Raw genomic sequence first — 106,954 nt, forward strand, 5'->3', positions numbered from 1 at the left:
GTTCTCAAGGAACGGACACTTCCTTCGGACCGCCTTCCAGCGGGCCCTCCGGGCGCTTCGTTCTTTCGTGTTCTCAGCTTATCAGATGTTTTCCGCTCCGTTTCCGGCGCTTCGTTCATCCAACTCGCTGGCGTCTTCTGCGGCTTGACGCCCCGTCCGACGTTTCAAACTCTAGCCGATCCCTGCTCCGAAAAGCGAATCGGCCGCAATCCAATAAAACGAACACGCCGAATAGGAACCAAGCCGCGACAAGACGCGACCCAGCCCGAACCGGGAAGTGGTGTTTCGAAAGGATTGGCTACCGCGGGACCGTCCGCGCAAACGCGTGTCCGGTGCTCCCTGCCAGGCAGCTCGAAGAACACTAGACCTCGGGCAAGGCCGAGTCAAGCGCCGGTTCCGCCTCGGTGGCGCTCTCATCAGCCACCTCTTCAGCCGCCTCTTCGGCTACCTCTTCCTCCGCCTTCTCCTCCGCCGGCAGGTGGAAGGCCAGGACGGCGACGTCGTCGTCGTGCTCGGAGGTCACGCCCATCGCCCGCAGGAGGCGGGCGCAGATCACCTCGGGGGCCCCGACCGCGCCGGTGAGGGTGCGGGCGAGGAGGTCGAGGCCCTCGTCGATGTCCTCGTCGCGGCGTTCGACCAGGCCGTCCGTATAGAGGACGCCGGTGGTCCCGGGCAGCAGGCGCAGGGTGTGCGAGACGTGGAGGCCGTCGCCGGTGCCGAGCGGCGGGCCGTTCTGCTCCTCACTGCGCAGGACCGTCCCGTCGGGGCAGCGCAGCAGCATGGGGAGGTGCCCGGCGGAGGCGTAGGAGAGGGTGCGGCGCTGCGGGTCCCAGACGGCGTACGTGCAGGTGGCGATCTGGTTGGCGTCGATCTCCATGGCGAGGCCGTCGAGCAGGCGCATCACCTCGTGCGGGGGCAGGTCGAGCCGGGCGTAGGCGCGGACGGCGGTGCGCAGCTGGCCCATGACGGCGGCGGCGCGCAGGCCGCGCCCCATCACGTCGCCGATGACCAGGGCGGTCCGGCCGCCGTCGATGGCGATGACGTCGTACCAGTCGCCGCCGACGGCGGCCTCGGCGCCGCCGGGCTGGTAGGTGGCGGCGACCCTCAGGTCGGCCGGCTGGTCGAGCTTCTGTGGGAGGAGGCTGCGCTGGAGGGTGACGGCGGCCTCGCGCTGCCGGCGTTCGGCTTCGCGGAGCCGGGCGGCGGCGAGGACCTGGTCGGTGACCTCGGCGGCGAAGATCAGGACGCCGGCGGGCGGTCCCTCGGTGAAGGTGTCCCCGGTGTCCCTGGTGTCCCCGGTGTCGCCGGGGCCGAGCGGGACGCAGGAGACGTTGTAGTAGCGGTTGCCGGTGAGGCCGAGGATGCAGCGGGCCTTGACGCTGCGCGGGCGGCCGCCGCGGATGACCTGGTCCATCAGGGCGAGGACGCCCATGGTGCCGAGTTCGGGGAGGGCTTCTCCGGCGGGCAGGCCGGTGGTGCGGTCCCCGAAGAGTTCGCGGTAGGCGCGGTTCGCGTAGCCGAGCTGGTGGAGCGGGCCGTAGGTGACGGCCACCGGGGCGGGGATCCGGTTGAGGACCTCGCGCAGGTTCTGGGGTTTGTGCAGGTCGAGGAGTTCGGCGGCGGTGGCCAGGTTGGTGGGGTCGCGGGGGCCGGGGACGACGACGCCGTCGGCGGAGGGCGCGCCCTCGTCGGTGCCGGCCCCGGTGGGCGGGGCGGCACGCCAAGGGACTCCGGTGAGCCGGGCGCTCCAGCGCATGAGGTTCAAACGACGGCCGCTTCCTCGATTTCCAGGCATATCATCACTTTTTGTGTGCGCATCAGCACACGGGGTAATGACTAGGTTGGGCTGATCCTGTCAGGCAAGGGCCCGATTCCGGAAGTCGCCCGCCCGGCGTGGCCGCCCGTTCCGCCCCTGCGCGGGGCACCGGGGCGCTCACCGCGGGGCGTCCGGACCGCCGTCGGGCCGCGGTCCGGCCCCGGCCTCGAACTCCGGACGCGGATGCTCCGCCGCCCCCAGCGAGACCACCTCGCGGGAGAACAGCCCGCCCAGCACCCAGTCCATCAGCACCCGCACCCGGCGCTCCGCGCTCGGCAGGCGCCGCAGGTGCCGGGCCCGGTGCAGCCACCAGGCCCGCCGCCCGGTGATCCGGCGACCGCGCCTGGTGTGGGCGACGGCCCGGCGCAGGCCCAGCGAGGTCGAGCAGGCGGCGTGGCCCGGCCGGTACTCGGCGAGGCCCGCGGCGTGCGGTCCGGCGTCCAGGGCGACCGCGATGTTCCGGGCGAGCAGCTCGGCCTGGGCGAAGGCGTGCTGCGCGTTGGGCGCGCAGGGCGCCCCGTCCGCGTCGGGGTCCGGTACGGCGGCGCAGTCCCCGGCCGCCCAGACGCCGGGCAGCGCGCGCCCGTCCGGGCCGACGGCCTGCAAGGTGGCGAGGCAGCGGACCCGTCCGAGGGTGTCCAGCGGTAGGTCGGTGTCGCGCAGCAGCGGGGCCGGCCGCACCCCGGCCGTCCAGACCAGCGTGCGGGCGCCGAAGCGGCTGCCGTCGGACAGGGCGACGACCCGGTCCGCGGCGGACGCCAGGGTGGTGCGCAACCGGATGTCGACGCCGCGTTCGCGGAGCTGGCCGAGGGTGTGCTCGGCCAGCTCCGGCGACTCCTCGGCCAGGATCCGGTCGGTGGCCTCGACCAGGACCCAGCGCAGGTCCTCGGGGCGGACGTTGTGGTAGCCGCGCACCGCGGTCCGGGCCATGTCCTCCAGTTCGGCGAGCGCGCCGACGCCCGCGTACCCGGCGCCGACGAAGACGAAGGTGAGCGCGGCCTGGCGCAGGGCCGGGTCGCGGGTGGCGGAGGCGAGGTCGAGTTGTTCCAGGACGTGGTTGCGCAGGCCCACGGCCTCGCCGACGGTGGAGAAGCCGCGGCCGTGTTCGGCCAGACCTGGCACCGGCGCCGTCCGGGAGACCGAGCCGGGCGCCACCACCAGGACGTCGTAGGGGAGTTCGATCGGTGTGGCGGCCTCTCCGGGGCCCGCGGCGTCGGCGAAGGCGCGGCGGGCGGCGTGTTCGATCCGGGTGATCCGGGCGGTCAGCACCCGGCAGTCCGGCAGGGCCCGGCGGAGCGGGACGACCACGTGCCGGGGGTCGATCGAGCCAGCCGCGACCTCGGCCAGCAGCGGGTGGTAGGTGAAGTAGGCCTGGGGCTCGACGACGGTGATCTCGACCTCGCCGCGTCGCAGCCGTTCCCGCAGGCCGCGCTGGAGGTGCAGCGCGGTGGCCATCCCGGCACAGCCTCCGCCGGCGATCAGGATTCTGATGGTGCACCTCCTGCCGATTGGCGCTTCCTCCCGGCCCCGCGGCCGGGGGTGTCCCCCCCTCGCGCCCCCCTATGAAGGACCGGCAGGGGCGGTCTTGTCCACAGTCCGTACCGCGCCGGATGTGACGGAAGTCGACGGGTGGGGCCAGTTGTGCTGCCCGGGCGACTTTCTGACGGACTTTCGGCCGCGAACGGGCGTGAACTATGGTCGGATTGTGTGCCGGAGCGGTTACCGCCATGACAATCGGCGGCGACGCACCGTGGAGCGGCCACTACGGCCAGTTCCAGCGTTGGCTCGAGAACCCGACTGCGGGACAGTCATCCGGGGAAGGGTAGTTCCCGGACAAGGCCCCGGACGGTGCCGACGCGCCGAGCCGGACGCGAGCCGGCCCGGAGGCACGAACCGTGGTCACGAAACGGGACGGGCGGCAACGAGCGATGGGTCATCAGGTCATTTCTGACGGGCTGAGCTGCACCGGGGGGTGCAGGGGCGGGCGACGACAGGGTCCGGGTTCGGGCGCCTGCGGGGGAGAGTTGGGATGATGGAGCAGGAGCAGGTGTTGGGGCGAACGGGAACACCGCACGCCAGCCAGGGCATGGTGCCGGAACAGCGCGGCCCGGTGGACCTGCCGCCGGAGGTCGGGGCCGCCTATCCGGGCGTCCCCTACCGGGTGGAGCCACCACCGGCCGTGCACGTCCCCGGGGCCCGACTACGGGTGGACGCCCGGCGGAACCTGGAGAGCGTGCTGCGGGCCGCCCGCGAGGTGTTCGGCGAGTTCGGCTACGGCGCGCCGATGGAGGAGGTCGCGCGTCGGGCCGGGGTCGGCGTCGGGACGGTCTACCGGCGCTTCCCGAGCAAGGAGGTGCTGGTCCAGCGGATCGCCGCCGAGGAGGTGGCCTGGCTGACCGCGCAGGCGCGGGAGTCGCTGTACGGCGGCGGTGGAGCCTGGGAGTCGCTGGCCGGTTACCTGGCCCGGGCGGTCAGCACCGGCGCCGGGCGGCTGCTGCCGCCGGAGGCGTTCCGGTACGCGGAGGAGCTGGGCCGGGTGCCCGAGCAGCGGGTGCCCGAGCCGGCCGCCGTCCGGTTCGACCTGCGCGGCGAGGACGCGCAGAACGGTGCGGCCGTCGAGCCGTCGGCGGCCGACGCCGATCCCCGGCTGCTGCTGCAACTGCTGGCCGCCCTGGTCGCCCGGGCCGGCGCGGCGGGCGAACTGCGGCCGGGCGTCACGGTGTCGGACGTCGTGCTGGTGCTGACCGCCTCGGTGCCGGTGCACGCGGCCCGCACCGCGCCGACCACGGCCGGTTTCTCGGCCGGGGTCCAGCAGGCGGAGGGGCAGCCGACCGCCGGCCCCTCGGACCGGCTGCTGGAGATCCTGCTGGACGGCCTGCGGGCACGCTGACGCGCCACCACGGGCGCGGCCCCCGCCGGTGGCGGGGGCGGGAGTTGGACGGGAGACCGGCGCGCGGACCAGTCACGCGCGCCGGGTGCGGGCGGTGCACAACCACCCGCCCTGGGCTGGACGAACACATCCGCGACGGCTCCTCGGAAGAGTGGGTCCCGGCCGGTCCGGCTACCGCCCGTCCCTGCGCTATGCCATCCTTTGCCCGTGGTTGGAGCCAATGTCCCGATGCGCGCCCTTCGCGCGCCCTCGGCGCCGTACAGCGCGGAACCGTGCGCCCACGCACTCCGGCGCGCCCTGCCACACTGCGGGGGCTGTCGTGGAATCTGGGGTCCGTTGTGAGCGCCGAGGAACAGAACGACTACGGGTACGGCCTCGACTTCGGCCCGTCCGGAGGCTTGACCGGGGGACTGGCCGACGGCTCGTCCGGCAGTACGCCCAGTACATCCAGTGCGTCCAGTACATCCGGTGCGTCCAGTGCGTCCGAAGGCCCCGCCACGGCCTCCGGCGGCCCGGCCCAAGTACCCGGCGCCGCACCGGGTTCGGCCACCGGCCCGACCGCCGGGCACGTTCCCGACCAGGCGGGCATGCCCAGCCGCGAGTCCCTCTCCGCCTCCGCCGCCGCGCTGCCCCCCGGGCGGGTGCCCGGCCAGGCCCCGGCCGGCCGCGGCGGCGTCGCCCCCGAGGCGTTCGTCGGCGCCGGCCGACCCGCCCGCCCCACCGTGCCCGCCCCCGCCGACCCGGTCGACGGCGAGCGCCCGGCCTCCGACGCCGAGTTGACCGCCCGGGTCCGGGCCGGCGACGACACCGCGTACGAGGAGATCTACCGCCGGCACGCCGACTCGGTGCGCCGCTACGCCCGCACCTGCTGCCGGGACAGCTTCACCGCGGAAGACCTCGCCGGCGAGGTCTTCGCCCGCACCCTGCAGGCCCTGAGGGCGGGCAAGGGCCCGGAGTTCGCCGTCCGTGCCTACCTGCTGACCGCCGTCCGCAACGTCGCCGCCGCCTGGACCCGCAGCGAGCGGCGCGAGCAACTCGTCGACGACTTCAGCGTGTTCGCCCAGACCTCGGCCGCCGTCGTCGACCTCGACCTGGCCGACCCCGGCGCCGATGCCTGGGCGATGGCCATGGCCGACCAGCGCATGGTCATGCAGGCCTACGCCGAACTGCCCGAGGACGACCGGATGGTGCTCTGGCACACCGAGGTCGAGCGGGAGTCCCCGAAGACCGTCGCCGTGATGCTCGGCAAGACCGCCAACGCCACCGCCGTCCAGGCCCACCGGGCCCGCGACCGGCTCGCCGCCGCCTACCTCCAGGCACACCTCTCCGGCAGCCAGGACCGCACCTGCGAGGCGTACGCCAACCGGCTCGGCGCGTACGCGCGCGGATCGCTGCGCAAGCGGGCCTCGGCGGAGGTCGGACGGCACCTCCAGGAGTGCGACCGCTGCACGGCCGCCTGCCTCGAACTCACCGAGATCAACACCGGCCTGCGCGCGCTGCTGCCCGGCGGCGTGCTCGTCTGGATCGGGGTCGGCGGGTTCAGCGCCGCCGCGGCGGCCGTCGGCGGAGTCGCCGCGGTCGGCGGCGCGGCCGCGGGCACCGCGGCGGCCACCTCCGGAACCGCGGGAGCCGGTGCGGGTGCAGCGGGTGCAGGCGCAGCAGGTGCAGGTGCGGGTGCAGGCGCAGCCGGTGCGGCCTCCGGCGGAGGCGGGGCCGGAGCCGGCGCCGCGGCCGGCGAGGGCCTGGGCACCGCCGCCAAGGCCGGGATCGCCGCCGCCGTCGCGGTGGCCGCAGCCGCCGTCGCCGCGTACGCGCTCACCGGCTCGCCCGAACCCAAGCCCCCCACGGCCGCGCCCCCCGCCGCCGGCGCCCCCGCCACCCCCCGGCCGCAGGCCCCCGCGCCCGTACCCGCGCCGCCCGCGCCCGCCGACCCGGCGCCCAGCAGCGCCGCGGCCGCCCCGGCGCCGTCCGAGCCGAGTCCGAGCCCGAGCGCGACGCCGGTCACCCGGTCGACGTCCGCCCCGACAGCCGCCCCGGCGGCCGCCCAGACCACGACGAAGGCCGCGTCGCCGGTCACGCCGAGCTCGACGACGCCCAAGCGGACCCCCACGCCGCCGCCGGCCCCGGACGTCCCCGCCGTACCGACGCCCAGCGTGCCGCCGCTGCCCACGCCCGAGCCGCCGGTCGTCCCCGTCGTCCCCACGCCCACCGTGCCGCCGCTGCCCACCCCGACGGTCACCCTGCCCTCGCCGCCCGCGCCCACCGACTTCTGGGCCGACTCACTGCCCGTGGTCAAGCCCGGTAACAACCGGGTGCCGCCGCCCGGCCCCAGCATCCGGCAGAAGGGCAGCGACTGGCTCTGGCAGCACGACAACGCCTGGATCGGCGGCGAACGCCACGGGCACGCCATCACCGTGCACGCCCCGGCGACCGCCCTGATCGACCTCAACCGCAGCTGCACGTCCTTCGACGCGGTCGCCGGGGTCGACGACGCCACGCTCTCGCCGGGCGGCGTGGTCTTCTCCGTCCAGGGCGGCGACGGCGGCACCCTGTGGCGCTCCCGCCCGCTCGCCGCGGGGGACGACGCGGTACCGGTGCACGTGCCGCTGGCCGGGCAGAAGTCGATCCGGCTGGTGGTCACCCCGGTGCACGGGATCTGGTCGGCGCTCAACGTGGCGGACTGGGCCGAGGCCCGCTTCAGGTGTTCCTGAAACGGGCCTCGGCGGGGGCTGCGCGGGGTCGGCCCCACGCGGGGTAGGGCTGTGCGGGGTGGGCCTGTGCGGGGTCAGATCGCGCAGGAGCCGTCCGCGCAGGCCTCCCCCGCCGGGGCGACCTGCACCGGCGCCGGGCGGGTCTCGCCGATCTCGGCGGCGACCTGCTCCAGCACCTTGCGGAAGGTCTCGGTGTCCTGGCCGCCCTGCACCGCCCACTTGCCCTCGAACACGAAGGTCGGCACCGCGGTGATGCCCAGCTCCCGGGCCTCGGCCAGCTGCGCGCTCACCTCGGTGGCGCCCTCGTCGCCCGCCAGGTAGGCGGTCACCCGCGCCCGGTCCAGGCCGGCGGCCACGGCGACGTCGGTCAGCGCGGCGCGGTCGCCGACGTCGACGCCGTCGGTGAAGTGCGCCTTCAGCAGCTCCTCCTTCAGCCGCCCCTGGACGGCCGCGCCGTACTCGGTCTCGGCGAGGTGCAGCAGGCGGTGGCCCAGGAAGGTGTTGGCGTGCAGCGCGGCGTCGAAGTCGTACGTGATGCCCTCGGCGCGGCCCAGCTCGGCCACCCGCGCGTCCATCGCCACCGACTGCGGGCCGTAGCGCTCGGCCAGCCACGCGCGGTGCGGGCTCGCCGTCGCCGGCGCGTCCGGGACCAGCTGGTACGGCCGGTAGACCACCTCGACGCCCTCCTTGCCCGCGAAGCCCTCCAGGGCCTGCTCGAAGCGGCGCTTACCGATGTAGCACCACGGGCAGGCGATGTCGGACCAGATCTCGACCTTCATGAGGGGACTCCAGGGGTGGGGCGGGGACGGATGTCGGGATAGGTGAACGATGAACCATCTCGGTACATTCCCGACACCCCGGCCGGCCTCCCTGGTCAACGCCGCCCCGACCCGGGCTGGTCAGCGCCCCGAACCCGCCCCGACCCCGTCCCGCCCCCGCCCCGGATCAGCCCTCCGCCGGCGCCGGGACCACCAGCACCGGGCACGCCGCGTGGTGCACCGCCGCCGAACTCACCGAACCCAGCAGCAACCGCGCGAACCCCCCGTTCCCCCGCGTGCCGAGCACCAGCGTGTGCTGCCGGGTCGAGGCCTCCAGCAGCACCTCGATCACGTTCCCCAGCACCACGTGCAGCGACATCTCCCCCGCGTACGGCCGGGAACGCTGCCCCTGCACGGCCACCACCGCCCGGCGCAGCCCGTCCGCCATGCTCTCCACCAGCGTCTCGACGCTCTCCTGCACCAGCTCCGCCATCCCCGGCGGGTAGCCGGCCGGCGCCGGGTTCACCACGGCCAGCACGTACAGCGGCAGCCCGAACAGCTCCGCCTCGGTCATCGCCCGGTCCAGCGCCCACAGCGACCCGTCCGATCCGTCGCAGGCCGCCAGCACCCCCGGCGGGCGCCCCGTCGGCGGCCGCCCCGACACCGACAGCACGACGGGAACGGACTGCTCCGGGCTCACGCTGGCCACCACGGCTCTCCTCACCGACGGACTCGTTGCCCGCCATCATCACCTGCCCCGGCTCCCGGACCCCGCCGCCCGGCCGGGCGCGGCGCCCGGAGGGGGTCAGGAGGGACGGACGGGGCTGAGGGCCGGGGGTTGGGCCAGCGGAAGGCCGGTCCAGCAGGCTCCGTGGCGGCGGGCGCGGATGCGGCGGAGCCAGAGTTCGGTGGAGACCAGGTCGGCGAGGCCCGCCAGGGCGGCCGGGGAGAGGGGCGTGGCGGGGTCGGCGAGGCCGGCGCGGACGGCGGGGAGGTCGATGAGGCCGGCTTCGGCGAGGAGGGGGGCGTCGAAGAGTTCGGCGAGGCCGTCGGCGGCGAGGCGCAGGCCGGCCCGGGCGGGGGCGGTGCGGTCGGGCCGGGGGCCGCGGCCCCAGTCGGGGGGCAGGTCGGTGCGGCCGGCGCCGGTGAGGACGGCGTGCAGGAGGGCGTGCCGGGCGCCGGGTTGGAGGCGGACGTCGTCGGGGAGCAGGCGGGCGGCGCGGACCACCTGGTTGTCGAGGAACGGCGCGTGCAGCCGCTGGCCGGGCTGTTCGGCGGCGTGGACGAGGGTGCGGTAGGAGCGCGCGTGCCGGTAGAGGGCGTGCCGGGCACGGTGTGCGCCCGGGCGTTCGTCGGGCGCCGGTCTGCGCGCCGCCAGCCGCAGCCGGAGGGCGACGGAGGAGAGCGCCTCGTCGGAGAGCCAGCGGGCGGCCGGGCCGGGGACGCACCAGGCGAGGTCGCCGGCCGAACGGTCGCCCGCCGTGCGGCCGCCGCCCGGGAGGTGGCGGGCCGTCAATTTGGCGGCGGCGTCGTCCAGCGCCTCGGCGTAGCGGACCCGGGAGAGCCGGTGGGCGGCCCGGACCACGGTGAGCGGGGTGCGCAGCGCGCCGGCCAGGACGCCGACGACGGCCCGGTCGGCACCGGCCAGCGCGGCGACCGGGGGCAGCAGTTCGCGCGGGCGGCCGGCCCGGATGAGGTCGGCGAGCCGGGCCGGGTGGCCGTCGAGGACCTGGCGGGCGCCGTAGCCGGTGAGGTGGTCGGTGCCGCCGGCGTCGAAGCGGACCTCGGCACGGGCGGCGGCGACGAGTTCGGGCCCGGGCTCGTCGGTGAGCCGGCCGGGCGGCGCGTCGGCGTGCAGTCCGGCGTACGGGAGGGTGTCGGGGCCGGGGTGGAGCACGGTGTGCCGCAGCCGGGGGGTGTCGGGGGCGAGCGCGAGGGTGGTGGGGGGTTCGGTCTCGCCGAGCGTGACGGCGGCCAACTGTTCCGGGGCGGAGGGTTCTTGGGCGGCGACGCGGGCCCAGGAGCCCTTGACCGCGCCGTTCCTGGCCCCGGCGCGGACGGCCGGCAGGCGCTCCGGGCCCGTGCCCGCGGGCACCGGCGGCAACGGCACGGCGGCGGCGAGCAGGGCGACGGTGGCGGAGGCGGTGCCGTAGGAGAGGTCGACGCCGAGCCGGGCGCGGCCGGCCGGGCCCGTCGCGGTGGCGGGCACGGTGGTGCGGACCCGGGAGCGGACGGACTCCAGCAGCGCGCGGGTGAGTTCGCGGACGGCGGGCGCCTCGTCGCGCGGCTGCTCCCGGACGGCGGGGTCGTCGTAGGCGGAGAGGTAGGGGTGGCCGCTGCGGATGGCGAGCACGTGGCCGGGCGGCACCCGCTGGACGCCCAGGTACGGGGTGCCGGCGCCGAGGGCCTCGGGCGATTCCGGGCAGGCGAGCCGGGCGGCGAGGTGACCGGTGTCCAGCGGGGCGCCGACCAGGTCGGCGAGCGGGAGGGCGGCGGTGGCGTACGCGGTGCCGCCGGCCCAGGGGGTGTGGAAGACCGGCTGGGCGCCGGCCAGGTCGGTGAGCAGCAGGGTGGAACGGGTGCCGGTGCGCAGGACGGCGGTGTAGCTGCCGGGCCAGGCGGTGAGGTGGCGGACGGCGCCGCCGCGGGCGGCGGCGAGGCCGGCGGCGAGTTCCGCGTCGGTGGCGCCGCAGTGGCCGAGGACGGCGAGGCGCAGGGTGGCGGGGGTGTCCTCGACGGGGTCGGGGGCGGTGGGGCCGGTGGTGACCGTGGCGGGGGCACCGGGGCGGAGGGTGGCGAGGCGGATCTCCTCGGGGCGCCAGTCCCCGACGGCCCAGAGGGGGTTGGGGCCGGTCCACAGGGGGCGCGCGGCGATCGGTGCGACCGTACCGAGTGCCTCGTGCGCCGGTGCGCCCGCCCGGGGCGTGCCCGTGCTCCAGCCCGTCAGCCACCGCATCGCGCCTCCACCGGACGAGGACCTGCACCCGTACGGCGCTTCCGCCGCCGGGCGGCTCCTCGCCGGTCCGCGGTGTGCCGTGGCGGCCGCCCCGGGTACCGGCGCGCCGTCAGGAGACATCGTGCCACCGGTTGGCGCTCCCGTGGCCCGTGTTGCCGGTTCCGGTTCCGCCGGGGGCCCGGCGCGGGGCGGTTCCGGCCCCGGCGGCGATCCCGTTGCGGGCAACGGGTGTTGACGTGTGCGCGTGGTCCGCGGGGCGGGCCGGGCCTTCCCCTCCCCGGCCCGGACCGCCCCCCGCGCCGCCTTTGACATGGGCATCGCGAGATGGCCGAAAGGCGTCGCCCAGCCCGGGAGGGCATCCGCATGCCCTCCCGGACTCAACCGCCACCCGCGGGGATTGAGGTGGCGGCATCCCCCGGCCCGCCGGGTCCTCGACGGCGGGCCGACCCACGACCACCAGCGAATCGCCGACCAGCCGGTCGAGCCAGGGGGCACGGCCGGGCGCACGTCAACACAGGACCGGAGCACGAGGCTCCGGCGTGCGGCACCCCCGGCTCGATCCGAGTGGTCCGGACCAACCCCGGCGAGGAGCCGGCGCCGCACCGCCGGGTGCACGATCCCGCCATCCGGAATGCGGCCTCTTAACCGTCGGAACGCGTCCGACTACTCTAGGTACAGCAGCTACGGCCCGGTGCCGCCCGGGCCCCGAGCACAAGGCCGCAGGAGGTGCCGCCGCCACCATGACCGTCAGCCCACGAGGACCGAACGAACGGCTCGGCACGCTCCTGACCCTCGCCCAGATCAGCAACGCCGGACTGGCCCGCCGGGTCAACGACCTGGGCGCCCAGCGCGGGCTGACCCTGCGGTACGACAAGACCTCGGTGGCCCGTTGGGTCAGCAAGGGCATGGTCCCGCAGGGTCCCGTCCCGCACCTGATCGCCACCGCGATCGGCGGCAAGCTCGGCCGCCCGGTGCCGCTGGAGGAGATCGGCCTCGGCGACACCGACCCGGCCCCCGAACTCGGCCTGGCCTTCCCCCGCGACGTCGCCGAGGCGGTCCGCTCCGCCACCGACCTGTGGCGGGTCGACCTCGACCTGCGCCGCGGCCCCGGCGGCGGCCGCTGGAGCGACAGCCTGGCCGGCACCTTCTCGGTCGCCGCCTACGCGACGCCGGTGTCCCGCTGGCTGATCACCCCGGCGGACGGTTCGGTCGCCCGGGAGGCGCCGCGCGCGCCCAGCGAGGCGTCCTCCTACCGGGTCGGCCACTCGGACGCCGCCAAGCTCCGCGAGGCCGCCCAGGAGGCCCGCCGCTGGGACTCCAAGTACGGCGGCGGGGACTGGCGTTCGTCGATGGTGCCGGAGTGCCTGCGGGTCGAGGCGGCCCCGCTGCTGCTGGCCTCGTACAGCGACACCGTCGGCCGGGCGCTGTTCGGCGCGACCGCCGAACTGACCAGGCTGGCCGGCTGGATGGCCTTCGACACCGGGCAGCACGAGGCCGCCCAGCGCTACTACATCCAGGCCCTGCGGCTCGCCCGGGCCGCCGCCGACGTGCCGCTCGGCGGCTACGTGCTCGCCTCGATGAGCCTCCAGGCCGGCTACCGGGGCTTCGCCGAGGAGGCGGTGGACCTCGCCCAGGCCGCCCTGGAGCGCAACCGGGGCCTGGCCACCGCCCGGACGATGAGCTTCTTCCACCTGGTGGAGGCCCGGGCCCAGGCCAAGGCCCGCAACGCGGCGGCGTGCGCGACGGCGCTCGGCGCGGCGGAGAGCGCACTCGAACGGGCCCGCGCCGGGGATCCCGATCCGGCGTGGATCGACTTCTACGCCTACGACCGGCTCGCCGCCGACGCCGCCGAGTGCTTCCGCGACCTCGGAGTGCCCTCCAAGGTCCGCCAGTTCACCCGCGAGGCACTGGCCAAGCCCACCGAGGGCTTCGTCCGCTCGCACGGCCTGCGACTGGTGGTCTCGGCGATGGCCGAGGCCGAGGCCGGCAACCTGGACGCCGCGGTCGCCGCCGGCGAACGCGCCGTCGAGGTGGCCGGCCGGATCTCCTCCCAGCGCAGCCGCGAGTACGTGGTGGAGATGCTGCGCCGCCTGGAGCCCTTCCAGGGCGAGCGCCGCGTCCGGGAGCTGACCGAACGGGCCCGCGCGGTCCTGGTCGCCCCGGCGTAACCGGGGGGCGTGCCCGGCGTGACCGGGGGCGGGCCCGGCCGCAGTCGAGGCGCACCGGCGGGAGGGGCCCGGGCACTCGGGTACGGCACCGCCACCCGGGCCCGGGCGCCCTCGACCGGTCCCGCCCGGCGTGGCAGCATCGGCGGCGGGGGAGCCGGGCGGACTGCGAGGAGCGGGCGGTGGCGTACGACTTCGACGTGCTGGTGGTGGGCGGCGGGATCGTCGGCCTCGCCACCGCGTACGCGCTGACCCGGGCCCGGCCGGGGCTGCGGCTCGCGGTGCTGGAGAAGGAGCCCGGCTTCGCCGCCCACCAGACCGGGCGCAACAGCGGGGTGATCCACAGCGGCGTCTACTACCGGCCGGGCTCGTACAAGGCCCGGTACGCGGTGGCGGGCGCCGCCGAGCTGGTGGCGTTCTGCCGCGAGCAGGGCGTCCCGCACGAGGTCACCGGCAAGCTGATCGTGGCCACCGGCGCGGAGGAGCTGCCCCGGCTGGCGGCGCTGGCCGAGCGCGGGCGGGCGAACGGCATCCCCGTCACCGAGGTGGACCAGGCCGGGATCGCCCGGTACGAGCCGCAGGTCACCGGGGTGGCGGGGCTGCACGTCGGCACGACCGGCGTCTGCGACTTCCCCGCCGTCGCCACCGCCTACGCCCGGCTGGCCCGGGAGGCGGGTGCGGAACTCCGGCTCGGCTGCGAGCTGCGGGCGGTGGCCCGGCGGGCGGACGGCGTGACGGTGCAGACCTCCACCGGGGAGCTGCGCTGCCAGGTGCTGGTGAACTGCGCCGGGCTGCACAGCGACCGGATCGCCCGGCTGGCCGGGGACGAGCCCGGGGTGCGGATCGTGCCGTTCCGCGGCGAGTACTACGAACTGGCCGCGGGGCGAAGGGACTTGGTGCGAGGCCTGGTCTACCCGGTGCCCGACCCGGCCTTCCCGTTCCTCGGCGTGCACCTCACCCGGGGCGTCCACGGGGACGTGCACGTCGGCCCGAACGCGGTGCCCGCGCTGGCCCGCGAGGGCTACGACTGGCGCACCGTGCGCCCGCGCGACCTGGCCGGGACGCTGGCCTTCCCCGGCGCCTGGCGGATCGCCCGGCGGCACTGGCGCCAGGAGGTGGGCGAGTTGCACCGCTCGCTGTCGAAGCGGGCGTTCACCGCCGCCGTGCGGCGGCTGCTGCCCGCCGTCGCCCCCGAGGACCTGGTGCCGGCCGGCGCCGGGGTCCGGGCCCAGGCCGTGGCCCGGGACGGCTCGCTGCTGGACGACTTCGCCTTCGCCGGTTTCGACCCGGCCGACCCGCGCTCCCCGCGCCGCGCGGTGCACGTGCTGAACGCCCCCTCCCCCGCCGCCACGGCCTCGCTGCCGATCGGCCGCGAGGTGGCCCGCCGGGCGCTGGCGGCGCTGGAGGCCGGCGGATGAGCCCGGTCACAGCGCCTTCGGGAGGGGCCCGGGGGCCCCGTAGACTCGGGGAACTGTGACTGCCACCGCCCCGATCCCCCAGCCCTCGCCGTCCGCCCGGTTGTCCGCCGCACCGGCCGGATACCCCGCGCCGATGTACCCGCACAAGGCCACCGATGCCCAGCACCGCGAGCGGCGCATCCGCAGCTTCCAGCCGCGCCGGGGCCGGATGACCAACGCCCAGGCGGGCGCCCTGGACCGGGGCTGGGAGGCCTACGGCATACCGATCGACGGCAGCCCGCTCGACCTGCGGGAGCTGTTCGGCGAGCTGCCGGTCACCCTGGAGATCGGCTTCGGCATGGGCGAGACCACGGCCGCCATGGCCGCCGCCGACCCGGCCATGGGCATCCTCGCCGCCGACGTCCACACCCCCGGCCACGGCAACCTGCTCGGCCTGCTGGAGCGCGACGGCTCGCGGAACGTGCGGCCGGCCGCCGGCGACGCCGTGATCCTGCTGCGCGACATGCTGGCGGACGCCTCGCTGGCCGGCCTGCGGGTCTACTTCGCCGACCCGTGGCCCAAGCCCAAGCACCACAAGCGCCGGCTGGTCCAGCCGTCGTTCCTGGAGCTCGTGCTGCCCCGGCTCGCCCCCGGCGCCCTGGTGCACTGCGCGACCGACTGGGAGCCCTACGCGGAGCAGATGCTGGCCGTGCTGTCGGCCTCGCCGGAGCTGGAGAACCTGCACCCCGAGGGTGACGGCAGCGGCTGGCTGGAGCCCGAGGACCACCCGGACGGCAGCATCCCCGGCTACGCGCCGAGGCCGGACTGGCGCCCGGTCACCAAGTTCGAACGGGCCGGGCTGGCCAAGGGGCACGTCGTCCACGACCTGCTGTTCCGCCGCCGCTGAGCCGCCGTCGGCCGTTCGAACGGGCCACCGCGCGATGACCGGTGGGCCGTTCCCCGGCCGGACGGTTCGTCCGGAGTCCTCCCGACGGGCGGGTGCGGTGGCCTACCCTGTGCCGCATGGGCAGCCCGGCCGGCGGCGGGTCCCGGGCCACCGTCCAGGCCTCCGCTGACGCACCGGAGACGGTCCCGCGCACCGGCGACACCCGGACCATCCCGGGGCCCCGGAGGCGCCGGGCCCACCGCCTCGCGCCCTGGGCCGGCGCCGCGTCGCCGCCGCCGCCGTCCGGAGCCGCCGCACCGCGCCGGCGCGGCCACTCGGTGGCGGTCTCCTCCGTCACCGCCACCGCCGTACTGACCCTGGCCGGCTGCGGCGTGCTGATCCTGCACCTGGTCCAGCGGCAGACCGGCACCGTCGGACTGCTGGTCGGCGTCGGCCTGGCGATGGTGCCGCTGCCGTTCGTGCTCGGCGCCCTGGCCTGGCTCAACCTGACCGCCCGGGTACCGCTGCGGCACACCGTGTTCTGCCTCGCCTGGGGCGCCTGCGCGGCCACCACCGTCGCCATCGTGGCCAACAACTGGACCGCCAGGTACCTGACTTCGCACCAGGGCCCGCTCGGCGAACTGCTGGGCGCCGGCATCGCCACCCCGCTGATCGAGGAGACCGCCAAGGCCACCGCCCTGCTGGTGCTGCTGCTGCCGCTCGGCCAGCGGCTGCGCTGCCACGGCCGCCGCACCGGCCGCCCCTGCGCGCCGCTGCTGCACCGGCTGCCGGCCCCCCGGCTCCCCCGCACGTACGCCCGCCGCCCGGCCGGTCCGCACGCCCGGGGCCGGCTGCGGCTGCGCCCGTACCTGCGCCCGCTGCCGTACCTGCGCCCGGCCCCGCCCTCCGGCGGCGGCCCGCACCGCCGCTCCCGGCCGCGCACCCTGGCGGCCGGGGTGGTGCTCGGCGGGATGACCGCCTGCGGCTTCGCCTTCACCGAGAACGCCCTCTACCTGGGCCGGGCGTTCACCACCGACCAGCGGCAGCGGCTGGACAGCATCGGCCTCGGCGATCCGCCCAGCCTGCGCGACTTCGACGGCACCGTGCAGACCTTCGTGCTGCGCGCCCTGCTCTCGCCCTTCGCGCACCCGCTGTTCACCGCGCTCACCGGGATCGGCCTGGCCGTCGCCCTGACCACCGGGCGGCGCTGGCTGGCCCGGCTGGCCGCGCCGACCGGGCTGCTGCTGGCGATGGCGCTGCACGGCACCTGGAACGCCGCCGCCGACCTCGGCACGGACGGCTTCCTGGTGGTGTACGGGGCGCTGATGGTGCCCTGCTTCGCCGCGCTGGTCTGCTTCGCGGCCTGGGCCAGGTCCCGGGCGTCCCGGCACGCCGCCCGGCGCGGCAGGCGCTCCGCCGGGGTGGTCTGAAGAACCGATTTCCCATCTCGGCGACTTCCCCGTATTGTTGTGTTCACCGACGCGGGGTGGAGCAGCTCGGTAGCTCGCTGGGCTCATAACCCAGAGGTCGCAGGTTCAAATCCTGTCCCCGCTACTCAGTAGCAACGAAAGGCCCGGAGGATTCGTCCTTCGGGCCTTTCGCGTTTCCCGGCATGGCGAAGGAACGTTCCGCCGCGAAGCCGGCCGCAACGGGACCGGGGCCTCCGGCGGCGGAGACCGCCCGGACGACGGCCGCCGGGCGGGCCGCCCGCCGGGCCGCCGATAAATCCGTTGCCCTCCCGCCGGTGGGCTGCCTATCGTGGCGGCACACTGAAGGGAGGTGATCCTGAATTGAGTTCCATCAGGATGCGTGAGGTGGCTGCTCGCTAGAGCCGCCCCTGCCTGCGCGGGGTGAGGCCTGAGGCCTCCGGCAGGCGAAATCCATAGCAGTCACCCGGCCCGCAGGCCCACCGGTACATCCCCGGTGCCTCGGCGCCAGGCCAGTGCACGGGCCGGCGCGGAGGAGCAGCCTGCGGGCTGTCTGCGTTCTCCACCGCTCTCCACCGCTCTCCACCGCTCTCCGGTGCCTTCCGTCGCTCTTCGCCGTCACCCGTGTCCTGTCCGGGGCGCCCCCGGGTCGTATCCGTGGTGGGGCCGCGGCGCTAGAGTCGGCGCGGGTTCCGGAGCGGAGCGGCGCGGGCACAGGGGGTAGGCGATGGCGAAGGCGCGGCGGCGGAGCGGTACGACGGCCCTGCGGACGGCCCGGTGGGCCGCGCCCGGGGCGTTGGCCGGGACGGGCCTGCTCGGGCTGCTGCTCTTCTCGCTCGACCGGGAGCAGGCCTGGCAGGCGTTCGGCGGCGGGCTGGTGGTGGCCGGAGCCTCGACGGTGCTCGGCGGCGCGCTCGGCTTCCTGTTCGGAGTGCCCCGGGTGCGCAGCGGCAGCGGCGAGCCGCAGGGCTCGTACGCCCCGAACACCAACCTGGAGCAGGTGTCCGACTGGCTGACCAAGGTGCTGCTGGGCGTCGGGCTGACCCAGCTCGGCTCGCTCGGCGAGCGGCTGCACCAGCTCGGCACCGCGCTGGCCCCCGCACTGGGCGGGGAGGACGCCGCGGTGCCGTTCGCGGCGGCGCTGGTGCTGTACTTCGTGGTCTTCGGCTTCCTGGCCGGCTGGCTGGTGACCAGGCTCGCGCTGCCGCAGGTGCTGACCGACGCCGACCAGGCCCTGGACCTCTTCCTCGCCGGGCAGGACCGCGACCGGCGGGGCGACAAGGTGGGCGCCGACGACCTGCGGGTCCGGGCGATGCAGCAGCTCGGGCTGCTGGGGGACAGCGCGGAGCAGTCGGCCGCGCTGGCCGCACAGCTGCCGCCCGCCTCCTCGCCCTCGTCCGGGCCGGCGGGCGTGGTGGCCGAGGTCCGCTCGACGGCGCGGCGCTCGGCGCTGACCGCCGACCAGGTGCGGGCGCTGTACGCGGACGGCTCCGAGGGCCGCCGGATCCAGGCGCTCGCACTGATGCAGGGCGACCCGTCGCTGGCCGACCTGCCGAGCCTGCTGGACGCGATCGAGCGTCCGCGCTCCGGCTTCGAGCAGTACCACGCGCTGCTGGCCGCCCGGGGCCTGCTCTCCCGGCTGCCCGGCCCCGAGGCGCAGCGGCTGCGGGACGCGGTGGCCGGGCAGTTGGTGCTGCCGGAGGGGATCCCGTACGGGTCGGACCGCAGCTGGCTGGCGGAGAAGATACTGTCCCGGCTGGAGGCGACGGCCTTCGTCCCGACGCAGCCGGCCCAACCTGCTCAGCCCGTCCAGCCGGCTCCGTCGGCGGGCGACCCCAGCTAGCTGCTGAACTCCTTGACGGTGAAGTGCAGTTCGGGCTGCTCCCAGGGCGTCTTGACCTGCGGCGGGCGGGTGCCCGTGCGCTCGGCGCCCATCTGGAGGTAGAAGCCCTCGGCGGGCGGGTGGGACACCACCTTGATCGAGGCGATCCCGGCGGCCCGGGCGCGCTCCAGCATGTCCGCGATCAGCTTCCGCCCGATGCCGAGCCCCTGCGCCTCGTCGGCGACGAACATGAGGTCCAGTTCCGCCGGTTCGCGGATCATGCCGTAGAAGCCGAGCAGCAGGTCGGTGGTCGGGTCCAGGGCCAGGAACACCTCGTGTCGGGCGACGTACTCGGGGGTGACCCGGTAGCCGTCGATCATCGCCGCATAGTCGCCGCGGTAGGCGGTGGAGGCCTGGATCAGCTCGGTGAGCCGGTCGGCGTCAGCCGCCCCGGCTCGCCTGATGGTCGTCTCGCTCATGCGGGCGAGTATAGGGGTGCTGACCAGGAGAGACCATTACTTTTCGGTGGCAGACCGGCGGCGGTGGTCGGCGGCCCGCAGCACCAGGACGCGGCGGGTGCGGCCGTCCGCGGCGCGGGGGAAGCGGCGGATCTCGCTGGCGACGCGACGCTCGCCGAGCGCGAACCGCAGCGGGTCGAGGTGGCCGCAGCGGAGGCCGTGGCCGTCGTGCAGCGGCTGGACGCGGACCTCTCCGTCCGGGGAGGTGACCCGGACGAGTTCCACCAGGGCGGCCAACTGCCGCTCGGGGCCGAACAGTTCGGGGTAGGCGAAGAGCAGGTAGCCGCTCAGGGTGAGCGCGAAGGCGCCGTCCGCGAACGGCAGCCGGGGCAGCGCGGCGGCCACGTACTGCTGCGGGTACGCGGCCGAGTCGGCGGCGAACAGGCGGCGGGCGCGGTCCCAGCTGCGCAGGTAGCGGTCCGGCCGGCAGGAGCGCGGCGACGGGTAGAGGTGCGGGCGGGCGGCCATCGCGGTGGCCATCGACGCCCGGGCCGCCAGCGCGTGGGCCGCGACCTCGGGTGCGGAGAGCGCGTACGCCGGGTCGGCGGCGATCACCCGGCAGCCGAGCCGGCGCGCCTCGGCGGCCAGGCCGGCCGCACCGCCCGGGCAGTCCAGCACCGGGCCCGGCAGCGCGGCGAGCTGGGCCCGGGTGAGGTCGAACAGGTCGCAGTACTCGTCCAGCGGGCGGGAGGTGACCAGGATGTCCCGGCCCAGGGCGCCCGGGTCGGCGGGGGTGTGTGCGGCGGACACGCGGCCATCCGAACACGGGCCGGCCCCACCCGCATCCGGAGCACGTCCGGGTGGGGGCGGGGCCGGGGAAGCGGGCGGGACCGGGGAGGCGGGCGGGACCGGGGAGGGCTGCGGGGTTCAGCGGCCGAGCAGGCCCTGGGCGGCGGCCCGGTTCACGTTGGTCAGGCCGCGGACCAGCTGCGCGGTGAGGATGATGAGCAGCACCCCGACCAGCGAGAAGCCGGCGATCTGCCAGGCCCCCTCGATGTAGTAGACGTGCTGGACGTTGTCGCTGTCGTAGAAGTCGAAGATCCGGTACCCGCGCCAGGAGGTGAAGGCCGGGAAGATCCACTGGTAGAGCGGGTACAGCGCCATCGCCCAGCCGAGCAGCAGGAACACCAGCGACAGGGCGAAGCTGAGGACCGCCCACGGGAACATCACCACCTGGTAGAACGCGGCCTTCCACCCGGCCGAGTCCGCCAGCCGCGCGGTGATCGCCCCCCAGGTGCCCGGGCGGGTCTGGCGCACCGGCTCCGGGGCGGGCACGTCCAGGGCCAGCATGCCGCGCACCCGGGCCCGCTCCATCCGGCCCATGCCGCGGGCGACGGTGGTCAGGAGGGCGAGCACGGGCAGGCCGAGGACGGTGACGAAGGTGCCGATCCCCATGCAGAACAGCACGATCGAGACGGAGAAGCCGATGACCGACAGCGGCAGGCCGGTGAGCGTGTAGCCGATCTCGCGGTAGTAGTGCTTGGAGAACGGCGCCCGCCAGACGGCCGGCGGCTCCTCGGTCCGGTGGGCCCGAGCGGGACGCGGGTCGTCGCCGTAACCACCGAGGACGTCCCACTCACGGTCCTGCGTGCTTCGGCTGATGCTCATGTCCCGGCCCCGGTCCCTCGTTCTCGACTGCTGATGGCATCAGTCTGGTCGAACGGCGGGCCGGGGAGGATCCGGAGGCCTGGCGGATCGGGGGTGGGGTTAACCCCCCGGGCCTGACCCGGCAGGCCTGCCCCCGGGCCTGCCCCGGGTCCGCGTCGGGTCCACGCCGGACGTCCGCGCCGGGCCGTCAGCCGGTCGCGCCGGTCCACTCGTCGGCGAGCAGCGAGTACAGGTACGAGTCGGACCAGACGCCGCCCTTGCAGAGGTCGTGCCGGACCCGCCCCTCCAACTGGAACCCGAGCCGGAGGAGCACCTTGGCGGAGGCGGCGTTGTCCACGTCGACCCGGGCCGCCAGCCGGTGCACGCCGAGGGCCTCGAAGGAGAGCTCGCAGAGCAGGCCGGCGATCTCGCCCGCGTAGCCGCGGCCCCAGACGTCGCGGCCCAGCACGTAGCCGAGGTGGGCGGAGCGGTGGTTGCCGAGGGTGAGGGAGGCGTGGGCGATCGGCGTGGCGTCCGCCGGGTCCTCGGCGTCCTCGCGCCGGGTGACGGCCAGCCGGTAGGTGTCCCGCTCCGGCGCCATCGCCTCCTCCAGGTAGAGCTCGATCTGGTCGGCGCAGGTTTCGCGGTCGCGCGGCTCGAAGGGGAGGTAGCGGGTGACCTCCGGGTCGCCGAACAGCCCGTACAGCGCGTCCACGTCACCTGCGGTGTGGTGATACTCGCGGATGGCCAGCCGGGGGCCGGTGAGTCGTACGGGGACCATGGCAGCCGACCCTACTCCCGGCCAGCGGTTACCGTTCGAGCTATGAACGACGAAGACCTGCGGCTCGCCCCGCGCACCAGGGCCTCCGACCTGCTCGCCTGGGCGGCGGAGGAGGACCGCACCCCGGTGGCCGAAGCGCCGCTGCGCGCGGTGCTGGCCCTGCTGGAGCTGGGCGAGGGCAGGATGCACGACGGCTGGCCCGAACTGACCTCGAACGCGGTGGAGCACCTGCTGTACGAGCGGCTCTACCTGTACGTCCAACCCGAACCGGAGGCGGACCCGCTGGCGTACGGCGCCGCCGTCCGGCTGCTGACCGACCACCAGCGGGCCGCCAAGCGGCTCAACGCCAAGCGCCAGGAGCGGCTGCACGCCGAGGCCGAGTGGCAGGGCGAGGTCGCGGCCGGGCTGCTGCGCCGCGCCGACCTGGTGACCTGGCCCCGGCTGTACGCGCTGCTGCTGCACGCGTACGGGGCGGACGTCGCGGATCCGGAGGCGGTGCGGGAGTGGCTGACCGGCTTCCGGGAGCTGGCGCAGGAGGAGCGGCTGGCCAGGTTCGCCGCACTGGCGCAGACCGGCTGGCTGGACGAGGTGGACGAGCAGGGCTGGAGCCCGACCCGGGTGATCTCGGTCGGCATGGCCACCGACGGCGCGCGCCGGCTGCTGGAGCAGGGCCTGATGCGGCGCAGCTACCGCAACCTGGCCGAGCTGACGGCGCTGGGCCGGCCGATGCCGGACGAGCTGGCCGGGGACTTCGGGGCGTTCGAGGAGGCGGCGGTGGAGGCCGCGCTCGACCTGTACGGGGAGTGGACGGTGCCCGGGCTGCCGCGAATGCTGGTGGAGGAGTTCCCGGACCTCGCGCCGGAGCCGGGGCAGGAGGAGATCGACGCGTACCTGGCCGGGCTCGCGCAGGAGGAGTTCGACGCCCGCATGGAGGGGCTGGCGGGGCCGGCGCAGGAGGAGTTCGACGCGCACCCCTCGGAGTCGGCGGACCCGGCGGACCCGGCGCAGGAGTGACGCGGCGAAGCCCCGGCCGCGGTGCCTTCTGGTTCCGGCGGCCGGGGCTTCGCGGGTGCGTCAGGGGTTGAGGCCGCGCTGCTGGAACCAGGTCTCCGGGTCGACGGGGGCGCCGCCACCGGGGCGGACCTCCACGTGCAGGTGCGCGCCGGTGACGTTGCCGGTGGCGCCGACCTTGCCGATCTGCTGGCCGGAGGCGACCTTGCCGGAGCCCTTGATGATCGAGGAGAGGTGGCAGTACCAGATCTCGGTGCCGTCGGGCAGGGTCTCGACGATCCGGTAGCCGTACGAGCCGGACCAGCCGGCCGAGGTGATGGTGCCCTGGCCGACGGCGTAGACGGGGGTGCCGGTGTCCGCGGCGAAGTCCAGGCCGGTGTGCAGGTGGGCCCAGTAACGGGCGCTCTGGCCGTAGTGGGCGGTGAGGTGGTAGTCGCGCACCGGCAGGGTGAGGGCGGCGGCCTTGGCCCGCTCGGCCTCCTCGGCGGCCCGCTTGGCCTCGGCCTCCTTGGCGGCGGCCTTGGCCTCCGCCTCCTTCGCGGCCTGGACGCGGGCGTCCTCCTCGGCGGCGGTGCGCTGGCTGTCGGCCTGCAGCTGGATGCGGGCGGCGAGCGCGAGGCCGGGGTCGGCGGAGAGGGCGACCGGGGTCTCGTCCGGGGTCTCGATGGCGGGGGCGGCGGCCGGGGTGGCGGAGGCGAAGCCGGTGGCGCCCAGGGTGGCGGCGACGGCGGTGACGCCGAGCAGCGGGGAGGTCCCGCGGACCTGACGCGGCATCCGGTGCCGGTTGGTCTCGACCTCCGGGCCCGCGTACTCGGGGCCGTCCGGGCCGGGGTGGTCGAGGAGCCGGGTACCTGCTGCGAGGCCGGCCGGGTGTGCCGGAGTGTGCGTCGACGCCACGGAGGCGCGCTCCTTTCCTTCCTTCGCGCCTACCGGGTTAGCTGACGGGTTCGGAGCAGGAAGGTCTCCTACGGCCGGGCCGGAGCCCCGCCGATTCACCCCAAGGAACGTGGTTCCCCGGCTCCCTGACCTGCCCGGAGGCCGGTCGGCGGGATTAGGCGACGGCGCACGGTGCCGTCTGGGTACGGCGTTGACGACCGCGCTGCGTTATCAAACGTTAATCCTAGGAGGCCCTGATTCCAAGCCGTTCGCCCGGGACGACCTGAGACGGGCGGGGCATTCTGGGGCATGACGGGCGTTTTGTTCCCCTTGGGCACCCCTGGACCCCTTTGAACACCATTGACGCCACCTCACGTGATCGGACGTCAACGAACGACCCTTCACCTGCAAACCTTTCGCCGGCCTCCCCCGCTCCGTAGGGCGCGAAGGCTTGACGGCTAAGGCTATTAGCCTTAGCTTTATGGCTATCGGCGGCAGCGCCGAAGCCCGCACCGGCAACCCTCCGGAGACCTGCCATGAACGCCACCAGCGCCCCCACCACCCAGTACCTCGACGTCACCGGCGGCCGCCTCGCCTACGACGACACCCGACAGGGCGACGGCGCTCCCGTCGTGCTGCTCCCCGGAATGCTCGACACCCGCGCCGCCTACCGGCACCTCCGCCCGCTGCTGGCCGCCGCCGGCCGCCGGGTCATCACCATGGACCTGCGCGGCTTCGGCGAATCCTCGATCGTCTGGGACGACTACTCCCCCGCCGCCATCGCCACCGACGTCCTCGCCCTGCTCGACCACCTCGGCATCGACCGCGCCGTCCTGGTCGGCAACTCCTACACCGGCGCGACGGTCGTCAAAGCCGCCGGCGACGCCCCCGAGCGGGTCGCCGGCATCGCCCTGGTCGACGCCTTCGTCGAGAACCCCCCGCCCGGCGCGCTCCTGCGCGGTGCCCTCCGCGCCATGGGCTTCCTGACCGTCCACTCCCCCGCCTTCTGGGGCCTCTACCACCGCAAGCTGGCCTACCCGGGCGCCAAGCCCGCCGACTTCGACACGTACGTGGCCGGACTCGTCGCCGCCATGCGCACCCCCGGCCGCAAGACCGCCACCCGCGGATACGTCAGCGGGGACTCCGCGCCCGTCGGCTGGACCGCGGCCGTGCGCTGCCCCTCGCTCGTCATCATGGGCAGCAAGGACCCCGACTTCCCGAAGCCGGAAGCCGTCGCCGACCGGCAGGCCGCCGCGCTCGACGCACGGAAGGTCATGATCGACGGATCCGGGCACTACCCGATGGCCGACAACCCGCAGGCCACCGCCGACGCCCTGCTGCCCTTCCTCGCCGAACTCGTCTGAGCCCCGCCCGCCCACGTCAGCCCCGCCCCGCCACATCAGCCCCCTTCCACCGACGGAGAGCCCGCGCCATGCCCCGAGTAGGACTCACCCCCGAGCAGGTCGTCGACCACGCCCTCGCCCTCATCGACGAGCAGGGCACCGAGGCCCTCACCCTGGCCGCCGTCGCCGCCCGGGCCGGGGTCGCCACCCCGTCGCTGTACAAGCACGTCAGCGGCGGCCTCGCCGAACTGCGGCGGCTCATCGCCGTCCGGGTCACCGAGGAACTCGCCGACCGGCTCGCCGAGGCCGCCGTCGGCCGCAGCGGGGACGACGCCGTCGACACCGTCCTGCGCGCCTACCACGCGTACGCCACCGAGTACCCGCACCGCTACAACGCGCTCCCCCAGGCCCCGCAGCCGGACGACGACCTCACCCGCGCGGCCGGGCGGCTCGTCGGGGTGATCATCGCCGTCCTGCGGGAGTACGGCCTCGACGGCGCGGAGGCGATCCACGCCGCCCGCACCGTCCGCTCCGTCGCCCACGGCTTCGCTTCCCTCTCCATCGGCGGCGGCTTCCAGCTCGCCGAGGACCTGGCCACCACCCAGAGCCGCCTCATCACCCTCCTCACCACCGGCCTGCGCACCTGGCCCACCCTCTGAGACACCGGCCGTGGCACAACCCGCCCGGCCTCCCACGACGACGGCGGAACCACCACCACACGGGGTGGGGCGTGCACCAGAAGTCGGACCCGCCGACTTCCCGTGCGGCGGGCGGGCAGCGGGCCTGGGGGCGGTGGGGGCGGACGGGTTAGTGTGGCCGGGCTGACTGGTGGTCATGACAGGGGACCGCCGACCCCTTGGCGGAGGTCCACGTGCCCGCACCGATAGCGAGGGCGCGGCGGTGGTACCTGCGGCTGCTGGACGGGAACGCCCGGGCCGCGCGGTACGCGCTGGGGGTGCTGCTCGGAGTGACGGCCGTGCTGAGCGTGCTGCCGATCGTGCTGCCGTACAGCTGGCCGCCGTCGGCGCTGGTGCTGCCGCTGGTGGTCGGCGGGCTGCTGCTGCGGCGCGGTCAGCTGCTGGTGCTGGTGTGCGCGGCGCTGGCCGGCGGGGTGCTGGGGGCGGTGGTGCGGGATCCGCTCGGGGTGCGGATCGGGGTGACGCTGGTGCTGGCCGCGACCGCGGTGACGGTGCTGGCCGCGAACCGGTTCCGGCACCGGCTGGGTCTGCGCGGGACCCAGGGCGATTCGATGCTGCTGGAGCTGGCCGAGCACACCCGGACGCTGGCCCGGCTTCCGGAGCGGCTGCTCGACTGGCACTTCGACAGTGCGCTGGCGCCGGCCGGCGACACCTCGTTCTCGGGTGACTTCCTGCTGTGCGCGCACCGCCCCGAGGAGGATCTGCTGGAGCTGCTGCTGGTGGACGTGTCGGGCAAGGGCAGCCGGGCGGCGGCCCGCTCGACGCACCTGTCGGGCGCGTTCGCGATGCTGCTGGGGCGGGTGCCGCCGGAGGCGTTCCTGCCGGCGGCCAACGACCACCTGGTGCGGATGGGCTGGGAGGACGACTTCGCGACGGCGGTGCACCTCGCGCTGCGCCCGGCGACGGGCGACTACCTGCTGTTCAACGCCGGCCATCCGGCGCCCGCGCAGTTCCGCCGGGCGGACGGCGGCGGCTGGGCGCGGTCGGGGCACGGCGGCCCGGCTCTGGGGCTGGTGTCGGGCGCGCTGTATCCGGCGGTGTCGGGGCGGCTGCGGCGGGGCGATTCGCTGCTGCTGTTCAGCGACGGCCTGGTGGAGGTGCCGGGTCGGGACCTGGACGAGGGGGTGGGTCGGCTGCTGGCGGCGGCCGAGCCGGTGGTGCGGCCGTGGCGGACGCAGCAGCAGCTCACCCGGGGCGCGGCGGAGCGGCTGGTCCGGACGGTGGCGCGGGACGCGGCGGACGACCGGACGCTGGTGCTGGTACGCCGTCTGGGCCACCATTCACCCGCTTCAGCACCCACCTGAGAAATAAGGTATTAAGAATTAAGTGCCCGTTCGGGCACCCAGAGGGCACCCACCCCCCGAGAGCGGAAAGGCCGGGTATCCGATGGACCTGAGCTCTCCGTGGGTTCCCCCCTCCGAGGACGAGAGCCGGACGCCGCGCAGCAGTCCCACCGCCCGCAGCCCCATGCGCTGCGTGCGCTTGCTGCTCGGCTGCACCAGCGCCGCCGAACTGCTCGGCACCGTCCTCGCCGAGGGACCGGGGTGGATCACCGGCGAGGGTTCCGCGCTCTACCTGCTGGATTCCGCCGGGATGCTCCGGCTGACCGCCTCGCACGGGCTGCCGGACTGGGCCCACGAGCGCTACAGCATCGTCGATCCGGCCAGTGACCTCCCCGCCGCGATGGCCCTGCGGTTACGCCGCCCCTACCTGCTCAGTCCCGAGCACACCAGCGTCGACTACCCGAACAAGAACGCCGGCATGGGCACCGGCATGGTCGCCGTGATCGCCCTGCCGATGGTCGTCGACGAGCGGCCGGTCGGCGTCCTCGCCCTCGCGCTGGCCCACCGGGGCACCGTCCCCCGCCGCGACCTGGACGTCCTGGAGACCATCGGCGAGGCCTGCGCCCACCGGCTGTCCCACCTGCTCGACCACGCGGACGCCCGGATACCCCAGGATCCGGGCGGGGCGCCGCCGGACGGGGCCGGGAGCCTCCCCGCCGGGCTGGCCCACCCGATGCTGTCGCTCGCCGTCCGGGCGGCCGGGCACGGCGCCTTCGAGCGCGATCTGGTCACCGGCGAGAGCTACTGGGACGCCGCGGCGTTCCGGGTCACCGGCCAGCCCGCCACCGCCGACGGCTCCGCCCCGGAGCTGGACCGGATCGTCCACCCGGAGGACCTGCCGGACGTGCAGGCCGCGCTCGCCGAGTCGCTCACCACCGGCGGGTGGTACCGGATCGGGTACCGGGTGCTGCGCGGGGGCGGCAAGGTGGCGCGGATCGAGGAGACCGGCGAGGTGATGCTGGACGTCCACGGCCGGCCGGTCCGGGTCGCCGGGCTGCTCTCCGACCGGGACCAGGGCCGGCCCCAGGACCAGGACCGGGACCGGGACCAGCGCCGGAGGCACCCCAGGGAGCACGCCACCCCGGGCGGGGCCCGGACGGCACTGCTGCTCGCGCTCACCCGGTCGCTGTCGCGGGCGGTGACCGTCCGGGACGTCACCACCGCCGTCACCGATGTCGCCCGCCCGGCGTTCGGCGCCGCCAGCATCGTCCTGGACCTGGTGGACGAGGGCCGGCTGCTGCCCGTCTCGCACACCGTGTACGGCGGGCCGAGGCGCACCGAGCTGACCCGGCTGGCGGACCGCTCCGAGAACGTGATGCAGCACGCGCTGACCCGCTCCGCCCCGCTGTTCAGCGAGCCCGACACGAGCCGGGGCCGGCACGGCCCGCTCACCCCGGCCTCCTGGGCGGTGCTGCCGCTGGTCGCCTCCGGGCGGCAGGTGGGCTCCTGCCTGATCACCTTCTCCACCGAGCGGGCGTTCGGCCGGGAGGACCGCACCCTGTACTCGGCCTTCGCCGGGATCCTGGCGCAGTCCCTGGAGCGGGCCCGGCTGTACGACACCCACCACCACCGCGCCACCGAGCTGCAGCGCGCGATGCTGCCGCGCACCCTGCCCCGGCTGCCCGGGATCGCCAGTGCCGCCCGCTACCTGCCGAGCACCGAGGGCATGCAGATCGGCGGCGACTGGTACGACCTGCTGAAGCTGCCGGACGGCCGGATCGGGCTGGTGATCGGCGACGTCCAGGGCCACAACGCGGAGGCGACGGCGGTGATGGGCCAGCTGCGCAGCGGCCTGCGGGCGTACGCGACGGACGGGCACGATCCGGCCGCCACACTGGCCCGGACCAGCCGGCTGCTGACCGAGCTGGACACCGACCTGTTCGCGACCTGCCTCTTCCTGGCCCTGGACCCGGCCGACGGCACGCTGACCGCGGCCCGGGCCGGGCATCCCGCGCCGGTGCGGATCACGGACGCCGGGGCCGTCGAGCTCGACCTGCCGGGCGGGCCGCCGCTGGGCGTGGACCCGGGGCAGCCGTACCCGCTGACGGCCGGCCGGCTGGCGGTCGGCGAGACGCTGCTGGTGTACACCGACGGGCTGGTCGAGGACCGCGAGGAGGACTACGACGAGTCGGTGCAGCGGATGCTCGGCGGGCTGGAGCTGTGGGCCCGGCAGACCGGCCCGACCCGGGCCGGCGCGGCGCCCGCGCTGGAGCGGCTGGCCGACCTGCTCACGCTGAACGTGACCGAGCGGCGGTCCCGGCCGGACGACGTGGCGCTGTTGCTCCTGCACCGGACGTCGCCCCTTCCGTAACACCGTGCACACGTTCCCCACACATCCCAGGACATGACTCGGCCGTCTCCCGCCCCGCCCGGCCGACGCGCCGCAGGCGCCCCACCGGGGACGAACGTCCTCGGGCCGCCCGGATCGCGGTCGAGCGGCGCCGGTTTGACGCCGTATTGACTGGATATTGACGAGATCCGGTCACTTGGCGAGATCCGTTCACACCTTCGTAGGATCATCACCCTAGAATTCGCGGCGTGACGATGACTCAGTGGTGCACAACGGCAACCGGCGTACTCGCCGCCCTCGCCCTCGTGGCCACCGCCCGGTACCGCGCCGTGTCCGTCACCCAGCGCCGCCGCGCCGACCGGCTGCGGCGCGACCTCGCCCGGCTCCAGGAGCAGCTCGGCGCCGAACTCTCCCGCCGCGGCGCCGACCTGGCCGCCGTCCAGCAGGAGCAGGAACTCACCGCCTCCACCCAGCGGGCCTTCCTCAGCGTCGCCCGCCGCATCCTCGTCATGGCCCACGACCAGCAGGCCCTGCTCGACGAGATGGAACGCACCCACGACGACCCGGCGCTGCTGGAGGGCCTGCTCAAGGCCGACCACGCCGCCGCCCAACAGGCCCGGCTGGCCCAGACCCTGGCCGTGCTGTGCGGCGCGCGGGCCGGCCGCCACTGGCCCGAGCCGGTCTCGCTGGAGGACGTCGTGCGCGGCGCCCAGTCCCGCATCCTGCCGTTCCAGCGGGTGGTCGTCCGCAGCCGGATCGAGACCGCGGTGGTCGGCGCCGCCGCCGAGGCGCTGATCCACGCCGTCGCCGAGCTGCTGGACAACGCCACCCGCTACTCCCCGCCCAGCACCCAGGTGTTCGTCACCCTGATGCCGGTGCACAACGGCGCCGTCATCGAGATCGACGACGGTGGCGTCGGCATGCCGGAACAGGCCGTCGCCAAGGCCGCCGCCGCCCTCGCCGGCGGCACCAGCCTGGAGGTCTCCCGGCTCGGCGAGGTGCCGCAACTGGGCCTCGCCGCGGTCGGCCGGCTGGCCGAGCAGTACGGCTTCCGGGTCACCCTCAGCTCGGCGCCCTCGCCGTACGGCGGCGTCCGCGTCGTCGTGATGCTGCCGAACGCCCTGCTCACCGAACCGCTGCCGCCCACCGTCCCCGGCCTCGGACCGGACGACCGGGCGTTCAGCACCGACCTCCGGCCGACCGGGCACCCCGCCGGACACCCCCTGGTGGAGACCCCGCCGGCCGGCCGACCCCCCGCGGCCGCCCACACCCCGCCGCCGCTGCCCCGCCGGAGCCACCGACGCGACCGCGCCGCCCGCCCCGCCCAGCACGCCTCTCCCGCGCCGCCGCCCGCCCCGCCGTACCGCTCGGCCCGGGACGCGCAGGCGTTCATGGCGATGTTCCAGGCCGGCACCGCCAGCGGCCGATCGGCCGCCCGGGCCCAGGCCCAGCCCGACCCTTCCCTGCCCGCTTCCCCCCGACTTCCCCAGCGCTCCGGAGAGTTCCATGACCACCACCCCTGATCTCGGCTGGATGCTCGCCGACATCGTCAACGTCCCGCAGGTCCAGCACGCCGTCGTCGTCTCCAACGACGGCCTGGAGATCGGCCGCAGCGCGAACATCGCGCGCGAGGACGCCGAACGGCTCGCCGCCGCCTGCTCCGGACTCCAGTCGCTGGCCCGCGGCGTCGCGACCGGGTTCGGCGGACCGGGCAGCGCCACCCGCCAGATCATCATCGAGTACGGCGGCGGCTACCTGTTCATCGTCGCCGCCGGGGCCGGAGCGCACCTGGCCGTGGTGACCAGCGACGCCGTGGACGCCGGCCTGGTCGCCTACCAGATGCAGGTCCTGGTCGAACGGATCGGCAGCCACCTCACCAGCCCGCCGCGGGTCGACCACGCGGCGGGGGGACACCGGTGAGCGGGCCGGTCCGGCCCTACGTCATCACCGGTGGCCGCAGCCGGTCCACCCGGGCCGAGCTGGCCATCGAGAGCCTGGTCAGCGCGTTACCCGAGGCGCCGGAGCTCCCGGACCACGCCCTGCTCAACCGCGAGCACCGGCGCATCCTCGCGCTCTGCCACAGCCTGCTGTCGATCGCCGAGGTGGCGGCCCACCTGGGGCTGCCGCTCGGCGTCGTCAAGGTGCTGGTCGGCGACCTCTGGGACCTCGGCGCCGTCCAGGTCCTCCCGCCCGTCCCGCAGGCCGAACGCCTGCCCGCAACCCTTCTGGAAGAGGTGCTCGTTGGCCTCCGCCAACTCCGCTGAAGCCCCCGGGGCCCCCGCCGACCTGCCCGCCGAGCCGCGGTACCTGCCGTCCTCGGTCCAGGGCGCGGTGAAGATCCTGGTCACCGGCCCGTTCGGGGTCGGCAAGACCACCCTGGTCGGCTCGCTCAGCGAGATCACTCCGCTGCGCACCGAGGAGACGATGACCGCCGCCAGCACCGGCATCGACGACCTCACCGGACGCGGCGACAAGACCACCACCACGGTCGCGCTCGACTTCGGCCGGATCACGCTCAACCCGCGGCTCGCGCTGTACCTGTTCGGCACGCCCGGGCAGCAGCGGTTCTGGCCGCTCTGGGACGACCTGTCACGCGGCGCGCTCGGCGCCATCGCCATGGTCGACCTGCGCCGCCCGGACGAGAGCTTCGACGTGCTCGGCCGACTGGAGGAGCAGCGCATCCCGTTCGCCGTGGCGGTCAACACCTTCTCGGACACGCCGAGTTACCCCGAGGAGGAGCTGCGCTCCGCCCTCGACCTGCTGCCGGAGGTACCGATCCTGCACTGCGACGCCCGCGACCGGCGGCAGTCCTACGACCTGCTGATCGACTTCGTCGACCACCTGCACCGCAGCTCGATCCTGGAGCTCCAGGGATGACCGCGCCCGAACCCGGCACCGCCTCCCCCGGCTGCCCGTTCCCGCACGGCGGCAGCCTGCCCGCCGGCGTCCCGCTGACCCCGCTGTACGGCCCCGCCGTCGCCGAGGACCCGCACGGCCTGTACGCCCGGCTGCGCCAGCGCTACGGCCCGGTCGCGCCGATCGAGCTGGAGCCCGGGGTCGAGGCCTGGCTCGTCCTCGGCTACGCCGAACTGCTCGAACTCACCCGCAACGAGGCGCTGTTCTCCAAGGACTCGCGCCGCTGGCGGGTGCCCGCCGAGGGCCGGCTGGCCCCCGACTCCCGGCTGCTGCCGATGACCTCCTGGCGGCCCACCCTGCTCAACCTGGACGGCGCCGAGCACCAGCGGCTGCGCTCCGCCGTCTCGGACACCCTCTCCCAGATCGACCACCGCCAGCTGCGCGAGACCACCGAGGCCTGCGCCAACGACCTCATCGACAGCTGGGGGCCGGACGGCACCGCCGACCTGATCGCCCAGTACGCCCGCCCGCTGCCGCTGCTGGTCTTCACCCAGCTGGTCGGCCTGCCCCGCGAGGCCGGTCCCCACCTGGTCGAACTGATCAGCCACTTCGTGGACAGCGGCCCCAAGTCGGTGCGCGCCAACGCCGAGTTCCAGGCGATCCTGGTCGACCTGGTCCGGCGCCGCCGGACCGCCCCCAGCGCCGACCTCACCTCCTGGCTGCTCGCCCACCCGGCCGCGCTCACCGACGAGGAGGCCGTGCACCACCTGGTGGTGATGCTGGTCGCGGGCAACGAGACCAGCATCAACTGGACCGGCAACACGCTGCGGCTGCTGCTCACCGACCGCCGGTTCCGGGCCACCCTCACCGGCGGGCGGCTCACCGTCTCCGACGCGCTGGAGGAGGTGCTCTGGCGCGACCCGCCGACGCAGAACTTCCCCGGCCGCTGGGCCACCGGCGACACCGTCCTCGGCGGCCAGTACATCAGCGCCGGCGACATGCTCGTCCTCGGCCTGGCCGCGGCCAACGCCGACCCGGCCGCCCAGGGCGTCGCCTCCGCCGCCCAGGGCTCGCTCGGCGGCAACCGGGCCCACCTCGCCTGGGGCGCCGGACGGCACGTCTGCCCGGCCCAGCACCCGGCCCGGATCATCGTCGAGACCGCCGTCGAGACCCTGCTGCACCGCCTGCCCGATCTCCAACTCGCCGTCCCGTCCGGCGACCTGGGATGGCGCCCGTCCCCGTGGTCACGGGCCCTGCTCGGCCTGCCGGTGCTGTACAGCGCCTTCACCCCGCCCCGCCCGCCAGCCCCCGAGAGGCCCGCATGGACACCGCCGTCGACCCCCGACCCGAGCCCGTCAGACTCGACCCCTTCGGACGCGACCAGCACCAGGAGAACGCCCGCCTCCGGGCGGCCGGCCCCGCGGTCCTGGTGGAGCTCCCTGGCGGGGTGGTGGTCTGGGCGATAACCCACCACGACACCCTCCAGGCGCTGCTCGCCGACCACCGGGTGGGCAAGAACGCCCAGCTGTGGACGACCTTCCGGGAGGGCCGGCTGCCCCAGGGCTGGCCGCTGCTCAACTTCGTCACCGTGCCCGGCATGGTCACCGCCGACGGCGACGACCACCGGCGGCTGCGCGGCCTGGTCAGCCAGGCCTTCACCCCGCGCCGCATAGCCGACCTGGCGCCCGCGATCGAGGCCCGCACCGTCTCGCTGCTCGACCGGGTCGCCGAGCTGGACGGCGCGTTCGACCTGCGCGAGCACTTCGCCTACCCGCTGCCGATGCAGGTGATCGGCGAACTGCTCGGCCTGGCGCTGGACGAGCAGGACAGGCTGCACGAGCTCTCCGACACCCTGGTCTCCAGCTCGGCCACCCCCGCGGCGGCCGCCGCCGCGCAGCAGGCCCTGTACGCGCTGCTGGGCTCCGTGGTGGCGGCCAAGCGGGCCGCGCCCGGCGACGACCTCACCACCGACCTGATCGCCGCCCGCGAGGCCGGGGACCGGCTCAGCGAGGCCGAGTTGGTCGGCACCCTGCTGCTGATGCTGGTCGCCGGGCACGAGACCACGCTCAACCTGATCACCAACGCCGTCCGGGCCCTGCTCGCCCACCCCGACCAGCTGCGGCTGGTGCTCTCCGGCGAGCAGCCGTGGTCGGCGGTCATCGAGGAGACGCTGCGCTACGACTCGCCGGTCGGCCAGTTCCCGCTGCGCTACGCGACCGAGGACATCGAGGTCGGTGACGTGGTGATCCGGCGCGGCGAGGCGCTGCTCGCCTCCTACGCGGCGGCCGGCCGCGACGCCGGGCACCACCCGGACGCCGACCGCTTCGACGTCACCCGCCGACCCAACCGGCACCTGTCGCTCGGTCACGGCCCGCACTTCTGCCTCGGCTCCGGGCTGGCCCGGCTGGAGGCCGAGACCGCGCTGCGGCACCTGTTCGAGCGGTTCCCCGGGCTGGCCCTCGCCGAGGGCGACGCGCCGGAGCCGATCGGCTCCTTCATCAGCAACAGCGTGCGAACCCTGCGGGTGACGGTCTGAGCCGCCCGGTTACCTGAAGGCGGCCCGGGTCGTTCGGCAGTGCATGAAGAAACTCGCCACCCTGGCCGCCCTCACCATGGCGGGCCTCGCGCTCGCCGCCCCGGCGGCGTCCGCCACCACCCAGACCGCGAGCTCCCCGGACGCCACCGGGGGCCTCACCGACGGTCTCAACCTCTCCCCGGCCGACCTCGCCATCCACGCCGCCGGCAAGCTGCCGGTGGTCGGCCACGCCGCCCAGGAGGTGGAGGCCGTCGGCACCAACCAGATGACCCACCCGGGGCTCAGCGGCCAGATCGGCTGACCCGGAGCCGGACCGGCCGACCACGCCCACCGGGCACCGCCCCGGTTGCCGCCACCCCCCGTCGGCGGCAACCGGGGCTCCGCCGTGCCCGGGCCCGTCCAGCGACGCCGGTCCGCCCGGCGCCGAGCGGCCCGTCCAGCGCTGGGCGGACCGCTCGGCGCCGGACGGACCGCGAGAAGCCCGCTCAGAAGAGGCCGTTCAGCTCCTGGTAGGTCAGCCCGCCCTCCAGGGCGGTGTAGGTGCCGCTCGCGTACACCTCCGCGGCGGCCCGGCGCACCGCCGCGTACGCCACCTCGGCCAGCCCGGGGCCGAGGCTCACCCGGGCCACGCCCAGCTTCGCCAGCTCCGGCACGGACGGCGCGCCCGGACCCGCCAGCACGTTCAGCGGCACCGGGACGGCCGCGGCCAGCGCGGCGATCGTCTCCCGGTCCGCGACACCGGGCACGAACACGCCGTCCGCACCCGCCTCGACGTAGGCCCGCAGCCGGCGCACCGCGTCGTCCAGCCGGCCCTCCGGCGCGCCGATCCCGTGCAGGAACACGTCGGTGCGCGCGTTGACGAAGGCGGGCACGCCCGCCGCGTCCGCCGCCGCCCGGGCCGCCGCGATCCGCTCGGCGGCCTCGGCCGCCGGCCGGCCCTCGTCCTCCAGGTTGACGCCGACCGCGCCGGTGGCCAGCAGCGCGGCGACGGACTCGCCGACGCCGGCGGCGGTCCGCGCGAAGCCGCTCTCCAGGTCGGCGGTGACCGGCAGGTCCACCGCGCGGACCACCTGCGCCGTCCGTACGAGGACCTGTTCGAGGTCGGCGCCGCCGCCGTCCCGGCTGCCGAGCGACCAGGAGACGCTCGCGCTGGCCGTCGCCACCGCCCGCGCTCCGGCGGCGGCGACCAGCCGGGCGCTCGCCGCGTCCCACACGTTGGCGAGCACCAGCGGCTCACCCGGCCGGTGCAGCTCCCGGAGCAGCCGGGCCTTCTCCTGCTGGACGTCCACCGTGCCCACCATCCCTGTCATGGTCCCGGGCCTCACTTGGCGGCCGGGCTGAGCCGGGAGGCCACCCCGATCCGGTTCCAGGCGTTGATGGTGACGATCAGCGCGATCAGCTGGGCCAGTTCGGCCTCGTCGAACTGGGCGGCGGCCTCGGCGTAGACCGCGTCCGGGACGTGTCCCTGGGTCAGCAGGGTGACCGACTCGGTGAGGGCCAGCGCGGCCCGCTCCCGGGCGGTGAACCAGGGGGTCTCGCGCCAGGCCGGGAGGGAGAGCAGCCGGTGGTCCTGCTCGCCGCCCTTCAGGGCGTCGGTGCTGTGCATGTCGATGCAGAAGGCGCAGCCGTTGATCATCGAGGCGTGCACCTTGACCAGCTCGGCGAGCGTGTGGTCGATGCCCTTCCGGGAGGCGCGGTCCACCGCGATCATGGCCTGGTAGAAGTCGGGGGCCAGGCTGTGCAGCGCGAGGCGCTGGGCGGGGGCCGGGACGGGCGCTTCGGCCGACTGGTGCTCGTTCGTCGTCATGACGCCAGCCTAGGGACCTGGTGGACCCGTTTCCTGGTGCATTTGAATCACAGAATCCTGGGCCACTTCGGTCTGCACCCGGCCGTGGGGCGAGTGTGGCACGGCGGCGGCCGAAAAGGGAGGGCCCGGGGGGCGTCTCCGGGCGCGGACGCCCACTCCCGGCGCGCGAACGGGAGTGCGAGGATCGACGGCGGGGGGCGCCACCACGCGTGCCCCCGCCGGGCGAGGTCAGGGGGCCACGATCGTGTGTACGGCGTTCGTCAGCATCGAACCGGGAGCGGCCGTGCCGGTGCTGCTCCTCTCCGTCCGGGACGAGTACCTCGGACGCGACTGGCTGCCGCCGGACCACCACTGGCCGGACCGGCCGGACCTGGTCGGCGGACTCGACCTCGCCGCCGGCGGCACCTGGCTGGCCGTCGACCCCGGGCGGCGGACCGCCGCCTGCCTGCTGAACGGCTTCGGGCCGCTCGCCCCCGCCGACACCCGGCTCTCCCGCGGCGAACTGCCGCTCACCGCCGTCCGGAACGGCGGGATCGGCCACCTCGACCTCACCCCGTACGACCCGTTCCACCTCGTCCTGGTCCGGCCCGACGGCGCCCGGGTCGCCAGCTGGGGCGGCGGCCGGCTGGAGGAGCGCGAACTGCCGGTCGGCCTCAGCGTGGTGCTCAACGACGGGCTGGAGGGCATGGCCGCCAACCGGACGGCCTCCGAGCGGATCCGCGCGCTGATGGCCGCCCGCGCCGACCGCTTCCGGGCCCGCCTCGCCGCCGTGCCCCGGCCGGAGCCGACCGGTGACGGGCCCGCCGAACGGGCCTGGGGCGACTGGCTGCCGATCGTCGCGGGCGACGGCCTGCCGCTGGACGACGACGCGGCGCTGATCCAGCGGCGGGACTTCGGCGACGGGCGGATCTGGGGGTCCTCCTCGATCTCGCTGCTCGCGCTCGGGCCGGACGGGCCGCGCTACGACTTCGCCCCCGCGCGCCGGTGCCCGTCGGCGGCGGGGCGTGGCGGCGGGTGCCGCTCGGCGGAGGCGGGTCGGCGGCGCGGTCCGGCGGCTGACGACGGCTGACGGCGGCTGACGGCGGCTGATCGGGGACTGATCGGGGACCGATCGGCAGCGGTGGCGTCCAGACGTCCGCTCGATGAACTTCTGGCGGCGGGGCTGCCGGGCGTCTACATGCCCGTAGTAGCTTCGCGGGGCTCCCCCGGATCCAGACCCCCGAGCGAAGGTGCGCGATGTCCACCCTGACCTACCCGGAAGCGATAGGCGTCGGCCTGCTGCAGGGTGTGACGGAACTCTTCCCGGTCTCCAGCCTGGGCCACAGCATCCTGCTCCCCGCCCTGATCGGCGGGAAGATCCAGCGGGACCTCGACATGACCGCCGAGGGCTCCTCCTACCTCGCCGTCCTGGTCGGCCTGCACCTGGCCACCGCGTTCGCGCTGGTGGTGTTCTTCCGCAAGGACTGGGTCCGGGTGATCGGCGGCTTCTTCAGCTCGATCCGCCACCGCCGGGTCGAGAGCCGGGACGAGAAGCTCGCCTGGCTGCTGATCATCTCCACCATCCCGGTCGGGGTGGCGGGCCTCGCCCTGGAGAAGGCGCTGCGCAACGCGCTCGGCAAGCCCGTCCCGGCCGCCGTCTTCCTGGCCCTCAACGGGCTGGTGCTGCTCGGTGCCGAACGGCTCAAGCGCGGCGGCACCGGCCGCCGACGGGCCGGGCACGCCGCCCCGCCCGCCGGGGAACCGGGCCTCGACCCGGCGATCGCCTCCGACCACCGCCTGGCCCGGCTCAGCTTCGTCCAGGGCGCCTGGATCGGCGCCGCCCAGATCCTCGCGCTCTTCCCCGGCATCAGCCGCTCCGGTGTCACCATGAGCGCCGGCATCCTGCGCGGCCTGCACCACGAGGACGCCGCCCGCTTCTCCTTCCTGCTCGCGACCCCGGTCATCCTGGCCGCCTCCGTGCTGAAGGTGCCGGAGCTGTTCAAGCCGGAGAACTCCGCCGTCCTCGGCCCGGTCGTCGCCGGCAGCATCGCCGCCTTCGTCGCCGGCTACGTCTCGGTGCGCTTCCTCACCAAGTACTTCGAGACCCGCAGCCTGACGCCGTTCGCGCTCTACTGCTTCCTCGCCGGCGTCGGCAGCGCGGTCTACCTGTCGGTCTGATCCGCCATCGGCTCGCGGTCGAGGATGCCGGGCCGCGCGATAATCGGGCCCGTGAGCAGCTCCTGGACCTCCTTCGGCGGCGACCTGCACCTGGACCTCACCGAGCGGCGCGCCGCCGGGGCCGGGCTGCGGGCCGCCCTGGAGGACGCGCTGCGCGAGGCCGTCCAGGACGGGCGGCTCGTGCCCGGCACCCGGCTGCCGTCCTCGCGGGCCCTCGGCGAGGACCTCGGGGTCGCCCGGAACACCGTGGTCGAGGCGTACGGGCAGCTCACCGCGGAGGGCTGGCTCACCTCCCGGCAGGGCTCCGGCACCACCGTCGCCCGGCGGGCCGCGCCCGACCGGAGCCGGCGGGTGGCCCGGCCCGCGGCGGGGCGGCGGGCCGTCCGGCACGACCTGATGGCCGGGCGGCCCGACCTCTCGCTCTTCCCCCGCACCGCCTGGCTCGCCGCCGCCCGCCGGGCCCTCGCCACCGCGCCGCACGAGGCCTTCGGCTACGGCGGCCCGTTCGGCCGGATCGAGCTGCGGCGGGCGCTCACCGACTACCTGGCGCGGGTCCGCGGCGTCCGCACCGACCCCGACCACCTGCTGATCTGCACCGGTGTCTCCCAGGGCCTGGGCCTGCTCTGCGCGGCCCTGCGGGAGCGCGGGGACCGCGCCCTCGCGGTCGAGGAGTACGGGCTGCCGCCGCAGCACGCCGTCGCCCGGGCGGCGGGGCTGGCCACCGTCCCGGTGCCGCTGGACGGGGCGGGCGCCCGGGTCGAGCGGCTCGACGGCCGGTGCGGGGCCGTCCTGCTCACCCCCGCGCACCAGTTCCCCACCGGTGCGCCGCTGGCCGCCGACCGGCGGGCCGCCGCCGTGCGCTGGGCGCGCGAGTGGGACGGGTACGTCGTCGAGGACGACTACGACGGCGAGTTCCGCTACGACCGGCAGCCGGTCGGCGCGATGCAGGCGCTCGACCCGGAGCGGGTGGTGTACGCCGGGACGGCCGCCAAGAGCCTCGCGCCGGGCCTGCGGCTGGCCTGGCTGGCCCTGCCGGACGCGCTGGTCGAGCCGGTGGCCCGGTTGAAGACGCTGGCCGACACGATGTCCCCGGTGCTCGACCAGCTGACCCTCGCCGAGCTGATCACCTCCGGGACGTACGACCGGCACGTCCGCCGCTGCCGGCTGCACTACCGGCGCCGGCGGGACCGGCTGGTCGCCGCGCTCGCCGAGCACGCCCCGCGGGTGCGGGTCACCGGGATCGCCGCCGGGCTGCACGCCGTTCTCCAACTGCCGCCCGGTTCCGCGTCCGAGGCGGAGCTGCTGGCCCGGGCCGAGGCCGCCGGCCTGGCCCTCGAAGGGCTGTCCTGGCACCTCGCCGACCGGTCGGCCGCCGCCCCGGACGCCGCTCCCGCTCTGGTGATCGGCTACGCGTCCCCGCCCGAGCACGCCTTCCCGGCCGCGCTGGACGCCCTCTGCGAGCTGCTGCGCGAGCGGTGAGGGCCGCGACCGACCCGGTGAACTACTTGTTGCGGTTGCCCAGTTCGAACAGCAGCATGATGAATCCGGCGAAGGCGTGGATGCCGGCGGTGTAGATCACCAGGCGGACGCCGACCCGGCGGTTGGCCGAGATGCCGGCGTCGACGGTCAGCGGGGCGGGGGTCGGAGCGGCCGGGGCGGTGGCCGCGGCGGTCTTCTCGGGGCTGGTGGGATCGGCCATGAGGGATCTCCTCCAAGGGTTCTGACGTTGGGTCAGTGGGTTGCTGCGGGGCCGCCGAGGCAGAGTTCGCCGCCGGGGCTCTGCAGCAGGGTGTGGACGAAGAGCAGTTCGACGCCGTCCGGCGCGTCGGCGGCGATGCAGTGCGGGGTGAGCGAGTCGAAGTGGGCGGAGTCGCCGACGTCGAGGCGGTGGACGCGGTCGCCGAGGGTCAGCTTGAGCCGGCCCTGCAGGACGTACAGCCACTCCTCGCCGGGGTGGACCCGCACCACCGTGTCCTGCACGCCCGGGGGCACGTGGACGCGCAGCGCCTGCATGGCCCGGCCGGGGGCGCCGGCCCGGCGGTAGCCCCAGCCCCCGGCGCGGCCGGGTTCGATGGCGCCGCCGCGCACGACCGGGTCGGGTTCGGCCATGGTCTCGCCGAGCAGTCCGGAGACGGAGGTGCCGTAGGCGCGGGCGAGGCCGAGCAGGACGGGGAGGGAGGGCTGGCGGCGGCCGGTCTCCAGCCGGGACAGATAGGCTGGGGAGAGCCCGACCCGGGCGGAGGCCACTTCGAGGGTCAGGCGGCTGCTGAGCCGGTGTTCCCGGAGGCGGGCGGCGAGGCCGGCCACTTCCTGGTCGTCGAGCCGGTCTCCCGGGGCGGCGTCCCCGGTCGGGCTGGTGGTCATGTGACCAGTGGACACCCGCCGTGCCGCTCGGGCAAGATTTTTGCCTCAGAGGCAAGAGGGCCCGGATCCCCCCTTTTCGGCTAGGGCCGCGGGATGTTGCGCGGGTTGCTGCGATTCGGCTAGGGCCGCGGGATGTTGCGCAGGTTGCTGCGGGCCAGGTCGATCATGCGCCCGACCCCGCCGGAGAGCACCGTCCGCCCGGCCGCCAGCGCGAAGCCCTTGAGCTGCGCGGCCGTGATGTACGGCGGGATGGACAGCGCGTTGGGGTCGGTGACCACGTCCACCAGGGCGGGGCCGGGCCGTTCCAGCGCCTCCGCCAGCACCTCCCGGACCCTCGCCGGCTCGGTGACCCGCTTGGCCGGGATGCCCATCGCCCGCGCGATCCCCGCGTAGTCGACGTCCCCGTTGTCGATCTCGTACTCCGGGTAGCCCGAGACCAGCATCTCCAGCTTGATCATGCCGAGCGCCCCGTTGTTGAAGACGACGGTCTTCACCGGCAGCCGGTGCTTGGCCACCGTCAGCAGTTCGCCGAGCAGCATGCCGATCCCGCCGTCGCCGGCCATCGCGATCACCTGCCGCCCGGAGCAGGCCAGTTGGGCGCCGATGGCGTGCGGCAGGGCGTTGGCCATCGAGCCGTGCAGGAAGGAGCCGATCACCCGGCGGCGGCCGTTCGGCTGGAGGTAGCGGGCGGCCCAGACGTTGTTCATGCCGGTGTCCACGGTGAACACCGCGTCGTCGGCGGCCACCTCGTCGAGCACCGAGGCGACGTACTCGGGGTGGATCGGCAGGTGCTTCTCGATGTCCCGGGTGTAGGCGCCGACGACGTCCTCCAGCGAGCGGCAGTGCTTGCGCAGCATCTCGTCGAGGAAGGCGCGGTCGCGCTTGGCGTCCAGCATCGGCAGGACGGCCCGCAGGGTGGCGGCGACATCGCCGTGGACGGCCAGTTCGAGCGCGGTGCGGCGGCCCAGCCGGGTGGCGTCGTGGTCGACCTGGACGGTGTGCGCCTGCGGCAGGAAGGAGTCGTACGGGAAGTCGGTGCCGAGCAGCAGCACCAGGTCGGCGGAGTGCAGCGCCTCGTGGCAGGCGCCGTAGCCGAGCAGGCCGCTCATGCCGACGTCGTACGGGTTGTCGTACTGGATCCACTCCTTGCCGCGCAGGGAGTGCCCGACCGGCGCGTTCAGGGCCCGGGCCGCCTCCATCACCTCGCCGTGCGCCCCGCGCACCCCCGCGCCGCAGAACAGGGCGACCTTGCGGGCCGCGTTGAGCAGCCGGGCCAGCTCCTGCACCTGGGACCACGGCGGCGCGGCGACGGCCTGCTCGGTGAGGAAGTGGCTGGTCCCGGTGGGCCCGGCGGCGGGGAGCGCGGCGACGTCCCCGGGGAAGGCCAGCACCGAGACGCCGTGCGCGCCGAGCGCGTGCTGGATGGCGATCCGCATCAGCCGGGGCAGCTGGGCGGGGGTGGAGAGCATCTCGCACCAGGTGCTGCAGTCGGTGAACACCCGCTCGGGGTGGGTCTCCTGGAAGAAGCCGGTGCCGATCTGCCCGGACGGGATGTGCGAGGCGAGCGCCAGCACCGGCAGGCCGCTGCGCTGGGCGTCGTACAGGCCCTGGACGAGGTGGGTGTTGCCGGGCCCGCAGGAGCCGGCGCAGACCGCGAGCCGGCCGCTGAGCTCGGCCTCGGCGGCCGCCGCGAAGGCGCCCGCCTCCTCGTTGCGCACGTGCACCCAGCTGATGCCGTCGGTCCGCCGGATCGCGTCCACGACCGGGTTGAGGCTGTCTCCGACCACGCCGTAGACCCGCTCGACCCCGGCCTGCCGGAGCACCTCCACCATCTGTTCGGCCACGCTCGCCACGGGTGCTCTCCAATCACCGGCCGCCGACTGCCGCAGGTCACCTGCACCCTCCGACGCCCGGGCCCGCCCCGCACCCGGAGCGGGCCCGAACAGGTGAACGACCGGCTGGCGCCGCTACTCCGCCGCCAGGTGGTCCTGCTGCCCGAGCTTGCCGCTGACCAGGCCCGCCTGCGCCTGCCGCCGGGCGGGCTCGCGGCCGGGCGGCTGGCCGCACCGCTCCTGGGCCGGCGGCGAGGTGGTCGGCAGGGTGACCGGCTCCCCGGCCTTCACCTGCACCGGCTCGCCGTCGTGCCACAGGTGCAGCACCTCGCCGCGGCGCAGCGCGTACGTCGTCCCCTCGTGGGTGATCTGGACGCCCAGCAGCTGCCCGCGGACCATCAGCGAGAACCCGAGCCTCATCAGCCCGCCCGGCAGCCGGGGCCGGAAGGACAGCGAGTCGCTGTGGTCGCGCAGCCCCCCGAAGCCCGCCACCAGGGCGATGCAGGCGCCCGCGAGCGAGGCCATGTGCAGGCCGTCGCGGGTGTTGCCGCCGAGGTCGTGCAGGTCCATCAGGGCCGCCTCGGCCGTGTAGTCGTATGCGAGGTCGAGCTGGCCGACCTCGGCGGCGATCACCGCCTGGGTGCACGCGGAGAGCGAGGAGTCGCGGACGGTGAGCCGCTCGTAGTAGGCGAAGTTCCGGGCCTTCTGCTCGTCGGTGAACGCGTCGCCGCGGACCTGCATGGCGAGCACCAGGTCGGCCTGCTTGACCACCTGCTTGCGGTACAGGTCGAAGTACGGGTAGTGCAGCAGCAGCGGGTACTTCTCGGGCGGGGTGTGCTCGAAGTCCCAGACCTGGTGGTGGGTGAAGCCGTCGGCCTGCGGGTGCACGCCGAGGTCCTCGTCGTACGGGATGTACATCGCGGACGCGGCGTCCCGCCAGGCGGCGGTCTCCTCGGTGTCGACGCCGAGTTCGGCGGCCTCGTGCGGGTGGCGGGCGGCGGCCTCGGCGGCGGCGCGCAGGTTCGTCTGCGCCATCAGGTTGGTGAACACGTTGTTGTCGGCGACGGCGCTGTACTCGTCCGGGCCGGTGACGCCCTCGATGCGGAACTTCCCCGAGACGTCGTGGTGGCCGAGCGAGCGCCACATCCGGGCGGTCTCCACGAGCAGTTCGAGCCCGTACGCGCGCTCGAACTCGGCGTCCCCGGTGGCCCGGACGTAGCGGGCGACGGCGGCGGCGATGTCGGCGCCGATGTGGAAGGCGGCGGTACCGGCCGGCCAGTACCCGGAGCACTCCTCGCCGCGGATGGTCCGCCAGGGGAACACCGCTCCGGCCAGGCCGAGTTGGGCGGCCCGTTCGCGGGCCAGCGGCAGCGTGGTGTGCCGCCAGCGCAGGGCCTGGTTGACGGCCCCGGGCAGGCAGTAGGTGAGCACCGGCAGGACGAAGGTCTCGGTGTCCCAGAAGCTGTGCCCGTCGTAGCCGGGGCCGGTCAACCCCTTGGCGGGGATGGCCCGTTCCTCGCTGCGGGCGCCGGCCTGCAGGACGTGGAAGACGGCGAACCGGACGGCCTGCTGGAGTTCGACGTCGCCTTCGATCTCGACGTCGCTGGTCTCCCAGAACTCCTGGAGGTAGGCGGCCTGTTCGGCGACCAGGCCGTCCCAGCCGGTGTACCGGGCGGCGGTCAGCGCGGCCTCCACCTGGTCCCGGACGGCGGGCAGCGAGCGCGTCCCCGACCAGCCGTAGGCCATCAACTTGACCAGCCGCAGCCGCTGTCCGGGCCGGAGCACGGTGGTGACGCTGATCCGGCAGTGGTCGGCCTCGGCCTCGGCGACGGTTTCGAGCTCCTCCGGGCCCTCGATCACGTGGTCCATCCCGGCGGCGACCCGGATCGCGCTGTAGCGGGTGCGGTGCACCAGGACGGCCTTGGTGTCGCTCGCGTGGTGCACCTCGGGCTGCAGCGGCGCCTCCAGGACGGCGGAGGCCCGCGGATCGCCCGCGGCGCCGCCGGGCAGCTGCTCGTTGGCGACCAGCTCGGACTGGAGCACGATCCGCACCGGCCCGTCCACCGCCTCGACGCTGTAGTCGACCGCGGCGATCGCGCGCTGGGTGAGCGAGACCAGCCGGGAGGAGCGCACCCGGATGGTCCGGCCGGCCGGGGAGGTCCACTCGGCCTCGCGGTGCAGTATCCCCTCCCGGAAGTCCAACCACCGCTTGTGGCGGATGAGTTCGCCGTAGCGCAGGTCGAAGGGCTCGTCGTCGACCAACAGCCGGATGATCTTGCCGTTGGTCACGTTGATGACGCTCTGGCTGGACTCCGGGTAGCCGTAGCCGCCCTCGCCGTACGGCAGCGGGCGGAGCTCGAAGACACCGTTCAGGTAGGTGCCGGGGAGGCCGTGCGGCTCGCCCTCGTCCAGGTTGGCGCGCAGGCCGATGTGGCCGTTGGAGAGCGCGAACAGCGACTCGGCGCGGGCCATCGCGGTCAGGTCCAGGCCCTGCTCGGCGATCAGCCAGGGGTCGACGGAGAAGTTGTCCAAGCCACTCATGCGACTGCCTCGCTCCGCTCACTCATGCCTGCTCCTCCAGCAGTTCGGCGAGGTCGTCGACGACCACGGTCGCGCCGTCCCGGCGCAGTTCGGCGGCCTGCCCGGTGCGGTTGACCCCGACCACGGCCCCGAAGCCGCCCGCCCGGCCGGACGCCACCCCGGCGAGCGCGTCCTCGAAGACGGCGGCGTGCGCGGGCTCGACGCCCAGCGTACGGGCGGCGTACAGGTAGGTGTCGGGGGCGGGTTTGCCGGGCAGGCCCTCGCGCTGGGCGACGACGCCGTCCACGATCACGTCGAACAGCCCCTCGATGCCCGCCGCCCGCAGCACGTCCCGGCAGTTGGCGCTGGAGGACACCACGGCGTTGGGCAGCCCGAGCGCGCGCAGCCGGTGCACGTACGCGACCGAGCCGTCGTACGGCTGGACGCCCTGCTCGCGGATCAGGCGCAGGACGGTGTCGTTCTTGGCCCGGCTGATCCCGTGCACGGTACGGGTGTTGGGCGGATCGGCGTCGGTGCCCTCGGGCAGGTCGACGCCCCGGCTGTGCAGGAACGCCCGGGTGCCGTCCAGTCTCGGGCGGCCGTCCACGTAGGTGTCGTAGTCGGTGACGGCGTCGAAGGGGACGAACTGCCCGCCGGTGCGGGCGGCTTCGGCGCGCAGGAAGGAGTCGAAGGTGTCCTTCCAGGCCGCGGCGTGCACCTTGGCGGTCTGGGTGAGGACCCCGTCGAGGTCGAAGAGGAATGCGCGGATGTCGTCCGGTAGCCCCAGCATGGGTGCAGTCTTACCCGGGAACGCGGGGAAGCCGCCCATTTCCCGGCGGCGCGTCGCGGGAAGGGCGGCTTCCGGTTGCCCGGGTGCTCGTGGGCGGCCGGGTGGGCTCGTGGGTGCCCGGCGCTGTCATGGCGAGGGGTGCCCGGCGCCGTTACGGCGAGTCGGGCATCTGTGCCTCGGCGGCCTCCGCCACCGCGAACACCGCGCCCTGCGGGTCCTGGACGACCGCCATCCGGCCGGACTGCATGTCGAACGGCGGCTGGATCACCGTGCCGCCCGCCTTGACCAGGGCGTCCACGGTGGAGTCGGTGTCGTCCACCGAGAAGTAGGCCATCCAGTGCGAGGGCGTGCCCGCCCCCAGGTACCCGGGGATCGGCTGCATGCCGCCCACCGTACGGTCGCCGACGTTGAGCGAGAAGTACCCCTCCATGCCCTGGATGGTCGCCGGGCGCAGCCCGAGCGCCGGGAGGTAGAAGCGACCGGCCGTGTCGGTGTCGGCGGTGTTGAGCTCGTTCCAGACCAGTGCGCCGGGCTCGTTGACCACGCCCGCGCCGATGAAGTCCATCGCCTGCCAGACGCCGAACACCGCGCCGGTCGGGTCGGCGGCGACCAGCATCCGGCCGATCACGCCGACATCCATCGCCGGGTAGAGGATCGTGCCGCCGTGCTCGGCGATGGCGGCCTCGCTCACGGCGGCGTCGTCCGAGGCCAGGTAGGTGGTCCAGGCGACGGGCGGCAGCGGCTGGCCCTCGGGCGCGGACCGCGCCATGATCCCGGCGACCGGCCGGTCGTTGAGCATGCACACGGCGTAGCCGCCGAACTCGGCCGGGCCGACCTCGCCCTGCCAGCCGAACAGGTCGCGGTAGAAGTCGAGCGCGGCCTGCTGGTCGCTCGCCATCAGGTCGATCCAGCACGGGGTGCCGGGCTTGTACGGAGCGGTCACTACGGGCATTGCTGGGCCTCCCGAAGGCAGTGGTCGCCGGCGTGGTCGTCGGGGCGGGCGGGTCCCGGCCGCCCGGTGCCGGGCTGCCGGTGCCGGCCGTCAGCGCGAACGGCGGGTACACCGCCCACCATCGGCCCGGCGCCGCGATCCCGCCACCGGACGGCGCCCTGGCGGGCGATCGGGCGGGCCCGGGGCCGTTCGGCCGCCGGCGGGCCGTTCGCGCGGCGTGGTGCCGCTCACGCCGCCGTGGAGGCCGTTCACGCGGCGTCGTGCCGCTGGGCCGTGACGAAGTACGGCTGCACCTTGCCGCTCTGCGCGTAGTCCTTGAGCCGGACCAGCAGTTCGGCCCAGGTGCCGGCGACCAGCGGGACGCCGTCCTCGCTGCCCGGCTGCCAGCCGCCGTGCCGGAACAGCAACCGGGTGCGGCCGGGTTCGTCGGGCTGGTCGGCGAGGTCCCAGCTGATCCAGGTGCCGGCCCAGTGCGGCGGGAAGGCCCCGGCGTTGGCCCACACCACCCGGTCCAGGTCGGCCCGCTCGCGGCGCAGCCGGAACGGCTCGGGGACGCCGGGGAAGTCGAACAGCAGGACGTCGCCCTCCCGGTCCACGCAGGTGGTCCACCAGCTGGTCAGCCCGCCGTGCGTGTTGAGCGCGGCGAGGACGACGGCCCGGGGTGCGGCGATGTCGAACTGGAGGGCGATCTCGGGCATGGGGTCCGCCTTTCGGTGCGCGCCCCCCTTGTCCGTGCGCCGGGTCCGGTGTGCCTGGGTCCGGTGCGTCGGGGTCCCGTGCGTCGGGGTCCGGTGCGTCGGGGTCCGGTACGTCGGGCCCTCGTCCATCAGGCCGCCCGGGTGCCGGACGCCTCCCCGGTTTCTCCGGCCACCATGGCACGACCCCCGGGCCCGCGCGCCCTGGACGGCGCCGGCCCGGGGGTCGCCCCCACGGCTCGGGTGCGGTCAGCCGCCGCTGCCGTAGGTGGTGTTCGCGCAGATGTCGTCGTCCGCCGAGCGGGCGTCGTTGGTGACGGTGGTGGGCAGCGGCGCCGGGGGCGCCGGGGTGCCGTTCGCGGCCGGGCCGCCCGTCCCGGTGGCCGGGCCGGTGGTCCCGCCGCCGTTGGCCGCGGAGAAGTCCTTGCCGACGATCAGGGTCACGCCCGCCGAGTTGCCGGCCTCGACGCTGGCGCCCGGGAACAGCGCGGCGACCTTGTCGGCGTTCGCCTTCTGCCCGGAGCCGTACTCGATCATGGTGGTCTTGTACTTGGTGCTCGCCGCCTGGCCCGCCGTGGTGGCGGCGAACTTGGCGGCCTTCAGCTGCGCGGTCGCCTTGCCGGCCAGGCCGTTCTCGGTCGTCCCGTTGTAGACCGCCACCTTGATCGACGAGTTGCCGGCGTCCGCGGCCGGCGCGGCGGGCGCGCTGGTCGCGGCCGGCTGCGAGGCGGCCGGTGCGCTCGGGCTGGCGGCGGCGTCCGGCTGCTGGCCGGTGGCGTTCTGCCCGTCGATGGTCTGGTCGGCCTTGAGGGTCTCCCAGAGCTTGTTGGCGTCCGGCTGGACCAGGTCGAGGTCCTTGTCCTGGGTGCGGTAACGCCAGGGCGCCGTCACGAACTTGAGGTCGTGCATGTCGATGTTCTTGAGCGACAGCCCGAAGGAGAGCAGCTTGTCCGCGGAGGACAGCCCCGGGTCGACCACCAGCGACTTGGTCGCGGCGTCGGCCAGCGGCAGCAGGTTGGTGGGGCTCAGCCCGTCCTTCTTGACCTTGCTCGCGAGCGAGCTGAGGAAGGCCTGCTGGCGCTTCATCCGGCCGATGTCGGAGCCGTCGCCGATGCCGTGCCGCAGACGCACGTAGTCCAGCGCCTGCTGGCCCTGCACGGTCTGCTTGCCCTGCGGCAGGACGAGGTCGCCCTTCTTGTGCAGGTTGGGGTTGACGTCGCCCTCGTAGATGGGCTTCGGCAGGCAGACGTCGACGCCGTTCACGGCCTTGGTCATCGCGGAGAAGCCGTTGAAGTCGACCACGATGGTGTGGTCGACCCGGATCCCGGTGAGCTTCTCGACGGTGTTCTGGGCGCAGGCCGGGTTGCCGCCGTCGCTGCCGCCGACCGAGAAGGCCGCGTTGAACAGGTCGCTGGACGACCCCTTGGTCCACTTGCCGTTGGGCAGCTTGCAGGGCGGGATCGGGACCTTCGCGTTGCGCGGGATCGAGATGCCCACGGCGTGCTTGTGGTCGGCGTAGACGTGCAGCAGGATCGTGGTGTCCGAGCGGGCGCCGCCGTCCTCGCCGCCGCCGAGGTCCGAGTTGTTGCCGCCGCGGCTGTCCGAACCGATCAGCAGGACGTTGACCGGCTTGTTGCCGTCGGCGTCGGCCTGCGCCTCCGGCGGGCGGTCGGTCGCTATCGCGTCGCCGTCGAAGGACTTGATGTTGGCGTTCAGCTTGAAGTAGATCGCCCCGCCGGCGCCCGCGATCAGCACCAGCACGCCGGCCGCCGACCAGGCGACGATCTTCTTCACGTTCTTCTTGGGCTTGCGGCTGTTGCGCGCCGCCGCCCGGCCGCCGCCGGCCGCCGCCTCCGGCCTGCCGCCGTCCTTGCCCGCGCCGCCCCGACCGCCGTCCTTGCCCGCGTCCTTGCCGCCGTCCTTGCCGCCGCGGCCGCCGCCCTTGCCCTGGGCGGCGCGCCGGGCCTCCGCCCGGCCCCCGGTACGCGGCGGAGGCACGGACCCGTCGCTCCCCGTCGTGAGCGCGCCGGGTGCGTCCTCACCCCGAGCCGGGCCCTCGCCCCACTGACCTGACATGCGCGTACCTTTCACCGACGGAAGCGACGCCCCGGACGATCTGGCGCACCGCACACAGGGAGACGGTCGGAGCCGTTCCCAGGTTGCACATACGAACATCGGTACAAACCGATGAACGTGGCTTCCGATCATATTTAGGCCCGACGCGATCACTGACCTCCGGTCCACCACCAACCCCGGCCACCACAGCACAAGCTCGCCACAGAACGCCCGAAACCAGCCGATTACGACGTGACCTACGCCACCTCTCCCCGCCCCAGCGGCACCATCGGGCACCACGCGCCGCACGTCCGCAGCCGCCCGGGACGGTCCGGGGGTTTTCCTCACCCCGCCCCAGGGGGATGCCCCCGTTTCTCAAGGCCCGTTCCCTAGACCAGACTCAGCACCATGACCACCGACACCGCGGGGACGCCGACCGCGAAAACCCGGCCGCAGCCGCCCGCCGGACCATCGGACACCGCCCCGCCCGGAACCGGCGGGAGCGACTTCGCCCAACTGCTCGGCCGGATCACCGCCGAGGCCCTGCTCGACCGACGCCCGGTCTACTACACCGTCCGCGCGGGCCTCGTCCTCGCCGCGTTCCTCGGCGGCTGGTGGGCCATGTTCGCCCTCGGCGACACCTGGCTCCAACTCGTCCTGGCCGCCGCGATGTCCATCGTCTTCGCCCAACTCGGACTGATGGCCCACGACCTGGCGCACCGCCAGGTGTTCACCGGGCGCCGCGCCGGCGAGATCGGCGGCCGCATCGTCGCCAACCTCCTGATGGGCATGAGCTACGGCTGGTGGATGAACAAGCACACCCGCCACCACGCCAACCCCAACCACGAGGAGCGGGACCCGGACGTCTCCCCCGACCTCGTCGTCTGGTCCCAGGACCAGGCCAGGAAGGCCAGCGGAATCGCCCGCTTCATCGGCCGCCGCCAGGCGTTCCTCTTCTTCCCGCTGCTCCTGCTCGAAGGCCTCAACCTCAGCTACAACAGCTTCCGCGCGCTGCGCAGCCCGATCATGAAGCGCCCCTACCTGGAGGGCTTCCTGCTGGTCGCCCACTTCGCCGCCTACCTCGGGCTGGTCTTCGCCGCCCTCCCGGTCGGCAAGGCCTTCGCCTTCCTCGCCGTCCACCAGGCCCTGCTCGGCGTCTACTTGGGCTGCGTCTTCGCCCCCAACCACAAGGGCATGCTGATGGTGACGCCCGGCATGCGGCTCGACTTCCTGCGCCGCCAGGTCCTCACCTCCCGCAACGTCCGCGGCGGCTACTTCATCGACGCGCTGATGGGCGGCCTCAACTACCAGGTCGAGCACCACCTCTTCCCCAGCATGCCCACCCCGGCCCTGCGCCGCGCCGCCGTCCTCACCCGCGACTTCTGCGCCGAGAAGGACATCACCTACTACGAGACCGGCCTCTTCCGCTCGTACCGCGAGATCCTCACCCACCTCCACCAGACCGGCGCCCCGATCCGCGCCGCGGCCTGATCCGCCCCACGACCCACGCAGCACCGCGGCACCCCGGCTACTCGACCAGCCGGGGTGCCGCGGTGCGTCCAGCGGCGGCGGACATGCAAAAGGCCAGGTCAGAGGGTGTCTGACCTGGCCTCAGTTCGGTGGGCCACCAGGGGCTCGAACCCTGAACCTACGGATTAAAAGTCCGCAGCTCTGCCAATTGAGCTAGTGGCCCGCGGCCCCCGCCCCGGTCGGGGAGGGCCACCGTGATCCTACCCGGTGGGGCGCAGGGCTCCGCCAGTGGATTGCGCGGGCGCGCCGGGGGCGGGAGGCGGAGCGTAGTGGGCGGCCCGGACGCGGCGGAGCCAGGATTCGGCGGGGCGCGGGTCGGGGGCGGCGGGGAGGACGCCGGGGCGGGCGAGGCGGTCGGCGGCGTCGGCGAGCAGGGATTCGGCGACGACGGGGCGGTCGGCGATGCGTTCGCCGAGGTCGCGGACGTGTCCGGGGTCGGCGAGGCGGACCGGGTTCTGGCCGGTCTCGTGCAGCCGGACGGCCTGTTCGACCAGCCGGACCAGGTGCCGGGCGTGCTTGGCGGCCCGGCGGCGGGTGGCCGGGTCGGTGGTGTCGCGGGTCAGCAGTTTGCGGAACTGCTGCTCCGCGTAACCGAGATAGGCCTTCCGGACGCCCGACTCACTGAGGAAACTTGAGCGGATCTCGACCAGTTCGGCACCGAGCGGGGTGCGGATCTCGTACAGGTCGTCCGGCAGCCAGACGAGCTCGGAGGCGGTCGGGTTGCAGGACAGCGCCAGGCGGCACCACTTGGCGGCCTCGTGCAGGGTGACGTCGGGCCCGGTGGTGACGTACGACTCGGCCGGGCGGTGCAGGCCGTGCAGTTCCTCGGTGGGGGCGGCGTACAGGCCCAGCCGGTCGACGTCGGAGCCGGCGTGGGCGAAGCCGTACGCGGTGGAGCCGACCACGCCGGCGAGCAGGACGGTGCCGGGGACGGCGGGTGCGGGTACGGGTACGGGTGCGTCGGACATCGCCGGGCTCCTCTCTCGACTCTCTCGACCTTCTCGACGCCACTCGACGTTTCTCGACGTCTCTCGACCCGGCAGTCGGCAGGGCTGCGGTGGCGGCGCCGGTACCGCATCCTCGCCGGTCCGGGCCGCGCCGGGCGAACGATTTCCGCTCCGGGGCCCGCCCGGCCGGTCCGCCGGGTACCGTACCGAGCATGTCGACCACCACCTCCGACGACGGCGTCCTGATCGTCACCGGCGCCGGCCGCGGCATCGGCGCCGCCACCGCCCTGCTCGCCGCCCGGCGCGGCTACCGGGTCTGCGTCAACTACCGCACGGACGAGGCCTCGGCCACCGCCGTGGTGGACGCCGTCCGGGCCGAGGGCGGCACCGCGCTCGCCGTCCGGGCCGACGTCACCCGCACCGCCGAGGTGGAGCGGCTGTTCACCACCGTGGACGCCGAACTCGGGCTGCTCACCGGCCTGGTGAACAACGCCGGCACGCTGGAGAAGCAGTGCCGGCTGGAGGACATCGACGAGGACCGGCTGAACCGGATCTGGGCCGCCAACATCACCGGCCCGTTCCTGTGCGCGGCCCAGGCCGTGCGCCGGATGTCCACCCGGCACGGCGGCCGCGGCGGTGCCATCGTCAACGTGTCCTCGGCCGCCTCGCGGCTCGGCTCGCCCAACGAGTACGTCGACTACGCGGCCGCCAAGGGCGCCGTCGACTCGATGACCCGCGGCCTCGCCCTGGAGGTCGCCGCCGAGGGGATCCGGGTCAACGCCGTCCGCCCCGGCCTGATCCACACCGGCATCCACGCCCTCGGCGGCGAGCCCGGCCGGGTCGACCGGGTCGCCCCCGGACTGCCGATGCGGCGCGGCGGACGGGCGGAGGAGGTCGCCGAGGCGATCCTCTTCCTGCTCTCCCCCGCCGCCTCGTACACCACCAACGCCTTCCTGGACGTCTCCGGCGGGCGCTGAAAGGTTCCCTCCGGTTTCCTTCCGCCGGCCCGCCCCGCGCCCGTACCGTGGGGCCATGACCGATGCCTTCATCGACATCCCCGGTGTGCGCAACTTCCGTGACGCGGGCGGGATCGGCGCCCTGCGGCGGGGCGTGCTCTACCGCTCCGGCTCCTTCCACACCCTCACCGACGAGGGCGCCCGGCGCCTCAAGGCCCTCGGCCTGCGCACCGTCCTCGACCTGCGCAGTGCGGTCGAGCTGGAGGTCTGGCCCGACCTGCGGCACGGCCTCGACCACGAGGCCCTCAACCTGCCGACCCTGCCCGCCAACCGCGAGGACGTCGACCAGCCCTGGCCCGAGGACCAGGCGGCGCTCTACCCCTTCATGGCCCGGACCGCCGGCCCGTCCCTCGCCGCCGTCGTCCGCCGCCTCGCCGCCCCCGGCACGCTGCCCGCCCTCGTGCACTGCGCCGTCGGCAAGGACCGCACCGGCCTGACCATCGCCGTCCTGCAGCTCCTGCTCGGCGCCTCGGAGGCCGACGTCACCGCCGACTTCCTGCTCTCCAACGTCGGCCTCGGCCTCGACCGGGGCCCCACCCCCTACGTCGACGAGACCGGCACCGAACGCGTCTCCCGCCCCGTCACCGCCGAACTCCTCGCCTCCGCCCTGGGCTGGATCCACACCCAGCACTCCTCCGTCCCCGCCTACCTCCGGGCCCACGGCGTCACCGACGGGGAACTGACCGCCCTGCGCGCCAACCTCTCGGCCTGACCGGCCCGGAGACGCCCTACTCCTGGCATTGCTCCTGGCGTTCGAAGCGCCACCACTGGGCGGGCGAGTCGGTGTCCTCCCACTGGTGGACGGTGGCGTCGGGGGGCGCGGCGGCGGTGAGGGGCTTGCCGCTGATGAAGCTGGTGATGGTGTAGGTGCCGGGGGCGTCCACGTGGGCTTCGAGGAGCCACTCCTGGGCGCCGAAGGCGTTGGCGGACCACTGCTGGATGGGGACGCCGTCGTCGGTGGAGGCGCCGGTGACGTCGAGGCGCTTGCCGCTGGCGGCGTTCTCCAGGTGGCAGAGGGCGCCGCCCGGGTGGACGGCGGTGAGCTGCCAGAGCTGGGCCTCGGAGCCGTCGTCCGCGCCCTGGCGGACGCGGGCGCCGCTGCGCCGGCTGCCGTCGGCGACTTCGAGCAGCAGGCCGCTGCCGACGTTGCGGATCCGGTAGCGGCCGTCGGTGATCGCGGTGTCAGTCACGCTCGCAGTCTGCCACCGGGGGCTGACAGGCCCCGGAGCCGAGAACGGCGGAGAGGGCGGTGGAGAGGACTGCGGAGAGGACTGCGGAGGGGACGGCGGCCTGCTGGAGTCCGGAGGCCCGGACCGGCGCGCGGGGCGGGCGGGCTATGGTCGGAAGCCGGAACAGGAAGTCAGGACAACCTCTACGAGTGGAGTCGACGATGGCGAAGGTCCCCAACGTGCTCTCGGCCGCCGCGCCCGCCGCGCTGACCGCGGCGAGCGGCCTGGTCGGCGGTTACGGCGTCGCCCGCTGGAGCGGCCGGCGCGAACTGGGCGGCGCCGTACTGGCGGTGGCCGGTGCCGGGGCGGCCGCGCAGTGGCACCGCAGCTCGGGCACGGCCACCGCGGCGGCGCTGACCGGTCTGTACGTGGCGGCGTTCGGCGGCTCGCATCCGCTGGCGAAGAAGATCGGCGCCTGGCCGTCGGTCTTCGCCGTCACCGGTGTGGTCGCGGCGGCCTCGACGGCCGCGACGGCGCTGGCCGCCCGCAAGCGGTAGCAGCAGCACCCGGCGCGAGCCGCGCGCCGGCCCGCTCACCGGCCTCGGCGGCGACACCCGGCAGGCGCCACCCGGTGGCAGCCTCAGCGCACCGCCGCGCCGGGCTGCGCCGTCCCGCCGAACCGCGCCTCGAACGCGGCCCGGTTCGCCGAGACCGGTGAGCGGTCCCAGACCGCGAACACCACCCGTTCGAAGGCCGCCCCGTACCGGGAGAGCGCGCCCTCGAAGGCCTCGGCGACCTGGGCCGGGTCGTTGCGGAACACCCCGCAGCCCCAGGCCCCGAGCACCAGCGTGCGGACCTCGTGCCGGGCCGCCGCCGCGAGCACCCGGACGGCCCGCTCGGCGAGCACGCCCCGGACGTCCACGGCGGCCGAGCGCCGTTCCAGCTGGCCCGCGTTGGGCGCGGGCGAGGTCAGGAAGGTGACCGGGTACGGACGCGCGAGCAGGTCCCCGCCCCGGCCGCGGATCACCGGCACGCCGGGCGAGACGATCACCCGGTGGCTGTACCGGAGGTCGGTGGAGGCGCGGTGCGCCTCGTAGTAGTCGGGCGCCTCCAGCAGGCAGGTGTAGAGCAGCGCGCTGCGGCACAGGTCCTCCTCCTGGGCGCGGGCGCCGCGCAGGTAGCCGCCGCCGGGGTTGCGCGCGGAGGCGAAGTTGAGCACCCCGACCGGGCCAGCCCCGCCCTCGACCAGGCGCCGGGCGGCCTCGATGCTGCCTTCGGCCGTCACCTCCACCGCCCCGACGGGCCCACCGGGCCGACCCGGCCCGGGCCCCGGCCCCCCGCCCCGCAGCAGCGCGTCCAGCTCCGGCGGCGCGTACGACACCGTGCCGGCCCTGGCGGCCGCCAACTGCTCCCCCACCGTGACGAGTTCGCCACCGGCCGCCCGGTAGCTCCCCCGCTCGGCGATCTCCTCGTTCACCCGGGCCACGTCGTGCAGTCTGCTGCTCATGTCCGGGACGCTACGGGACTTCCGCCGTACCGCGCCACAGGTTATTCTCAGCCGCAGAACAACACCTCGGGGGCCCGAGGGGTACCGGGGGAGGTGCCCGGGGGCATCGGGGTCATCGGGGCATCGGGGGAACGCGACGGGCCCGCTCCAGCGCGTGGAGCGGGCCCGTCGTGTGTGTTCAGGTGTTCAGCTACCGGTGGTCAACCACCGGCCGTACGGCGTCAGTTCTTCCAGCGCGGCTTGCGGTCGTCGCGGTTGAAGCCACCGGAGCGGTCGCGGTCGAAGCCACCCGAGCGGGCGCCGCCACGGTCGTCACGGTCACGGCCGAAGCCACCACCGGAGGCCTGCGGACGGCCGCCGGAGCGGTGGTCGTCACGACGCGCGAACGGACGGTTGTTGCTGCCGCCGCGCTCGTCGCGGTCCCGGCCGAAGGACGGGCGGTCACCGAAGGTGCGGGCCGGACGGTCGCCGAAGGAGCGGCCGCCGCGGTCGTCGCGGTCACGGTTGAAGCCACCGGAACGGTCGCGGTCGAAGCCACCACCGGTACGGGCCGGACGGTCGCCGAAGGAACGGCCGCCGCGGTCGTCACGGTCACGGTTGAAACCGCCCGAGCGGGCGCCGCGGTCGTCGCGGTCACCGAAGGAACGGCCACCACGGTCGTCACGGTCACGGTTGAAGCCACCGGAACGGCCACCACGGTCGTCACGGTCACCGAAGGAACGGCCACCACGGTCGTCACGGTCACGGTTGAAACCGCCGGAACGGCCGCCACGGTCGTCGCGGTCACGGTTGAAGCCACCGGAACGGCCACCACGGTCGTCACGGTCACCGAAGGAACGGCCACCACGGTCGTCACGGTCACGGTTGAAGCCACCGGAACGGCCACCACGGTCATCGCGGTCACGGTCGCGGCCGAAGGCCGGACGCTCGGTGCGCGCCTCGCGGTACGACGGCGTGCGCTCCTCGGCCTGCGGCGCGGCGGCCTGAGCCGGCACCTCGGCGGCCGGGGTCTCCGCAGCGGCCTCGTCGCCCGCCTCGGCGGCCGGGGCCTCGTCCTCGATGCCCAGCTCGGCCCGCTCGCGCGCGGCACGCGCGGCCAGGCGGTCGGCCTCCTCGCGCAGCTCGGTGGTGCGGCGCTGCGCGCGCTCCAGCTGGCGGGTCATGTCGGCGAGCTCGCGCTCGGCGGCACCGGCGATGCCGGCCGCGCTCTCGGCCTGGACCTCGATCAGCGAACGGGCGCCGGTGATCTTGGCGACCTCGGCGTCGAAGGCGTGGTCGAGGATGTGGCGCGAGGCGTCGACGCCCGCGTCCTCCATCAGGCGGAAGACGCCGCGGCGCTGGTGCGGCAGCACCAGGGTGACGACGGCGCCGGAGCGCCCGGCCCGGGCGGTGCGGCCGGAGCGGTGCAGGTAGTCCTTGTGGTCGCCGGCCGGGTCCACGTTGAGGACCAGGTCGATGCCGTCGACGTGGATGCCGCGGGCGGCGACGTCGGTGGCGACGACGACGTTGACGTAGCCGTCCTTGAAGTCGCCGAGGACGCGGGTACGGGCGCCCTGGGTCATCCCGCCGTGCAGCGCGTCGGCCTTCACGCCGGCCTCGATGAGCTGCTCGGCGACGCGGTCGGCGCCCATCTGGGTGCGGACGAAGATGATCGTGCGGCCCTTGCGGGCGGCGATCGCGTTGGTGATCGGCGCCTTGTCCTTGGGCTTCACCACGAGGATGTGGTGGGTCATGGTGGTGACCGCGCCGGCCGACGGGTCGACCTCGTGGGTGACCGGGTTCTTCAGGTAGCGCTTGACCAGGGTGTCGATCTCGTTCTCCAGGGTGGCGGAGAACAGCAGGCGCTGGCCACCGGCCGGCACCTGGTCGAGGATCTCGGTGACCTCGGGCAGGAAGCCCATGTCGGCCATCTGGTCGGCCTCGTCGAGCACGACGGTCCGGACGTCGGCCAGCTTGGCGCTGCCGCGGTTCAGCAGGTCGCGCAGACGGCCGGGGGTGGCGACCAGGATGTCGACGCCGCGCTCCAGCGCGTAGATCTGGTTCGACATCGAGGTGCCGCCGCAGACGACCTTGAGCTTGAGGCCGAGCACCGAGCCGAACGGCTCCAGGGCGTCGGCCACCTGCATGGCCAGCTCGCGGGTCGGGACGAGGATCAGGCCGCGCGGGTGCTTGGGCTTGGTGCGCTCGCCGTCGGCGAGGCGGGTCAGCAGCGGCAGGCCGAAGCTGAGGGTCTTGCCGGAGCCGGTACGGCCACGGCCCAGCACGTCCTTGCCGGCCAGGGCGTCCGGGATGGTCGCGGCCTGGATCGGGAACGGGGTGGTGACACCGCGCTTGGCGAGGGCGCGCACGACGTCGTCGTGCAGGCCCAGGTCGCCGAAGGTGATGGTGGGCTCGGCGGCCTCCTCGGCCTCCTCGACCTCGGCGGCGTCGGCGTTCAGCTCGACGTCGGCGTCGGTGGGCTCGACGGCCTCGACGGCGTCGGTGAGGGTGTCGGCGGTGTCGGTGACATCGGCGGCGGCCTCGCTCGCGGGCATGGCGAAGCGGGCGTCGTCAACGAGAGACATGTAAAACCTTCCGGAAGTGGCACGCGCCAAAGTCCGGGGGTTCTGTTTCACAACCGCCTCTATGCGGTCAGCCACGGATCGCCGGAACGCGCCAAGGGCGCCAGATGGGAATAGGGCGCCAGTCAAATGAATCAAACGAACGATCTACCACCATAGACGAACCTCGGGATCAGAGGCAAATGCCCTGGCCAGCCCGCTAATGCCCACCCGCATGCGGGCTCGGGGCCGAGGAACCGGAGTTGCCGGCCGAGGGCTCCGGGGTCGGTGGGACGGTCGCGGCGGGTGAGCTGTGCTCGGGCTCGGGGGACGTCGAGGGGTGGCTGCTCGGCGTGGCCGTCGGCGTGCCCGCCGTGCCGCCGGAGCGGCCCTCACCGGTGCCGCCCGCCCCGCCCGCCCCGCTCGCCCCGCCCGCGCCCCCGGTGCCCGTCGCACCACCGGTGCCGGCCGACGCACCGCCGCCCGGCCGGGGCGCGGGGCTGACGCTCACGCCCCCCGCCGAACCGTTCGCGCCGGTGCCGGCCGGCGCGGCGTCCACGGCGGGCGCCCCCGGCACCGGGACCACGCCGGCTGCCGCGCCGTTCGCGCCGGATGCCACCTCGCCCGCCACCGTAGCCGTCACCCCGGCCGGCGCGTTCTCGCCCAGCAAGCCCCCCGCACGCTCCGGGCGCCCGGACGCGATCCCCGGATGCGCGCCGCTCGGCGAGGCCGACGGCCCGCTCGTCGCCCCCGGCTTGCCCGCCGGACCGACCTGCCCGACCGGCGCCACCCCGTGCTTCACCTCCGCCTCGGGACCGACCGACATGCACCCCGTCAACCCCAGCCCGGCCACCGCCAGCACCGAAGCCGTACGCACCACCGCCCGAACCGCCCGCACCGAAGCCACCGAGCTCCCTCTCCACCGCCCCACCCGGGCCGCCCACTGCTCGCGCGGCCGCTTTTCGGTGCCCAACGCGCGCCCGCCCCGACGGGACACGGGCAGCGCGCCAGGAAGCGCCCGGGCCGCATCCGCCACGGCCCGCCGACCCGGCAGGCGGGCGGACGGGCAGACGAGCGGACGGGCAGACGAGCGGACGGGCAGGCGGGCGGACGGGCAGGCGGACAGGCAGGCGGACAGGCAGGCGGCCCGCTCAGCCCCAGAACGCCGAGGCCAGCCCCGCCCCCGCGTACACCGCGGCCAGCCCCGCCACCACGCTGCCCGCCACGTTCGCCAGCGCGTACCGCCCCGCCCCGGTCTCGACCAGCCGCAGCGTCTCGTACGAGAAGGTCGAGTACGTGGTCAGCGCCCCGCACAGCCCCGTCCCCAGCAGCACCTGGACGTGCGGGGACGCGGCCCCCGCCGCCACCGCCCCGGTCACCAGGCCGAGCACCAGGCAGCCGACCACGTTCACCGCGAACGTCCCCCAGGGGAACACCGAGTCGTGCCGGGCCTGCACCGCCCGGTCGGTCAGGTACCGCAGCGGCGCGCCGACCACCGCGCCCGCCACCACCAGCAGCCAGTTCACCCCGAAGCCCCTTCCCGCCCCACGTACCTGACCACTTCGCAGCGGTCCAGCAGCACCAGACCCTCCGCCACCAGCCCGTCCAACTGCGGCAGGAACGCCCGCACCCGCTCCTCCTCGTCCACGATCACCACCGCCACCGGCAGGTCCTCGCTCAGCGACAGCAGCCGCGCCGTGTGCACCAGCGACGACGCCCCGAACCCCTCGATCCCCCGGAACACGCTCGCCCCGGCCAGCCCCGCCGCCCGCGCCCGGTGCACGATCTCGCTGTACAGCGGCCGGTGGTGCCAGCGGTCGTTCTCCCCCACCAGCACGGTCAGCCGCAGCGCCGGCCCGCTCAACCTGCTCACCGCACGCCCCCGCCCCCACGGGTGATCAGACGGCGCGTCAGTGCGGCCGCCGCCCACACCGCGCCGAGCGCGCCCAGCAGCGTCAGCCCCAGGTACGTCAGCCCGAGCCCGAGCCGCCCCTCCTCCACCAGCCGCCGGATGTCCACCGCGTACGTCGAGAAGGTGGTGAAGCCGCCCAGCACCCCGGTGCCGAAGAACGGCCGCAGCAGCGGGTGCGCCGGACGCCCCTCGGTGATCACCACCAGGAACACCCCGATCACCGCGCACCCGACCACGTTGATCAGCAGCGTCGTCCACGGGAACGCCGTCGGCCCGTTCGTCCAGGCCAGCCCGGCGCCGTACCGGGCCAGCGACCCGATCGCCCCGCCCACCGCGATCACGGCCACGGCCGGCCCCTGTCCGCGCCACACCGGCGGCCTTCTCCGGGCGGCCGTCCCTTCGCCCACCGGCCGGGTCCGCGCCGGGCCGTCCACCGTGCCGTCCGAGGTCGCCATAACCCCATCAAACACCGGCTCCCGCCGTCTGGCACAGCGTCACTCCAGACCCGACAATGAACCGGTGGAGATGACCCGGGAAGAGTTCGAGACGCTGGTCAGCGACGCCCTCGACCAGATTCCCCCGCAGCTCGCGGCCATGATGGACAACGTCGCCGTCTTCGTCGAGGACGAGCCCGACCCCGCCGACCCGGAACTCCTCGGCCTCTACGAGGGCACCCCGCTCACCGAGCGCGGCGAGTGGTACGCGGGCGTCCTGCCCGACCGGATCCTCATCTACCGCGGCCCCACCCTCCGGCACTGCGAGACCCACGACCAGGTCGTCGCCGAAGTCCGCACCACGGTCATCCACGAGGTCGCCCACCACTTCGGCTTCGACGACCACGAACTCGACGAGCTCGGCTGGTCCTGACCCCCCGCTCCAAGCGGCCCCCGGGCGGCCCCCACCCACCCGGCCGAAACCCGTTTTGGCGATCCGCCCTACATCCCATATGCTTCTCGACGTCCCCGAACGCTGGAAACAGCGGGACAGGCCGCAAGCCCTCATCGTCTAGTGGCCCAGGACGCCGCCCTTTCAAGGCGGTAGCACGGGTTCGAATCCCGTTGGGGGCACGCAGTACCGTAGTAAAAAGCAGTGCCGCAAGACCTTGGTGGGAAACCACTACAAGGTCCCGTGGAGCAGTTGGTTAGCTCGCCACCCTGTCAAGGTGGAGGTCGCGGGTTCAAGTCCCGTCGGGATCGCTCGTCTCGCAAGAGACGGTGCAGTACGGCCAGGTAGCTCAGTTGGTACGAGCGTCCGCCTGAAAAGCGGAAGGTCGCCGGTTCGACCCCGGCCCTGGCCACAGATCGGAAGCCCCGCAGCGTGATCGCTGCGGGGCTTCCGCCGTTCCGGAGCCCTTCGGGTTCGAGCTGGTCACCGGCGACCTGCTGCCCTACTGATCCCGGGCGGCTCCCCCTCGGGCGGGCCGGCCCGAGGGGGAGGTGGGCCGGTCGCACGGGCGGCGCCGGGGCCGGCGCAGCGCCGGGCGGGTTCAGTAGGAGCGGAACCAGCTGACGTCGGTGCCCAGCACCGAGCCGTCCGCCGCGTAGTACGTGAAGGTGCGGGCCTGGGCGCCCGGCTTCTTGGCGATCGCGTACCAGTGCGTCGGGGAGTCCCCGAGGGCGACCGGCACCGACTCGCTGACGCCGCCGGTGTCCCAGGTGACCACAACCTTCGCGACCTGGGGCCGGACCCCGGCGATCACCACCGGTGAGGCGCCCAGCTCGCCGCCCTTGAGCCCGAGCATCGTCCCCCCTCCGGAGGTGGCCCGGTCGGTGATCGCCCCGTCCGGCGCCCCCGGGGCGGGGGTGTCGTGCATCGCGTCGTCGACCTGGCGCTGCCCGTCCACGGTGGCGTAGAGGTTCACCAGGTCCACGTCCGGGCGCCAGCTCCGGTCGATGTCCGCCCGGGTGGTCTCCGGCAGTTGCGGGATGGCCGCGTGCCGGTCCTCCCAGATCAGCCGGGCCTGCCGGAGGGCGTCCTCCTTGGTGGCGGTCGCCGGCCAGAACGCGGCCCACGCCTGCCACTGCCTGCCGTTCGTGGTGCCCTGGCCGACCACGACCCGGACCGGGGTGAACGGATCCCGCTCGGGAGCGGTCGGTGTCGCGGCGGTGCCCGCGGTGCCTGCGGTGCCCGCGGCGGCCTCGGCGGTGGTGACGGTCCGGGCGTCCGCCACCACCACCCCCGCGTCGGCCGCGTCGCCCGGCCCCCGCCCCCGCCCGAGCCCGCCGAGTGCCGTCCCCCCGACGACGGCCGCCGCGACCAGCGCCGCCACCGCCCCGCTGGTCAGCAGCCGCCGGCGCCGCAGCCGGCGCCGCCCCCCGGCGACCAGCCGGTCGTACGGGACGGCCCCGATCTCGACGCTTCCGGCCAGCTCGCCCAGGACGCGCGCCGCCGAGGCCTCGGACCCCGCCCCGGCCATGTCCTCGCCGCCCGAACCGCCCACGCCACCCATGCCGCCCGAACCGCCCACGCCGCCGCCGGTGTCCTCGTTGCTCATCTTCCGCCTCCGATGCTCGCCAGCCCGTTGAGTGAGGAGGCCTCCCGCAGCTTGGCCAGGCCCCTGGCCGCCTGGCTCTTCACCGTCCCGACCGAGCAGCCCATCGCCGCCGCGGTCTGGGTCTCGGTGAGGTCCTCCCAGTACCGCAGCACGACGGCCTGCCGCTGCCGGGGCGGCAGCGTGCCGAGGGCCGTGAGCAGCGCCGCCCGTTCGTCCAGCCGCGCGTAGCCGTCGGGGCCCTCGGGTGCGGCCCGGTCGGGGACGGCGGTGACCAGTTCCTCGGCCGCTCGGCGGCGGAACCGTCTGGCGTGCTCGTTGATCAGGATCCGGCGCACGTAGGCGTGCGGGTCGTCGGCCGCCCGGACCCGGCTCCAGGCGACGTACGCCCGCTCCAGGGCCTGCTGGACCAGGTCCTCGGCGGTGTGCCGGTCCCCCGCGAGCAGGTACGCCGTCCTGAGCAGCCGCGTCCACGCGCTGCCGGTGAACGCGCGGAATTCCTCGTCCCTCGCGGTCTTCTGGGCTCCCATGAGCACCTCCTCACCCCCCAGAGCCCGAAACCGCCGCGAACCGTTGCCTGGCCCGGCCCGGAGCCGCCCGGCCCCGACGCACCGGCGCCCGGACCCGCCGTTCGCGCTCGGCCGCCGGTGGCTGTGACACTGGAGAGGCTCGAAAACCGAGGTGCGCGGCGCCGTGCCTCCTTGCGAACCTAGAGGGATGCCCGCAGTGAGTTCTCCCGCAGTCCAGTCCGCCCCCGCACCCGCCGAGGGTCCCGGTATCGGTGAGCTGGCCGCCCGCCTGCCCGAGCTGACCCTGCGCGACCAGGTGCGGATCGGGCGCCGATTGGAGGGGGCCCGTCGGGTCCGCAAGCCCGAGGCCCGGCAGAAGGTCGCCGCCCAGATCGCCGCCGACATCGACCGCGCCGAGCTGCTGGTCGAGCAGCGCCGCGGTGCCGTCCCGCCGATCAGCTATCCCGCCGAGCTGCCGGTCAGCCAGAAGAAGGACGAGATCCTGGCGGCCATCCGGGACCACCAGGTGGTGATCGTCGCGGGTGAGACCGGCTCCGGCAAGACCACCCAGATCCCGAAGATCTGTCTGGAGCTGGGCCGCGGCGTGCGCGGTCTGGTCGGCCACACCCAGCCGCGCCGGATCGCCGCCCGTACGGTCGCCGAGCGGGTCGCGGAGGAGCTGCGCAGCCCGCTGGGCGAGGCGGTCGGCTGGAAGGTCCGGTTCACCGACCAGGTCGGCCAGGACACCCTGGTCAAGCTGATGACGGACGGCATCCTGCTCGCGGAGATCCAGACCGACCGCGAACTGCTCCAGTACGACACCCTGATCATCGACGAGGCGCACGAACGCAGCCTCAACATCGACTTCATCCTCGGCTACGTCAAGCAGCTGCTCCCGCGCCGCCCGGACCTCAAGGTCGTGATCACCTCCGCGACCATCGACCCGCAGCGCTTCGCCCGGCACTTCAACGACGCCCCGATCATCGAGGTCTCCGGCCGCACCTACCCGGTGGAGGTCCGGTACCGCCCGATCGTCGACGACCTGGACGAGGACGACGACGCGACGGACGCCGACCGCGACCGGGACCAGATCCAGGCGATCTGCGAAGCGGCCCAGGAGCTCCAGGCCGAGGGCCCGGGCGACATCCTGGTCTTCCTCTCCGGCGAGCGCGAGATCCGCGACACCGCCGACGCCCTGGACAAGCTGAAGCTCAAGTCCACCGAGGTCCTGCCGCTGTACGCCCGGCTGAGCTCGGCCGAGCAGCACCGGGTGTTCCAGCGCTCCGGCAGCCGCCGGATCGTCCTCGCCACCAACGTCGCCGAGACCAGCCTCACCGTCCCCGGCATCAAGTACGTGATCGACCCGGGCACCGCCCGGATCTCCCGCTACAGCCACCGCACCAAGGTGCAGCGGCTGCCGATCGAGGCGATCAGCCAGGCCAGCGCCAACCAGCGCAAGGGCCGCTGCGGCCGCACCTCCGACGGCATCTGCATCCGGCTGTACTCGGAGGAGGACTTCCTCTCCCGCCCCGAGTTCACCGACGCCGAGATCCTGCGCACCAACCTGGCCTCGGTGATCCTGCAGATGACGGCGGCGGGCCTCGGCGACATCGCCGCCTTCCCGTTCCTGGACCCGCCGGACTCCCGCAACATCAAGGACGGCGTGCACCTGCTGCACGAGCTGGGCGCGCTGGACCCGGACGAGAAGGACCCGCGCAAGCGCCTCACCGCGCTCGGCCGCCAGCTGGCCCAGCTCCCGGTGGACCCGCGGATGGCCCGGATGGTGCTGGAGGCCGACAAGAACGGCTGCGTGCGCGACGTGATGGTGATCGCCGCCGCGCTGTCCATCCAGGACCCGCGCGAGCGCCCCGCCGAGAAGCGCCAGGCCGCCGACGAGCGGCACCGCCGGTTCAACTCGGAGACCTCCGACTTCCTGTCCTACCTGGCGATGTGGCGCTACGTCCGGGAGCAGCAGCGCGAGCTGTCCTCCTCGGCCTTCCGCCGGATGTGCAAGGCGGAGTTCCTCAACTACCTGCGGATACGGGAGTGGCAGGACATCTACACCCAGCTGCGCACGGTCGCGAAGCAGTTGGGCGTCACCATCGAGGAGCCGCACGAGGACGCCGAGCCGGACGCCGACCGGATCCACCAGTCGCTGCTGGCCGGCCTGCTCTCCCACATCGGCCTGTTCGACGTGGAGAAGCGCGAGTACGGCGGCGCGCGCGGCGCCCGGTTCGCGGTGTTCCCGGGCTCGGGCCTGTTCAAGAAGCCGCCGCGCTGGGTGATGTCGGCCGAGCTGGTGGAGACGTCCCGGCTGTGGGCGCGGATCAACGCCAAGATCGAGCCGGAGTGGGTGGAGCCGCTGGCCGGCCACCTGATCAAACGGACGTACAGCGAGCCGCACTGGGAGAAGAAGGCCGGAGCCGTCCTGGCGTACGAGCGGGTCACGCTCTACGGGATGCCGGTCGTCACCCAGCGCAAGGTCAACTACGGCCGGATCGACCCGGAGCTGTGCCGCGAGCTGTTCATCCGCAACGCGCTGGTCGAGGGCGACTGGGAGACCCACCACCGGTTCTTCGCCGAGAACCGCAAGCTGCTCGGCGAGGTCGAGGAGCTGGAGAACCGGGCCCGGCGCCGGGACATCATGGTCGACGATCAGACCCTGTTCGAGTTCTACGACGCCCGGCTGCCGGAGGACGTGGTCTCCACCCGGCACTTCGACTCCTGGTGGAAGAAGGCCCGGCACGAGCAGCCGGACCTGCTCAACTTCGAGAAGTCGATGCTGATCAACGACTCCGCGGACGGCGTCACGGAGGCCGACTACCCGGACCACTGGCAGCAGGGCAAGCTGCGCTTCCAGCTGACCTACCAGTTCGAGCCGGGCAGCGACGCGGACGGCGTGACCGTCCACATCCCGCTGCCGGTGCTCAACCAGGTCACCGCGGAGGGCTTCGACTGGCAGATCCCGGGCCTGCGGACGGAGCTGGTCACCGCGTACATCAAGTCGCTGCCGAAGGCGATCCGGCGCAACTTCGTGCCGGCGCCGGACTTCGCGAAGGCGGCGCTGCGCGCGGTGAAGGACCGCCAGGAGCCGTTGCTGCCGTCCCTGGAGCACGCCCTCAAGCGCCTGACGGCCATCACCGTGCCGCCGGAGGCCTGGGACGACGAGCGGGTACCGGACCACCTCAAGGTGACCTTCCGGGTGGTGGACGGCCGCCGCAAGCTCGCCGAGTCCAAGGACCTGGAGGAGCTGCGGCTGCGGCTCAAGCCGAAGCTCAAGGAGACGCTGTCCTCGGCGGCCTCCGGCCAGGGCATCGAGCAGGGCGGGCTGACCGCCTGGCCGGGCGGCCTGCCCGTGCTCCAGCGCACCTTCGAGCAGCGCTCGCGCGGCCACTCGCTGCGCGCCTACCCGGCCCTGGTGGACGAGGGGGCGTCGGTCGGCGTGAAGCTGTTCGACACCCCGCAGGCGCAGACGCAGTCGATGTGGGAGGGCACCCGCCGGCTGCTGATGCTGACCACCACCTCCCCGGCCAAGTCGATCCAGGGCCGGCTGGGCAACCAGGCGAAGCTGGCGCTCTCGCACAACCCGCACGGTTCGGTGAACGCCCTCTTCGAGGACGTGGTGGCCTGTGCGACGGACCGGCTGATGACCCTGGCCGGCGGACCGGCCTGGGACGAGGCGGCCTTCGGCACGCTGCACGACAAGGTGCGGGCGGACCTGTACGACCTGTCCGCGGACACCACGCTGAAGACGGCCACCGCACTGATCGCCTTCCACAAGGCCTCGACCCGGCTGAAGTCGGTGAGCAGCCCGGTGCTGCTGAACGCGGTGAACGACGTCCGGCTGCACCTGGCCTCCCTGGTGCACCCGGGCTTCGTCACGGCCACCGGCTGGCAGCGGCTGCCGGACCTCAAGCGCTACCTGCTGGCGGTGGACCGTCGGCTGGAGGCGCTGCCCAACCACCCGCAGCGGGACGCCCAGCAGCTGCTGAAGGTCCAGCAGGTGCAGCGGGAGTACGGGGAGCTGCTGGCGGCGGTGCCGGCCGGCCGGCAGCCGTCCGCGGAGGTGCTGGCGATCCGCTGGATGATCGAGGAGTTGCGGGTCAGCTTCTTCGCCCAGTCGCTGGGCACGCCGAGCCCGGTGTCGGAGAAGCGGATCACCAAGGCGATGGAGGCCGCCAGGGCCACGCTCTGAGCTGGGCGGCGTCCTCCTCGGGGGCCCTCAGGTGCCAGTTCGACCTGGGGGCCCACCATGGGCTACAGTCTGTCTTGTTCGCAGCGCGGCAAGCGAGTGAACGAGATCAGAAAACTCTGGTCCCGTGGAGCAGTTGGTTAGCTCGCCACCCTGTCAAGGTGGAGGTCGCGGGTTCAAGTCCCGTCGGGATCGCCGCAGTGCGAGAGGCCCGGAACCGTCAGGTTCCGGGCCTCTCGCTTTTGGGCGTCCGGTGTTTATCCCGGACCAGGTCCGGACCACAAGTGACAGACGGTGTGACGGTCGTCACTTATCTTTTCCCGAGAGCACCCCCGTACCACCCCCATCAAGACCTCACTAATTTAATATGTAAAATTGTACAGCCATTAACTGTAAATCCCCCCCGCATCATGCGCATCAAATCGTTATCCGGAGTTCAGCATTCCGTACGTTGTGCCGAGTACCCGGGCACCGTGGGCGGGCATGGCAAAGGGGCCGCTTACCGGACCCGGCGGAGTCCGGTAAGCGGCCCCTTTAAAGAGCCTTTGGCCTATCAGGCCTCAGTGCGCTGAGCGGGAATCCCGGCCAGCAGAGCGCGCACCTCCGCCTCGCGGTAACGGCGGTGACCGCCGAGCGTGCGAATGGACGTCAGCTTGCCCGCCTTGGCCCAACGAGTGACCGTCTTCGGGTCCACGCGGAACATGGTGGCGACCTCTGCCGGCGTCAGCAGGGGCTCAGCATCAGGGGTACGAGCGGTCATGAGCGGCCTCCTCGGGAGAACCGAACCAGGGCGGTTCTATCCTTCAAATTCTGCACCTTGGCCCGCGATGCCCGAAATGGCATAGACGGGCCGAGTCGGTTATAGGACGAACGGCTTGTCCTGGTGTCTACAACTACACCATCCGTCCAGCCCTATCGACCAAACCGCCAAAATTGACCCCTCACGGGTTCAAGAGCGACGGATGGCGATGGACCACCCCATAACGGGCAGTCACACGACCGTGACGCCTGGTTACGAGGGGACCAGACCCCCTGTTTCCCCGCAAAGCACGCATCGACTCCAGAACCACCCAAAAGTGGGCATGCCCGCGTGAAGTTGGGCTGGTTGTCCCATTTTTGCACATAGGGGTAAGTTCGCGTCAACGGTGAGTAGTGTCACGTTCGACAGCTATTGACCCGAACCAGGACCTTGGTCATCCAGCTCGGGCCATAGGACTCTTACAGTCATACACGGCTGGTCGGACGTCAGTTCGCGTACCGCAGCGCCAGCACCCTCCGCCAGCGCGCCGTCAGTTCCCCGTACGCGCGCAGCGCCTCCTCGGTGTCCCCCGCCCGCAGCGCGCGGAGCCCCTCCTCCAGCTCCCCCGCCGAACGGTCCGCCAACAGCCTCTCCGGCCCCAGCACATGCACCAGCCCCCCGTAGTCCAGCTCCACCAGCGAGCGCGGATGGAATTCCTCCAGCCACCGCCCGATCTGCTCCGCCCCCCGGACCAGTTCCCCGTCCGGCACCTCTTCACGCAGCGCCCGGAAGGCCCGGGCCACCCGGCGGCGCGCCTGCGCCATCGGCACCAGGTAGAACAGCGCCGCCGCCCGCCCCGGCTTGCCCCGCTCCTGCGCCGGCACGAAGCAGCGGTCCTCGTCCCCGAACGGCAGGAACCAGCGCACCGGCACCTCCCACCGGCTGGTCAGGATCCACGGCCGGGCGTCCGGATGGCCGGCCCGCCAGCGCTCCCGGTCCGCCTCCGCCGCCGCCCGGGCCACCGGCGGCACCGCGGTGTCCAGCAGCGCCACCGGCGCGGCCGCCCGAAGCTCCTCCAGCGCCTGCCAGCTGCGCAGCCTGGTCGCCCACGGGCAGACGTACAGCACGCCGTCCACCACCCGCAGGTAGGCCCGCCCGCTCTCCCGCTCGGGCAGCGCCCTGGGCGTCCGGGAGGCCAGCTCCGCCAGCGCCTCCCGCTGCTCCTCCAGGACGGCCTCGGCCACCGGCTGCGCCGCCTCGACGGCGTCCGGACCGCGCTGCGCCGCGTAGGCCTGCCAGCGCGCCCGCTCGGACTCCGGGTAGGCGGCCAACGGCTCGTAGACCCGCAGGTGGGCGGCGTAGGGCGGCAGTACCGAGGTGCGCACGACGGTCACGTCCTGCATGGTCGCACGCGCCGACCGGCCCCGGGAGGGCGCGCCCCCGAACCCGTTCGCGCCCGCACCGCGCACCCCCGGCGTCTCATTCCTCGGACCGCGGGGACAAGCTCGGACAAGAGGGCGGATCGGCGACGCTCCCACGACTACGCTTCGCCCTAGGCGCCCGCACCACAGCAGGCGGGCCTTCGATACTGGAGTCACCACAGTGACCGACGTACAGACATCCGCCACGCACCCCGCACCCGGAGTGCTCAGCAGGATCTTCCGCACCGAGCAGGACGGCGCCCCCGGCGACGGCCACGAGCAGGTCGTCCTCTGCCACGACCGCAGCTCCGGGCTCAAGGCGATCATCGCCATCCACTCCACCGCGCTGGGCCCGGCCCTCGGCGGCACCCGCTTCTTCCCGTACGCCTCCGAGGAGGCGGCCCTGGAGGACGCGCTCAACCTGTCCCGCGGCATGTCCTACAAGAACGCGCTGGCCGGGCTCGACCTCGGCGGCGGCAAGGCCGTCATCATCGGCGACCCCAACAAGGACAAGAACGAGGCGATGCTCCGCGCCTACGGCCGCTTCGTGGAGTCCCTGCGCGGCCGCTACATCACCGCCTGCGACGTGGGCACCTACGTGCAGGACATGGACGTCATCGCGCGCGAGACGCAGTTCGTGACGGGCCGCTCGCCCGAGCACGGCGGCGCCGGCGACTCGTCCATCCTGACCGCTTTCGGCGTCTTCCAGGGCATGCGCGCCACCGCCCAGGCCCGCTGGGGCCAGCCGACCCTGCGCGGCAAGCGGGTCGGCGTCGCGGGCGTCGGCAAGGTCGGCCACTACCTGGTCGGCCACCTCGTCGCGGACGGCGCCACCGTCGTCATCACCGACGTCTCCGAGACCGCCCTGAACCGCGTCCGCGCGGCCCACCCGGAGGTGGAGGTCGTCGCCGACACCGCCGCCCTGCTGCAGGCCCGGCTGGACGTCTACGCCCCCTGCGCCCTGGGCGGCGCGCTGACCGACGACACGGTGGCCGCGCTCGGCGAGTCCGGCACCACGATCGTCTGCGGCGCGGCCAACAACCAGCTGGCCCACCCGGGCGTCGAGAAGGACCTCGCGGACCGCGGCATCCTCTACGCGCCGGACTACCTGGTGAACTCCGGCGGCGTGATCCAGGTCGCCGACGAGATCGAGGGCTTCAACTTCGACCGGGCCAAGAACAAGGCCACCAGGATCTTCGACACCACCCTGGAGATCTTCACCCGGGCCGCCTCCGACGGCGTCCCGCCGGCGGTCGCCGCCGACCGCCTGGCCGAGAAGCGGATGCGCGAGATCAGCGCGCTGCGCACGGTCCTGCTGCCGGGCGCCCGCCGCGCCTGATCCGGCGCCCCCGGAACCTCGGACGCGCGGGGGGCGGCCGCACCCCCGTGACCCGCCCCCCGGGCGGGAGGGGCCCAGCCGTCCCCCGCGCATCACGATGTGGAACCGGATTCTCACTTCTGCGCCCGATCGGGTGATCCAAGGTCCCCCTTGGGGGGATAATCGGTCCTGGAACGACGGACCTGAGACACCTCCGGACAGCGCGCAAACCGCCGCAAAACCTCCCCTGACCTGGGAAGACCTGGTCTCGGGTGCGGTCGGTGCGCGCCACGTCACACCGACGACGTACCGTCCAGCGGCGGAAACAGGTACCGTTAATGCTCCAAGGGACGGTCCTCCCATTCGGGCAGGCCGGTCCTGATCATGAACACGTGTCAGACTCGGGGCCGTGAGCCCCATCGTTGAGGGGGTCGACCCATGGGGCGCGGCCGGGCCAAGGCCAAGCAGACGAAGGTCGCCCGCGAGCTGAAGTACAACAGCGGCGGGTTTGACGCTAACCGTCTGTCCAACGAGCTGGGCGCATCGCCGTCCACCGCTCCGATCGACCCGGAGCCGATCGAGGAGGAGGAGGACGACGACCCGTATGCCGAGTACGCCGCCCGCTATGCCGACCTCGACGACGAGGACGACACCGAGCCGGGCACCGGGCCGTCGCAGGCCTCTCGCCGCTCGTAGCCAGTAGTTTCGCCGACCGGCCCAGGCGCCCAGCGCGCCAGGCCGGTCTTCGGCGTTCCCGCGTACCGGACGGCGTACCGGGTGGTCGCCGCCCCCGGTGGCAGAACGCGGAAGGGCCCCTCCGGTGCGCCGGAGGGGCCCTCTCGTCGTCCAGTCGGGCTCAGCCCGCGGTGAAGCCCTCGTAGGCGTTGTAGAGCGCCGCGCCGGCCTCGTGCTCGCCGGTGCGCTCGACGATGTCGCCGAGCAGCCAGGCCTCGACGCCGCGGTCCTCCAGGATCGCCAGCACGGCCTCCACCGAGGACGGCGGGACGACCGCGACCATGCCGACGCCCATGTTGAGCGTCTTCTCGATCTCCAGGGTGGCCACCTTGCCGACCTGGGCGACGGTCTGGAAGACCGGCAGCGGGGTCCAGGTGCCGCGGTCCAGGCGGGCGTGCAGGCCCTCCGGGACGACCCGGGCCAGGTTGGCCGCCAGGCCGCCGCCGGTGACGTGCGAGAAGGCGTGGATCTCGGTGGCGCGGGTGAGCGCCAGGCAGTCCAGCGAGTAGATCCGGGTCGGCTCCAGCAGCTCCTCGCCGAGCGTGCGGCCGAACTCCTCGACCTTGCGGTCCAGCTTCCAGCCGGCCTCGTTCAGCAGCACGTGGCGCACCAGCGAGTAGCCGTTGGAGTGCAGGCCCGAGGCCGCCATCGCGATCACCACGTCGCCGGCCCGCACGCGCTCGGCGCCGAGCAGCGCGTCGGCCTCGACCACACCGGTGCCGGCGCCCGCGACGTCGTACTCGTCCGGGCCGAGCAGGCCCGGGTGCTCGGCGGTCTCGCCGCCGACGAGGGCGCAGCCGGCCAGCGCGCAGCCCTCGGCGATGCCCTTGACGATCGCGGCGACCCGCTCCGGCACGACCTTGCCGACGCAGATGTAGTCGGTCATGAACAGCGGCTCGGCGCCGCACACGACCAGGTCGTCGACGACCATGCCGACCAGGTCGTGGCCGATGGTGTCGTGCTTGTCCATGGCGGCCGCGATGGCCACCTTGGTCCCCACGCCGTCGGTGGCCGAAGCCAGCAGCGGCCGCTCGTAGCGCTTGAAGGCGGACGCGTCGAAGAGGCCGGCGAAGCCGCCGAGACCGCCGACCACCTCGGGGCGGTTCGCCTTCTTCACCCACTGCTTCATGAGCTCGACGGCGCGGTCGCCCGCCTCGATGTCGACGCCGGCTGCGGCGTAGGTGGCGCCGTTCTGGTTGCTGGTCACTACGGTGCGGCCCTCTCGGGTCTGGTGGGGGATGGAACAGCGGTGGGGCCCCGTTTCGCGGGACCCCACCGTGGATTCGTTACGGGCGGCGCAGCGCGTCGGCCGCGCCCGCCCCGCCGAGCAGCGACTGGACGCCGTCCAGGTCGCTGCCGCTGGTCGGCTTGCCGCGCACGGCCGGCGGCTGCTGGCTGCCCTTGATCTCGGCCTCCAGCAGGAGCTTGCCGAGCAGTGCCGGGTCCGGCAGCTCCATCGGGTACTCGCCGTCGAAGCAGGCCCGGCAGAGCCTGTCCTTGGGCTGCTTGGTGGCCTCGATCATGCCGTCGATCGAGATGTAGGAGAGCGAGTCCGCACCGAGCGTGCGGCCGATCTCCTCGACGGTCATCCCGTTGGCGATCAGCTCCGCACGGGTGGCGAAGTCGATGCCGAAGAAGCACGGCCACTTCACCGGCGGCGAGGAGATCCGGATGTGCACCTCGGCGGCGCCGGCCTCGCGCAGCATCCGCACCAGCGCGCGCTGGGTGTTGCCGCGGACGATCGAGTCGTCGACGACCACCAGGCGCTTGCCCGCGATGACCTCGCGCAGCGGGTTGAGCTTGAGCCGGATGCCGAGCTGACGGATGGTCTGGCTGGGCTGGATGAAGGTGCGGCCCACGTAGGCGTTCTTCACCAGGCCGGAGCCGTACGGGATGCCGCTGGCCTCGGCGTAGCCGATCGCGGCGGGGGTGCCGGACTCCGGCGTCGCTATCACCAGGTCGGCCTCGACGGGCGCCTCCTTCGCCAGGCGGCGGCCCATCTCCACGCGGGAGAGGTGCACGTTGCGTCCGGCGATGCTGGTGTCGGGGCGGGCCAGGTAGACGTACTCGAACACGCAGCCCTTGGGCTTCGCCTCGGCGAAGCGGGAGCTGCGCATGCCGTTCTCGTCGACGGCGATCAGCTCGCCGGGCTCGACCTCGCGGATGAACGAGGCGCCGCAGATGTCCAGCGCCGCCGTCTCGGAGGCGACCACCCAGCCGCGCTCCAGCCGGCCGAGCACCAGCGGGCGGATGCCCTGCGGGTCGCGGGCGGCGTAGAGGGTGTGCTCGTCCATGAAGACGAGCGAGAACGCGCCCTTGACCTTGGGCAGCACGACCTTGGCCGTCTCCTCGATGGAGAGGTCCGGGTGGCCGGCGAGCAGCGCGGTCACCAGGTCGGTGTCGTTGGTCGCGGCGCTCCGCCCGGAGCGGGAGACGTGCTCCTCACCGGGCAGTTCGGCGACCATCGCCGCCAGTTCGGCGGTGTTCACCAGGTTTCCGTTGTGCCCGAGGGCCAGCGAACCGTGCACGGTCGCGCGGAAGGTCGGCTGGGCGTTCTCCCAGACCGAGGACCCGGTGGTCGAGTAGCGGGCGTGTCCGACGGCGATATGCCCGTGCAACGACCCCAGGGAGGCCTCGTCGAAGACCTGGGAGACAAGCCCCATGTCCTTGAAGACGAGAATCTGGGAGCCGTTGCTCACTGCGATGCCCGCGGATTCCTGACCGCGGTGCTGCAGGGCGTAAAGGCCGAAGAACGTGAGCTTGGCGACCTCCTCGCCGGGAGCCCAGACACCGAAGACGCCGCAAGCGTCCTGGGGGCCTTTCTCACCGGGAAGAAGATCGTGGTTGAGTCTTCCGTCACCACGTGGCACGTCTTCGAGTCTAGGGCAGCGGGCACGGGCTTCCGGAACCCGGGCGGCCGGGATTGTCTGACGATCGGCCGGTAACGCGCGTAGACAAAACCCCTTACCAGGTGGGGATTTCGGGTGGGGGGAATTCCGGCCGGAGGCGGTTGGCCTTGTGGTTCGCGCCTGTTGGGGCGTTCCGTGTGCGGAGGGCCTGGCGTCGGGGCGGCGGCGAAAGTGAGCCTGCTCACCCGGGGTTCACCCCGGCGTCACGCGGCGGGCAGCAACAGGCCCCAGGCGCCCGGGTGGACCGTCCAGGTGCGGGCGCGGACCGGACCGACGGGGTGGCCGTCCGCCTCGTAGCCGAAGCCGCGCCCGACCACCGAGACGCTCTCCGCCCGGGCCCGCACCAGGGCGCCGGGTGCGCGGATCACCACCTCCAGCACGCCGGCGGCGTCCGCCTCGGCGCCCGGCAGGGTCAGCTGGACCAGCCGCACCGGCCGGTGCACGTCCGCGAGCAGCCGGCCGTCGGCCTCGACCCGGACCCGGGGATTGTGCTCGGCGGAGGACCGGCCGTCCGCCGCGAGTGCGTTCGCCTGCTCGGCCGCAGCCAGTTTCGCCCATAGCGAACGCCAACCACCCGTACGGCCCGCCGGACGCCGCGTCCCGGCACCGGTGATCCGCACCCCTCCCAGCGCCACCCCGCCGCCGTCGTCGACCAGCAGGTCGAGCTTGCGCGCCGCACCCGACAGCACCGCCCGCGCGGCCCGGACCGGCTCCCCCGGCACCCCGAGCGCGCGGGCCGCGGCCAGCTCCTCCGACCGGCCGACCGGAACCATGCCCACCGGATCGGCGCCCAGCTCACGCTGGCGGTACAGGGCTTGGAGCACCCGCTGCAAGGCCAGGTCGGAACCGATCACGACCGGGCGCCGACGACCCCGGTGCGAAAGCACCCGGTCGAGTTCGGACGGGCTCTCCGGATAGACCACCTTGACGTCCGCGCCTCCGCAGAGCACGTCCTTCGCGATCCGCACCGACTCGCCGTCGGTCTGCCGGGCCGCCGGGTCGAGGAGCAGCAGGAGCGGCTCGGGGCCGCCGGTTGCGGGCGTGGACAGGGACGACACGACCGGTCCTTCCTCAGGTAATCTCTCGGTGCAAGAGCCCCTTGCGCTACTGCGCCAGGGGCTTCGTCTATCTCGGGGCAGACTGCGGCCTACGCAGGATGCCCCAACCGGAAGGGGTGTACGCCTGTGCCGGCACTCGTGCTCGTTGGCGCTCAGTGGGGGGACGAGGGCAAGGGGAAGGCCACCGACCTCCTCGGCGGCTCCGTCGACTACGTCGTCCGCTACCAGGGCGGCAACAACGCCGGTCACACGGTGGTCATCGGCGACCAGAAGTACGCCCTGCACCTGCTCCCCTCCGGCATCCTCAGCCCTAACGTGACGCCGGTCATCGGCAACGGCGTCGTCATCGACCCGGGCGTGCTGCTCTCCGAGCTGAGCGGCCTCAACGACCGTGGCATCGACACCTCCAAGCTGCTGATCTCGGGCAACGCCCACCTGATCACGCCGTACCACCGCACCCTGGACAAGGTCACCGAGCGCTTCCTCGGCAAGCGCCGGATCGGCACCACCGGCCGCGGCATCGGCCCGACCTACGCGGACAAGATCAACCGCGTCGGCATCCGGGTCCAGGACCTGTTCGACGAGTCGATCCTGCGCCAGAAGATCGAGGCGGCGCTGCACGACAAGAACCAGATCCTGGTCAAGCTCTACAACCGCCGCGCCATCCCGGCCGAGCTGGTCCTCGAGGAGTACCTCGGCTACGCGGACAAGATCAAGCCCTTCCTCGCCGACACCACCCTCGTCCTGGACCAGGCGCTCAAGGCGAACAAGGTCGTCCTGCTGGAGGGCGGCCAGGGCACCCTGCTCGACGTCGACCACGGCACGTACCCCTTCGTGACCTCGTCGAACCCGACCTCGGGCGGCGCCTGCACCGGCGCCGGCATCGGCCCGACCAAGATCGACCGGGTCATCGGCATCCTCAAGGCCTACACCACCCGCGTCGGCTCCGGCCCGTTCCCGACCGAGCTGCTGGACGAGGACGGCGAGGCGCTGCGCCGCATCGGCGGCGAGCGCGGTGTCACCACCGGCCGTGACCGTCGCTGCGGCTGGTTCGACGCGGTCATCGCGCGCTACGCGACCCGGGTCAACGGCCTCACCGACTTCTTCCTCACCAAGCTCGACGTGCTCACCGGCTGGGAGCAGATCCCGGTCTGCGTCGCGTACGAGATCGACGGCAAGCGGGTCGAGGAACTCCCGTACAACCAGTCCGACTTCCACCACGCCAAGCCGATCTACGAGACGCTGCCGGGCTGGACCGAGGACATCAGCAAGGCCAAGACCTTCGCCGAGCTGCCGAAGAACGCGCAGGCGTACGTGAAGGCGCTGGAGGAGATGTCCGGCGCGCCGATCTCCGCCATCGGCGTCGGCCCGGGCCGCGACGAGACGATCCAGATCAACTCGTTCATCTGAGCCTGATCCGGTCGAGGGCCCTGCGGGACGTCCCGCAGGGCCCTTCGCTTTGCCCGCTCCGCCGATTTTGCACTAGTGCAGATATCCATTGCATCTAGTGCAGCATGGCGCTACCTTTCCGGCATGACCGCACAGCCGCCCACGCCCGTGACCCTCACCGGCCGCCACGTCCGCCTGGAGCCCCTCGGCCGTCACCACCTGCCCGACCTGTGGGCCGGCGTCGGCCCCGACCCGGAGGTCTGGCGCTGGGTCCCCTCCCTCCCGCCCGCGACCGAGGAGGACCTCGGCGCGATGCTCGACGCCCGGCTCGCCGAGGTGGCGGCCGGGTCGGCGGTGAAGTTCGCCGTGATCGACCTCCCCAGCGGCCGGGCCGTCGGCGTCACCGGCTACTACGACTTCAGGCCCGTCGACGAGGTCGTCGAGATCGGCGGCACCTGGTACGCCCGCTCGGTCTGGCGCACGCCCGTCAACACCGAGGCCAAGCTGCTGCTGCTCTCGCACGCCTTCGACGACCTGGGCATGGGCCGGGTCTACTGGAAGACGGACGCGCTCAACGAGCGCTCCCGCAACGCGATCCTGCGCCTCGGCGCCCAGTACGAGGGCGTCCACCGCCGCGAGAAGCGGCGCGCCAACGGCGTGTGGCGCGACACCGCCTACTTCTCGATGCTCGCCGACGAGTGGCCCGCCGCCCGGATCCGCCTCGTCGAGCGCCTTTCGCGCGGTCCCCGACCCTCCGTGCGCCCCCGTTCCTGAACGGCCGCCCGGGAGTTGTCCAGGGTGCCAGGCAGGAACCGCGATGGGAGTAGGGAACCGATGACCCAGCAGTGGCAGAAGTCCACCAGCAGCACCCGGGACGGCGGCGACTCCGTGGAGGTGTCCGTCAACGAACGGGGGCTGATCGAGGTCCGCGAATCCGAGAGCCCCGACGCGATCATCGTCACCACCCCGCAGAAGTTCGCGCTCTGGATCGAGGGCGTGAAGCGCGGCGAATTCGACCACTTCGGCGACGGCTGACCGCACCCTCCGGTGGCCCCCCTCCCGGCGGGGGGCCACCGCTGCCGCGCGCTATTTCTTCTCGACGGCGGCGGAGGAATGGCGGACGACGAACTCGCGTTTTACGGAACGCGGTTCGCGGGGTTGGGCGTTGACCAGCCAGACCAGCCAGCCGACGAATAGGACGGCGAGCAGGAGGGCGGACAAACCGGCGACGAGCAGGCCGTTCACCGGGTGGCGGGAATGCGGTGGGCGGGGGTGAGAAGCAGCGGAAGCGGCATGACAGTCTCCGGTCGGTGATGTCGAGCGTGCCGACCATGCATCTGGTGTGTATTTACGGCTGATTGGCGGCTGTTTAGGCCACAACAAGTCAGTGACTGACGCGGGAACGACCATAGGGTCGAGGTGCAAGACTTGCTACCGAGCGGGAGAACGTTCACTCCATCGTGGGGTATCCCCCATTTCAGTAGCTAGGGCCGGGTAAGCACGGCACACTTCACCGGAAGCATCGACCCGAGCCGCGATCCGGAGAAGAGAGTCATGCCACCCCGCTTGTCGCCGACCGTGCGTCAGCAGCGCCTTGGCATCGAGCTGCGCAAGATGCGCGAACGCGTGGGCGTGACGCCCAAGAGCCTGGCCGCCACCCTGGGCACCGACCTGCCCAAGATCTCGCAGATGGAGAACGGGAAGTCCGGCATCAGCGCCGACCGGCTCCGGCTCTGGGCCCGCACCTGCCACTGCGCCGACGGCCCCTACCTCGACGCGCTGCTCGCGATGACGCAGGACCGGCGCAAGTACTGGTGGGACGGCTACCGCGGCCGGCTGCCCGGCGGGCTCATCGACATCGCGGAGATGGAGCACCACGCCGAGTCGCTGGCCATCCTGCACACCACCTTCATCCCCGGACTGCTGCAGACCTCTGCGTACGCCTCCGCGGTGTTCGCACGGGTCCGGCCGCCCATGCCCCAGCCGGACGCCGACGCCCGCACGGCGTTCCGGATCCAGCGCCAGCGGCTGTTCACCGAACGCCCGAAGCCGTACGCCGCGTACATCCACGAATCCGCGCTGCGCATGCAGTTCGGCGGGGCGGTGGTGCTGCGCGACCAACTGCTCGGCGTACTGGAGCATTCCGAGCGGCCCGGGGTGGAGATCCGGACCATCCCGTTCAGCGTCGACACCTTTCCCGGGTCCGGAGAGAGCCTCTACCTCGCCCGCGGGCCCGTTCCCGAGCTCGACACCGTACAGATCGACCTCTCGAACGGGCCGAAGTTCGTGCACACCGACACCGAACTGCAGACGTACCGACAGATCAAGGAGGAGACCGCCGCGGTCGCCCTCGGGCCGGCCGAGTCCCGGGACTTCATCCGGGCCTTACTGAAAGACTTCTCATGACTGAGTGGCGGAAGTCCTCGTCCAGCGGCGAGAGCAACGAGTGCGTCGAGATCAGAGCCGCCGACGGTCTGGTGGAGATCCGCGAGTCGGACCGCCCCGAGATCGTCGTCCGGACCACGCCGCGCAAGTGGGCCGCGTTCGTCCGCGGGGTGAAGGCCGGGGAGTTCGACCGGTACAGCGACTCCGTCGGGCCCTGAGCCACGCCCGCCCCCGCCCCCGAGCACGAGCAGCACCGCCCCTGAGCAGCACCGCCCCTGAGCCTGCCCCCTCCCTGAGCCGCACCGTCCTCCCGGCCCGGCGGCGGTAGGCTTGGCAGCCCACAGTGGACCCCTGCGCCTGGCACAGCACTCCGGGTGGGGTGCGCGTGCGGGAGAAATCGGAGCATCCGAGGATGGCTCGGCACCTGATCACCAGCGCCCTTCCGTACATCAACGGGATCAAGCACCTGGGCAACATGGTCGGGTCGATGCTCCCGGCGGACGTCTACTCCCGCTACCTGCGCCAGCGCGGCCACGAGGTGCTCTACATCTGCGCGACCGACGAGCACGGCACGCCCGCCGAACTGGCCGCGCAGGAGGCCGGGCTGCCCGTCGCCGAGTTCTGCGCCCAGGCGCACGACGCGCAGAAGGCGGTGTACGACGGCTTCGGGCTGTCCTTCGACCACTTCGGCCGCAGCTCCTCCCCGCAGAACCGCGAGATCACCCAGGAGATCGCCCGCGAACTCCAGCGCAACGGCTTCATCGAGGAGCGCGCGATCCGGCAGGTGTACTCCAACGCCGACGGCCGCTTCCTGCCGGACCGCTACATCGTCGGCACCTGCCCGCACTGCGGCTACGACAAGGCGCGCGGCGACCAGTGCGAGAACTGCACCCGGGTGCTGGACCCGACCGACCTGCTGGAGCCGCGTTCGGCGATCAGCGGCAGCTCCGACCTGGAGGTCCGGGAGACCAGGCACCTGTTCCTGCTCCAGTCGGAGCTGACCGACGAGGTCGAGCAGTGGATCGCCGCCCACGGCGACGACTGGCCGGTGCTGGCCTCCTCGATCGCCCGCAAGTGGCTCACCGAGGGCCTCCAGGACCGCGCGATCACCCGCGACCTGGAGTGGGGCGTCCCGGTGCCGGCCGACGTCTGGCCGGAGCTGGCGGCCGAGGGCAAGGTGTTCTACGTCTGGTTCGACGCCCCGATCGAGTACATCGGCGCCACCAAGGAGTGGGCGGACGCGGCCCCGGCCGGGCAGGCCCGGGACTGGAAGTCCTGGTGGTACGAGGCCGACCACAGCGTCCGGTACACCGAGTTCATGGCCAAGGACAACGTCCCGTTCCACACCGTGATGTTCCCGGCCACGATCCTCGGCTCGCGCCAGCCGTGGAAGAAGGTCGACTACGTCAAGGCCTTCAACTGGCTGACGTACTACGGCGGGAAGTTCTCCACCAGCCAGAAGCGCGGCATCTTCACCGACGTCGCCCTGGAACTGCTGCCGGCCGACTACTGGCGCTACTTCCTGATGGCGCACGCCCCCGAGTCGGACGACTCCAGCTTCACGTGGGACCTCTTCGCCTCCGTCGTCAACAAGGACCTCGCCGACACCCTCGGCAACTTCGTCAACCGGGTGCTCACCTTCAGCCGCAAGCGCTTCGGCGACGCCGTCCCGGCCGGCCACGCGCCCGGCGAGGCCGAACAGCGCCTCGGCGAGCAGATCGCCGCCCTGCTGGCCGAGTACGAGGCCCAGTTGGACGCGCTCAACTTCCGCAAGGCCGCGCAGGGTCTGCGCGCGCTGTGGAGCGCGGGCAACGCGTACCTGGACGAGAAGGCGCCCTGGCTCCAGGTGAAGACCGACCCGGACGCGGCGGCGCTGACCCTGCGCACCGCGATGAACCTGATCCAGCTGTACGCGGTGGTCTCCGAGCCGTTCATCCCGACCGCGGCGGCGGCGATGCGCGGCGCCTTCGCCCTGCCCGCGGACGCTCCGGCGGCCGGCCTGTCCTGGGTCGGCCCGGAGCAGGCGCGGGCACTGGACCTGGTGCCGGCCGGGACGGCGTTCACCGTGCCGCCGGTGCTGTTCGCCAAGATCACCGACGAGGACCTGGCCGGCTGGACCACCCGCTTCGGCGGCCAGGAGGGCTGAGCCCCGGCGGACGGCCCGGGGCCCGGGCTGTCCGCCACCCGCCTGACACCGTAGGGAATCTGACGCATCATCACCGATGCTTCGCCCAGGGCATCGGCACCCCACCCGGCGGCACCGCACTGCCCCACCGACCGGCGTCGGTTCGCCGATGCCCTGCCGTCACACGCCGGTACGCTTCCAGCCATGGATGTTGACCTGGTCACCGCCCTGCGGGCGATCGCCAACCCGACGCGCCTGCAACTGCTGGCATGGTTGCGCGAACCCGAACGCCACTTCCCCCTGGAGGAAGCGGTCGCCGACCCGCGCGAGGTCGGCGTCTGCGTCAGCCACATCCAGGCCAAGGCCGGTCTCGCCCAGTCCACCGTCTCCGCCTACCTCGCCGAGCTCCAGCGCGCCGGCCTCGTCCGCGCCACCCGCATCGGCAAGTGGACCCACTACCGCCGCGACGAGGCCCGCATCGCCGCCCTCATCACCGCTCTCGGCCACACCCTGTAGGCCTCTGCCTGTGGGCTCCTGCCTGTGGGCCTCTGCCTGTGGGCCTCTGCCGCAGCCGGGCGGAGACTCCCCGCCCGGCTGCGACCGGCTCGGCCGCACGGCCGTCAGGCGGCCTTGCGGGCGGTGTGGACGGTCATGGCCGAGAGGAAGAAGGCGTCCGAGCGGTTCAGGATGCCGGTGGGGGTGTCCTCGGCGAGGAGGGCGTCGAGGGTGGTGCGGTCCTCGGGGGCGAGGTTGTCGGCGAGCTGGTCGCGCAGGCGGGCGAGCTGGGTGTGGAGGTGCTCGCGGGCGGGGCGGGCGAGCGGGGCCGGGTGGTCGATCAGGAAGGTGCGGGTGCCGCTGGGGGTCAGGCCTGCGCGGGTGAGCATGGCCGGCCAGTCCTCCACCTCCTCGATGGCACCGGGCAGTTCGGCGCGCATGGTGCTGAAGCCGTCCTCGTGCACGGCGTCGAGCCGGGCCTGGAAGCCGGGCCGGCCGAGGCCGAAGTCGCGCGGCAGGTAGCGCATCGGCAGGCCGCGTTCGGCGACGGCCAGCAGGCCGCCGGGCCGGAGCGTCGCGGCGAGGGAGGTCAGGGCGGCCTGCTGGTCGCCGAGGTGGTGGATCGCGTTGCCGGACCAGATCAGGTCGGCCTCGCCGAGCTTGCCGAACTCGGCGGGCAGGTCGGCCTGCTGGGTGCTCAGACGGCCGCCGGAGCGGGCCCGGGCGCGCTCCAGCAGGGCGGCCGACTGGTCGACGGCAACCGTCTCGGCCTCGGGGAAGGCGTCCGCGAGCAGTCCGGCGATCACCCCGGGCCCGCTGCCGACGTCGAGGACCCGCCGCACCCCGTCGGTCTCGCCGCGCAGGGACCGCAGCCACTGCGCGGCCCCGGTGATGGCGGGGGCCCGCAGTTCGGCCTCCCGCTCCAGGTGGGCGGCGAGGGCGTCCCAGTCGAAGTCGGCGGCGGGGACGTCGCCGTGGTGGTGCCCGTGCTGGTGGCCCTGGCCGTGCCGGTGCTGGTGTTCGGACATCGTGGGTTCTCCGATCGTGGGTGACGGAAGGTCGGACGGGTGACGCCGGTCGAATGGGCGACGTCGGCGAATGGGTGACGCCGGGCGCGGGCGCCGGGGGGAGCTTCCCCCGCTCAGGCGGGGACGGCGGCGCCGGACGCGCGGTGTTCGGCGACCGCCCGTCCGACCTCCTCCGCGACGAGGTCGTGGTCGAGGTCGAACGCCGCCGCCGCGCCCGCCCCGGCGGCGACGACGACCTGCGCCCGCGGGTCGGCGACGTTGCCGACCGCCCAGACGCCGGGGACGCTGGTGCGGCCGGCCCGGTCGGTGGTGACCCAGCCGTTCTCGTCCCGGACGCATTCCAGGCCGAACAGCAGCGCGTCCCGGGGCACCGGCTGCGGGAAGACGAACACGGCCTCGCGCGGCACCACCCGGCCGTCCGCGAGTTCCACGCCGCGCAGCCGGTCGGCGTCCGTCACCAGCCGGGTGATCCGGCCTTCGACGACCCGCACGCCGCGGGCGGCGAGCCGCTCCCGCTCGGCCCCGGTCGGCGTGAGGGTGTGCGTGATCAGGACGACGTCCGCGGACCACTGCCGGAGCAGCAGCGCCTGGTCGACCGCGCCCGGGCCGGTGCCGAGCACGCCGAGCGGGCGGTCGCGGACCTCGTAGCCGTGGCAGTACGGGCAGTGCAGCACGTCCCGGCCCCAGCGTTCGAGCAGGCCCGGGAGCTCCGGGAGCCCGTCGCGCAGGCCCGTGGCGACGACCACCCGGCGCGCGTGCAGCACGGGGCCGCCCGCCAGGTGGACGGCGAAGCCCGTCCCCGCGGCTTCGGCATCCGCGACGGCCTCGACGTGGTCGACCCGGGCGTCGATCAGGTCGACCCCGTAGCCGGCGACCTCCGCCCGGCCGACCTCCAGCAGCGCCGCCGGGGGCATGCCGTCCCGGCTCAGGTACCCGTGCATGTGGGCGGAGGGGGCGTTGCGCGGCTGTCCCGCGTCCACCACCGCCACCCGGCGCCGGGCCCGGCCCAGCACCAGCGCGGCGCTCAGCCCGGCCGCGCCCGCGCCGACCACCACCGCGTCGTAGTCGTCCCGGGGGGCCGTCGGCCCTGCCGTCCTCATCGTGTCGCCCATGGCGCTCACCTCCACCGCCAGGCTGCGACCGGACCGGCCGTATCGGCAAGCTTTGTTGCCGTTTTCGCAAACAACGCACCCCGACCGGTCCCCGCCCGTCCGCTCCGCGCCACGGGCCCGAACTCACCCGGCGGACGGGGATCCGGACCGGCCCTTGCCATGGAGTGCACTCCAACTCCTAGCCTCTGACGCACCACCGGCCCACCACCAGGGGGAGCAGCACCATGCGATACCGCGTTCTCGGCGGCACCGGCATCGAAGTGAGCACCTACTGCCTCGGCACGATGATGCTCGGCTCCGTCGGCAACCCCGACCACGACGACTGCGCCCGGATCATCAACACCGCGCTCGACCACGGCATCAACTTCGTGGACACCGCCGACATGTACTCGGCGGGCGAGTCCGAGGAGATCGTCGGCAGGACGCTGGCCGCCCGCGGCGACCGCGACGAGATCGTGCTCGCCACCAAGGGGCACTTCCCGATGGGCGAGGGCCGCAACCGCAGCGGCAACTCCCGGCGCTGGATCCTCCGGGCGGTCGAGGACAGCCTGCGCCGGCTGCGCACCGACCGGATCGACCTCTACCAGATCCACCGGCCGGACCACACCACCGACGTCGAGGAGACCCTGTCCGTCCTCGGCGACCTCGTCCGGGCCGGCAAGATCCGCGCCTTCGGCTGCTCCACCTTCCCCGCCGAACAGATCGTCGACGCGCACCACGTCGCCGAGCGCCGCGGCCTGCCGCGCTTCCGCACCGAGCAGCCGCCGTACTCGCTGCTCGCCCGCGGCGTGGAGCGCGACGTGCTGCCCGTCGTCCAGCGGCTCGGCATGGGCGCACTGACCTGGGGCCCGCTCGCCTCCGGCTTCCTCACCGGCCGCTACCGCAAGGACCGCCCGGCCGACCTGACCACCGGCCGCCCGACCATCAACCCGGGCCGCTTCGACCCGGCGCTCCCCACCACCGCGGCCAAGCTGGAGGCCGTCGAGGCCTTCACCGCCCTCGCCGGGGACCTCGGCCGCACCCTGCCCGAACTGGCCGTGGCCTTCCCGCTGGCGCACCCCGCCGTCACCTCGGTGATCCTCGGCCCGCGCACCCACGACCAGTTGGAGGCGGCCCTCAAGGGCGCCGACCTGGTCCTCGACGACGCCACCCTGGACCGCATCGACGCCATCGTCCCGCCCGGCACCAACGTCTACCACCCCGACGGCGTCTGGCAGCCCCCGTCCGTCACCACCCCCGCCCTCCGCCGCCGCCCCACCACGGACCGCCCGGCGGGATAGCCGAACCGGCCGCCCCCGTGAGTGCGACATGGTGCATTACGGCGCGACACACTGGCCTCATGAAGACCATCACGCAGCGCGAACTCGCAGCGCGGTCCAAGGCCGTGCTCGACGATGTCGAAGCCGGCGAGATCTACCACATCACTCGCAACGGCACCGAGATCGCCGAAGTCCGGCCGATCAGCAGTCGCCGCCGATTCGTCCCCGTCGAGGAGCTCCAGCGAAAGTGGCGGAACGCGCCGACGGTCGACGCGACGCAGACGCGCGCGGAAGCCGACGCCTTCTACGGCGATGAGGACCGGATCGGCGGCGACGACCCGTGGGAGCGGAAGTGACCGGGCGACGCCAACGCGGACTGCTCGACACCTGCGTCGTGATCGATCTGCCACAGATCGATCCACAGCTCCTGCCAGCCGATGCCGCGCTGTCGTCCATCGTGCTGGCCGAACTCGCCCAGGGCGTCGCCATGGCCAAGGACCCGGTGCAGATGATGGCCAGGGCCCAGCGACTCGCGGACGTGGAGGCGGAGTTCGCCACCCTCCCCTTCGACCGCGAGGCAGCTCGGCGGTTCGGCACCCTGACCACCCTCACGATCCAGGCCAAGCGGGACCCCCGCCCCACCGCATGGGCCTGATGATCGCGGCAACCGCGGCCGGCCACGGCCTGCCGCTCTACACGCGGAACGCGGGCGACTTCGTCGACCTGGAGCAGGGCGTCGAAGTCATCCCCGTGTGAAGAACGGCCCCGCTCCAGTGGTGCCGTCGCCACTTCCGGACGGGTCGCCGCCACCGGCCGCCCGCGAGAAGCCGCTACTCCCTCGGGGCGGCGAAGCAGTGGACCACGACCGTGCGGTCGGCGGCCCACTGCTGTTCGCCACTGCCGAGCCAGGTCCAGCCGAGGCGGCGGTAGCAGGCGTTCGCCGGGGCCGCGGTGGCGAGGACGTCGAGGACGGGGTGGAGGCCGAGCGCCCGCGCGTGCGCCACGGCGGCCGCCGCCAGCTGTGCGCCGATCCGGTGGCCGCGCGCCGTGGGGGCGACGTAGAGCCGGCCGATCACGGCGGTGAGTTCCGGGCGGCCGCCGGTGCGGCGGCTCCACAGGCCGGGGGCGACGTCGCCGGGGGCACTGCGGGACAGGCCCACGTGCCCGACCGGGCGGCCGTCCAGTTCGGCGACCCAGGCGGCGAGCAGGCCCCCGGGGGTGAGCCAGGCGGCGGGGCGGTCGGGCCAGTCGGCGGGGTAGCCGTCGGTGGCGTGGACGTCGCCGAGCACCCGGACGCAGTCGGCGAGGTCGGTGACGCGGCGCCGTCGGACGGACACCCCTGCCCCGGCCTGCCGCGAGCCGGACGCGACGACGTTGGCGCGTTCTTCAAGGTCAGCCATGCCGGTACGTTACCGGCCGGGCCCCACCGCCGCAGCAGGTCGGCGACCCCGGTCGGATCCTCATCCCCACCGCCGGCCGTCGGCCGACGCTCCGTCAGCCGAACGTGCGGCCGGGCGCGCCCAGGCGCTCGGGCGCTCCGGCGGGCCGTCAGGCGATCGCGGCCGACACCACCGCCGCGACCGCGATGTTGCAGCTGGCCGAGACCCAGACCGCCGGGTGCGGCTCCGGCTCGACCAGGATCTCGCCGAGCCTGCCGGGCGTCAGCAGGTCCACCGCCCAGAAGGCGACGGCCATCAGCACCAACCCGAGCAGGCCGTAACAGGCGGTCGAGAGCAGGCCCTTGGCGAAGTCCGCGTAGGTGTACATGATCGCGGTGAAGACGATGCCGCCGATGCCGAGCAGCGCGGAGCTGAGCAGCACGGCGGCGTTGCGGTTGCGCTCGACCCAGATCTGGTGGCCGAGCCTGCCGGGCGTCAACAGGTCCATCAGGCCGACACCGAGCAGCAGCAGCACCACCCCGAGGGCTCCGTAGGCGGCCGCCGCGCCGAGCCCGTGCAGGATGTCGTTCATCGTGGTCCCAGCCCCCGGTCCGCTCGCCGATCCCCGACCGGCCTGGTCAAGGGTTGGCAAAAGATACCCCACCGAGGTGGGCGGCGGACCGGGGAAGCAGGACCCCTGACCTCAGTGGGGGATCAGTGTTCCTCGTGCACCAGGTGGTCGACGCAGGCGGCGATCGCGAGCAGCAGGCCGGTGTCGGCGCCGTCGGCGATCTCCACGCCGTAGGTGTCCCGGATCCGGAACCACTTGCGGGAGATCCGGGCGAGGTCGTCGCCGTGGTGGTTCTCGATCCGGTAGTCCTTGTCGATCAGGTTGCCGTGGATCTTCAGCTCGCCGCCGGAGGCCAGCTCCACCAGGTACTTGTCGCGGAACGGGGTGAACAGCTTCTCCCGGACGGTCGCGATCACCTCGCCCTCGGCGTCCTCGATCTTCATCGCGTCGCGGACGGTGAACGCCTTCTCCTTCACCACCGCGACCACCCGCCCGTGCGCGTCCTTCAGCTCGAAGGTGTGCCGCAGCCGCAACACCTTGCCGTCCACCAGGTACGCCTTGTGGCCCCGGTCGTCCTCGATCCAGTAGTCGTCTCCGACTGCGAACAGCTTCTCCCTGACCAGGTACCGCACAGCGGCCTCCTCCGTGTCGACGTGACCCCCATTCGACCCGATCCCCCCGCCCGCCGGGAAGCACCGCCGCACACGGGCGTTCAATGGCGGCATGCGTCCCGACCCCACCGCCCCGCTGCACAGCGAGCGCCTCGACCTCCTCCCGATCGGCCCCGAGCACGCCGAGGAGCTGGCCGCCGCCCTCGCCGACCCCGCCCTGCACGCCTTCACCGGCGGCTCCCCGGCCACCGCCGACGACCTGCGCGTCCGCTACGCCCGGCTCGCCGCCGGCTCCCCCGACCCCGCCGAGACCTGGGGCAACTGGGCGCTGCGGCTGCGCGCCGACGGCCGCCTCACCGGCTACGTCCAGACCACCGTCCGCCCCGAGGCCGCCGAGCTCGCCTGGGTGGTCGGCACCCCCTGGCAGGGCCGCGGCCTGGCCACCGAGGCCGCCCGCGCCCTGCTCTCCCACCTCGCCGCCACCGGCGTCGGCACCGTCACCGCCCACATCCACCCCGACCACCACGCCTCCGCCGCCGTCGCCCGGGCCCTCGGCCTCACCCCCACCGACGAGCAGCAGGACGGCGAGACCCGCTGGCAGACGGAGCTCCCCCGACCCTGACCGCCGACCTGACCCAGACCCGGACCCGGACCCGGCCCCGGACCTGACGCCCTCAGTCCTCCTCGCCCGGCGCCGGATGCGGGTTGACGGCCTGCCCGTCGATCGGCTGCCCCCAGTAGTCGTCGCCCTCGGCCCCCACGCAGTACCCGGAGCCCTCCACCCACCCCCCGGCGTCCTGGCACTGCTCCGCGGTGACGTCACGCGGAGCAGGCCGGGCGGCGGCCGCCGCCGAGGCGGCGCCGGCACCGGTGGCGAGCAGGACAGCGGTCGCGACCGTCAGGGCCGACCGGAGCAGGGGTGAGGTGACCATGCGGACAACGACAGCACGACCCCCCGCCCCCACCCCGCCGACACGCCCAGCCCCCTGCCCGCACCCCCACCACGACCGCCGCCCCGGAATGCCGCCCTTGCCGCCCCAGGACCAACATGTACCGGTCAGCCCCTCGGCGGCCCCCGGAGTTGATAAGTTCAATTAGCCACTCACGGCATGTATCAACTCTGGGGAGAGCGACGTTGGCCGGACGAGGCAGGCCCAGCCGCAGTACCGTCTACAACCGACTCGCCGGCGCGTTGACCGAGCTGAACGAGCGCTTCGGCGGACTCCCCAGCCCCAGAGAAGCCCAGGAGATCTGGGACGACATCTGGCACCAGGAAGCACACCACTCCACCGCACTTGAGGGAAACACGCTGGTCCTGCGCGAGGTGCAAGCGCTCCTCGATCAAGGTCGAGCCGTCGGAGCGAAGCCGCTCAGCGAGTACAATGAGGTCCAGGGATACGCCGACGCCGCCCGCTGGGTCTACGGCCAGGCGCTGGAACCCGACGCCTGGCATGACGGCCGCCTCATCACCCTCGGCGAGATCCGCCACATCCACCACACGGCGATGACTCCGGTGTGGAACGTCTCCCCTCACCCGGAGGCGGGCGACCGCGAAGGCCCCGGCAACTTCCGCGAACACGACATCGCCCCCTTCGCCGAAGGAATGACGCCGCCACGCTGGCCGCTGGTGCCGGCGCAGGTCGAGCAGTGGGTCACCGAGGTCTGCGCTCTCGGCCAACTGATCGAGAAGAGCGCGGAGCTCGCCCGCCCACTTCCCGAGGAACTGGCCCGCATCCACAACCAGTTCGAACGGATTCACCCGTTCCTCGACGGCAACGGCCGGACCGGGCGAATCGTCATGAACCTGGTCCTCGTCCGCCTCGGATATCCGCCGATCATCATCTTCAAGCGACAGCGGGACGCCTACCTTGCCGCGCTGCGCAGGGCGGACGCAGGAGACTGCGGCACCCTCGGCGAGCTGATCGCCAGGGCGATGGAAGACAATCTCAACCGTTTCATCGTCCCCAACGTGGCCGGCCCGGCGAGGATGGTCCCGCTCGCCGCACTTGTCGATGAAGAGCTGTCCCTCGCAGCGCTCCGGCAGGCGGCACAGCGTGGTCGCCTGAACGCCGTCCAGGGCCCCGACGGAGTCTGGCGCTCGTCACGCAAATCCGTTGCCGCCTACAAGGCCGCCAAACATCAGCGCAGGCCGCGCTCCACGGCATGACACCCGGCGCCGGAATGCGCGCAGGCGTAGTGCGGTTTGATTGAGGCATGGCATCTCGTGCACGTGTACGCGCCCCCGAGCTGGTCGGGGCAGGCGGTTGGCTGAACACCGGTGGCAAGGAGCTGACGCTCGCCGACTTCCGGGGCAAGATCACCGTCCTGGACTTCTGGACGTTCTGCTGCATCAACTGTCTGCACGTCCTGGACGAGCTGCGGGAGTTGGAGGAGAAGCACCGGGACACCGTGGTGATCGTCGGGGTGCACTCGCCGAAGTTCGTGCACGAGGCGGACCACCAGGCCGTGGTGGACGCGGTCGCCCGGTACGAGGTGCACCACCCGGTGCTGGACGATCCGGCGCTGGCGACGTGGAAGCAGTACGCCGTGCGGGCCTGGCCGACGCTGGTGGTGATCGACCCGGAGGGGTACGTGGTCGCCCAGCACGCGGGCGAGGGCCACGCGCACGCGATCGCGCGGCTGGTGGAGGAGTTGGAGGCCGAGCACGCGGCGAAGGGCACGCTGCGCCGCGGCGACGGCCCGTACGTGGCGCCGGAGCCGACCGCGGGGGACCTCAAGTTCCCGGGCAAGGCGGTCCGGCTGCCCGACGGGCACTTCCTGGTCGCCGACTCCGGCCACCACTCGCTGGTGGAGCTGGCCGAGGACGGCGAGACGGTGGTCCGCCGGATCGGCGACGGGCAGCGCGGCCTGGTGGACGGCACCAGCCCCCGGTTCAGCGAGCCGCAGGGGCTGGCGCTGCTGCCGGAGGGCTCGGAGTTCGACGTGATCGTGGCCGACACCGTCAACCACGCGCTGCGCGGGGTGCGGCTGGCGGACGGCTCCGTGACCACGCTGGCGGGCACCGGCCGCCAGTGGTGGCAGGGTTCGGCGACCGAGGGCCCGGCCCGCGAGGTGGACCTCTCCTCGCCGTGGGACGTCGCCTGGTTCGACGGCCGGGTGTGGATCGCGATGGCCGGCGTGCACCAGCTGTGGGCGTACGACCCGGCCGCCGGCACGGTCGGCGTCGCGGCCGGCACCACCAACGAGGGCCTGGTGGACGGGCCCGTCGGCGAGGCCTGGTTCGCCCAGCCGTCCGGTCTGGCGGTCTCGGCGGACGGCGAGCGGCTGTGGGTGGCCGACTCGGAGACCTCCTCGATCCGTTGGGTTTCACGTGAAACCGGGACGGTCCACACCGCCGTCGGCACCGGCCTCTTCGACTTCGGCCACCGGGACGGCGCGGCCGCCCAGGCGCTGCTCCAGCACCCGCTGGGCGTCACCGTGCTGCCGGACGGCTCGGTGGCGATCAGCGACACCTACAACCACGCGCTGCGCCGCTTCGACCCGACGAGCGGCGAGGTCACCACGCTGGCCACCGATCTGCGCGAGCCGTCCGGCGCCGTCCTGGTGGACGGGGACATCGTGGTGGTCGAGTCGGCCCGGCACCGGCTGACCAGGCTGCGGCTGCCGGAGGAGGCGGTGCGGGTCGAGTCGGTCGCGCACCGCACCCAGCGGGCGGCCACCGAGGTCGCGCCGGGCGCGTTCCGGCTGGACGTGGTGTTCTCGGCGCCGAGCGGCCAGAAGCTGGACGAGCGGTACGGCCCGTCCACCCGGCTGCTGGTCAGCGCGACCCCGCCCGAGCTGCTGGTCTCCGGCGCCGGAGCGGACAGCGACCTGTCGCGCGAGCTGGTCCTCTCCGAGGAGGTCACCGAGGGCGTGCTGCACGTCTCGGCGATGGCCGCGTCCTGCGACGACGACCCGGAGATCGAGTTCCCGGCCTGCCACGTGCACCAGCAGGACTGGGGCGTGCCGGTGAAGCTGGTCGCCGGCGGCGCGCGCCGGCTGCCGCTGGTGCTCGCCGGCCTGGAGTAGCCCGTCCGACGCGGAAGGGGCCCGGCGGAGCGTACTCCGCCGGGCCCCTTCGCCGTTGAGGGGGGATCACCCGGGATCAGCCCGCGATCAGCCCTCCAGGAACGCCTTGATCGCGCTGGCCAGCAGGTACGGGTCCTCGGCGCCGCACAGTTCGCGCGCCGAGTGCATGGACAGCGCCGCGATGCCGCAGTCCACCGTCTTGATGCCGAGGCGCGCCGCGGTGATCGGGCCGATGGTGGTGCCGCAGGGCATCGCGTTGTTGGACACGAAGGACTGCCACGGCACGCCGGCCTTCTCGCAGGCGGCCGCGAACACCGCCCGGCCGACGCCGTCGGTCGCGTAGCGGTTGTTGACGTTGACCTTGAGGATCGGCCCGCCGTTCGGCAGCGGGTGGTGGCCCGGCTCGTGCCGCTCGGCGTAGTTCGGGTGGACGGCGTGGCCCATGTCCGAGGAGAGGCAGATCGTCCCGGCGAGCGCCCGGGCGCGGTCCTCCGGGGTGCCGCCGCGCGCGTGGACGGTGCGGTCGAGCACGTTGCCGAGCAGCGGGCTCTGCGCGCCGGTGTCCGACTCGCTGCCGGTCTCCTCGTGGTCGAAGGCGGCCAGCACCGGGATGTACGGCAGGTCGGCGGCGCCCTCGGCGGTGGCGACGGCGGCCAGCGCGGCGGTGGCGGCGTGGACGGACAGCAGGTTGTCCAGGCGCGGGCCGGCCAGCAGCTCGCGGTCGCGGCCCAGGTAGGCGGCCGGCTGAACGTCGTGCGTCATCAGGTCCCAGCCGGCCACGTCGGCGGCGTCCACGCCCGCGCGCTCGGCGACGTACGAGATCAGCGAGCCCTCGTCGACCGGGCCGAGGCCCCAGATCGGGGTGAGGTGGCGCTGCTTGTCGAGCTTCATGCCGTCGTTGACCTGGCGGTCCAGGTGGATCGCGAGCTGCGGCACCCGCAGCAGCGGCTCGTCCAGCTGGACGAGCCGCGAGCTGCCGTCCTTGAGCGCGAGGCGGCCGGAGAGCCCGAGGTCACGGTCCAGCCAGGTGTTCAGCGGGACACCGCCGTAGATCTCCACGGCGACCTGGCGCCAGCCGGCCGAGCCGGTGTCCGGCACCGGCTTGACCCGCAGGTTCGGCGAGTCGGTGTGGGTACCGACCACCCGGAACGGGGTCTCGGGGCGGGCGCTCTCCGGCAGGTACCAGGCGATCAGGGCGCCGCCACGGATCAGGTAACGGCCGCCGGCGGCGCCGTCCCAGACGTCGGTCTCGGCGACCTGCCGGAAGCCTGCCTTCTCCAGCCGCTCGGCGGCGCTCGCGACCGCGTGGTACGGGGACGGCGAGGTGCCGAGGAACGCGATCAGATCGTCGCTGTGCGTCCGGTCGAAGAATGCCTGGCGGGCGGCGGCGGTCGACATACTGCTCCTGAGTCGAGGGAGGGCCGAAGCCGGATGGGGAGTCGGCTTCGCACCTTGAGCATATGCCCGTACACGGACAGGGAATTCGGAACCTCCCAACGGATGCAGAACGAGGACACAACCGTGAAGTGACGCCGTGCCGAACTCCGTACACCCAGAGATCCGCGCCGGTCGCGGACGGTCATCGCCATGCCCGGCCCGGTGCCCCGGGCCCCCGAACAACAGGTGCGAAACGGGCGAACTCGGCGACGGGTGCGGGGCGGACGGGCGGCAACGCCGAAGGGCCCGGCGGGAGCCGGGCCCTTCGACGTGAGGGTGCTGTCAGGCGGTCGGAGAGGTGTCACGCCCCTCGCGGCGCCCCTGGGGGCACCGCGGCGGGTGACGGGTGGGGCGAGGGCCTCAGAAGGCCTCCTCCGCCAGGTCCATGATCTCGTTGTCGATGCCCTCGGCGATCAGCCGCTGCGGGGCGACGGTCGGCAGGACGTTCTTGGCGAAGAAGCGGGCCGCCGCGACCTTGCCCTGGTAGAACGGGACGTCCTTCTCCGAGGCACCGGCCTCCAGCTTGGCCAGGGCCACCGCGGCCTGACGCAGCAGCAGCCAGCCGACCACGACGTCGCCGGAGACGAGCAGCAGGCGGGTGGTGTTGAGGCCCACCTTGTACATGTTCTTGACGTCCTGCTCGACCGAGGTGAGGTCGGCCAGCAGCTTGCCCACGATGGCGTCCAGGTCGCCGACGGCCTTGGCGAGCAGCTCGCGCTCGGCGGCCAGGGCGTCGCCGCCCTCGGCCGCGCCGAGGAACTTCTGGATCTGCTCGGACAGCGCGGTGAGCGCCTGGCCGCCGTCCTTGACGATCTTGCGGAAGAAGAAGTCCTGGCCCTGGATCGCGGTGGTGCCCTCGTAGAGGGTGTCGATCTTGGCGTCCCGGATGTACTGCTCGATCGGGTACTCCTGCAGGTAGCCGGAGCCACCGAAGGTCTGCAGGGACTGGGCGAGCTGCTCGTAGGACTTCTCGGAGCCGTAGCCCTTGACGATCGGCAGCAGCAGGTCGTTGAGGCGCTCGGCGGCCTCGTCGCGCTCGCCGCGCAGGCCGGCGGCCACCATGTCGTCCTGGACGGACGCGGTGAACAGGACCAGCGCGCGCATGCCCTCGGCGTAGGCCTTCTGGGTGAGCAGCGAGCGGCGCACGTCCGGGTGGTGGGTGATGGTGACGCGCGGGGCGGTCTTGTCCAGGAACTGCGAGATGTCGGCGCCCTGCACGCGCTCCTTGGCGTACTCCAGGGCGTTCAGGTAGCCGGTGGAGAGGGTGGCGATGGCCTTCGTGCCGACCATCATCCGGGCGAACTCGATGATCTTGAACATCTGGCGGATGCCGTCGACCTTCTCGCCGAGCAGCCAGCCCTTGGCCGGGTGCTTGGCGCCGAAGGTCATCTCGCAGGTGTTCGAGGCCTTGAGGCCCATCTTGTGCTCGACGTTGGTGGCGTAGGCGCCGTTGCGCTCGCCCAGCTCGCCGGTCTCCCAGTCGAAGTCGAACTTGGGGACGATGTACAGGCCCAGGCCCTTGGTGCCGGGCTTGCCGCCCTCGGGGCGGGCCAGCACCAGGTGGATGATGTTCTCGGACATGTCGTGCTCGCCCGAGGTGATGAAGCGCTTCACACCCTCGATGTGCCAGGAGCCGTCCTCCTGCTTGATCGCCTTGGTGCGGCCGGCGCCCACGTCCGAGCCCGCGTCGGGCTCGGTGAGGACCATGGTGGCGCCCCAGAGGCGGTCGGTCATCCGCTGGGCGACCTTCTTCTGCTCCTCGGTGCCCTCGTCGTGGACGACGCCGGCGAAGGCGGGGCCGGAGGAGTACATCCAGATGGCCGGGTTGGAGCCCAGGACCTGCTCGGCGTAGGCCCAGATCAGGGAGGACGGGGTGACCTGGCCGCCGATCGCCTCCGGGATGCCCAGACGCCACCACTCGGCGTCCATGTAGGTCTGGTAGCTCTTCTTGAAGGTGGCCGGGACCGGCGCGGTGTTGGTCTCGGGGTCGAAGACCGGCGGGTTGCGGTCGGCGTCGGTGAAGGACGCGGCGAGGTCGTTCTCGGCGAGGCGCGAGATCTCGCTCAGGATGTTCTTCGCGGTCTCGACGTCCATGTCCGCGAACGGCCCGGAGCCGTAGACCTGCTCGCGACCGAACACCTCGAAGAGGTTGAACTCCACGTCCCGCAGGTTGGACTTGTAGTGACCCATGGCCGTTTTCTCCGGTTCGTCGCTTCCGGGAGACCGCCGCGTTCGGGCGCCCCGTACCCACCAGTACGCATCATGATGCTACCCAGCGGTAACTTGGGCAAGCCCCTGGCGGTGAATCCGCTATGAACGTGGTCACGTCCCACAAGTCGGGACGACCAGTCATTGTCAGGATCGACGCCCGCACGGGCGGGTGCGCTCCCGATAGCCTGTCCGTGTGTACGGATATGACCAGAACGCATACCCGGGCGACCCCTACCAGCAGCAGGCGGGTCCGCAGCCGGGCATGAACGGCATGCCCGGCCCCGACGCCTACGGCGCGCAGTCGCAGGCGTCCCAGCAGTCCCTCTACCCCGAGCCCTCGCCGCCGTCGCTGGCGGACGCCGTCCGGGCGTTCACCACGGGCTCGATGGCGGTCGAGGACTTCCAGGCCATCTTCATCACCTCGAAGGTGCACTGCCCGCGCGGCGAGCGGCCCGGCTTCCTGGCGCTGCACAACACGCCGACGCCGGTGATCCCGATGTTCAGCTCGCTGAAGGAGCTGCGCCGCTACGCCGGCAAGGACTCCAAGCACTTCACCGTCACCGGCGCCGAGGTCCTGGACCTGCTGCCGACCGGCTACGGCTTCGCGCTGGACATGGAGGGCGAGCACCGGATGGTGTTCGACGCCAAGGCCGTCGAGCAGATGGTCGACTTCACCATGCGCCGCATGTACGGCTGACCCATCCTGGAGGAGGAGCCCCGCGCTCCTTCGTCACTACATGGTTCAAATTTCAACTTGCTTGTTGTTGAGAATTGAACTAATCTCGTGGACGTAGGCCAGAGGAACACCCCGAAGGAGGCCGACATGCCCGCCGTGACCGTCGACAACCCGCTGACCCTGCCGCGCGTCGCCACCCCGGACCCCGCCGCCACCAGCGCCCGGCCGGTCCTCACCGTCGCGACCGCACCCGAGGGCTTCGAAGGCGAGGGCTTCCCCGTCCGCCGCGCCTTCGCCAAGATCAACACCAAGTACCTCGACCCGTTCATCATGATGGACCAGATGGGCGAGGTGGAGTACGCCGCCGGCGAGCCCAAGGGCACGCCCTGGCACCCGCACCGCGGCTTCGAGACGGTCACCTACCTGATCGACGGCGAGTTCATCCACAAGGACTCGCACGGCGGCGGCGGCCACCTCAGCGGCGGCGACACCCAGTGGATGACGGCCGGCTCGGGCATCCTGCACATCGAGACCCCGCCGGAGTCGCTGGTGACCACCGGCGGCCTGTTCCACGGCATCCAGCTGTGGGTCAACCTCCCGGCCTCCGACAAGATGGCCGCCCCGCGCTACCAGGACATCCACGGCGGCCACGTCAAGCTGCTCTCCACCCCGGACGGCGGCGCGGTCCTGCGGCTGATCGCGGGCGAGCTGGACGGCCACCGGGGCCCGGGCGTCACCCACACGCCGATAACCCTGCTGCACGCCAGCATCACCCCGGGCGCGCAGGTCACCCTGCCGTGGCGGCCGGACTTCAACGCGCTCGCCTACGTCCTCAACGGCGACGGCACCGTCGGCGCCGAGGGCCGCCCGGTCCACACCGGGCAGGCGGCCGTGTTCGGCGAGGGCGACACCATCACCATCACCGCCGACACCAAGCAGGACTCCCGCCACCCCAACCTGGACGTGATCCTGCTCGGCGGGCAGCCGATCCGCGAACCGGTCGCCTGGTACGGGCCGTTCGTGATGAACAGCCACCGCGAACTGGAGCAGGCCATGCAGGACTTCCAGTCCGGCCGGTTCGGCCACCCGATCGACTGACGGCACCATCCCGGCGGTCACCGCACCGCCCCCGGTGACGGCACCATCCCGGTGACCGCACCGCCCCAGGCGCCTCGGCCGTCCACGCGCTACAACAGCGCGTAGACGGCCGAGGCGTCGTCGTGCGCCTTGCCGCGCGGCCAGCGCTCGCAGGCTGCGTCCGCCCGCTCGACCTCGCGGACCTGCGCGATCAGTTCGCCCGGACCGGACTCGGCGAGCAGCCGCAGCACGTCCGCCCAACTCCCCAGCCCGAAGCGCTCGGTGAAGCGCGAGGCGCCGTCGGTGAGCGCGGCCAGCGCGTGCAGCCGCTCCAGCCGGACGAAGCCGGTCTCCGCGTGCCCGGCCGCCTTCGGGCTGGCCGCGGCGATCCACGGACCGTTGCCCCGGTTGCGGGCGGACCGGACGGCCAGCGCGTACTCCAGGTGCAGCGCGGCCCGCTCGGCCGAACCGGGGACGGTCGCCCAGACCTGCCGGCGCAGTTCCTCCCCGCCGGGGAAGCGCTGGTTGTCCCCGATCACCTTCGGCGGGCCGTCCTTGTACTCCAGCACCAGCAGCGAGTCGCCGAGCACCAGGTACTCCAGCGACTCGCCGTGCCGGCGGGCCGCCACCACCATCGCCGCGGGGGTGTTGGGGTGGCCCAGGTCGCAGCGGCCGCCGTGCAGCGCGGCCGTCTCCACGATGGCGTCGGCCAGGCACTCGGCGATCGAGCGGTCCACCCGGTCGGTGAGCCGGGCGAGCAGGTGCACGCCCAACCGGCGGACGTACCAGGCGGTTCCGTGCCGGCACCCGGACTCCAGGCCGGTCGGCGAACTCGCACCGTCCAGCAGTACCAGCGCCTCCGGCGAGGCCGCCGCGAAGTCCTCGCTCTCGCGGTCCGGCCGCCGTGCTTCCCCTGCGAGCTGTAGCTGCATCCCGACAGTGTGGCCGCCGCCCCCGGCCCGCGCCCAGACCCCTGCGCCGGTGTGGCGCGGGCCGATCCCCGCCGCCCGGTGGCAGCCGGGGCATTCCGGTCATACCGTCGAATAACGACCGGACAATTCGGCCAATCAGGGCCTGTCAGGTTTGGGATCACCTTCGGGTGTCCGGGCGGCCCGGGACTGACGAGGAGCAGGACATGTTCTGGGAGTTCATCGTGCTGGTGGCCGCCTCCACCGGCTTTCCGACCGCCGCGCTGCTCTTCCTGATCGGCGGGCCGCGCTTCCCCGACGAACAGCGCGGCGGCCGGCACGCCTAGCTCTCCGGACCGGCGTTCCTAGGCCTTCCAGGCCGGGTCCCGCCCGAGCAGGGCCAGCGCGCGGTCGAACCGGCCGCCCGCCGCACCCGGTTCGAGGCGCGGCGCGAACGCCTTGCCCGGCACCCGGTTCTCCGGCGCGGCCGGGACGGCCTCGGCGACCGCCAGCAGGGTCGCCACCAGTGCCTCGTCGCCGTCCACGACGGCGGTGAACGGGGCCTGGACACCGAGCGCGGCCGCGACGTCCCAGCCGTGCACCAGGGTGTCGAGCAGGTGGAAGCCGACCGCGTGCGCCAGCGGGAAGGGGCCGCCGTGCTGGATCTCCGGCAGCCAGACGTCGCGCCCGGCCGCCACGGCCTCGCGGAACGCCGCGGTGAGCTCGGTGCCCGTACGGCGGAAGGCTCCCGCCGGGTCGTCGCCGACCGGGGCGTCGGCCCAGAGTGCGAGGTCGGGCCCGGCGCCGCGGGCGGCCGCGGCGAAACCCTGGTGCTGGCCGACGATGTGCTCCATCAGCCGGCGCAGCGTCCAGCCCGCGCACGGGCTCGGCAGCTCCAGTTGGTCCGGCCGCAGGCCGTCCACCACCTCGGCGGCCAACTCCATTGATCGGGCGTGCAGTTCGACGAGCTCTCCGGCACGGCTCATGCGGCACTGACCTCCTGACCGGCCGACAGGAAGCCGATCGCGTTGTCGATGACGGTGGACTCGGCGACGATCCGGCGGTGGCCGAGCCCTCGGGTGACCAGTAGTTCCAGCCGGTCACCGTACGCGGCTTTCAGGCGCCGCGCGTGCGATATTCCGACCACGTCGTCGCCCTCGTCGTGCACCACCAGGATCGGCGGCGACACCTCCTCGGGCCGGTGCGCGGCGTCGAAGCGCCGCCACGGGTCCTCGGTGCCGGCGAACAGCTCGTGCTCGATCCGGTGCCGCAGGTCCCGCTCGATCACCGGGCCGAGGCCGAGCCCGGCGCAGAACGCGCCCGGCAGGTAGGCGAATTCGCTGACCCCGGCGAGGGCGACCAGCCGCCCGGCCCGGACTCCCTCGCGCAGCGCCAGGAACGCCCCGGCCACGCCCAGCGAATGCGCCACGATCGCCTCGAACCCGCCGTAGCCGTCCTGGAGTTGCCCGGCGATGGCGCGGTACTCCAGCACCGTGGTGGCCCGGCCGCCGGAGTCTCCGTGGCCCGGCGCGTCGAAGGCGACCGGGCTCAGCCCGAGCGCGCGCAGCCGGGGCACGTAGGGGGCGAAGCGCGAGGCGCGGGAGCGCCAGCCGTGCATCAGCAGCACCGGCCGGGCGCCGTCGCCCCAGCGGTAGACGACGACCTCCTTGCCGTTCACGGCGATCCGCTCGACGGCGGCCTGCCGGTGGATCTCCCGCTCGGCGGGGCGGACGTCGCTGCGCCGCAGCGGGCGCTGGAACAGCTCGTACGCGGCGCGGCCGGCCAGCCGGGGTGCCAGGTGCGAGGTGGTGTTGAGGGCGGTGCGAACCAGTGCGAGGGCCGGGTCCATGCGGTCTCCCTGTCGGTGCGGACGGGCGTGCCGGGGTGCGGGGGCCGTGCTCGGTCCGGATATTAGCACGACCGTTCGTACAGTTTTATGGACGGGAAGTCCGCCGCCCACCCCCGGGCTACCCTGGCGGCACGCACCTCGACGGCGACGGCGACGGTGACGGCGGCGACGACGAGAACTGAGGTGGCCGGTGGCCGGATCGACCACGGACGGACGGGTCCTGCGCGGCGAGGAGACCCGCCGGGCGGTGCTGCACCGCGCCGTCGCGATCGCCTCCGTCGAAGGCCTCGGCGCGCTCTCCATCGGGCGCCTCGCCACCGACCTCGGGCTCAGCAAGAGCGGCGTGTTCGCCGGCTTCGGCTCCAAGGAGGAGCTCCAGCTCGCCACCGTCCGCGCCGCCCGCCGCATCTTCGCCGACGCCGTCGTCGCCCCGGTCGCCGACACCCCGCCCGGCCTCGCCCGGGCCCGCGCCCTCTGCGAGAGCTGGCTCGCCTACTCCCGGGCCCGGATCTTCCCCGGCGGCTGCTTCTTCTACGAGGTCACCGCCGAGTTCGACGCCCGCCCCGGCGCCGTCCGGGACGCCCTGGCCAACTGCGCCCGCGAGTGGCGCCAGATGATCGCCGACGCCCTCGCCGAGGCCCGCGCCACCGGCGGCCTGCGGCCCGGCACCGACCTCGACGACCTCGCCTTCGCCCTGATCGCCCTCCTGGAGACGGCCAACTCCCAGGCCGTGCTGCACGACGAGGACGTTCCCTACCAGCGGGCCGGCCGCCTCCTGCTGCGCCTGCTCCGCGCCGAGGCCACCGACCCGGCCGACCCGGCGCTCGCCTAACAAGCTTCTAGGGCAGGATCTGGGCTTCTCCGCCCAGCGCCTCTTCCAGGAAAGCCGCCTGGGCCAGCAGCCGCTCGTCGCCGCCCGCTGCGCCCACCACCTGGAGTCCCAGCGGCAACCCCTCCGCCGTCCGCCCGGCCGGCAGGCTCAGCGCGGGCAGGCCCAGGTAGCTCCACGGCAGCGACATCACCGGGTCCCCGGTGGTGTGCAGGCCTTCCGGCGCCCCGCCGGTCGCCGACGGCGCCAGCCACAGGTCCACCCCGGCCTCGGCGGTCGCCCGGGCGACCCGCTCGCGCAACCGGTCCCGGGCCTGCAGCGCGGCCGCCCGGTCCTCTGCCGCGACGCCCTGGCCGACCCGGATGCTCGCCGCCGTCTCCGGCCGGTACAGGCCGCCGAACCGGGCGAACCAGTCGGCGTGACTGCGGGCCAGCTCGAAGCGGTTGACCGTCTGCAACTGCCGGGCGATCCCGGCGAAGTCCGGGAACAGCGGCACCCGGCGCACCGTCAGGCCGGCCTGCGCCAGGCGCTCCAGGATCTCCTCGAAGGCGCGCAGCGCCGCCGGCTCGGCCCGCTCCAGGTACGCCCCGTCCGGGACCCCGAGCACCGGCCGGCCCCCGGCCGCCGGCCCGACGCGCCAGTCGTCGCCTTGCCACTCGTCGCCCCGCCAGTCGTCGCCCCGCCAGTCGTCGCAGAGCAGTGCGGCCGCCAGGGCCGCACCGGCCAGGTCGGCCGTGAACACCCCCAGGGTGTCGAAGCTCGGCGCGTTCGGGATCACCCCGGCCGTCGGGATCCGCCCGTACGTGGGCCGGAAGCCCACCACCCCGCAGTACGCGGCCGGCCGGATCACCGACCCCACCGTCTGGGTGCCGACCGCCAGCGGCACCAGCCCTGCCGCGACCGCCGCCGCCGACCCGCTGCTGGAGCCGCCCGGGGTATGCCCGGGATGGTGCGGGTTGCGGGTCGGCCCTGGCGCGCTCGCCGCGAACTCGGCGGTCACCGTCTTGCCGGCGACCAGTGCCCCGGCCGCCCGCAGCCGGTCCACCACCACGGCCTGCGGCCCCGCCAGGACGCCCGGCGGCAACGCCGAACCGCCGTGCGTGGGCAGCCCGTCCACGTGCACGATGTCCTTGACCCCCACCGTCACCCCGTACAGCGGCGGCCGCCCGGCCGGCTCGGGGTGCCGCGCGGCCAGCGCCCGCGCCTGCGCGCGCAGCCGGTCGTGCCGCCCCGGCTCCGGGACGAACGCGTGGATCAGCGGATCCACCCGCTCGACCAGCGCGCAGAACCGGTCGACGTGCTCGGACAGGTCCGGTACGCCGGACCGCAGCCCGACGGCCTCACGGGTCAACGACCGCGGCCGGGCGAGGGGTTGCTCCATGCCGATCACGGTAGACCACCCGTTGGCGCACCGGACGCACTACTGGTGTTCGGCCGACAGGTACGGCGTCTCGCGCAGGTAGTACGCCCCGCAGGTGTGGCAGCACAGCTCCGGTGTCTTGCCCCAGTCCACCGGCTCCCGCACCTGCGCGCCCGGGTCGAGCTCCCGGCCGCACATCGCCACGCTCTCCACCCCCCGGACCATGTGCCACAACCGCACCCCGCCGGTCGCACCCCCGGCCCCGTACTCGGCTCGCATCTGGTGCTTCATGCGGCCATCGTCCGGCCCCCCGGCCACCCCGGCAACCGGTGGCCGAACGGGCGTGCTGGGCAGCATCGATCACTTAGCGCCAAATCTGATCGAAACAAGCCACCCGCAACCGGTAAGGTTCGCGGGCGCGACCAGCGCCGACGGCCCTGCCGGAGGCCTCAAGTCGCCCGAAATCAACCCCATTTACCCCAATCTGGAGCTTCTCAACGTGCGCTCTTCTCGCCTTCTGGCCGCGTCCGCGCTGATGGCGCTCTCCTTCGGCACCACGGTCGGCGCCGTCAGCGCGAGTGCGGTCGGAGTCCCCTCCTCCCCGCCCCCCACCTCCACCACGGCCACCCCGAGCGCCCCCGCGCCGAGCACCCCGGCCCCGAGCACCACCCCGAGCGCCCCCGCCACGGCGACTCCGAGCTCCACCCCCAGCCACACCGCGACGGCCACCCCCACCAACCGGCCGTCCACCCTGCCGATGCCGACCCCGACCAACAGCATGCGGTGCAGCGGCGGCGTGCACCAGAGCCCGCTGCTCAAGGTCACCGGCTCCGGCCTGTACGGCACCACCCTGGTCAAGGGCGGACCGGCCGCCGAGCTGAGCGTGACCTGGCAGAACAACAGCGGCGTCGATCTGCCCGTCGTCCACAACTCGCTCTACGTCACCGACGAGTTCGACGGGGACTACCCCGTCCAGTGGAGCACCGAGTTCTTCGACGTGCAGCTGAACACCGGCTCCGGCTGGAAGCCCGCCAAGCTCGACGACCGCTCCCTCCAGTCGCCGGACATCAAGCTGGCCAAGGGCGAGAAGATCACCTACCAGGTCCGGATCGCCGCCACCGCCAAGGCCCCGGTCGGGAACTACGGCGCCAACTACGACGCCGGCTCCGACGCGTTCGACAACGACAAGGTGCCCACCCCGGCCAACAACAAGCCGAACGCCTGCACCCAGTTCTACAACCCCTTCGAGGGCAAGTTCCGGGTCGCCGAGGCCGGTGGCGCCACGACCCCCGCGGCCGCCGGCCACGGTTCGGCCTCCGCCTCGCCGTCGGCGGGCCCGCACCTGGCCGAGACCGGTGCCGACTCCAACACCCTGCCGATCGCCCTCGGCGGCGCCGCCGTCCTGGCGGCCGGCGCCGGCACCGTGTTCGTCCTGCGCCGCCGCAAGGCCGGCGCGCACAGCTGACCCTGCACCCGGGTGAACGCCGGGGGCGCGGACCGTGGTCCGCGCCCCCGGCGTTCGTCGTATCAGTTCGTCGTATCAGCGCGTCGTCATCGGTTCGCCGCGTCAGGACGCCCGCAGCAGGGCCCCGTCCTGCCACTTGAGGATCTTGTCGAAGCTCACGATGGCGCCCCGGAGCGGGTGGTTGCGGAGTTGGACGTGGTCGGTGAGGGCGTGGATGAGGAAGAGGCCCCGGCCGGATTCGGCGGTGAGGTCCGGGAGGGTGTCGAGGTCCACGGGGCGCAGCGTGGGCGCAGCGGGGCGAGCGGGGAGGACGTGGGTGTCGTAGGGGTGGCCGTCGCGCCGGGGCTGGTGGCCGGTGAGGACGCGGGCCGGGACGGTGGCGCGGCCGCGGCGGGGGCGGCGGTGCGCGGCCGGGCGGGGCGGCGGCGGGGGGACCGGGCGGCGGCGCAGCGCCGGGGCGGGGGTGCCGACGGGACCGGGCAGGCCGGGGCCGGAGTCGGTGACCTCGATCCGCAGGCGGTCGCCGCTGATCGAGGCGGTGACCTGGAAGCCGTCGTCGGGCCGCCCGCAGGCGCCGTGCTCGACGGCGTTGGCGCAGGCCTCGCTGAGGGCGACGCCGAGGTCGTGGGCGATCTGCGGGTCGACGCCCGCCGTCGCCATGGCACCGAGCAGGATGCGCCGGGCCAGCGGGACGCTGGCCGGGTCGCGCTTGAGGTGCAGAGTCCACCAGATGTCCACGGGAGGTCCCTCCTGGCTGCGGCTCCACATACAACTAGGTATCTCCGGGCGATTCGGCGGTGAACCGTGCCCGGGGCCCGCTGCCGCCCGTTCGGCGGATGGACTGAGGCCGTGGATTGTGCCGAGTGGCGCACTCTCCGGCCTGCACGCCGCTGCCGAACGGGGCATTCGTAGGGATTTCCCACCCTGCCCACGCGGGCGAGGTAGGCGGTGAGATGATGTCCCGGCCATGACTGCCCTCCCCGCCGCCCCGCTCCCGGGCGCCCTCGCACCGGATGCGCCGGTGGGGGCCGCCGCCTGGGACCTGCGGCTTGCCCGGGCCGTCCCGTTCGCCCTGGTGTGCACGCTGATAGCGGCCGCCGGGCACGCCCTGGCGGGTGGCGGGAACGTGCCGCCGACCGCGTTGGCGACGGGCTTCGCCGCGGTGCTGGTGCTCGCGGTGGCCTGCGGTGGGCGGGAGCGTTCGCTGACGGCCATCGCCGGTGCGCTGGGCGCGGGTCAGCTCGGGCTGCACTGCCTGTTCCACGGCTTCAACGGCCACGCCGCGATCGGCGGCATGGCCGGCATGCACCACGGCGGCTCCGGTCCGCTGACCCTGCCGACCGTGGCGGGCCGGCTGATCTGCAACGAGGCGCGCCCCGGCACGCTGGCCGGCCTGCCCGGGAGCCCGACCGCCGAGCAGTTGGTCTCCTCGGCGGGCCTGGACCCGAACGCGTACGCCGTCGCCCCGTGGTGGCAGGGCGGCGTGTTCGGGATGACGCCGTCGATGCTGGCCGGGCACCTGGCCGCCGCGCTGGTGGCGGGCTGGTGGCTGCGGCGCGGTGAGGCGGCGCTGTGGCGGCTGGTGCGGGTGACCGCTTCGGCGGCCCGGGAGCACTGGGCGGCGCCGCTGCGGTCGGCGCTGGTGCTGGTGGCCGCGCTGCTGCGCGGCCTGTTCGGCGCGGCCGGTCCGGCCCGCCCCTTCGGTGTCCGGGACGGGGACAGCCCGCTTCCGGCGGGTGCCGCGCTGCGGCACAGCGTGGTGCGGCGCGGTCCGCCGCGCGGGGCCTTCGCGTACTGATCCGGCTCCTGGCGCCCCGTTCGTGTCGGGCCCCGGTCGTGCGCAGCGTCCCGGGCCGGTCCCGCGTGTCCCCGACATCCCGTGTGTCCCCGACACGCCGACGGCCCCCGGTTCCGCCCCCACACGTCCCCAGCACGTCCCCACGCGCGGCCCCGCCGAGGCACGATCTTCCCGTCGCCCGGACGCGGGCCGGTCCGCCGAGCTCCGATCGGAGACACCGCATCATGCGTTCCCTTCCCACCCGCCGTCTCGCCGCCGTCGCCCTCACCGCCGCCGCCTCCGTGGTGGCGCTGGCCGGTCCCGCGTTCGCGCACGTCACCGTGAACCCGGGTGCGGCCGCCCAGGGCGGCTACACGGCCGTCGACTTCCGGGTGCCGAACGAGAGCGACGCCGCCGGCACGGTGAAGCTGGAGGTCAACCTCCCGCTGGACCACCCGCTGGCCTCCGTCCGCACCCTGCCGCTGCCGGGCTGGACCGCGGCCGTCGAGAAGGCGAAGCTCGACAAGCCGATCAAGGTGCACGGCAGCGACGTCAACGAGGCCGTCTCCAAGATCACCTGGACCGCCGACGCCGGCACCAAGATCGCCCCCGGTCAGTTCCAGGAGTTCCGGGTCTCGCTCGGCCCGCTGCCGTCCGACGCCGACAGCATGGTCTTCAAGACCCTGCAGACCTACGACAACGGCGACATCGTCCGCTGGATCGACGAGTCCAAGGACGGCCAGCCCGAGCCGGCCCACCCGGCCCCCGTCCTGAAGCTCACCAAGGCCGCCGCCGGTGAGGACGCCCACGGCGGCGTCACCGCCTCCCCCTCCGCGGGCGCCCACGGCGACAGCGCCGACCACGCCGCGGCCCCGGCCGACGCCAAGTCCAGCGACTCCACCGCCCGGGTGCTCGGCGTGGTCGGCATCGTGGTCGGCGTGATCGGCACCGCCGTCGGCGTGCTCGGCCTGCGCCGCCGGAACAGCGGCTCCGCCTCCTGACCCACCCCGCCGGCGGGGCCGTACCCACGCCCCGGGTACGGCCTCGCCGGCGGTCCCACCCCGCACGATCGGATCTCCCATGCTCCGCACCACCCGCACCACCCGCCTGGCCGGCGCGGCCGCCGTCGCGCTCGCCGCCGCCCTGACGC

At 73.7% G+C, this 106,954-nt stretch carries 98 protein-coding genes, 6 tRNA genes, 1 pseudogene and 1 riboswitch; of the genes and pseudogenes, 54 read left to right on the forward strand and 51 right to left on the reverse strand.

Going from position 1 to position 106,954, the window contains the following annotated elements:
* Window positions 1-361: 361 nt before the first annotated feature.
* Both ACFVTF_RS00005 and ACFVTF_RS00010 read right to left on the reverse strand, forming a co-directional pair.
* Complete coding sequence (locus ACFVTF_RS00005; protein WP_387808305.1) at window positions 362-1,756, reverse strand: PP2C family protein-serine/threonine phosphatase; 1,395 nt, start codon at window positions 1,754-1,756, stop codon at window positions 362-364.
* 177 nt (window positions 1,757-1,933) lie between these two features.
* Window positions 1,934-3,271 carry an NAD(P)/FAD-dependent oxidoreductase gene (locus tag ACFVTF_RS00010; protein ID WP_387807120.1) on the reverse strand — a complete coding sequence of 446 codons (1,338 nt, stop codon included), beginning with the start codon at window positions 3,269-3,271 and terminating at the stop codon, window positions 1,934-1,936.
* 574 nt (window positions 3,272-3,845) lie between these two features.
* Here ACFVTF_RS00010 and ACFVTF_RS00015 point away from each other — a divergent pair.
* Complete coding sequence (locus tag ACFVTF_RS00015) at window positions 3,846-4,706, forward strand: TetR/AcrR family transcriptional regulator (RefSeq protein ID WP_387807123.1); 861 nt, start codon at window positions 3,846-3,848, stop codon at window positions 4,704-4,706.
* A gap of 587 nt (window positions 4,707-5,293) precedes the next feature.
* Window positions 5,294-7,417 carry a sigma-70 family RNA polymerase sigma factor gene (locus tag ACFVTF_RS00020; RefSeq protein WP_387807125.1) on the forward strand — a complete coding sequence of 708 codons (2,124 nt, stop codon included), beginning with the start codon at window positions 5,294-5,296 and terminating at the stop codon, window positions 7,415-7,417.
* A 74-nt stretch (window positions 7,418-7,491) separates the two neighbouring features.
* Here the strand turns inward: ACFVTF_RS00020 and ACFVTF_RS00025 are convergent, their stop codons facing one another.
* The 3 genes from ACFVTF_RS00025 to ACFVTF_RS00035 form a co-directional block, all read right to left on the reverse strand.
* A complete protein-coding gene (locus tag ACFVTF_RS00025; protein ID WP_387807128.1) occupies window positions 7,492-8,196 on the reverse strand; it encodes a DsbA family oxidoreductase in 705 nt (234 codons plus the stop codon).
* Window positions 8,197-8,362: 166 nt separating this feature from the next.
* On the reverse strand, window positions 8,363-8,884 hold the full coding sequence (locus tag ACFVTF_RS00030) for a universal stress protein (protein ID WP_371517587.1): 522 nt from the start codon (window positions 8,882-8,884) through the stop codon (window positions 8,363-8,365).
* 96 nt (window positions 8,885-8,980) lie between these two features.
* Window positions 8,981-11,131, reverse strand: coding sequence for an asparagine synthase-related protein (locus ACFVTF_RS00035; protein ID WP_387807131.1), 2,151 nt, complete (start codon window positions 11,129-11,131; stop codon window positions 8,981-8,983).
* Between the two features lie 740 nt (window positions 11,132-11,871).
* On the opposite strand from ACFVTF_RS00035, the gene ACFVTF_RS00040 reads away from it, so the two are divergent.
* From ACFVTF_RS00040 to ACFVTF_RS00065, 6 genes are all read left to right on the forward strand, one after another.
* The gene (locus ACFVTF_RS00040; protein ID WP_063348294.1) at window positions 11,872-13,299 is read left to right on the forward strand and encodes a hypothetical protein; all 1,428 of its coding nucleotides are present in this window, start codon (window positions 11,872-11,874) and stop codon (window positions 13,297-13,299) included.
* Between the two features lie 179 nt (window positions 13,300-13,478).
* Window positions 13,479-14,714: an L-2-hydroxyglutarate oxidase gene (gene lhgO / locus ACFVTF_RS00045; protein WP_387807134.1), complete on the forward strand. Its 1,236-nt coding sequence runs from the start codon at window positions 13,479-13,481 to the stop codon at window positions 14,712-14,714.
* Window positions 14,715-14,769: 55 nt separating this feature from the next.
* Window positions 14,770-15,600, forward strand: coding sequence for a tRNA (guanosine(46)-N7)-methyltransferase TrmB (gene trmB, locus ACFVTF_RS00050; protein ID WP_371517590.1), 831 nt, complete (start codon window positions 14,770-14,772; stop codon window positions 15,598-15,600).
* 116 nt (window positions 15,601-15,716) lie between these two features.
* Complete coding sequence (locus tag ACFVTF_RS00055) at window positions 15,717-17,009, forward strand: PrsW family intramembrane metalloprotease (RefSeq protein WP_387807137.1); 1,293 nt, start codon at window positions 15,717-15,719, stop codon at window positions 17,007-17,009.
* 50 nt (window positions 17,010-17,059) lie between these two features.
* Window positions 17,060-17,133 (forward strand) — tRNA-Met (locus ACFVTF_RS00060).
* Between the two features lie 600 nt (window positions 17,134-17,733).
* Complete coding sequence (locus tag ACFVTF_RS00065; RefSeq protein ID WP_387807140.1) at window positions 17,734-18,849, forward strand: hypothetical protein; 1,116 nt, start codon at window positions 17,734-17,736, stop codon at window positions 18,847-18,849.
* Here the strand turns inward: ACFVTF_RS00065 and ACFVTF_RS00070 are convergent.
* From ACFVTF_RS00070 to ACFVTF_RS00085, 4 genes are all read right to left on the reverse strand, one after another.
* Entirely contained in the window at window positions 18,846-19,307 is a 462-nt protein-coding gene (locus tag ACFVTF_RS00070; RefSeq protein ID WP_387807143.1) for a GNAT family N-acetyltransferase, read from the reverse strand. The two genes, ACFVTF_RS00065 and ACFVTF_RS00070, sit on opposite strands and share 4 nt — an antisense overlap.
* Before the next feature lie 36 nt (window positions 19,308-19,343).
* Window positions 19,344-20,096 carry a hypothetical protein gene (locus ACFVTF_RS00075; RefSeq protein ID WP_387807146.1) on the reverse strand — a complete coding sequence of 251 codons (753 nt, stop codon included), beginning with the start codon at window positions 20,094-20,096 and terminating at the stop codon, window positions 19,344-19,346.
* Between the two features lie 117 nt (window positions 20,097-20,213).
* Window positions 20,214-20,954 (reverse strand): sensor domain-containing protein, encoded by a 741-nt coding sequence (locus ACFVTF_RS00080; RefSeq protein ID WP_387807149.1) that lies wholly within the window; start codon window positions 20,952-20,954, stop codon window positions 20,214-20,216.
* Between the two features lie 187 nt (window positions 20,955-21,141).
* Window positions 21,142-21,714: a GNAT family N-acetyltransferase gene (locus ACFVTF_RS00085; protein ID WP_387807152.1), complete on the reverse strand. Its 573-nt coding sequence runs from the start codon at window positions 21,712-21,714 to the stop codon at window positions 21,142-21,144.
* A gap of 42 nt (window positions 21,715-21,756) precedes the next feature.
* On the opposite strand from ACFVTF_RS00085, the gene ACFVTF_RS00090 reads away from it, so the two are divergent.
* Window positions 21,757-22,728, forward strand: coding sequence for a hypothetical protein (locus tag ACFVTF_RS00090; RefSeq protein WP_387807155.1), 972 nt, complete (start codon window positions 21,757-21,759; stop codon window positions 22,726-22,728).
* A 60-nt stretch (window positions 22,729-22,788) separates the two neighbouring features.
* Here the strand turns inward: ACFVTF_RS00090 and ACFVTF_RS00095 are convergent, their stop codons facing one another.
* Window positions 22,789-23,622: a M23 family metallopeptidase gene (locus ACFVTF_RS00095; protein ID WP_387807158.1), complete on the reverse strand. Its 834-nt coding sequence runs from the start codon at window positions 23,620-23,622 to the stop codon at window positions 22,789-22,791.
* 12 nt (window positions 23,623-23,634) lie between these two features.
* A riboswitch (cyclic di-AMP (ydaO/yuaA leader) is annotated at window positions 23,635-23,793 on the reverse strand.
* Between the two features lie 344 nt (window positions 23,794-24,137).
* On the opposite strand from ACFVTF_RS00095, the gene ACFVTF_RS00100 reads away from it, so the two are divergent.
* The 11 genes from ACFVTF_RS00100 to ACFVTF_RS00150 all read left to right on the forward strand — a co-directional run bounded on the left by ACFVTF_RS00100 (window position 24,138) and on the right by ACFVTF_RS00150 (window position 34,968).
* Complete coding sequence (locus ACFVTF_RS00100; RefSeq protein ID WP_387807161.1) at window positions 24,138-24,965, forward strand: alpha/beta fold hydrolase; 828 nt, start codon at window positions 24,138-24,140, stop codon at window positions 24,963-24,965.
* Between the two features lie 68 nt (window positions 24,966-25,033).
* A complete protein-coding gene (locus ACFVTF_RS00105) occupies window positions 25,034-25,603 on the forward strand; it encodes a TetR/AcrR family transcriptional regulator (RefSeq protein ID WP_387807164.1) in 570 nt (189 codons plus the stop codon).
* A gap of 212 nt (window positions 25,604-25,815) precedes the next feature.
* Window positions 25,816-26,946 carry a PP2C family protein-serine/threonine phosphatase gene (locus tag ACFVTF_RS00110; RefSeq protein WP_387807167.1) on the forward strand — a complete coding sequence of 377 codons (1,131 nt, stop codon included), beginning with the start codon at window positions 25,816-25,818 and terminating at the stop codon, window positions 26,944-26,946.
* 172 nt (window positions 26,947-27,118) lie between these two features.
* Window positions 27,119-29,296, forward strand: a complete 2,178-nt coding sequence (locus ACFVTF_RS00115) for a SpoIIE family protein phosphatase (RefSeq protein WP_387807170.1) — start codon at window positions 27,119-27,121, stop codon at window positions 29,294-29,296.
* 233 nt (window positions 29,297-29,529) lie between these two features.
* Window positions 29,530-30,798 carry a sensor histidine kinase gene (locus ACFVTF_RS00120; RefSeq protein ID WP_371522725.1) on the forward strand — a complete coding sequence of 423 codons (1,269 nt, stop codon included), beginning with the start codon at window positions 29,530-29,532 and terminating at the stop codon, window positions 30,796-30,798.
* Window positions 30,782-31,195: a roadblock/LC7 domain-containing protein gene (locus ACFVTF_RS00125; RefSeq protein WP_063348307.1), complete on the forward strand. Its 414-nt coding sequence runs from the start codon at window positions 30,782-30,784 to the stop codon at window positions 31,193-31,195. Before ACFVTF_RS00120 ends, ACFVTF_RS00125 begins: the two co-directional genes overlap by 17 nt.
* Entirely contained in the window at window positions 31,192-31,539 is a 348-nt protein-coding gene (locus ACFVTF_RS00130) for a DUF742 domain-containing protein (RefSeq protein WP_371517604.1), read from the forward strand. The genes ACFVTF_RS00125 and ACFVTF_RS00130 overlap by 4 nt, the downstream gene beginning before the upstream one ends.
* A complete protein-coding gene (locus ACFVTF_RS00135) occupies window positions 31,517-32,152 on the forward strand; it encodes an ATP/GTP-binding protein (protein WP_371517605.1) in 636 nt (211 codons plus the stop codon). The genes ACFVTF_RS00130 and ACFVTF_RS00135 overlap by 23 nt, the downstream gene beginning before the upstream one ends.
* Window positions 32,149-33,597, forward strand: coding sequence for a cytochrome P450 (locus ACFVTF_RS00140; RefSeq protein ID WP_371517606.1), 1,449 nt, complete (start codon window positions 32,149-32,151; stop codon window positions 33,595-33,597). Before ACFVTF_RS00135 ends, ACFVTF_RS00140 begins: the two co-directional genes overlap by 4 nt.
* Entirely contained in the window at window positions 33,561-34,667 is a 1,107-nt protein-coding gene (locus tag ACFVTF_RS00145; protein ID WP_363581355.1) for a cytochrome P450, read from the forward strand. Before ACFVTF_RS00140 ends, ACFVTF_RS00145 begins: the two co-directional genes overlap by 37 nt.
* A 43-nt stretch (window positions 34,668-34,710) precedes the next feature.
* Window positions 34,711-34,968, forward strand: a complete 258-nt coding sequence (locus ACFVTF_RS00150; RefSeq protein WP_350880538.1) for a hypothetical protein — start codon at window positions 34,711-34,713, stop codon at window positions 34,966-34,968.
* 184 nt (window positions 34,969-35,152) lie between these two features.
* Here the strand turns inward: ACFVTF_RS00150 and ACFVTF_RS00155 are convergent, their stop codons facing one another.
* Both ACFVTF_RS00155 and ACFVTF_RS00160 read right to left on the reverse strand, forming a co-directional pair.
* Complete coding sequence (locus ACFVTF_RS00155) at window positions 35,153-35,968, reverse strand: isocitrate lyase/phosphoenolpyruvate mutase family protein (RefSeq protein ID WP_387807176.1); 816 nt, start codon at window positions 35,966-35,968, stop codon at window positions 35,153-35,155.
* Between the two features lie 20 nt (window positions 35,969-35,988).
* Window positions 35,989-36,474: a carboxymuconolactone decarboxylase family protein gene (locus tag ACFVTF_RS00160; protein ID WP_371517608.1), complete on the reverse strand. Its 486-nt coding sequence runs from the start codon at window positions 36,472-36,474 to the stop codon at window positions 35,989-35,991.
* 244 nt (window positions 36,475-36,718) lie between these two features.
* Between ACFVTF_RS00160 and ACFVTF_RS00165 the strand changes: the two genes are divergently transcribed.
* From ACFVTF_RS00165 to ACFVTF_RS00175, 3 genes are all read left to right on the forward strand, one after another.
* Entirely contained in the window at window positions 36,719-37,543 is an 825-nt protein-coding gene (locus ACFVTF_RS00165) for an NRDE family protein (protein WP_387807179.1), read from the forward strand.
* 167 nt (window positions 37,544-37,710) lie between these two features.
* Entirely contained in the window at window positions 37,711-38,631 is a 921-nt protein-coding gene (locus tag ACFVTF_RS00170; RefSeq protein WP_387807182.1) for an undecaprenyl-diphosphate phosphatase, read from the forward strand.
* Between the two features lie 51 nt (window positions 38,632-38,682).
* Entirely contained in the window at window positions 38,683-40,110 is a 1,428-nt protein-coding gene (locus ACFVTF_RS00175) for a PLP-dependent aminotransferase family protein (protein ID WP_387807185.1), read from the forward strand.
* A gap of 22 nt (window positions 40,111-40,132) precedes the next feature.
* Here the strand turns inward: ACFVTF_RS00175 and ACFVTF_RS00180 are convergent, their stop codons facing one another.
* From ACFVTF_RS00180 to ACFVTF_RS00215, 8 genes are all read right to left on the reverse strand, one after another.
* Complete coding sequence (locus ACFVTF_RS00180; protein ID WP_387807188.1) at window positions 40,133-40,330, reverse strand: DUF6126 family protein; 198 nt, start codon at window positions 40,328-40,330, stop codon at window positions 40,133-40,135.
* A 32-nt stretch (window positions 40,331-40,362) separates the two neighbouring features.
* Window positions 40,363-40,995, reverse strand: coding sequence for an XRE family transcriptional regulator (locus ACFVTF_RS00185; RefSeq protein WP_363581369.1), 633 nt, complete (start codon window positions 40,993-40,995; stop codon window positions 40,363-40,365).
* Between the two features lie 119 nt (window positions 40,996-41,114).
* Window positions 41,115-42,827, reverse strand: coding sequence for a pyruvate dehydrogenase (locus ACFVTF_RS00190; RefSeq protein WP_387808309.1), 1,713 nt, complete (start codon window positions 42,825-42,827; stop codon window positions 41,115-41,117).
* Between the two features lie 135 nt (window positions 42,828-42,962).
* Window positions 42,963-45,368, reverse strand: a complete 2,406-nt coding sequence (locus ACFVTF_RS00195; protein ID WP_387807191.1) for a glycoside hydrolase family 65 protein — start codon at window positions 45,366-45,368, stop codon at window positions 42,963-42,965.
* A 22-nt stretch (window positions 45,369-45,390) separates the two neighbouring features.
* The gene (locus ACFVTF_RS00200; RefSeq protein WP_371517614.1) at window positions 45,391-46,137 is read right to left on the reverse strand and encodes an HAD family hydrolase; all 747 of its coding nucleotides are present in this window, start codon (window positions 46,135-46,137) and stop codon (window positions 45,391-45,393) included.
* Between the two features lie 151 nt (window positions 46,138-46,288).
* Window positions 46,289-47,089: a VOC family protein gene (locus tag ACFVTF_RS00205; RefSeq protein WP_387807194.1), complete on the reverse strand. Its 801-nt coding sequence runs from the start codon at window positions 47,087-47,089 to the stop codon at window positions 46,289-46,291.
* 248 nt (window positions 47,090-47,337) lie between these two features.
* Window positions 47,338-47,787 (reverse strand): SRPBCC domain-containing protein, encoded by a 450-nt coding sequence (locus ACFVTF_RS00210; protein ID WP_387807197.1) that lies wholly within the window; start codon window positions 47,785-47,787, stop codon window positions 47,338-47,340.
* Between the two features lie 246 nt (window positions 47,788-48,033).
* Entirely contained in the window at window positions 48,034-49,782 is a 1,749-nt protein-coding gene (locus tag ACFVTF_RS00215; protein WP_387807200.1) for an LCP family protein, read from the reverse strand.
* 465 nt (window positions 49,783-50,247) lie between these two features.
* Between ACFVTF_RS00215 and ACFVTF_RS00220 the strand changes: the two genes are divergently transcribed.
* A complete protein-coding gene (locus ACFVTF_RS00220) occupies window positions 50,248-51,330 on the forward strand; it encodes a fatty acid desaturase family protein (protein WP_387807203.1) in 1,083 nt (360 codons plus the stop codon).
* Between the two features lie 129 nt (window positions 51,331-51,459).
* Here ACFVTF_RS00220 and ACFVTF_RS00225 read toward each other — a convergent pair.
* Window positions 51,460-51,532, reverse strand: a tRNA-Lys gene (locus tag ACFVTF_RS00225).
* 37 nt (window positions 51,533-51,569) lie between these two features.
* Entirely contained in the window at window positions 51,570-52,337 is a 768-nt protein-coding gene (locus tag ACFVTF_RS00230; RefSeq protein WP_387807206.1) for a DNA polymerase beta superfamily protein, read from the reverse strand.
* Between the two features lie 191 nt (window positions 52,338-52,528).
* Between ACFVTF_RS00230 and ACFVTF_RS00235 the strand changes: the two genes are divergently transcribed.
* Both ACFVTF_RS00235 and ACFVTF_RS00240 read left to right on the forward strand, forming a co-directional pair.
* Window positions 52,529-53,293, forward strand: a complete 765-nt coding sequence (locus ACFVTF_RS00235; RefSeq protein WP_387807209.1) for an SDR family oxidoreductase — start codon at window positions 52,529-52,531, stop codon at window positions 53,291-53,293.
* 55 nt (window positions 53,294-53,348) lie between these two features.
* The gene (locus tag ACFVTF_RS00240; RefSeq protein ID WP_371517727.1) at window positions 53,349-54,044 is read left to right on the forward strand and encodes a tyrosine-protein phosphatase; all 696 of its coding nucleotides are present in this window, start codon (window positions 53,349-53,351) and stop codon (window positions 54,042-54,044) included.
* A gap of 16 nt (window positions 54,045-54,060) precedes the next feature.
* Here the strand turns inward: ACFVTF_RS00240 and ACFVTF_RS00245 are convergent, their stop codons facing one another.
* Window positions 54,061-54,273: an RICIN domain-containing protein gene (locus ACFVTF_RS00245; protein ID WP_387808312.1), complete on the reverse strand. Its 213-nt coding sequence runs from the start codon at window positions 54,271-54,273 to the stop codon at window positions 54,061-54,063.
* A pseudogene (locus ACFVTF_RS00250) lies at window positions 54,274-54,525 on the reverse strand (RICIN domain-containing protein); the annotation flags it as partial.
* Window positions 54,526-54,722: 197 nt separating this feature from the next.
* Here ACFVTF_RS00250 and ACFVTF_RS00255 point away from each other — a divergent pair.
* The gene (locus ACFVTF_RS00255; protein ID WP_371517728.1) at window positions 54,723-55,058 is read left to right on the forward strand and encodes a hypothetical protein; all 336 of its coding nucleotides are present in this window, start codon (window positions 54,723-54,725) and stop codon (window positions 55,056-55,058) included.
* An 83-nt stretch (window positions 55,059-55,141) separates the two neighbouring features.
* On the opposite strand, the gene ACFVTF_RS00260 is transcribed toward ACFVTF_RS00255, so the two are convergent.
* From ACFVTF_RS00260 to crcB (ACFVTF_RS00280), 5 genes are all read right to left on the reverse strand, one after another.
* On the reverse strand, window positions 55,142-56,008 hold the full coding sequence (locus ACFVTF_RS00260) for a TIGR02452 family protein (protein ID WP_387807213.1): 867 nt from the start codon (window positions 56,006-56,008) through the stop codon (window positions 55,142-55,144).
* A gap of 221 nt (window positions 56,009-56,229) precedes the next feature.
* The gene (locus ACFVTF_RS00265; protein WP_387807216.1) at window positions 56,230-58,572 is read right to left on the reverse strand and encodes a DEAD/DEAH box helicase; all 2,343 of its coding nucleotides are present in this window, start codon (window positions 58,570-58,572) and stop codon (window positions 56,230-56,232) included.
* A gap of 1,127 nt (window positions 58,573-59,699) precedes the next feature.
* Window positions 59,700-60,074, reverse strand: a complete 375-nt coding sequence (crcB, locus tag ACFVTF_RS00270; RefSeq protein ID WP_363581397.1) for a fluoride efflux transporter CrcB — start codon at window positions 60,072-60,074, stop codon at window positions 59,700-59,702.
* Window positions 60,071-60,421 (reverse strand): DUF190 domain-containing protein, encoded by a 351-nt coding sequence (locus ACFVTF_RS00275; RefSeq protein WP_063348329.1) that lies wholly within the window; start codon window positions 60,419-60,421, stop codon window positions 60,071-60,073. Before ACFVTF_RS00275 ends, crcB (ACFVTF_RS00270) begins: the two co-directional genes overlap by 4 nt.
* Window positions 60,418-60,915 carry a fluoride efflux transporter CrcB gene (gene crcB, locus ACFVTF_RS00280; RefSeq protein ID WP_387807219.1) on the reverse strand — a complete coding sequence of 166 codons (498 nt, stop codon included), beginning with the start codon at window positions 60,913-60,915 and terminating at the stop codon, window positions 60,418-60,420. The genes ACFVTF_RS00275 and crcB (ACFVTF_RS00280) overlap by 4 nt, the downstream gene beginning before the upstream one ends.
* A gap of 70 nt (window positions 60,916-60,985) precedes the next feature.
* Between crcB (ACFVTF_RS00280) and ACFVTF_RS00285 the strand changes: the two genes are divergently transcribed.
* The 4 genes from ACFVTF_RS00285 to ACFVTF_RS00300 all read left to right on the forward strand — a co-directional run bounded on the left by ACFVTF_RS00285 (window position 60,986) and on the right by ACFVTF_RS00300 (window position 61,757).
* Window positions 60,986-61,327, forward strand: coding sequence for a metallopeptidase family protein (locus tag ACFVTF_RS00285; protein ID WP_350880588.1), 342 nt, complete (start codon window positions 60,986-60,988; stop codon window positions 61,325-61,327).
* A 127-nt stretch (window positions 61,328-61,454) separates the two neighbouring features.
* A tRNA-Glu gene (locus ACFVTF_RS00290) sits at window positions 61,455-61,527 on the forward strand.
* A 55-nt stretch (window positions 61,528-61,582) separates the two neighbouring features.
* Window positions 61,583-61,656: transfer RNA gene (locus tag ACFVTF_RS00295), tRNA-Asp, on the forward strand.
* 27 nt (window positions 61,657-61,683) lie between these two features.
* Window positions 61,684-61,757: transfer RNA gene (locus ACFVTF_RS00300), tRNA-Phe, on the forward strand.
* Window positions 61,758-61,946: 189 nt separating this feature from the next.
* Here the strand turns inward: ACFVTF_RS00300 and ACFVTF_RS00305 are convergent.
* A complete protein-coding gene (locus ACFVTF_RS00305; RefSeq protein WP_387807221.1) occupies window positions 61,947-62,954 on the reverse strand; it encodes a hypothetical protein in 1,008 nt (335 codons plus the stop codon).
* Complete coding sequence (locus ACFVTF_RS00310; protein ID WP_363376868.1) at window positions 62,951-63,481, reverse strand: SigE family RNA polymerase sigma factor; 531 nt, start codon at window positions 63,479-63,481, stop codon at window positions 62,951-62,953. The genes ACFVTF_RS00305 and ACFVTF_RS00310 overlap by 4 nt, the downstream gene beginning before the upstream one ends.
* Window positions 63,482-63,668: 187 nt before the next feature.
* Here ACFVTF_RS00310 and hrpA point away from each other — a divergent pair, with 187 nt between their 5' ends.
* Window positions 63,669-67,655, forward strand: coding sequence for an ATP-dependent RNA helicase HrpA (gene hrpA, locus ACFVTF_RS00315; RefSeq protein WP_387807225.1), 3,987 nt, complete (start codon window positions 63,669-63,671; stop codon window positions 67,653-67,655).
* Between the two features lie 118 nt (window positions 67,656-67,773).
* Window positions 67,774-67,847 (forward strand) — tRNA-Asp (locus ACFVTF_RS00320).
* Window positions 67,848-68,205: 358 nt separating this feature from the next.
* Here the strand turns inward: ACFVTF_RS00320 and bldC are convergent.
* A complete protein-coding gene (bldC, locus tag ACFVTF_RS00325; RefSeq protein WP_014137253.1) occupies window positions 68,206-68,412 on the reverse strand; it encodes a developmental transcriptional regulator BldC in 207 nt (68 codons plus the stop codon).
* A 485-nt stretch (window positions 68,413-68,897) separates the two neighbouring features.
* Window positions 68,898-69,794 (reverse strand): hypothetical protein, encoded by an 897-nt coding sequence (locus ACFVTF_RS00330; RefSeq protein ID WP_387807227.1) that lies wholly within the window; start codon window positions 69,792-69,794, stop codon window positions 68,898-68,900.
* Between the two features lie 199 nt (window positions 69,795-69,993).
* Between ACFVTF_RS00330 and ACFVTF_RS00335 the strand changes: the two genes are divergently transcribed.
* On the forward strand, window positions 69,994-71,151 hold the full coding sequence (locus ACFVTF_RS00335) for a Glu/Leu/Phe/Val dehydrogenase dimerization domain-containing protein (RefSeq protein WP_350880607.1): 1,158 nt from the start codon (window positions 69,994-69,996) through the stop codon (window positions 71,149-71,151).
* Between the two features lie 417 nt (window positions 71,152-71,568).
* Window positions 71,569-71,826: a DUF3073 domain-containing protein gene (locus tag ACFVTF_RS00340; RefSeq protein WP_063348338.1), complete on the forward strand. Its 258-nt coding sequence runs from the start codon at window positions 71,569-71,571 to the stop codon at window positions 71,824-71,826.
* Between the two features lie 160 nt (window positions 71,827-71,986).
* Here ACFVTF_RS00340 and purM read toward each other — a convergent pair whose 3' ends face one another.
* From purM to ACFVTF_RS00355, 3 genes are all read right to left on the reverse strand, one after another.
* Window positions 71,987-73,072: a phosphoribosylformylglycinamidine cyclo-ligase gene (purM, locus tag ACFVTF_RS00345; protein ID WP_387807230.1), complete on the reverse strand. Its 1,086-nt coding sequence runs from the start codon at window positions 73,070-73,072 to the stop codon at window positions 71,987-71,989.
* Between the two features lie 79 nt (window positions 73,073-73,151).
* Window positions 73,152-74,735, reverse strand: a complete 1,584-nt coding sequence (gene purF / locus ACFVTF_RS00350; protein ID WP_350880611.1) for an amidophosphoribosyltransferase — start codon at window positions 74,733-74,735, stop codon at window positions 73,152-73,154.
* Between the two features lie 242 nt (window positions 74,736-74,977).
* The gene (locus tag ACFVTF_RS00355; protein ID WP_363621220.1) at window positions 74,978-75,832 is read right to left on the reverse strand and encodes a diacylglycerol kinase; all 855 of its coding nucleotides are present in this window, start codon (window positions 75,830-75,832) and stop codon (window positions 74,978-74,980) included.
* 126 nt (window positions 75,833-75,958) lie between these two features.
* Here ACFVTF_RS00355 and ACFVTF_RS00360 point away from each other — a divergent pair, with 126 nt between their 5' ends.
* From ACFVTF_RS00360 to ACFVTF_RS00370, 3 genes are all read left to right on the forward strand, one after another.
* Window positions 75,959-77,242: an adenylosuccinate synthase gene (locus ACFVTF_RS00360; RefSeq protein WP_371517739.1), complete on the forward strand. Its 1,284-nt coding sequence runs from the start codon at window positions 75,959-75,961 to the stop codon at window positions 77,240-77,242.
* Between the two features lie 123 nt (window positions 77,243-77,365).
* Entirely contained in the window at window positions 77,366-77,995 is a 630-nt protein-coding gene (locus tag ACFVTF_RS00365; protein ID WP_387807235.1) for a GNAT family N-acetyltransferase, read from the forward strand.
* Window positions 77,996-78,055: 60 nt separating this feature from the next.
* A complete protein-coding gene (locus ACFVTF_RS00370) occupies window positions 78,056-78,256 on the forward strand; it encodes a DUF397 domain-containing protein (RefSeq protein WP_350880617.1) in 201 nt (66 codons plus the stop codon).
* 51 nt (window positions 78,257-78,307) lie between these two features.
* On the opposite strand, the gene ACFVTF_RS00375 is transcribed toward ACFVTF_RS00370, so the two are convergent.
* The gene (locus ACFVTF_RS00375; RefSeq protein ID WP_350880619.1) at window positions 78,308-78,466 is read right to left on the reverse strand and encodes a hypothetical protein; all 159 of its coding nucleotides are present in this window, start codon (window positions 78,464-78,466) and stop codon (window positions 78,308-78,310) included.
* Between the two features lie 309 nt (window positions 78,467-78,775).
* Here ACFVTF_RS00375 and ACFVTF_RS00380 point away from each other — a divergent pair, with 309 nt between their 5' ends.
* The 4 genes from ACFVTF_RS00380 to ACFVTF_RS00395 all read left to right on the forward strand — a co-directional run bounded on the left by ACFVTF_RS00380 (window position 78,776) and on the right by ACFVTF_RS00395 (window position 82,247).
* On the forward strand, window positions 78,776-79,627 hold the full coding sequence (locus ACFVTF_RS00380) for a helix-turn-helix domain-containing protein (RefSeq protein ID WP_371517742.1): 852 nt from the start codon (window positions 78,776-78,778) through the stop codon (window positions 79,625-79,627).
* Window positions 79,624-79,824, forward strand: coding sequence for a DUF397 domain-containing protein (locus ACFVTF_RS00385; RefSeq protein WP_063348346.1), 201 nt, complete (start codon window positions 79,624-79,626; stop codon window positions 79,822-79,824). Before ACFVTF_RS00380 ends, ACFVTF_RS00385 begins: the two co-directional genes overlap by 4 nt.
* A gap of 194 nt (window positions 79,825-80,018) precedes the next feature.
* A complete protein-coding gene (gene metG / locus ACFVTF_RS00390) occupies window positions 80,019-81,752 on the forward strand; it encodes a methionine--tRNA ligase (protein ID WP_387807238.1) in 1,734 nt (577 codons plus the stop codon).
* A gap of 183 nt (window positions 81,753-81,935) precedes the next feature.
* Window positions 81,936-82,247 carry a helix-turn-helix transcriptional regulator gene (locus ACFVTF_RS00395; protein WP_063348348.1) on the forward strand — a complete coding sequence of 104 codons (312 nt, stop codon included), beginning with the start codon at window positions 81,936-81,938 and terminating at the stop codon, window positions 82,245-82,247.
* A 104-nt stretch (window positions 82,248-82,351) separates the two neighbouring features.
* Here ACFVTF_RS00395 and ACFVTF_RS00400 read toward each other — a convergent pair whose 3' ends face one another.
* Window positions 82,352-83,254 carry a class I SAM-dependent methyltransferase gene (locus ACFVTF_RS00400; protein WP_387807241.1) on the reverse strand — a complete coding sequence of 301 codons (903 nt, stop codon included), beginning with the start codon at window positions 83,252-83,254 and terminating at the stop codon, window positions 82,352-82,354.
* Window positions 83,255-83,367: 113 nt separating this feature from the next.
* Window positions 83,368-84,366 carry an NAD(P)/FAD-dependent oxidoreductase gene (locus ACFVTF_RS00405; RefSeq protein ID WP_387807244.1) on the reverse strand — a complete coding sequence of 333 codons (999 nt, stop codon included), beginning with the start codon at window positions 84,364-84,366 and terminating at the stop codon, window positions 83,368-83,370.
* Between the two features lie 224 nt (window positions 84,367-84,590).
* On the opposite strand from ACFVTF_RS00405, the gene ACFVTF_RS00410 reads away from it, so the two are divergent.
* From ACFVTF_RS00410 to ACFVTF_RS00420, 3 genes are read left to right on the forward strand one after another with little or no spacing between them, the layout of a single operon-like run.
* The gene (locus ACFVTF_RS00410) at window positions 84,591-85,646 is read left to right on the forward strand and encodes an aldo/keto reductase (RefSeq protein WP_387807246.1); all 1,056 of its coding nucleotides are present in this window, start codon (window positions 84,591-84,593) and stop codon (window positions 85,644-85,646) included.
* Between the two features lie 59 nt (window positions 85,647-85,705).
* Window positions 85,706-85,981 (forward strand): type II toxin-antitoxin system Phd/YefM family antitoxin, encoded by a 276-nt coding sequence (locus tag ACFVTF_RS00415; RefSeq protein WP_371517747.1) that lies wholly within the window; start codon window positions 85,706-85,708, stop codon window positions 85,979-85,981.
* Window positions 85,978-86,280: a type II toxin-antitoxin system VapC family toxin gene (locus ACFVTF_RS00420; RefSeq protein ID WP_387807249.1), complete on the forward strand. Its 303-nt coding sequence runs from the start codon at window positions 85,978-85,980 to the stop codon at window positions 86,278-86,280. Before ACFVTF_RS00415 ends, ACFVTF_RS00420 begins: the two co-directional genes overlap by 4 nt.
* A gap of 175 nt (window positions 86,281-86,455) precedes the next feature.
* On the opposite strand, the gene ACFVTF_RS00425 is transcribed toward ACFVTF_RS00420, so the two are convergent.
* The 3 genes from ACFVTF_RS00425 to ACFVTF_RS00435 all read right to left on the reverse strand — a co-directional run bounded on the left by ACFVTF_RS00425 (window position 86,456) and on the right by ACFVTF_RS00435 (window position 88,207).
* Window positions 86,456-87,025, reverse strand: a complete 570-nt coding sequence (locus ACFVTF_RS00425; RefSeq protein WP_371517749.1) for a GNAT family N-acetyltransferase — start codon at window positions 87,023-87,025, stop codon at window positions 86,456-86,458.
* Between the two features lie 148 nt (window positions 87,026-87,173).
* Window positions 87,174-87,596: a DUF350 domain-containing protein gene (locus ACFVTF_RS00430; RefSeq protein WP_387807252.1), complete on the reverse strand. Its 423-nt coding sequence runs from the start codon at window positions 87,594-87,596 to the stop codon at window positions 87,174-87,176.
* A gap of 122 nt (window positions 87,597-87,718) precedes the next feature.
* Window positions 87,719-88,207 (reverse strand): LURP-one-related/scramblase family protein, encoded by a 489-nt coding sequence (locus ACFVTF_RS00435; RefSeq protein ID WP_387807255.1) that lies wholly within the window; start codon window positions 88,205-88,207, stop codon window positions 87,719-87,721.
* Window positions 88,208-88,298: 91 nt separating this feature from the next.
* On the opposite strand from ACFVTF_RS00435, the gene ACFVTF_RS00440 reads away from it, so the two are divergent.
* On the forward strand, window positions 88,299-88,808 hold the full coding sequence (locus tag ACFVTF_RS00440) for a GNAT family N-acetyltransferase (RefSeq protein ID WP_387807258.1): 510 nt from the start codon (window positions 88,299-88,301) through the stop codon (window positions 88,806-88,808).
* A gap of 52 nt (window positions 88,809-88,860) precedes the next feature.
* Here ACFVTF_RS00440 and ACFVTF_RS00445 read toward each other — a convergent pair whose 3' ends face one another.
* Entirely contained in the window at window positions 88,861-89,118 is a 258-nt protein-coding gene (locus ACFVTF_RS00445; protein ID WP_387807261.1) for a hypothetical protein, read from the reverse strand.
* Window positions 89,119-89,378: 260 nt separating this feature from the next.
* Here ACFVTF_RS00445 and ACFVTF_RS00450 point away from each other — a divergent pair, with 260 nt between their 5' ends.
* The gene (locus ACFVTF_RS00450; protein ID WP_387807264.1) at window positions 89,379-90,353 is read left to right on the forward strand and encodes a Fic family protein; all 975 of its coding nucleotides are present in this window, start codon (window positions 89,379-89,381) and stop codon (window positions 90,351-90,353) included.
* 47 nt (window positions 90,354-90,400) lie between these two features.
* On the forward strand, window positions 90,401-92,215 hold the full coding sequence (locus tag ACFVTF_RS00455) for an NHL domain-containing thioredoxin family protein (protein ID WP_387807267.1): 1,815 nt from the start codon (window positions 90,401-90,403) through the stop codon (window positions 92,213-92,215).
* Window positions 92,216-92,302: 87 nt separating this feature from the next.
* On the opposite strand, the gene ACFVTF_RS00460 is transcribed toward ACFVTF_RS00455, so the two are convergent.
* Together ACFVTF_RS00460 and ACFVTF_RS00465 are read right to left on the reverse strand one after the other, a co-directional pair.
* A complete protein-coding gene (locus tag ACFVTF_RS00460; RefSeq protein ID WP_371517754.1) occupies window positions 92,303-93,613 on the reverse strand; it encodes a M18 family aminopeptidase in 1,311 nt (436 codons plus the stop codon).
* Window positions 93,614-94,012: 399 nt separating this feature from the next.
* Complete coding sequence (locus tag ACFVTF_RS00465; protein ID WP_371517755.1) at window positions 94,013-95,842, reverse strand: acyl-CoA dehydrogenase; 1,830 nt, start codon at window positions 95,840-95,842, stop codon at window positions 94,013-94,015.
* Window positions 95,843-96,056: 214 nt separating this feature from the next.
* On the opposite strand from ACFVTF_RS00465, the gene ACFVTF_RS00470 reads away from it, so the two are divergent.
* Complete coding sequence (locus ACFVTF_RS00470) at window positions 96,057-96,560, forward strand: SseB family protein (protein WP_063348360.1); 504 nt, start codon at window positions 96,057-96,059, stop codon at window positions 96,558-96,560.
* A gap of 126 nt (window positions 96,561-96,686) precedes the next feature.
* Window positions 96,687-97,637, forward strand: a complete 951-nt coding sequence (locus ACFVTF_RS00475; protein WP_387807272.1) for a pirin family protein — start codon at window positions 96,687-96,689, stop codon at window positions 97,635-97,637.
* 89 nt (window positions 97,638-97,726) lie between these two features.
* On the opposite strand, the gene ACFVTF_RS00480 is transcribed toward ACFVTF_RS00475, so the two are convergent.
* The 3 genes from ACFVTF_RS00480 to ACFVTF_RS00490 all read right to left on the reverse strand — a co-directional run bounded on the left by ACFVTF_RS00480 (window position 97,727) and on the right by ACFVTF_RS00490 (window position 100,373).
* Window positions 97,727-98,548, reverse strand: a complete 822-nt coding sequence (locus tag ACFVTF_RS00480; RefSeq protein ID WP_371517757.1) for an integrase — start codon at window positions 98,546-98,548, stop codon at window positions 97,727-97,729.
* A gap of 341 nt (window positions 98,549-98,889) precedes the next feature.
* Entirely contained in the window at window positions 98,890-99,510 is a 621-nt protein-coding gene (locus ACFVTF_RS00485; protein WP_387807275.1) for a TIGR03086 family metal-binding protein, read from the reverse strand.
* On the reverse strand, window positions 99,507-100,373 hold the full coding sequence (locus ACFVTF_RS00490; protein ID WP_387807278.1) for an alpha/beta hydrolase: 867 nt from the start codon (window positions 100,371-100,373) through the stop codon (window positions 99,507-99,509). The genes ACFVTF_RS00485 and ACFVTF_RS00490 overlap by 4 nt, the downstream gene beginning before the upstream one ends.
* A 190-nt stretch (window positions 100,374-100,563) precedes the next feature.
* Between ACFVTF_RS00490 and ACFVTF_RS00495 the strand changes: the two genes are divergently transcribed.
* The gene (locus tag ACFVTF_RS00495) at window positions 100,564-101,205 is read left to right on the forward strand and encodes a TetR/AcrR family transcriptional regulator (protein ID WP_387807281.1); all 642 of its coding nucleotides are present in this window, start codon (window positions 100,564-100,566) and stop codon (window positions 101,203-101,205) included.
* 7 nt (window positions 101,206-101,212) lie between these two features.
* On the opposite strand, the gene ACFVTF_RS00500 is transcribed toward ACFVTF_RS00495, so the two are convergent.
* Together ACFVTF_RS00500 and ACFVTF_RS00505 are read right to left on the reverse strand one after the other, a co-directional pair.
* Window positions 101,213-102,583 carry an amidase gene (locus ACFVTF_RS00500; protein WP_387807284.1) on the reverse strand — a complete coding sequence of 457 codons (1,371 nt, stop codon included), beginning with the start codon at window positions 102,581-102,583 and terminating at the stop codon, window positions 101,213-101,215.
* A gap of 39 nt (window positions 102,584-102,622) precedes the next feature.
* Window positions 102,623-102,853, reverse strand: coding sequence for a hypothetical protein (locus ACFVTF_RS00505; protein ID WP_363368038.1), 231 nt, complete (start codon window positions 102,851-102,853; stop codon window positions 102,623-102,625).
* A gap of 208 nt (window positions 102,854-103,061) precedes the next feature.
* Between ACFVTF_RS00505 and ACFVTF_RS00510 the strand changes: the two genes are divergently transcribed.
* Window positions 103,062-104,027 (forward strand): LAETG motif-containing sortase-dependent surface protein, encoded by a 966-nt coding sequence (locus ACFVTF_RS00510; protein ID WP_387807288.1) that lies wholly within the window; start codon window positions 103,062-103,064, stop codon window positions 104,025-104,027.
* Window positions 104,028-104,129: 102 nt separating this feature from the next.
* Here the strand turns inward: ACFVTF_RS00510 and ACFVTF_RS00515 are convergent, their stop codons facing one another.
* Window positions 104,130-104,765, reverse strand: coding sequence for an ATP-binding protein (locus tag ACFVTF_RS00515; protein WP_387807291.1), 636 nt, complete (start codon window positions 104,763-104,765; stop codon window positions 104,130-104,132).
* 229 nt (window positions 104,766-104,994) lie between these two features.
* On the opposite strand from ACFVTF_RS00515, the gene ACFVTF_RS00520 reads away from it, so the two are divergent.
* Window positions 104,995-105,825, forward strand: coding sequence for a hypothetical protein (locus ACFVTF_RS00520; RefSeq protein ID WP_387807294.1), 831 nt, complete (start codon window positions 104,995-104,997; stop codon window positions 105,823-105,825).
* A 224-nt stretch (window positions 105,826-106,049) separates the two neighbouring features.
* The gene (locus ACFVTF_RS00525) at window positions 106,050-106,805 is read left to right on the forward strand and encodes a YcnI family protein (protein WP_371517766.1); all 756 of its coding nucleotides are present in this window, start codon (window positions 106,050-106,052) and stop codon (window positions 106,803-106,805) included.
* Window positions 106,806-106,954: the final 149 nt, after the last annotated feature.

It is taken from the genome of Kitasatospora sp. NPDC057940 (assembly GCF_042887425.1).
Classification (GTDB): domain Bacteria; phylum Actinomycetota; class Actinomycetes; order Streptomycetales; family Streptomycetaceae; genus Kitasatospora.

Bases quoted from the DNA above. Each gene is read 5' to 3' on its own strand.
- ACFVTF_RS00505 (WP_363368038.1), bottom strand. From the start codon at position 102,853: ATGAAGCACCAGATGCGAGCCGAGTACGGGGCCGGGGGTGCGACCGGC.
- ACFVTF_RS00520 (WP_387807294.1), top strand. From the start codon at position 104,995: ATGACTGCCCTCCCCGCCGCCCCGCTCCCGGGCGCCCTCGCACCGGAT.
- crcB (WP_387807219.1), bottom strand. From the start codon at position 60,915: ATGGCGACCTCGGACGGCACGGTGGACGGCCCGGCGCGGACCCGGCCG.
- ACFVTF_RS00310 (WP_363376868.1), bottom strand. From the start codon at position 63,481: ATGGGAGCCCAGAAGACCGCGAGGGACGAGGAATTCCGCGCGTTCACC.
- ACFVTF_RS00485 (WP_387807275.1), bottom strand. From the start codon at position 99,510: ATGAGCCGTGCCGGAGAGCTCGTCGAACTGCACGCCCGATCAATGGAG.
- ACFVTF_RS00255 (WP_371517728.1), top strand. From the start codon at position 54,723: ATGGCGAAGGTCCCCAACGTGCTCTCGGCCGCCGCGCCCGCCGCGCTG.
- ACFVTF_RS00120 (WP_371522725.1), top strand. From the start codon at position 29,530: ATGACTCAGTGGTGCACAACGGCAACCGGCGTACTCGCCGCCCTCGCC.
- bldC (WP_014137253.1), bottom strand. From the start codon at position 68,412: ATGACCGCTCGTACCCCTGATGCTGAGCCCCTGCTGACGCCGGCAGAG.
- ACFVTF_RS00230 (WP_387807206.1), bottom strand. From the start codon at position 52,337: ATGTCCGACGCACCCGTACCCGTACCCGCACCCGCCGTCCCCGGCACC.
- ACFVTF_RS00330 (WP_387807227.1), bottom strand. From the start codon at position 69,794: ATGCAGGACGTGACCGTCGTGCGCACCTCGGTACTGCCGCCCTACGCC.
- ACFVTF_RS00020 (WP_387807125.1), top strand. From the start codon at position 5,294: ATGCCCAGCCGCGAGTCCCTCTCCGCCTCCGCCGCCGCGCTGCCCCCC.
- ACFVTF_RS00340 (WP_063348338.1), top strand. From the start codon at position 71,569: ATGGGGCGCGGCCGGGCCAAGGCCAAGCAGACGAAGGTCGCCCGCGAG.
- ACFVTF_RS00055 (WP_387807137.1), top strand. From the start codon at position 15,717: ATGGGCAGCCCGGCCGGCGGCGGGTCCCGGGCCACCGTCCAGGCCTCC.
- ACFVTF_RS00090 (WP_387807155.1), top strand. From the start codon at position 21,757: ATGAACGACGAAGACCTGCGGCTCGCCCCGCGCACCAGGGCCTCCGAC.
- ACFVTF_RS00415 (WP_371517747.1), top strand. From the start codon at position 85,706: ATGAAGACCATCACGCAGCGCGAACTCGCAGCGCGGTCCAAGGCCGTG.
- ACFVTF_RS00370 (WP_350880617.1), top strand. From the start codon at position 78,056: ATGACCCAGCAGTGGCAGAAGTCCACCAGCAGCACCCGGGACGGCGGC.
- ACFVTF_RS00170 (WP_387807182.1), top strand. From the start codon at position 37,711: ATGTCCACCCTGACCTACCCGGAAGCGATAGGCGTCGGCCTGCTGCAG.
- ACFVTF_RS00240 (WP_371517727.1), top strand. From the start codon at position 53,349: ATGACCGATGCCTTCATCGACATCCCCGGTGTGCGCAACTTCCGTGAC.
- ACFVTF_RS00395 (WP_063348348.1), top strand. From the start codon at position 81,936: ATGGATGTTGACCTGGTCACCGCCCTGCGGGCGATCGCCAACCCGACG.
- ACFVTF_RS00190 (WP_387808309.1), bottom strand. From the start codon at position 42,827: ATGGTGGAGGTGCTCCGGCAGGCCGGGGTCGAGCGGGTCTACGGCGTG.
- ACFVTF_RS00525 (WP_371517766.1), top strand. From the start codon at position 106,050: ATGCGTTCCCTTCCCACCCGCCGTCTCGCCGCCGTCGCCCTCACCGCC.
- ACFVTF_RS00220 (WP_387807203.1), top strand. From the start codon at position 50,248: ATGACCACCGACACCGCGGGGACGCCGACCGCGAAAACCCGGCCGCAG.
- ACFVTF_RS00265 (WP_387807216.1), bottom strand. From the start codon at position 58,572: ATGTCTCTCGTTGACGACGCCCGCTTCGCCATGCCCGCGAGCGAGGCC.
- ACFVTF_RS00500 (WP_387807284.1), bottom strand. From the start codon at position 102,583: ATGGAGCAACCCCTCGCCCGGCCGCGGTCGTTGACCCGTGAGGCCGTC.
- ACFVTF_RS00410 (WP_387807246.1), top strand. From the start codon at position 84,591: ATGCGATACCGCGTTCTCGGCGGCACCGGCATCGAAGTGAGCACCTAC.
- ACFVTF_RS00285 (WP_350880588.1), top strand. From the start codon at position 60,986: ATGACCCGGGAAGAGTTCGAGACGCTGGTCAGCGACGCCCTCGACCAG.
- ACFVTF_RS00160 (WP_371517608.1), bottom strand. From the start codon at position 36,474: ATGACGACGAACGAGCACCAGTCGGCCGAAGCGCCCGTCCCGGCCCCC.
- ACFVTF_RS00010 (WP_387807120.1), bottom strand. From the start codon at position 3,271: ATGGCCACCGCGCTGCACCTCCAGCGCGGCCTGCGGGAACGGCTGCGA.
- ACFVTF_RS00065 (WP_387807140.1), top strand. From the start codon at position 17,734: ATGGCGAAGGCGCGGCGGCGGAGCGGTACGACGGCCCTGCGGACGGCC.
- ACFVTF_RS00005 (WP_387808305.1), bottom strand. From the start codon at position 1,756: ATGCGCTGGAGCGCCCGGCTCACCGGAGTCCCTTGGCGTGCCGCCCCG.
- ACFVTF_RS00235 (WP_387807209.1), top strand. From the start codon at position 52,529: ATGTCGACCACCACCTCCGACGACGGCGTCCTGATCGTCACCGGCGCC.
- ACFVTF_RS00080 (WP_387807149.1), bottom strand. From the start codon at position 20,954: ATGAGCATCAGCCGAAGCACGCAGGACCGTGAGTGGGACGTCCTCGGT.
- ACFVTF_RS00365 (WP_387807235.1), top strand. From the start codon at position 77,366: ATGACCGCACAGCCGCCCACGCCCGTGACCCTCACCGGCCGCCACGTC.
- ACFVTF_RS00260 (WP_387807213.1), bottom strand. From the start codon at position 56,008: ATGAGCAGCAGACTGCACGACGTGGCCCGGGTGAACGAGGAGATCGCC.
- ACFVTF_RS00480 (WP_371517757.1), bottom strand. From the start codon at position 98,548: ATGCAGCTACAGCTCGCAGGGGAAGCACGGCGGCCGGACCGCGAGAGC.
- ACFVTF_RS00185 (WP_363581369.1), bottom strand. From the start codon at position 40,995: ATGACCACCAGCCCGACCGGGGACGCCGCCCCGGGAGACCGGCTCGAC.
- ACFVTF_RS00105 (WP_387807164.1), top strand. From the start codon at position 25,034: ATGCCCCGAGTAGGACTCACCCCCGAGCAGGTCGTCGACCACGCCCTC.
- metG (WP_387807238.1), top strand. From the start codon at position 80,019: ATGGCTCGGCACCTGATCACCAGCGCCCTTCCGTACATCAACGGGATC.
- ACFVTF_RS00205 (WP_387807194.1), bottom strand. From the start codon at position 47,089: ATGCCCGTAGTGACCGCTCCGTACAAGCCCGGCACCCCGTGCTGGATC.
- hrpA (WP_387807225.1), top strand. From the start codon at position 63,669: ATGCCCGCAGTGAGTTCTCCCGCAGTCCAGTCCGCCCCCGCACCCGCC.
- ACFVTF_RS00460 (WP_371517754.1), bottom strand. From the start codon at position 93,613: ATGTCGACCGCCGCCGCCCGCCAGGCATTCTTCGACCGGACGCACAGC.
- ACFVTF_RS00125 (WP_063348307.1), top strand. From the start codon at position 30,782: ATGACCACCACCCCTGATCTCGGCTGGATGCTCGCCGACATCGTCAAC.
- ACFVTF_RS00200 (WP_371517614.1), bottom strand. From the start codon at position 46,137: ATGCTGGGGCTACCGGACGACATCCGCGCATTCCTCTTCGACCTCGAC.
- ACFVTF_RS00085 (WP_387807152.1), bottom strand. From the start codon at position 21,714: ATGGTCCCCGTACGACTCACCGGCCCCCGGCTGGCCATCCGCGAGTAT.
- ACFVTF_RS00400 (WP_387807241.1), bottom strand. From the start codon at position 83,254: ATGTCCGAACACCAGCACCGGCACGGCCAGGGCCACCAGCACGGGCAC.
- ACFVTF_RS00070 (WP_387807143.1), bottom strand. From the start codon at position 19,307: ATGAGCGAGACGACCATCAGGCGAGCCGGGGCGGCTGACGCCGACCGG.
- ACFVTF_RS00305 (WP_387807221.1), bottom strand. From the start codon at position 62,954: ATGAGCAACGAGGACACCGGCGGCGGCGTGGGCGGTTCGGGCGGCATG.
- ACFVTF_RS00455 (WP_387807267.1), top strand. From the start codon at position 90,401: ATGGCATCTCGTGCACGTGTACGCGCCCCCGAGCTGGTCGGGGCAGGC.
- ACFVTF_RS00425 (WP_371517749.1), bottom strand. From the start codon at position 87,025: ATGGCTGACCTTGAAGAACGCGCCAACGTCGTCGCGTCCGGCTCGCGG.
- ACFVTF_RS00445 (WP_387807261.1), bottom strand. From the start codon at position 89,118: ATGGTCACCTCACCCCTGCTCCGGTCGGCCCTGACGGTCGCGACCGCT.
- ACFVTF_RS00100 (WP_387807161.1), top strand. From the start codon at position 24,138: ATGAACGCCACCAGCGCCCCCACCACCCAGTACCTCGACGTCACCGGC.
- ACFVTF_RS00015 (WP_387807123.1), top strand. From the start codon at position 3,846: ATGATGGAGCAGGAGCAGGTGTTGGGGCGAACGGGAACACCGCACGCC.
- ACFVTF_RS00380 (WP_371517742.1), top strand. From the start codon at position 78,776: ATGCCACCCCGCTTGTCGCCGACCGTGCGTCAGCAGCGCCTTGGCATC.
- ACFVTF_RS00465 (WP_371517755.1), bottom strand. From the start codon at position 95,842: ATGGGTCACTACAAGTCCAACCTGCGGGACGTGGAGTTCAACCTCTTC.
- ACFVTF_RS00180 (WP_387807188.1), bottom strand. From the start codon at position 40,330: ATGGCCGATCCCACCAGCCCCGAGAAGACCGCCGCGGCCACCGCCCCG.
- ACFVTF_RS00475 (WP_387807272.1), top strand. From the start codon at position 96,687: ATGCCCGCCGTGACCGTCGACAACCCGCTGACCCTGCCGCGCGTCGCC.
- ACFVTF_RS00405 (WP_387807244.1), bottom strand. From the start codon at position 84,366: ATGGGCGACACGATGAGGACGGCAGGGCCGACGGCCCCCCGGGACGAC.
- ACFVTF_RS00035 (WP_387807131.1), bottom strand. From the start codon at position 11,131: ATGCGGTGGCTGACGGGCTGGAGCACGGGCACGCCCCGGGCGGGCGCA.
- ACFVTF_RS00025 (WP_387807128.1), bottom strand. From the start codon at position 8,196: ATGAAGGTCGAGATCTGGTCCGACATCGCCTGCCCGTGGTGCTACATC.
- ACFVTF_RS00040 (WP_063348294.1), top strand. From the start codon at position 11,872: ATGACCGTCAGCCCACGAGGACCGAACGAACGGCTCGGCACGCTCCTG.
- ACFVTF_RS00490 (WP_387807278.1), bottom strand. From the start codon at position 100,373: ATGGACCCGGCCCTCGCACTGGTTCGCACCGCCCTCAACACCACCTCG.
- ACFVTF_RS00440 (WP_387807258.1), top strand. From the start codon at position 88,299: ATGCGTCCCGACCCCACCGCCCCGCTGCACAGCGAGCGCCTCGACCTC.
- ACFVTF_RS00150 (WP_350880538.1), top strand. From the start codon at position 34,711: ATGAAGAAACTCGCCACCCTGGCCGCCCTCACCATGGCGGGCCTCGCG.
- ACFVTF_RS00155 (WP_387807176.1), bottom strand. From the start codon at position 35,968: ATGGTGGGCACGGTGGACGTCCAGCAGGAGAAGGCCCGGCTGCTCCGG.
- ACFVTF_RS00430 (WP_387807252.1), bottom strand. From the start codon at position 87,596: ATGAACGACATCCTGCACGGGCTCGGCGCGGCGGCCGCCTACGGAGCC.
- ACFVTF_RS00210 (WP_387807197.1), bottom strand. From the start codon at position 47,787: ATGCCCGAGATCGCCCTCCAGTTCGACATCGCCGCACCCCGGGCCGTC.
- ACFVTF_RS00140 (WP_371517606.1), top strand. From the start codon at position 32,149: ATGACCGCGCCCGAACCCGGCACCGCCTCCCCCGGCTGCCCGTTCCCG.
- ACFVTF_RS00195 (WP_387807191.1), bottom strand. From the start codon at position 45,368: ATGAGTGGCTTGGACAACTTCTCCGTCGACCCCTGGCTGATCGCCGAG.
- ACFVTF_RS00385 (WP_063348346.1), top strand. From the start codon at position 79,624: ATGACTGAGTGGCGGAAGTCCTCGTCCAGCGGCGAGAGCAACGAGTGC.